The organism is Allobosea sp. R86505, from assembly GCF_042466375.1.
Taxonomy (GTDB): domain Bacteria; phylum Pseudomonadota; class Alphaproteobacteria; order Rhizobiales; family Beijerinckiaceae; genus Allobosea.
The window spans coordinates 4,630,001-4,739,222 of record NZ_JAXHPY010000001.1 but is presented as its reverse complement, the minus strand read 5'-3'; the positions used below and the strand labels follow the sequence as shown (position 1 = coordinate 4,739,222).

Sequence of the window (109,222 nt, the reverse complement as noted above, 5' to 3'; positions counted from 1 at the left end):
CGCGCAGCGCGTCCGAGCCGTCGAGCGCCGTGACGAGTCCGCCGGCTCCGGCGACCAACGGGATATGCGCGGCGATATCGTAGATCTCGAACCCGCCCCAGCCGATCGCGATGTCGATATGCCCCTCCGCCAGCATCGCCAGCGAGAAGCAATCGCCGCCATAGACCAGCATGCGTACCGCCGCGCCGAGGCGCTCGACGGCGGCATGGGCGGTGGGGTCCCGTGCGATCGATGAGCTCACCCACACCGTCGCGTCAGCGAGCGCGATGCACGGCCTTGATTGGAGTGGGAAGACCTGCTCCCCGCGCCGGCCGAAAGCACGCGTACCATCGCCCCAATAGCGCTCGCGCAGAAAAGGCTGGTCGAGAAGGCCGACAACCGCCTCGCCCCTGTGCAGCAACGCGATCAGGGTGCCCCAGACGGGCTGGCCGGAGATGAAGGCTTTCGTGCCGTCGATCGGGTCGATCACCCAGACATACTCGGCATCGGCGTTGTGGCGACCGAACTCCTCGCCGATGATGCCATGGTCCGGGTGGTGGGCCCCAATCAGTGCGCGAATGGCCAGCTCTGCCGCCCGATCCGCCTCCGTGACCGGATCGAACCCGGACGCCGCACCCTTGTCGGTGATCGCCGGCCTGGCGCGATACCAGGGCAGGATCGCCGCGCCCGAGGCATCGGCGAGGCGATGAGCGAAGCTGAGCAGGTCCGGCTCGGTCATGTCGTGCGCCGGCGCCAACTCTGCGACCGCAGGACGAGCCCACGCAGGACCATCTGGATCGCGGTCGCCACCATCGACATCGCCATGATCAGCACGGCGAAAGCCGCCGCCTGGCCGATGCGGCTCCCCTCGACGAGGTTGATGACCGCGATCGCCGCGACGCGCGTCTGCGCGGTGAACAGGAAGATCAGGGCCGACACGGTGGTCATGGCGTTGACGAAGAAGTAGCCGGCGACATCGACCAGTGTCGGCATGAGGACAGGAAGATAAACCCGCCGCGCCGCGCCCGCCGGGCGTACGCGCAGGGCCTGCGCCGCCATGTCGATCTCGCGATCCAGCCGCTGCAGCTCGTTGACCGCCATCAGATGCGGCACGGTGTAGAAATGCGCGACCGTGCAGAGCATGATCAGGAGCATCGTGCCCTGCAGCCCATGCAGCGGGTTGGTGGGGTTGTTGAAGAAGAAGACATAACCGAGCCCGAGCACGAGGCCTGGAACGGCAACAGGGACCATCGCGACAGCCTGCAAGCCGTTGCGCACGCCGCTCGCGCCGAGCCGGCGCGCGACCAGCCAGCCCGACAGCGCCACCATCGTCGTCCCGATCAGCGCGGTCCCGGCAGCGAGCACGAGCGAATTGCCGAGCGCGCGGAATTCATCGTCGTCGGTGAAGAGCCGCTCGTAATTCTGCAGGCCGAGCGTCAGGTTATAGGGCCAGAACCGCACCAGTGATCCATAGATCGCCATGCCAAGGATGGCGAGGATGGCGCAGGTCACCACACCAGCGAATCCAAACAGCGCCGCGTCGCGCCAGACCAGCCGCTCAGGCTCGATCGGCACCGATTTCCCGGTGATCATCGAGCGCTGGCTGCGCCGCGCGAACCAGTCGATGCCATAGGCGATGACCGCCGGGAGCAGCAGCAGGACGCCGACGACCGCGCCCATCTCGAAATCGAAGCGGCCGATCACGAGCTTGTAGATGTCGGTGGCGAGCACATTGGTGGACCCGCCGACGACGCTGGGAATGCCGAAATCGGTGAAGACCAGGATGTAGACGATCGAGGCTGCACTGATGGCCGCATAGCGGCAGGACGGCAGCGTCACCGTCACAAAGCGTCGCCAGGGACCGGCCTTCAGCGCGCGCGCCGCCTCATAGTGGCGCTGGTCTCCGGCAGACAGCCCCGCACTGAGAATCAGAACCGCATGCGGGAATGCATAGAAGGCGCTGGCCATGACGATCCCGACCGGCCCGTAGAGGCTTTCCCCGAAAAGCCAGTGCTTCAGCCAGCCCTGGTTGCCGAACAGGAAAACCATTCCGAACGCCGGCAGCAGAGACGGGGCCAGCAGCGGCAGAAGCGCCATCAGCCGGAAGAAGCCCCGGCCCGGGATGCGCGTGCGCACCAGCGCGTAGGCATAGGGAAACGCCAGCGCCATGACGATGACGGTGGAGATGGCCGACAGGCTCGCGGAATTCCAGGCGGCGACGGCCAGGCCTGGCTCGGTCGCATAGCGAATGAAGTTGTCGAGGCCGACAAAGCCGCCGTCCCGCGCCAGAAAGGCGCGGAGCAGCAGGGCCGAGATCGGCAGGACGGTGATGATCCCGAGCAACAGCAACAGGATCGGCGGCAGCGCCGCCCCCGTCAGATCCGGCATGATCGGGCGGGATCGCCTGTCCGCGGCGGTCGCTGCCTCAACCATGATCGTCGAGCAGGAAAAGCTGGCTGGGGGCGACACCGAAGGTGACGTGATCGCCCGGCTCCGGCGGCGCGCCAAAACGAGGGAACGGCACCTCGGCCGTGATGGCCGGCGCGTCGGCCTCGTCCGGAAGCAGGGTCAGGCGCAGCCGGTCCCCCAGAAACGCGGTCGCCGTCACGCGGGCGCCAATCCCTGGCGAGGCCAGTTCCCCTGCGCCAGCCAGCATGACGGCGGCGGGACGAAAGCAGACAAACGCACCGGGCTTCTCCGAACCCAAAGGCTGAGCGAGCTGGAAAGAGAGCCCCTGGCTCTCGACGCTCGTCCCGGAGACAGACCTGACGGGCAGGGCGTTGATCTCACCCAGAATGCGCGCGACGAACAGGTTGGCCGGTCGATGGTAGAGTTCGGCGGGCGCGCCGACCTGCTCGATCCGCCCGGCATTCATCACCACGACGCGATCGGCGATGGACAGGGCTTCCTGCTGGTCATGCGTGACCATGATGCTGGTGACACCGACGCGCCGCTGCAAGGCCCGCAACTCGTCGCGCAGGCTGGCCCGGACATTGGCATCGAGCGCCGAGAGCGGCTCATCGAGCAGGAGAAGCCCGGGCGACAAGGCGAGCGCGCGCGCCAGGGCGACGCGCTGCTGCTGGCCTCCGGAGATCTGGCTGGGGTATTTCTGCGCGTGCCCCTCGAGGCCCACCAACTCGAGCAGTTCGCGGATGCGGGTCGCGCGATCGGCGCGCGACATCGGCAGGATTTCGAGCCCGAAGCCGACATTGCCCGCGACGGTGCGGTTGGGAAACAGGGCATAGGATTGGAAGACGATGCCGAAATCGCGCGCCTCCGGCGGGTCGGCGCTGATCTCCTGCCCGTCCTGCCGGATCGAGCCGGAATCGGCGGTCTCGAAACCGGCGATCAAACGCAGAAGCGTGGTCTTGCCACAGCCGGAGGGGCCGAGGATGCAGAGGAGTTCGCCGCGCATCACGTCGAGGCTCGCATCCTGCACCACGGTCGCGGTGCCGTAGCGCTTGGTCAGGCCCGACAGAGACAGGAAGGGGCGAGCGCTGGCGCTCGCCCCTGATGTTTCCAAGCTCGGAGCGACCGAAAGAGAAACCGTCTCAAGTGTCATGGCTCGCTCTTTCGGACCGTCCCGGGTTCGGCCGATCAGGACTTCGGCGGAACCTTGACGCCGTAGCGCTTCTGCCATTCGGCCATGACGGCCTCGCGGCTGGCGGCGAGCTTGGCGAAGTCCATCTTCAGCAGCTTCGACTTCTCGTCCACCGGGTAGTTCTTGGGGAGGGACTGAATGTCGTCATAAGCCGTGATCGGCAGGAACTTTGACGAGATCTCCGCCGCCTCGCGCGAGGAGATCCAGTCCGACATCGCCTTGGCGTCGGCGAGGTTCTTGGCGCCCTTGACGATGGCGGCCGCCTCGATTTCCCAGCCGAGTCCTTCGGACGGCAGAATGATCTGGATCGGGGCACCTTCGTTGATCGATTTCACGCCCGGCGTTGCATAGGAAATGCCGATGAGGGTCTCGCCGGACGCCGCCTGGCGGCAGGGCGCCGAGCCGGAATGGCCGTATTTCGAGACATTCTCGTGCAGCTTGTCCATGAACTCCCAGCCGCCCTTCTCGCCGAAGACGGTCAGCCAGCCATTGACCGCCAGAAGCGCGGTGCCCGACGACAGCGGCGAGGGCATGGTGATCTGGCCCTTGTAGACCGGGTTCGTCAGGTCGGCCCAGCTCTTGGGCGCCGGGATGTTCTTCTTGGCGGCCTCAACCGTGTTGAAGCAGAGCGACGACGCCCAGGCGTCGATGCCCACCCAGACCGGCTCGGCTCGGCCATCGCGCATCACCGGCGCAACCTTGTCGTAATGGGCCGGCTTGTAGGGCAGCAGCAGGCCGCGCGCATCGGCCGCCATCAGGGCGGAGACGGCATTGCCCATGATGATGTCGGCCTGCGGCGATGCTGCCTCGGCGATGACGCGGGCGATGATCGGCGCGGTCGAGCCGAGGATCGCATTGACCTTCACCTGCGGATGCTTGGCCTCGAAGCCCTTGATCAGCGCCTTGGCCTGATCTTCGTCGAGCGAGGAGTAAACAGTGAGTGTCCGCTGCTGGGCCACGCCCGCCACGGGCGCCAGAGCCACAAAACCCGCGATGCTCGCGGCCAGAACGTGCTTGAACATGTCAGCGATTCCCCCAGACCCGTCATCTCGTGATGACCTAGCGAGAGCGGATAGGGCGGATGCACGACGTTTGCGTGACACCCGAACTCGCGGCCGGCCGGAGCCTGTCGTCCGCAGATTGCGGCCATTGCGGCTGTCGCCAAAGGGTCGTCAAGCTCACCTATGCCCACGCATGTCGGCAGCGCCACCATTGACCCCGATCCTGCGCGTGCCGCTGCCATCTTTGGCGAGGCCTGCGCCATAGCTTGGCGCTGGCCGTCCCGCTGCGGGTGCGGGCTGGTGGTTTCGGCGGGAGGCGATGCGCGATGAGCGGGGATCTGGTTGCGCGCGATGCCGCCGCCTTCTTCCATCAGGATGGCTCCAGTCCCTGCGTCTCGGCCCTGCACGCGGTCGACGGCGTCTGGCTGGAGGATGACACGGGCCGGCGCCTGCTCAACCTGCACGGCAACACCGCCCACCATATCGGCTACGCCCATCCCGAACTGATCGCCGCGCTGAAGGACCAGCTCGACAGGCTGCCGTTCTCGCCGCGGCGTTTCACCAACGAGCCGGCGGTGGCGCTGGCGGAAAAGCTCCTGTCGAAATGGCCGGGACCACCGGCCCGGGTTCTCTTCGCCACGGGCGGCTCGGACGCGATCGAGATCGCCCTGAAGCTCGCCCGCGTCGCGACGGGCAGGCCCGAGACGATCTCGATCGAAGGCTCCTATCACGGGCATGGGTTCGGCGCGTTCGGCCTGTCATGCACCGCGCCCGACGCCAGGCTCGGCCCGTTCCTGCCCGGACGCCACCATGTCACGCCCTACTGGCATCCTGATGATGGCGCGGCGCGCATGGTGGGGGATGTCCGGCGGGTGCTGGAGGCGTCCTCGCGGATCGGCGCTCTGATCGCCGAGCCGATCCGATCCAACTGCCATGTGCCGCCGCCCTGGCTCTGGCCGCAGATCCGGCAGCTCTGCGATGCGCATGGCGTCCTGCTGATCTTCGACGAGATTCCCTCCGGCCTCGGCAAGACCGGCCGCTTCTTCGCCTTCGAGCATGTCGGCGCGACGCCGGATGCCGTGGTGCTCGGCAAGGCGCTCGGCGGCGGCATCCTGCCGATCGCCGCGGTGATCGCCGATGCGCGCCTCAACCTGGCGCCCGAGCTGTCGCTCGGCCACTACACCCATGAGAAGAACCCGGTGACGACGCGGGCGGCGCTGACGATGATCGGGATCATCGAGCGCGACGGGCTGATCGCCCGCGCCGCGTGGCTAGAAACGGAGATCCGTGCGCGGGTCGCTCGGATGCGCGCAAAAACCCCGCTGATCGACCATGTCCGCGGCAAGGGTCTGCTGCTGGCGATCGGTCTCGACCCGGACCGCGTCGGCGAAGCCAGCTTGCCCATCGCCGCGATCATCGACCTTCTGCGCGATCACGGCCTGTCCACGACAGCCAAGGGCCCCTCGAGCTTTGGCTTCTCGCCGCCGCTGACAATCAGTGACGCCGAACTCGACTGGGCGCTCGACCGTCTCGGCGAGGCAATGGCCGCAGCGCGGGCGTCAATAGGCGTGCCGTCCAACACGTAATCGAAGATGCCATAGCTAGATGGAACGGCTTGCCACTGCGACGAGCCGGGGCGAAGCTCATCAACTAGCAGGCAGTTGAAAAAGCGGCTCGTGGATCTGTCCTTTGCGTGATTCACTCCTCTGCGTTGGGGAGGATCGGGATGCGCGGAACGGACGAGAGGACGGGGGCGCTTCTCAGCGACGTGGACCTGGAGGCCCGGATGCGTGTGAGCAAGCGCCGAAGATTGACCCTACGAGTTCTGCTTATACCTCATTGATTTGAAAGGCATATTGCTGTTCATGGAGGGTTCGCGGCCGGCGCCGGTCGTGAACCCTCACAAAAAAGATAAAACCTAATAAGTTTAGTGTCTTAGACCGAACTTGAGGCGGGGTCGCACTGCGGTGCTGAATCACAGCCAGCCTGTTCAGGGCGATCTGGAAGCGGTCCTTGGCCTCGCGCGCGCTCTTGGTGCGCAGCGACATGTAGACCTTGTCGGAGACGGTCACGGTGACCGATTCGCCGTTGATCGGCAGGGTCACGGGACGGCCGCGCGCGACCTCCCGGAGTTCGTTCGGAACCCGAACGTTGAGGTAGTAGGATCCCGACTTGGTAGTGAGGGGATGGGTCCTGCGAGGGCCATTTGTGAAGACGCTGTACAGAAGCGAATTCGCGACAAGCCATTGAAAGACCGTATCTCTTTATCCTGCTGAGGAAAAAGAGTGGTGCCCAGGAGAGGACTCGAACCTCCATTATGGGCGGCTAAACATTGAAATCAAACGCGTTTTTTGATGTCCGCAGGGATTGGGTGTCAAAGGAAAGTGGCAATACTGAACTTTCATCATTCATAGCAGAGACCGGCCCGAAAGCCAGCTGCGAGAAGTGACTTGCATCGGGTTGTCGTGTGATCTCACAGATATCGCGGGCCGCCCCACCAAGGGCATCGAGGCGACCGTCTGGATAACGTCAGGATCTGGGCGAGCTAGTCGCTGGCCATGCGCAGAAGCTCGTGAGGGGAGGTGCCTTGTCATGATGGTCTACGGCGTGATCTCTCTTCCCCGTCTCCGTTATCTGTCCAACCGCAGAGGGTCATGATCGTTCGCCGAGCCCGGCCGTGTTCCTGCGCCGTCCGGCTAGATGTGCTACACACTTACGGGGCTTGATTACCAAACGTCAATCGCGTCAATTGGAGCGGTGACGACCACGCCACAGCTACCTGCCGCAGCAGACCGGCCGTCCGGGAGCTTCCCAGGCGAGCGACCGCACTCGTTCGTAAGCCGCCACATCAGCGAGACCCAGTCCTGGCTGAACGCGCGCCTGCGCCGCGATCTCAGGCTTGAGCCTCTCGGGCCGCTCGGCCCGCATGGCTTCGAGGCGAGGCTAACAGCCCATGTGCTGGCAGGAGCCCATCTTATTCGCGCCGAATATCCCGCCGGGATGCGGCTGAAACACGGCGATGCCAAGGACGATCTCACCATCATCGTCGCCGCCGCCGGAGGCAGCCTCTATTCCGCCGGGCTGCAGACGCTGGCCGCGGTGCCGGGGCGGGGGCTCCTCCTCAACACCGGACTCTGCAAGTCCATTGAGTATGCGCGCGGCAGCGTGCACACGACCTTCACCATGCCAGGTGAGGAGGTCGCCCGCATCCTCGAGGCCACATTCGAGCGGCCTGCGCCCGGGCAACTGGACATTGCCGGCACGTTCGATGTGGCTTCCCCCGAGGGCGCGACGATCGTCGCGATGATGAGTGCGATCGAGGCGGGCCTCTCAGGCCACGCCCCGCTGACATTGGCGCCCCATGCGGCAAGTCTGCTGCGCGATGGACTGGTTATGCTTATCCTAGCGCGCTTCCCTCACCGCTATGCTTCCTGGTTCGAGAGGACGGCGCCCCCCCCGGCACCTTGGCAGATCAGGCGGGCGGTCGAGGTCATCGACGCGCACAAAGATGGGCCGCTTACCGTCCAGGAGGTCGCCGACGCCGTTGGTATAGGCCTGCGGACGCTGCAGGAAGGCTTTCGGCGTCACAAGCAGGTCTCGCCGCACGACTATATCAAGCAGGTGCGCCTGGCCGCGGTGCGCGCCGAGTTGATCGAGCCCGGCTCCACGCGCTCGATCGAGGCGATCGCCCGGCACTGGGGTTTCGTCAACCGCGGGCACTTCGCCCTCGACTATCGCAACGCCTTCGGCGAGCAGCCCTCCCAGACCCGTCGCCGCCGCTGACCCGTTCTGGCACGACCGTGCCTGCCCGATCCTTGAGCAGCCTCCGGGGCCGCTCTGCGGCTGGTTTCCTGACTTAAAGTACCACGATCCGGCATGGTTAACCAAACGCCGCCATCTCAGCCGGCGCTGACTCCGGCTGCGCCCCCCCCCGACTCCGGCGGCGAATCTCCGTATCAAAGAAATTAAATAGGAAAACAGTATTTTTTACTAAAAAATAAGTTATTTGATCTAAATTCTATATATCGAGCACGGAATTCTCGGCTGACGTAAGGTTAGATTAGGAACGTGATGAGCAAGAACATTGCCATGGAGCGCGCATCATATACGGCAGGGGCGGATTGTACCCTACGTCACGCCAAGGCAACGGCCGCGTCCCTCGTCGGTCTTCTCGGAGCCGGGGCCGGGATCGAGATCGACTGCGCCGGCGTCGAGCAGGCCGACATCACCTTCGTACAGACGATCGTCAGCGCGCAGCGCAGTTACGCGGCGCGCGGCCTGCCTTTCGCGTTGACCGGGATGACCGACAGCGCCCGCTCCGCCTTCCTGCGCGCCGGGGTGACGCCCCCCGGTGCCGTGCCTTCCGAACTTTCCGGGAACTGACCATGGCCACCATTCTCACTGTCGACGATTCGCCGAGCGTCCGGCAGATGATCAAGCTCGTGCTGGGACCGGCCGGGCACATTGTCGTGGAGGCCGGCGACGGCGCGGAGGGCCTCGCCAAGGCCAAGGCGCAGAGCTTCGACCTCGTCATCACCGACCTCAACATGCCCGTGATGAACGGCATGCAGATGATCAAGGCGCTGCGCGCGCTGCCGGCCTTCATGGGCGTGCCGATCGTCTTCCTGACCACCGAATCCGACGATGCCGTCAAGCAGGAGGCCAAGGCCGCCGGCGCGACGGGCTGGATCACCAAGCCGTTCAAGCCCGAGCAGCTCCTCGGGGTGGTCGCCAAACTCGTGAGGGCCTGATGGAACTCGATCCGACGGACATCTTCCGGCAGGAAGCCGCCGAGCTGCTCGATTCGCTCGAGACCGTGCTGCTCGATCTCGGCCAGACGCCGCAGGATCGCGATTTGATCGACGCCGCCTTCCGGGCGCTGCACACGATCAAGGGCTCGGGCGCGATGTTCGGCTTCGACAAGGTCGCGGCCTTCACCCATGATTTCGAGACCGCCTTCGACCTGATCCGCAAGGGCAAGATCGACGCCAACCACGACATCGTCACGGTCTCCCTCTCGGCGCGCGACTATATCCGCACGCTGATCGAGGATCCCGACTCCACCGACCCGATCATCGGCGAGGCGATCGTCGAGGAGCTCCAGCGCCTGATCGGCGGCGGCTCCGCCCCCGCGACGGGCGCAGCCCCCGTCGGCGAGCCCGACGCCGCCGACGGACCGTCCGCGGAGGAGCCGGCCCAGGCCGGCTGGCGCATCGAGATCGCCTTCGAGCCCGAGATCCTGCGCAACGGCACCAACCCGCTCGTCCTGCTCGACGATCTGCGCGCGCTTGGGCCCTGCACCGTGGAGGCCGATCTCGGCGCCGTGCCGGTCATCGAGGAACTCGATCCCGAGGCCTGCCTGATCTCCTGGACCGTGACGCTCGACAGCGCCTGCTCGCAGGACGAGATCGAGGACGTCTTCATGTTCGTCCGCGACGAGATGAAGCTGGTCGTCACGCCGCTCGCCGAAGCCGGGCAGCCCGGTTTCGGCCTCGACATGTCGATGCCGGGCGATGCGGCTCCCGCGGTCGCCGAGCCCGCTGCACAGGCCAAGGCCGCCCCGGCTCCCGCTCCGGCCGCCCGCGCAGCTGCGCCCGCCGCCGCGGCTCCCGCTCCCGAGAAGGCCGAGCTGAACCGCCGCGCCGAGGACAAGGGCACCACGACGGTGCGCGTCCAGGCCGAGCGCCTCGACGAGCTGATGGACCGGGTCGGCGAACTCGTCATCGCCCAGGCCCGCCTCAGCCAGATCGCCCATTCCGGCGGCGATCTCGCGATCAAGGCGATCGCCGAGGAGATCGAGCGCCTGGCGTCTGGCTTGCGCGACACCACCATGGGCGTGCGCATGGTGCCGATGGGCTCGATCTTCGGGCGCTTCCGCCGCCTCGTCCACGATCTCTCGCGCGATCTCGGCAAGCCGGTCGATTTCGTCACGATCGGCGAGGACACCGAGATGGACAAGACCATGATCGAGCGTCTCGCCGATCCGCTGGTCCATCTCATCCGCAACGCCATCGACCACGGCATCGAGAATGCCGACGATAGGGCCCGCACCTCGAAATCGGCGACGGGCCGCATCGAGCTCTCGGCGCGCTATGTCGGCGCGCAGGTGCTGGTCACCGTGCAGGACGACGGCGCCGGCCTCAACACTGCCCGCATCCGCGCCAAGGCGGAGGAGAACGGGCTGATCGCGCCCGGCGCCAATCTCAGCGAACACGAGATCCACCAGTTCCTGTTCCATCCCGGCTTCTCCACCGCCAAGACGATCTCGGCCTTGTCGGGCCGCGGCGTCGGCATGGATGTGGTCAAGCGCACCATCGAGGCGATGCGCGGCACCATCGACCTGACCACGATTCCCGGCCACGGCTCCTCGGTGACGCTGCGCCTGCCGCTGACGCTGGCCATCATCGACGGCCTGCTGATCCGCGTCGGCGAGGGCCGCTACATCATCCCGCTCTCGGCGGTGGAGGAGTGCATCGAGCTGACGGCGGAGGCAGAAGCCCGAGCCAAGGGCCGCAGCTTCCTCAATGTCCGCGGCGAGCTCGTACCCTTCCTGCGCCTGCGCGACGTCTTCGATGCGGAGGGCCAGCCCGATCCGCATCAGAAGGTCATCGTCTCCTCGATCGGGGACACCCGCGTCGGCCTCGTCGTCGACCAGATCATCGGCAGCCACCAGACGGTGATCAAGTCGCTGTCGAAGCTGCATTCCGACGTCACCATGTTCTCGGGCGCGACCATCCTCGGCGATGGCTCGGCGGCGCTGATCATGGACGTCGCCCAGCTCGTGACGCTCGGCCAGGCTCGGGCCGAGAGCGACAGAACGCCGGAGGCCGCGTGATGAGCCAGGTTCAGATGCAAGCGAGCCCGCAGGGCGCGCATGCCGGGGCGCCGCCCCTCGCCGAAACCGATCTCCAGGTGCTGATGGTCGGGCTGGGCAACGAGATCTTCGCGGTCGAGACCGACATGGTCCGCGAGATCATCGACCCCGTGCCGGTGACGCGCGTCGCCGGCGCCCGCAGCTTCCTGCCGGCGCTGATCAATGTCCGCGGCAACGTCATTCCGCTGGCCGATCTGCGCATCCGCTTCGGCATGCCGCAGACGCCGGCCACCGCCGACACGCGCATCGTCGTCGTCGAGGTCGAGATCGACGGAGACCCCGTCGCGCTCGGGCTGCTCGCCGACAAGGTCTACGAGGTCACCGAGGTTTCGACCCGGCACACCCAGCAGACGCCGCGGCTGGGCAGCCATTGGCGGCCCGAGTTCATCCGCTTCATCACCAAATGGAACGACGACTTCGTCATCGTTCCCGCGATGTCCAAGATTCTGGGTTGAGTTCCATTTTCTAGCTGGAGGGCTATACAATGCGTTTCAATATAAAAGCTAAACTGTCTTGTGCTTTCGGCGCCGTGATCACCCTCTTGATGATCGCGGGAGGCGTCGCCTATGTCGAACTCGGCACCGTCACGGCGGCCCAAACCGACATCATTCAACAATCCAGGCGCATTCAGGCCGTCGATGAGTTGACCAGCCAGATGCAGCTAGAGGTGCGCTCTGAGAAGAACGCGATCATGTCGACGACCGACAGTGACGTGGAGCGGTTCATCGCGGAAAATGCGAGCCTTCACGCCGCCGCCGACAAGCTCCATACGGAACTGTACGGCATCGCCTCGCCTGCGGGCAAAAAGGTGCTCGATGAGGCCTATGCCAAGCGCAAGGTCTTCGTCGAGGCCCAGTCGCGGAGCCTGGCCAACGCCAAACTGAACTCGGCCAACCGTGCCGCCGCGCTTTGGGCCAGCGAGACCCAAGGTCTGAGTGCCGCCGTCACGGCGGCGACCAATCCCGTGGTGGCGGCGGCGACCGATGCCGCGGCGTCACCCGACTTGCTGCGTGCCGGGATCGGCTTCCTCAATGCCCGCCTCGAATGGTTGCAGCTTTCGCGCCTCGTCTCGGTGATGCTGTCGGAGGCGACGGTCGAGGGGGTCGAGAAGGACCACAAGCTGATCGAGAGCCAGGCGGTCGTCGTCAGGCAGTTGCTCGCCAAAACCGCAGGGCCGCTGCAGGAGGCCGGCATTCCGACGAGCGCGATGCTCGGCGCCTTCGAAAAGGCCATCGATTCGATCCTGCGCGTGGCGAAGATCGCGTCCGCGGCCGGCACCATCAAGGCAACGCAGATGTCGATGACGGAGGTTCGCTCTGCGGCGCTGCAGGCCAGCGACGCTTACGGCGTCTACAGCAAGATGGCCAATGCTCAGATGGCCGAGATCAGCCGCAATGCGGCCGAGCAAGCCCAGTTCGCCAAGAATCTCCTCCTCGCGATCGTACTCGGCTCGCTCCTGATCGCCGTCGGCGCCGCCACCTGGATCGCGCTCAGCATCAGCCGCGGCCTCGCCAGCGCAGTGGGCCTGGCCAACGCGGTCGCCCTCGGCGATCTCAGCCAGACCATCGCGGTCAAGAGCAAGGATGAGATCGGCGATCTCGTGGCCTCGCTCAATACCATGACGGCCAACCTCAACGCCACCGCCGCCGTCGCCGACGCCATCGCCAATGGCGACCTGACGGTCGCTGCCAAGCCGCTCTCGGACAAGGACACGCTCGGGATCTCGCTGGAGAACATGGTGACGAGGCTGCGTGAGGTCGTCGGCCAGGTGAATTCGGCCGCCGAGAACATGTCCTCGGGTTCGCAGGAGCTTTCGTCGAGCGCCGAGCAGCTCTCGCAGGGTTCGACCGAGCAGGCCTCGTCGACCGAGGAAGCCTCGTCCTCGATGGAGGAGATGGCGGCGAATGTGAAGCAGAACGCCGAGAACGCCTCCACCACCGAGAAGATGGCCAGCCAGTCGGCTAAGGATGCCGAGGCCTCGGGCGTCGCGGTGGGCAAGGCGGTCGAGGCGATGCAGACCATCGCCCAGAAGATCAACATCGTGCAGGAGATCGCCCGCCAGACCGATCTGCTCGCCCTCAACGCAGCTGTTGAAGCCGCCCGTGCGGGCGAACACGGCAAGGGCTTCGCGGTGGTGGCCTCCGAGGTGCGCAAGCTCGCCGAGCGCAGCCAGTCGGCTGCGGCCGAGATCGGCACGCTCTCGGTCGACACGGTCAAGGTCGCGCAGGAGGCCGGTGCGATGCTGGCCAAGCTCGTGCCCGACATCAAGAAGACCGCCGAGTTGGTCGAGGAAATCACCGCCGCCTGTCGCGAGCAGGATGTCGGCTCGAGCCAGATCAACCAGGCGATCCAGCAGCTCGACAAGGTCACGCAGCAGAACGCGGCAGCCTCCGAGGAGGTCTCCTCCACGTCCGAGGTACTCGCCTCCCAGGCCGAGCAGCTCCAGGCCACCATCGCCTTCTTCAAGACCAACGATGCGGGCGCCGCGACCGACCGTGCCGTCGGCCAGCTCAAGGCCAAGGCCGGGCAGATGAAGGCCGCCGCCCAGCCCCGCAAGGCGCCGCCGCCCAGCCGTTCCGCCAAGGGCTCCAAGGGCTCGAAGGGCGGCTTCGACTTCGCCCTCGACGACGCCGGCGACGAGCGAGACGCCGCCTTCAGCCGCGCCTCCTGACAACGACAAGGAGCCCTCGCCCCAGTGGGGCGGGGGCTCCACGCGCGATGCCAGCCTGATCCAACTCAAAGCAGGCCCGTGCAGTTCGCTCAAAGGCGTGATCGAACCTTCGGGGACACTGCGGAGCCATCGAAAACGTCACCGCCCTCCCGCGCGAGCAGGGGCCGGGCCTTCACATCAAGCGTTGACCGCGAGGCTTATCATGGCTGATACCGCCCAATATCTGACGCTCGGCATCGACCAGGAGCTGTTCGGCATCGACATCCGCAACGTCCGGGAGATCCTCGACATGCGGCCGATCTCGAAGCTGCCGCATGCGCCGAACTTTCTGCTCGGCATGATCGATGTCCGTGGCGCCGGATACCCGATCGTCGATCTGCGCACCAAGCTCGGGCTGCCCCGCACTGAGCCCACCGACGCGACCCGGATCATCATCCTCGACGTGCCCGTCAAGGGCCGCACGATGGGCGTTGGCTTCGTCGCCGATCGCGTCTTCGAGGTCACCGGCCTCGACGACGACCACACCGAGGCGGCGCCCGATGTCGGTGGCCGCTGGCAGTCGAACTACATCGCCGGCATCGGCCGCAAGGGCGAAGCCTTCATCGTCGTCTTCGATCTCGAGCGGCTGATGGAGGCCGACGACCTGCAGGGCCTCGCGTCTGTGGCGCCTGAGAAGGCCGCCTGACATGAGCACTCAGCCTGCATCCGCACCTCTTGACCATCTCTCCGACAAGCATTTCAACGCGATCGCGAGGTTCATCGAGGCGCGCGTCGGCATCAAGCTGCCGCAGACCAAGCGCACCATGGTCGAGGGCCGGCTGCGCAAACGCGTGCGCGCGCTGGCGCTGCCCGGCCTGCAGGCCTATGGCGCGCATCTGTTCGAGCGCGGCGGGCTGGACGACGAACTCGTCCATCTGATCGACTGCGTCACCACGAACAAGACCGACTTCTTCCGCGAGCCGAGCCATTTCGAGTTCCTGCGCGATGTCGCCGTGCCGCAGATCACGCAGCGCCAGGGTGGGCGGCCGCCGCAGCTTAAAATCTGGAGTGCCGCCTCCTCTACTGGAGCCGAGGCCTATACGGCGGCGATGGTGCTGCAGGACATGGTCGCGGCAGGCAAGCTCGCGCGGTTCTCGATCCTGGGCACGGATGTGTCCACTGAGGTCCTGCGGGACGCGCGCGCCGCGATCTATCCGCGCGCGTTTGTCGCGCCGGTTCCCGCAGCGATGCAGCAGCGCTACCTGATGCGTTCGCGCAATCCGCGCGAGGACGTCGTCCGGGTCACGCCGGAGCTGCGCCGCACGGTCCATTTCGAACGCCTCAACCTGATGGACGAATCCTATCCGTTCGATCGCGACGTCGATGTGATCTTCTGCCGCAACGTCCTGATCTATTTCGACAAGCCGACCCAGAACGCGGTTCTTTCGCGACTGGCTTCGCATTTGCGGCCCGGCGGCTTTCTGATGCTTGGCCATTCGGAATCGATGGCTGGTAGCGGCGTCGATCAGTTGCGCTCGGTCGTGCCCACAGTCTACCAGGCCGGTTCTCCTGCCGGCGCGAGGTCGGCGGCATGACCCGCAAACCCATCCGCGTGCTGATCGTCGACAATTCGGCCTCCGTCCGCCAGGTCCTGAGCTCCATCCTGTCGGAGGATTCGGGCATCGAGGTTATGGGCACGGCGGCCGATGCCTTCGCCGCCGCCCGGCGGCTGCAGACCGAACTGCCCGATGTCATGATCCTCGACATCGAGATGCCTGGTATGGACGGGCTCACCTTCCTGCGCAAGATCATGGCGCAGCGGCCGATCCCCGTCATCATCTGCTCGACCCTGACCGAGGCCGGTTCGCGGGCTCTGTTCGATGCGCTGGAGGCCGGTGCAGTGGACGTACTGCCCAAGCCGCGCATCGACACACGCACCGCCCTGATGGAGACAGCCGATCGACTGCGCCATGCCGTGCGCGCCGCGGCCCAGGCTAAGGTGCGGACGCGCGAACCGCGCATGGCGATCGAGAAAAAGCTGACGGCAGATGCGATCCTGCCGCCGCCAGTACTCGGCCGCGTCAGGCATTCCACCGACAAAATCGTCTGCATCGGCATCTCCACCGGCGGCACCGAGACGCTACGCGAGGTGCTCGAGCAACTCCCGGCGGATTGCCCCGGCATCGCGGTCGTCCAGCACATGCCGGAGAAGTTCACGCTCGCCTTCGCGCGCCGGCTGAACGGTATCTGCGCCATGGAGATCAAGGAGGCGGAGGATGGCGACGAGGTCTCCACCGGCCGCGTCCTGATCGCGCCGGGCAACCGCCACATGCTGCTCCAGCGCGTCGGCCAGCAATACCGGGTCGCGATCAAGGATGGACCGCATGTCTCGCGCCACCGCCCCTCTGTGGATGTGCTGTTCCGCTCGGCGGCGCAATATGCCGGCGCCAATGCGCTCGGCATCATCATGACCGGCATGGGCGACGATGGCGCGCGCGGCCTGCTCGAGATGCGCAAGGCCGGCTGCCGCACGCTGGCGCAGGATGCCGAGAGCTGCGTGGTCTTCGGCATGCCCAAGGAGGCGATCGATCTCGGCGCGGCCGAACGGATCGTCAAGCTCTCGCGTGTACCTCAGGAAATCATGGCGTGGCCGCAATCCACCCAGGGGCCGATGCCGGGGGGCGAAAATGCGCGGGGCGTCTGAGTTGGGTAGCGGGGGAGGCGGGTTGCCGATGGCGGGACATGACCCGGCCCTGTCGCGGTTGATCCAGGCCCTCGAGGGCACCGCCCGCGAGATCGACGTCACCTTCGCGCGCGCGGGAAGCCAGCTCGGGGAGGGCCTGAGCCTCTTCGCGGGACTGAAAGAGCGGCTGATGACGCTCTCCTCCGAACTGTCCGGACCCGAGATCGCCCGCGCCGGGACGACGCTGTCCGGCCTCGCCGTTGAACTGCGCGCCATTAATGACGGCCTGCTGCAGGAGACGGGAGTGCTGCAGCAACTCGCCGCGCACAGCAAGGATGCCTCCCAGACGCTTCAGCGCTTGCTGGGACGTATGCGACCGATCATCTTTCTCGCCCGCAGCGCCCGCATCGAAGCGGTCTCGGTGCAGGCCGCCGGCCGCGACTTTGGCAACTTCACCAGCGAGATCGTCGCGCTGACGACCCAGGCCCAGCGCACCATCCAGAACTGCGCCCGCGATCACGACCATCTGAGCATGCTGCTCGGTTCGGCGTTGGAGGCGCAGCGTGAGTTCGAGGGGCAGTACGGTCTCGCCCTGTCCGGCCTCGCCGGCAAGCTGGAGCAGACCCTGGCCGAGGTGGCGGCGCGCCAGCAGCGCGGCGTCGTGCTGACCAGCGATGCCGCCACCCATTCGGGCAAGATCGCCATGGCGGCAGGGGGCGCCATCATCTCCCTGCAATCGGGCGACAGCATCCGTCAGCAACTCGAACATGCGATCAAGGCCCTGCGCCTGCTCTCGGCCGTCGCGGCGGGCACCGGGCCCGGCGCGGGTCTAGGCGACGAGGCGCGCCGGGGCGCCGACATCGTGCTGCGTCGCCTCGAGGCCGCCCAGCTCCAGGAGAGCGCGCAGACCCTCGCCCAGGACGCCGACTCGATCGAGGCGGCGCTCGCCCTGCTGGCCGGAGACACCGCCGGCCTGCTCGATCTTGTGCGCTCGCTCTATCAGGGCGATGGCGGCAAGTCCGGTTCGTTCCTGGACGATCTCGAGGCCGATCTGGCCGAGGCCTCCGATCTGCTCGCCAAATGCAACTGCGCCCGCGCCGGCGTCGACCGGGTCAACAGCGCCATGTCGACCGTGCTGGAGACCTGCCAGGATACCGTCGCCGCGCTGGCTGAAACCGTCTCTAGTATCGTGCTAATCGGCATGAATGCCGGCCTGCGGGCGGCCCGGATCGGCACGGGTGGGCGCAGCCTCGTCGTCATCGCGCAGGAGCTGAAATCCGCCGCCGACCAGGTGGCGACCGATGCGGCCCAGCTGACGCCGACCTTCGCCCGGATGCAGGAGACCTCGGGCGGCCTCAAGACGGGCGGGCGGCTCGACGCGGCGCATTTCACCGCGCTTAACGAGGCCATGGGCGGTTCGCTATCGGCCATGCGCCAGACCGGAGATCGGCTCGGCGCGACCCTCGATCAGCTCACCCGCGAAGGCGGCGGTTTCAGTTCCGTCGTGGCCGCCGCGCGGCTGTCCTTCTCCAGCGCGGGCGCCATGAGCGACCTCATCGCGTCCGGTGCGGCGGAACTCGACCGCTCCGTTGCCGACGTGGCCATGCCCGAGGATCCGGGCGCCACTGTCGCCGGCCTGATCGAGCGTCATGTCTGGCCGAATTACACGATGGTCGGGGAACGCTCGATCCATAAGGCCATCGTCGGCTCCATCCTTCCCGCCCAGGCCAGCGCGAAAGCCCCGGTCGTCGTCAACGCGCCGATGAAGGACGACGCCGAGGACTTCCTGTTCTGACGAAGAGGCCCTGGGACGTAGCGCGCCGAAGTACAGCAGATATGCGTCGACGTCGGGTTCCCGCCAACCATCGATGATATACTCGATCGACGAGACCTTTCTCGACATGACCCCCGTGGCACCTGAGCAGCGCGAGGCGATGGGATCTGTGCTCGACGGTCTCGACCTGGACGGGCGTCCCGACCTGCGTCGGTATCGGCCCGACCAAGACCCTGGCCAAGCTCGCCAACAAGGTCGCGAAGAGCACCCCGCAGCTGCGCGGCGTCTGCGACCTCACCAGCGAGGAGGCTCGTCGGGAATGGTTGCCGCTGGTGGATCTAGGGGACGTCTGGGGCATCGGTCGCGCGAGCCACGTCAAGCTCGCCGCCTTCGGATGTCGGACCGCCGCCGACGTTGCCGCGCTCGATCCCAAGCTCGCCCGGAAGAGCCTGACGGTGGTCGGTGAGCGCATCATCCATGAGCTTCGGGGGACGCCTTGCATCGATCTGGAGACGATCGCGCCAACCCGGAAAGGATGCGCCGTTACCCGGAGCTTCGCCGGTCGCGTCGAGAGCCTTGAGATGATGCATGAAGCCATCGCCGCCCATGCGACGAGGCTTGGCGAGAAGCTGGGTCACCACGGTCTGGCGACGGATCACGTCACGGTGTTCTTCCACACCTCGCCGCACGATCGCGGGCCCTCGCGCTCCGTCTCGACCACCGTGGACTTCCCCGAGGCGAGCAACGACACACTCGTCCTCGTCCGTGCTGCCAAGTGGGGCGCCCGACGGATCTGGAAGTCCGGCTACCGCTACGCCAAGGCCGGTCTGATGACGGTCGACCTCGTGCCGCTGGAGGCCTCCCAGCGGGCGCTGATCGGCGCCCTGGATTGGGAGAAGTCGGGCCGGCTGATGGAAGCCCTGGACGCCTGCAACCGCAAGCTAGGACGTGGCGTTGTCTTCCCCGCGGCGGCAGGCATCGCTCGCCAGAAGAAGGCGTGGGTCACGAAATTCGAGATGCGGTCGCCGCGGTACACGACGCGGCTTGATGAAGTTCCGGTCGTAGGGTGAGCGTGATGACAGGCTTCATCCATCGGGTCGAAATGAAGCTCGAGGCCGCTGCAGCGCCCGAGCGGCTACACCGGATCGAAAGCTGGTGCGGCGATTGGCAAATCGGGTTCCGGGTGCTCGAGAGCGCGCCTGGCTCAGAGATCATCCGCATCGCTTTCGATGACCCGCGCTTGGCGCGTGCCGTCGTCGGGCATTTCGGCGGCGTGCTTGTTGATGATCGCGAGATTGAGCATGCGATGTCCGGTGACGCCGCTGATGAGGACGCCTACGACCGGCTGGCGCACGAGTATCCAGATTGAGCAGCCGCGATGACCCACGACGCCTGGTGGCTGCTATTTCGTCGTCGCCGGAATGGCGACCTACAAGCGGGTAGAAATGGGCGATGCATCGGAATATTGACGCATCGCCCTCGCCCCCAATTATGTTGTTCCGTAGCTTAAGGCGAAGATGGTGTAGGAATGAGTCGGTTAAATTTAGGGCCTCTTGTATTAGAGCTTGTCGTTACAATAATCATTCCTTGACTAAGACAAATATTAACGGCATCAATTAGCCATTGTCTGTCTTTTATTTTATCTTTTCCGAGCACTTTCGCGGCTCGATTACCAAGCCAGTCCTTGTGTGTATCGTCCTCTCTGACCACCTGAGACCCAGCGACTTGGGTGAGAATCTGGAGATCTGTGGCACTCGCCGCTGCTTGGGCGGCTACCGAGCCGGTTGGGTTCGTAGAGCTTTTTGGACTTGATTTTGGAGAAGCAGGGCGAGCAGATCGTTCTACGGGAAGCACATAACCAACCTCGTCACCATTTGCAATTGTGCAGCTTGCAAGTTCTATGTAAGAAGAATCTTCTAATTTGGAGTAGTTAGATTTCCGAATATCGATCTTGACAATGTTTTGATTAGCAAGAAAACCTTGCTTTACATTTTGTTCTGATTTAATCCGGTTAAGAGTTCTCATGTACCGACAGGCATCGTGTAATGAAACTGCGCCGCGGGCGCTTTCGGCGTCAACTTCTCCTCCGTCAACCTTACGAGCGTGATGGACAATATGGACAGCACAATTTGTTTTTCTTGCAATTTCGATCCATTGGCGAGCAACTTCATCAATTGCCATGTTGTCATTTTCAGAAACAGAGTGTGTAGCAACAAATGGATCAATAAATACCAGATCAATTTTGTTATCGTGTATTTGCTTAACAAATTGATCTACAGTTGTGGTTTGAACTTTAGTGCCTTCTTTTGAGCTCGATGCAATTGAAACCTGAGGTCGAACAACAGAATTTACAAATAATTTACCTTTTAGCATTTCATCATTGATAAAATAGTTATCTTTTACGGCCTGAATCCTCCTATCGATTTCATCAATGTCGTCTTCTACGTTGACGAGCCAGACTCTGATATCACACTTTATCCCGGAACTCAGATACTCGCCCGACGCCATTGTAACGGCTTCGGCTACGCACAAGGACGATTTTCCAACCCCTCCATTCGCAACTGTGAGAGACAATTGTTTTCGCTGAAATGCAGGTACAGCGAGGAATTCCCGAGCTCCAATTTTGGCGGGATCTTTGGCGCGATATGGGGAAGCGCTTAGGCTTGGCAAGGCGATCTCCGGTGCATGTGAGTGACAGCCCGAGAACCCTATTTGGCATATTCAAACTCCAACTAAATATTGTTAGATAATGGAGAATAAATAGTTGAATTAGATTGCGCCGATCTTCGTTCAAATCTCAACTAACTAACTCAACGGCGGGTAAGGCCGAAGGCCTTATCCCGCACGTTGAGTTAGTTAGTTGCAGGCGCACCATGCGCGGATAGGCGCGTTGTGCGCGTCAGGCGCGAGCGGGATAGAAAATCATTCGTGTCGATCGGCATCGACACCGTCAACGGGGTGACGCCAACCCTTCTCCCGCGCCTGCCCCACGAACAACTCGGGCGCGGCCTCTCAGGTCGAATGTTGAACGTTAGAAGGGCGCGAGGGACGGGCCTGACCTCGGCGATAGCCCGTGTCGTCAACCTCAACTAAGGCCAAGTCACGCCTCCCTCTCCCCCCCTTGGCTGGCAACCAGCTAGAGCGCTGGACGTTATAGGAGCGCGAGAGACGGGCCTGACCTTCCCTAGTCGCCAGTCCGTGTCGTCACCTTCGACGAAAGGATGGGTCACCCCGCCCTCGCGCTCCTCTCTGGCTGGGCGCCATGCATGGTCGCCGGGATCGAGCCGTCGTCGTAGGAGCGCGAGGGGCGGGTCAGACCTTCCCAGGTCGTCACATGCGACGAACGCCAATCATGTCTCCCTCGCCCCCCTTCGTCGGCCCCGTCAACGGACGCCGGGGGCGAGCCCTGCTCGTCATGGGAGCGCGAGGCACGGGCAAGTCTTCCAAAGTCGGTCACCGGAGTTGGCACCCTCGACGAAGGCAAGTCACGCCGCCCTCGCGCTCCTCCTTGGCCGGCACCGTACATTGTCACCGGATCGAGCTCTGGTCGTCAGATTAGCGCAGGGACGGGTCAGACCCGCCCGAGCCGACCATAATGGTGGCGCCGCCGCACTCGCCGGTCTTCCAGAAATCATCGCCGCGAGCGCTGTGGACGAAGCGGTGGGGCGCATGGATGGACCTTTCCACCAGCCGGTTGTCCACGGCGCTTCATCGCGTCGCGGTGTGAGAAGGCGGGTATGCCCCGGCGATAAGGGGCTATTCGTCTCGCGGATGTCTCCGGGCCTCCTGCTTGGATAGCCACGACGAGAACCCGACGTCGGATCCGAAGACCCGGCGCATCAGCGCGAGTGAGGCGGCGGCGGCCCTTATCGGGGTCAAGTTGCGCATGTTCATGAGCTGCGACGCGTGGTTGAACCACAGCTCGTCGAAATCGCGGTCGCGCGCGACGTCGTTGTCGAAGTCAAATTCCATCGGGATGATCCTTCTAGGTTCTAAAGTTTGCCCTTGTTGGCTATGAAATGATCGAGCAGCATGCCAATCGTCGCTGGCGACGCCTCGGTGAGCGCGCCGCAGACCCGACGAACATTCTGGTCCTTGTGACGCTGTAGATTGAGAAGAACGGCCACGTCCTCCCTCGACGCCGTCGAGGCGAGTTTGAGGAGATCACGCGCCTGGCTGCCGGCACTGCTCGCCAGCGCCACCACCTTGTCCTGGGCGATCGCGAGGAGTGCCTCTGCGCTAGTAGCGCGATTGTTGGCGTCGGTGACTGCCGTGAAGGCCAGCTCGGACGCACGTTTCTCAACGCGGGCATTGAAGCTGCGGGTTCGCTCCTGATCCAGCGCCCGAACCTGACCCGCGATATGATCTTCGCCAGCGCGTAAGAGACCCGCAGAGGCCGCAATGGCGAGGCCGGTGGCTGCGGCGGAGACGACTAGCCCTACGCGGATGCTGTCACGGGTCAGCTTGCGCCGGATATCGGCCTCCCGCGTGCCCGCAGCATCGTAGCCAGCTTCGGCCACCACGACCCTAACGTTGAGGTCGTCGATCGCATCAAAAACAGGCGCGACAGGGTCGCCGTCGCGCACGCCGGTCTTAACCCGCAACTTGTCCGTGAAGCGGGTCACCTTACCAAGGCCGAAAATCAGGGTGGTCGCTGAAGGCTGCCTCGACCCTGCGGATCATCATCAGGGCGCCCTGAGCCGCGAAGCGGTTAGGCCCCTTGCACATGATATGGGGAGGCACGCTGGTGCGATGCACATCAGCCATAGTGGTGCCCAGGGGCGGCAGCCGCGCGGGCGGGCCAACCTGGGCAACCAGGTCGGCGAAGGCTGGGTCAGCCACCGCCGCTTCGGCATCGAGGCCACCGGCCTCGTTGTGAACCAGCAGGACTGGGGCGGCGCCACAGTTCATCACGATCCGAGCGGCGGCGGTGAGGCCATCGCGCTTCGAGATTGGCACGATGAAGCGGATGTTCTCGGCGACCACCGCCCCGCGGTCGTTCAGCCAGCGCAGGACGCTCCCCTCGATGTTGGCTCCCAGATCGACAACTGCCGGGCTGTCGTCGCCAAACACGAAGTTCTCAAAGAACGGGACGATCGCATCGGGCCGGTCGTCCTGGAGAACGTGCTGCTCCGGCATGGACTTGAAGTAGCGGCGCAGGGTCGGGTTCGCCGGGTCGACGTCGAAAACGTCGGTACGGACACCGCGGTAATGGGCAGTGCTGCTCATCAGCATCGCCAGCGTGCTCTTCCCCCCACCACCAGCAGCAGCGAGGATGAACTTCATGCCCCGCCGGGGCGCAGCCTTCGTCGTCGTCATAGAAATCTCCATTGGTCTGAATGCTGAATGGTGGTCGGTTTCATTCCCAATCACCGGTGGTCTCCAAAGCGGCCCCTGACCGGCTGACAAGGAAGATGGGCTAGTGAAGCTGGGGCGGCATTCGAAGGCCGCCGGCGTTGGGAGGAAGCGGCTTGTGGTTGCCGTCGCCCGCCTCTGGCGCCGCCGCTTGCGTCTTTAGCGGGCGAGTTCCGTGCGCCGGTTCGTCGCCCTGGTTTATCAGGGTCGGAACGCGCCTCTCCTTGCGGATCTGGCAGATGTAGTTTGCCAGAAGCTGCGGCTCGATCGCGATGCCAGCGGCTTGAAGCGTGTCAAGAATTGCCTTCCACGGCACGGGCTTCACCCGCGTCCGCGCCTCTTCGATCGCAAGATAATGCTCGCGGATCCGGTCCTTGAGCGTCGGCTGGCTCGCGGGCTCTTTGAACTTCAGGGCGTTGTCGTGATCGGACATGTGCAAATCCTCGCGCCGTTATTAATAGCTTATACGGGACAAGACCGCATCATTACATGCATTTCACCGCGTCATTGCGAGCGTTAGTCAACCGCGAATGATGGTTAGACTAAGAAGTTATACGTGAATTATAAGTGATTGATCTACTCATTAACATAAGCGTATATCCTGAACGCTCAGTGTAAGGGAATATTAGGCCAGTGACGACTTGTAGACGAGATCGGCTCGTCTCCAAGTCTCTGGCCAGGGGGACACCCCCGTGGACCCCCGCCGCCGCATAGCGATCGGGTTGTCCGCGCTACGCACGGAAGGCCTGCCATGGCAGCCCGGAAGAAGGACATCAGTGAGGTGCAGGAGCGTCCGGTGAGCTTCCGCCTGACGGCTGCGGGCCGTCAGAAGCTTCTCGATACGGCCGCCGCGCGCGGCCTCACGCCGGGACAGCTGGCCCGTGAGCTGGTCGCAAGAAACCTGGATATCGTCGTCAAGGCTGGTCACATCCGCCGGGCGGTTGCCAATGCGGATGTTCTTCGGCGCCTGCTGGGTGAGTTGGCCGTTCAGGGAAGCAACTTGAACCAGATCGCCCATCACCTGAATCGCGGCGGTTCTCGAGCGGAAGCCGTTCAAGATCTGGAAGCCCTTCGGGATGCCCACAAGGGTGCGCTCCAGGCCGTCGTCGCGACGCTCACCAGGAGCAGGTCGTGATCATCCGCGCCAGCTACGTCGGCGGCGACGCCGATCGCGTGCGGCATCTCCTCGACGCTGAGAACAATGAGGTCGTCATCGAACGCCACGACCTCGATGTGGCCTGTCCACCTGGTCTCGGGCTCACGCTCGAGATGCATGCCGCGCTCGCTGCAGCCAACCCGAGGGCGAAGATCAAGACGGTCCATGTCAAATGCTCACCATCTCTGCCGCTCACGGAAGAGGGGATCAGACGGCTCATCGATGTGGTCAGAAGAGAGCATCACATTCCGCCTGGCCACCCCATGAAGGTAATCATCCACGCGAAGGGTAATCGCCCGATGCACATCCATCTGCTCTTTCCGGCCGTCAATCCAACGACCGGAAAGGTGCTGTCGTCGAAGCTGAACTATCGCGCAGACGAACTAGCCAGCCGCGTCCTTGAGATCGATTTCGGCGAGTTGATCACGCCGGGACCTCGCATCAGAAAAAACGAAGAGACGCTTAGACAACGCGGCGAGGGTGCCATGGCGGCGATCCTCGCGAACTACGAGCCAGTACGAAACCGCACGCGCGACAGTGAGAACGACCGTCAGCAGGGCGCTCGAACCAAGATGCCGCCGAAGGAGTTTCGACGCCTTCTCGCCAGGGCCCTTGCTTCAGCTGGACCATCCCTGCCAGTCCCTCGCGCTCTCGCACGCGCTGGCTTCGCCATCGCCCTGGGAGATCGGCGCGACGTGTTGATGGCCGTCCATCTCGCGACTGGCGCGGGCTATTCGCTCGAGCGCTCGCTTGAGAGGATAGGCCCATCGATTCCGGCTATAGAAGCCGACGACCTCGACCTCCTTCGAGCAGGAGCGCGTCCCCTCGCCGAGGTTGTTCGCGACGGGCTGATTTTCTCCCATCGCCGCGCCGAGCAGCGCGTCGACAGCGAAATCCGCCGAGGAGTCTTCGAGGCCGCCATCGATGGTGAGTCCAGTCAGCTCTTCTCAGATGCGCGACGCAAGCGCGCTCATGAGCAGCGGCGTAGCGAGGAAAGGATGTCGCTCAAGGCCCGTCGGGAGGCGATCCGCAAAGCGGATCAAGCGGTCCGGCGCCTGCGTCAACGCCGGATCGACCGCGCATTCCGCTTCGCCCGCATCCTGCAGTCGCGCCGTCTGCGCAAGACCGCCTTCCTGCTCGCCGCCTGTGGCGCCTTACTCGCAGGTGCGGGTTTCTCGATCGCCGTCGGAGCGGGCCTCGCCACTACGGCAATCATGAGCAGCCGGGCGAGGGCGCTACGTGCTGATGCCGCCACGCTGATCGCCATGCGCCATAAGAGGGTCAGCGCAGACAGTCCCCGTATTCCGTCTGCCACCCCGGCTCCGCGCCAGAGGATGTTCGACTTCAACGCCATTCCTAAAGACCAGCGCGTGCTCGTCGGGATTGCGCTTCGGCATCTCCAAAAGGGCTTTGAGACGGGGTTGACCGCCGCCATCGGGCGAGCTCTGGGACAGCCCCTGATGGAAGACCTTCAAGGCTTCCTGGCGACCGGCTCTGATGCACAGAAGAAGGTCGTGCTGTCATGGGCCAAGGATAACCCGGCGAATGCCTTCGCCGCTGCCTCGGCCCTGCGGCGTGCAGGCGAGGCGGAGGCCGCCGATGGGCTTGTCGCGAAGACCCGTCGGACCAAGGTCAAGGAGAAGGCGAGGGAGCGACACGGATAGGCATGCGCATGCCGGTCTTGAGCCACATCACCACTTCCTGGCGAGGATAGACGACACGCCCGTTCGCCAGTCGCTCGAAGGCGGGCGCACACCGGCGGCAACGCCGGACAGCCAGGGCGTTCTTGCTCATTTCGGTCGCCTTCGCGACCTCGGCCGGGCTCAGAAAATCCGAGAACGTGGGCAGGCGCGAAATCATGGTCTCGGTGCAAGACGGCATCTGTCGGCTCCATCGCGAAATCCGGACAACGCCGGAGTTTGATCATCGCGTTTGCCGCGCAAGGGCGCGGCAGGCCGATACGTCGCCTATACCCCACAAATAACCCGTGAGCATGAGCGCGCAAGCTCAATTGAAGCTAAAAAAGTGAAAATGTGGAACACTTTCGTACCCGCCATTGCTATTCGGCCCATCGACGGCATCATGTTGGCCAGACAGGAGGTCTCCATGAACGAGGTGCTCGTCAGGCTCGACAAGGCAAGTTTGGATCAGATCAAGCGGGACGTGTGGGTCCATTTCCCCAATGTGAAGCATGGCCACGCCCTTGAGGCCGTAGCGCGCGGACTGGGCGCCGGATCCTATGCAGCCCTAAGGCACTTCGCTCACGAATACGGTGCGATTCGCTGGAATGGGGACGATTGCGACGCTACAGCGTTCTTGGCCGAGCGTGGCGCCGTTTGTAATGAGGGATCGCTTCGACGACTGGTTTGCGGCCACGCTATTGATCATGAGGAACAGTACGGCCTGTAAATCCTACAGCAGGTATCAATGCGGATCCAACGCCATCCGGCGTTACCTGCTTGCTGGATGGCGCCGTCCATAGCTTCTAAGCCGCTCCCGCGGCAGGGCGGTGCGGCGCGGTCATAGCTGAGATTTCGTATGTGATGCGCTGCATCCGAGGATTTGGGGTCGTTCCCCCTGATCCCTGGAGGCCTCCATGACCGATCCCGTCACCGCCAGCCCGCTGCGCCAGCGGATGATCGAGGACATGACCATTCGCCGGTTCGGCGAGCACACACAGCGCGATTATGTCCGGCAGGTGCGCGAGTTCACGGCCTTTCTGGACCTGTCGCCCGACCGCGCCAAAGGGCGGTGCCGGCCCGCGTCGGCGAGACGCCGACCGACCCGCAGTTGGCCAACGGGGTGTGAAGTACTCGTCGTTCGGGATCCCTTCCACGCCCGTTCCGTGTTAATCGAAATCCTTGGCTTAGGACGATTTCGAATTGTCACGCGTGGTGGCGTCATTGGGTGAGACTTTGAAAGACATAGACGCACTGGAGACCATGGACCGCGAGGAGCTTTTAAAGCTCGCGAAGGGCCTTCTGTCGAATGGCGTGGCCCTGAGCTTCCACGGGAAGCGCACCGCCATGGAGATTGCTAAGCGCGTCAGGCCCCGCATGATGCGACGCGAGCCGAAACTACATGTGGGCTCTCCGGCCGAACAGTCGCTGAACTTGCTCGTCGAGGGCGAAAACCTCCAGGCGATGGTAACCCTCTACAAGTACCGAGGGCAGGTCGACTTGGTCGTGACGGACCCGCCTTACAACACGGGGCAGCAGTTCCGGTACAACGATAAATGGGACGCCAATCCGAACGATCCCGATCTTGGGACCCTCGTTGCCAAGGAGGACGGCTCCCGTCACACCAAGTGGATCAAGACCATGATGCCTCGCCTGCAGATGATGCGGGCGATGCTGAAGCCGACCGGTGTCATCGCGATCTGCATCGACGACAACGAACTATTCCACCTCGGAATGATGATGGACGAGGTCTTCGGCGAGCAGAACCGGATCGCGATCATCAATTGGCAGAAGACGACCCCGAAGAACGCCCGGCACGTGTCGACCACGACCGAGTACGTTCTCGTCTACGCCAAGGACAAGATCCTTAGTGTGACCGAGATGCTTCCTCGCTCCGAGAAGGCGGACCAGCGGTTCAGCAACCGAGACGAAGACAAGATCGGCGACTGGAAACAGGGCGATCTCACGGGCAAGCGCAGCCCGACGTCCCACCGGACGATGACCTATGCGATCCAATCTCCTTTCACGGGCGAGCTGCATTATCCCTTGGAAACTCGGCACTGGGCTTTCGAGAAGCCCACGATGCAGAAATGGCTCGCCGAATGGGGGGCGGCGTACGAGGAGCGAGAGCTCAAGGACGGCAAACCCAAGGCGCTGGTTATCAAAGGCGCGCCGACCCGTCGGGACGTGAAGTTCGATCAGACCCATCCCAAACTCGTCGCGGCGCGAGAAGCCGCAATGGCGCGTCTGGAAGCTGGCAACTGGCCCAAGCTGTATTTCGGCGTGAAGGGCGACGCCCAGCCAATGCTGAAGGTCCACGCCTCACACGTGAAGGTCGGCTCCGTGCCGACGACCTTTTGGATGGACGAGGCCGATCCCGACCGACTGGAGAGCATCGGCGCGGTGTCCTGGGCTGCCACCGAGTCGGGGCGTAGCCGCGAGGGCATCGAGGAGCTTGAAAAGATCGTGGGAACGGGCCATGGCTTCGAGACCGTGAAGCCTCTCAGCCTCATCCGAAAAATCATCCAGATTTGGTGTCCGCTTTCCGGTCTGGTCCTCGACCCCTACGCGGGCTCCGGAACCATCGGGCACGCCGTGCTGCAACTGAACGACGAGACGGACGCGCACCGGCGTTTCATACTCATTGAGCAAGGCGCCCCCGAGGCCGGCGACAAGTACGCCAGGACGCTGACGTGGCAGAGGCTACGGAACGCCGTGACGGGCGAACGCCCCAACGGAAAGGCGGTCCACGCCCTAGGCGGAGGCTTCGAGTACCGGCTCCTGACGAGGACCATCGACGCCCGCGCAGTCATGAACATGAAGAGAGACGAGTTGATCGACGTCGTCATCACCTCGCACTGGGAGACGCACCGGCGCACCGCCCCAAGCCTCCTCCGCTTTGACGAGGACGGCTACCAAACGTTGGTCGGGCGGGACGAGAACGGGGACGGCTACTTCCTCATTTGGAACAACGGCGGGCCCGTCGGCTCGCTAGACCTAGACAGCTACAAGGTCATATCAGCCGAGGCGAAGCGCGCCGGCATCAAGCCGCCCTTCCACGTCTACGCTCGCTACGAGACTTTCCAGACGCCCAACGTGCGCTTCTGGAAGATCCCCGACCGCATCCTCGCTCACCTCGGGCTCGACGAGAACGAGCGGTATAACGAGGGTGGCGAGGAAGAGGCGGCGTAATGGACCTTTTCCCGTTTCAGTCGACGGCGGCGACCCAGGTAGCCGAGCGTTTCGGCGACTACGCCGTCAATCCGCTCACCATTGACCGCACCCGGTCGATCCCCTTCTTTCAAATGCTGGTGTCGATCACCGGTAGCGGCAAGACGGTTATCCTCGCCGACGCGGTGACGCAAATGCAAGCTCGGTTGCCGTTGCAGCCGGTTGTGCTTTGGCTCTCGAAGGGACGTGTCGTCGTTTGGCAGACGTACGCGAACCTGGCTCACGGCAAATACGCGGCCAATATCCCGGGCTTCAACGTGAAGCCCCTCCTTGAGCTCTCGCCGTCACATATCGAGGACGGGGACACGCCGCTCATGCTTGTCGCGACTGTCGGAAAGTTCGCGCGGCAGGACGACCAAGGCAACGACCGGCGCATCTTCCAGACCCAACTGGATCTGGCTGACGAATCCCTATGGACGACGCTAAAGCGGCGCCGCCTGCCCAGCGGTCAGCGGCGCCCGCTCCTTGTGATCTACGACGAAGGCCAGAACCTCTCCGACCTGCAAACGGGTCGGCTGCTTGAGCTTGACCCAGACGCGTTGATTTCGGCGAGCGCCACGCCGAGCGTCCCGCAGTCGCTGGAGCGCGTCATCGGACGCCTTCGAGAGGATCGGAACTGGAAGGACGAGGACTTTCGCACCGCGGTAGCCAGCCGCGACGTGGTCGATAGCGGCCTGGTGAAGCAGCGGATCAATGTCGGCGGCTACGTGACTCCGATGGAGACCGCCGTCGACGCGCTGCTCGCCGACCTGGCGATGGCGACCGATGCGGCGGCGCAGGCCGACGACCCGTTCCGGCCCAAGGCGATTTACGTCTGCACGACGAACACGGTGGACGGTCTCCCGATTGCGGAGGACGCCGCCCGCTCGTTCGAGGAGCGGGCCGCACGGCCGATCCTGATCTGGCGCCACCTCGTGGCGTCCGGGATCGATCCCGCAGAAATCGCCGTCTACTCGCAGCTGACTTTCGGCAAGGACACGCCCCCGCCGCCGACGTTCAACCTCTTCGGCGGCGCCGACCGCGATTACGACCGCTTCATTCGGGGCGACTTCAAGCACATCATCTTCAACCTGGCGCTCCAGGAAGGCTGGGATGATCCGTTCTGCGGCTTCGCGTACATCGACAAGGAAATGGCCTCGACGCGACAGATCACCCAGGTGATCGGGCGCGTGCTACGGCAGCCCAACGCGCAACATTACGCAGATCCCATCCTAAACACCGCTCACTTCTACATCCGGTCCGATGAGAAGGGTGTCTTCGAGGACATCATCGAAGACATTCAGTCCCAGCTTTCGAGCGAGCATCCGTCAATCGAACTCACAATCCGTCCGGAGAACCGGCGGGCCGAGCGATATCGCGAGATGCCGTCAAGGCAGCGACTGGTGCCCACGACCTCGATCTATTCTGGCCCGGCGCGCGATCCCATTGGTCGCATCGTCAGCGGCATGATGGATTTCAGGTCAGGCGGCGAGAATACCGTCGGGGCTGGCAGCCGAATGCAGGTACTGCAGGAGATCGGGATCAAGGGCTCCTCGACCTTTGAGTGGGTGGACGTCAAACACAGCAATAGAGTGACCGTCCGGGGCATCTTCCGGCGTGAGCTCCAACGCCTATTCCCCGGCGGCTTGCGTCGAGCAGGCGGGCCGGTGAACCTAGTCGACATCGAACTTCCTAAGTTCGACGCTCTCGTCGAAATCAACAGCCTCGCCGCGACGCACGTCCGCCAGATCGCCGGTGAGGTTGTTTCGGCCTATATCGAGCACAGCCGGCTGCTGCAGAACGACGACGATCCGCCGTATGCCGTGGGACCGGTGCCGGTGAACCCGGCAGATGCGGTCACTTTCTCAAACGCGCTACACCCTGCCTACAGCGGTCTGAACGGCCTTGAGCTAGACATCGCCCGTTCGCTCGACCGCACGCAACGGGTGTGGTGCCGCAACCCGGAGGGATCGGGCTACTTCATTCCGCTTCTGGATAGCGGTTCGACGGCAACGTTCTGGCCCGATTTCCTGGTTTGGGTGGATCGCACGGTCGTGGCCATCGACACCAAGGGCGATCACCTCCTGTCGGAAGACAGCCGGCGAAAGCTGTTCGACATCGACGGTACCGGCGACCGGGCCCGCATCGTTCTCCGGCTGATTTCCGAGGGGCAGTGGAACGTCGCGCCTAGCGGTCAGATCGGCAAGCACGGGCCCGACGGCTACACGATCTGGCGATGGGCATCCGGCAGGCTGCACGCGAGCAAGTGCGAGGACGCCCGGACGGCCGTGGAGGCGGCCCTCACGGTCTGACGGCGCGGCTCGGGCCGTCGTCGGATTGACAGGCGCAGAGGAGACGCGCGTCAGAAGGCATCGATTGCCCCGGCGATCCGGTCAAATTTCTCGTCGGAGACATGCAGCCATTCGTTAGTGCGAGATGGTCTGCTAAACACTCACGTCGACCGACTGGATACTTGCTCTGGAGCGCTCACTTCGGATGCATCAGAGCACGACAAAGTCGATCGGGTTCTCCAACCGCCATTGGCGACCGCCCTGGACAAGTTCCCCGAACACCGAGACTTGGCGTCCAGAGCCGTGAGCCTCGATGGCCCGAAGGTAATCCTCCGGGCCCATCGCGACGCGAATGTTGCGCCGGCCGAACTCATCGGTTTCCCACTCGACGATCACGTCCTGGGTTCCCGAGATTGTCAGAAGGTCCGACGGGTTTTCCAAGGAATGCAGCGTGCGGACGTAGCCGACTATGGTCCGTCGCCGCTCATAGTGGACGATACGCAGGCGCTTCGCCGCCTCACGAAGCACCTCTGCTCCGCGGGCCTGGCGGATGGCTGCGTCTAGCGCCGGCCCGAGGTCAGGCGGTATCCCCCACTCTGGCGAAAATACGATTTCAAAATTGACTTCGCCGACTTGAGGCGCCTCAACCATGTTGAGGAGTTCCTCGACCGCGTTCGCGTTCAACCCCGCCTGATAGCTTCCAACGATCTCGCCGGGCTGCTGCCGTTCGATGGCGCCCTCGACTATGCGCAGTCCACGCGCCAGGCGTGACACTGCGCGACGGGACAGCGGCGGTACCGGCGTCGGCGAGCCGTCGATCTCCGGCGTGTTGGGGCCGACGGGGCTCTCGATGGTGAAACCGAAGCTGCCTCGAAACGTGTGCCCGAACCTGCATTCGTCGGCGTAGCGCTGAGCCGTCGTGTCGAGTCGGACGAAGTATGGCCCCTCGTGGAGCTCGGCGTGGGCCGAGGCCGCAAGCATTCGCGTCAGGCTCCGGATGACGTCGCCGGCGGTGTCGAGACGGACGGTGTCGTGACGCACGGACGCGTCCGGAAGCTTGGACCTGACCAAGTCGTAGCTAATAGCCCGGATCGCCGCGACCACCTGCTCGATGGTTTTCCGCTCGAGGGCCATAAGCGTCGCTACCGCTGCCTGCAGGCGATGACGCACATCATTGGATCGGGAAGTCTCGGGTAGGATGATCTCGATTTGATCGGCATCGCCGGCTGGATATGAGAATAGCTCGATGCCGCTGGGCAGCGCTCGACGGCGCCAACCTACCGCGCTCAGGTAGCGCTTGAGTGACCCGAGCGGTATCTGTTCGATGAGAGGAGGCAGGCTCATGCCATGGCCTCCACTCGTGCTAGATGGGCGATATCCCGAAGGCTGGCTGGCGTCAGCACGTTCGCGCGCGGAATGCGGACCCTGATCGACGACATGTTGCTCGTCGGAGGACCTTCAGGTCGATACCAGTAACAGCAATTTCGGAGGCGAAGGTGCTCCTCGCACCCGTCGATCCACTCGTCGGACTCCTCAGGAAGGCACAGCAGTATAAGGATCGCGAGAGGCTGCCCTCGCTCCCCGTCGGTCAATATCCGGTGCGCCCGTGCGTCCAGATCGTAGACGACGTTCTCAGCTTCGTGCGTCCAGCGTGTGCTGGCCTTCATCTGGAACTCGACGTTGAAGCCGCTCGGGATCAGCATCCCGCCAAGGTTCTTGATCGGCTGGAAAAACCCATCGATCCCGTAGTCAAAGACGGTCTTGACACCAAGGTTCATCCCCGCGCCGCCGGCGATGGCGTGAACATAGGCGTAGGACAAAGCTTCTTGGGTGTGTTCCTGCGTGATCACGCCCCGCTTTATCCCGTCCTTGGCCATTATTCCCTCAGACGTAGCATGCGAAGGAAACATGAGGGAACGGTTTCCGAGCGTCCGCTGAAACGGCACGCCAGCCTGCCTGCTTACGATCGGCAAGGCCGGATCCGCCCAGTTCGATGCCGGGGCCCTAGATGAAAGCAGGAGAATGAGGATCGCGGAACCCATGAAGGGTCAACCCCTGGGAAGAGCCTTCGAAGCAGGGCCCCGGGCTCCCGCTTCAGACGGACAATTCGATGAAGACCAATGACGGTAGCGGCTGCGGCGACGACGCCCGGCCGCAGGATGACGAGATGGCGCTTTATGCGCGGGCCTATCGCGGGGTGCTGACGGCCGACGAGCTGTTCCTGCGCTTCGAGGCCCAGGTGGCTCATGCCCGGCTGATCGAGGCGGCGCCGGAGCGCTTCGACGGCGAGCACGGCCTTAACTGCCGGCAGCTCGCAGAAGGCGCCAGGATTGCGGCGCGCCGGATGGCGATCCTACTGGCGGAAGCACCCACCCCGCTGTGCGAAGTGCTGGCGTTGAAGGTCCACGTCTTCGAGACGCTGATCCAGATGCAGGACGAGGTCGCGCGGTCGAACGCCGCGATCATGCTCGAGGCGGCGATGCGGGCCGATGGCGAAAGGCTCGGTATCGTGCTGATCCCCCTCGACCGGCCCTCCGGCCCGACGCAGTGAGGGCGTGATGGGGTACCTCTTCTACGATCTCGAGAGCACCGGGCTCTCGCCCTGCTTCGACGTCCCGCTCCAGGCGGCGTTCGTGCAGACCGACGCCGAGCACCGCATTCAGCGCGAGCTGACCCTGCGCTGCAGGCTTCCGACCCATATCGTGCCTTCCCCGGACGCGCTTTTGGTGACCGGCGTCACGCCGGCCATGCTGGATGACCAGCCGCTCTCACATCTGGAGATGATGGGCCAGGTCGCGCGCCTCATGGCCGACTGCAAGCCGGCCATGCTGATCGGCTACAACACGATCCGCTTCGACGACGAGATGGTCCGCCAGTCCTTCTTCCAGACCCTGCTGCCGCCCTACGCCGGCGCGATGACCGGCCACGGTCGCGCTGACGTCCTCACCATGCTGCGCGCCGTCATCATGCTGGAGCCTGACGCGGTCGTGGTGCCCAGGACTCCCGAGGGGAAACCTGTGCTCAAGCTGGGCGAGGTGTGCCGCTCAAATGGCATTTCGCTCAGCCTGGACGCCGCTCATGACGCCCTCGCGGATGTCTTGGCGACGCGGGACCTGTTCCGGCTCCTGCTGGACCGGGCGCCGGCCACCATGGCGACGATGTTGGCGAACGCGAAGAAGAGCGGACCCAGTGGCCTCATGGCTGACGATAATCCGGTCATCCTCGGCGGGATCTCGCGGCTGGTGCCGGTCGCGCCGTTCATCGGTTCGCCCACGAACCCGAACGCGAGGACCGTCATCGACCTCAGCGAGGACCCGGCCGGGATTCTCAACCTGAAGGGGCCCGAGCTCCTCGCGCTGATCCGCTCGGGACGCTCAGCCGTTCGCCAGGTCAAGACCAACGCGCAGCCGATCCTGTTCTCGTGGGGCCAGGCGGCCCATGCGCTGACCGAGCCGCTGCCGCTGGAGGTCTACCGTGATCGCGCCCGGGCGCTCTGGGATCACCCAACCTTCACCCGCCGGCTCGCGCTGGCGCTGGAGGATCGCTACGCCGACCGCGAACCCTCTTCCTGGGTGGACGAGCAGCTCTACTCGGGCGGCTTCGTCTCAAACGCCGATGCCGCGGCCTGCGAGCGCTGGCAGCAGCTGCCCTGGGATGTGCGGGCGGGCTTCGCGGCCCAGCATATCCAGGATACCCGGCTTCGCTCGCTGGCGATCCGGCAGGTTTTCCTCAACGCGCCGGAGACGCTCTCGCCCGATGCCTGGCGCCGCGGCCAGGAATGGCTGCGCCATCGGCTCACGACGACGGACGAGGTGCCGTGGTTGACGATCCCGAAGGCGCTCGCGCGCTGCGAGGAACTCGCGGCGACCGTCGAGCCGGCCTCGCGGCCGGCCCTCAATGCAATCCGGGCATGGCTGGTCGAGCGGCGCGAGGCGCTCGGGCCGGATGAGGCCGCCTCGGTGGAGAGGGTCCCGGCTGCGGTGCCGGTCTGATCGCCTTCGACAAGAGCACGACGACAGAGGGCGTCGGCCGCGAGGCCGGCGCCCTCATCCATGACGGGACGGGGAGACGGGACTGCGACCGCAGGACCCCAGTGAAGCCATACCCGGATCTCCCCGATGACCACCAAGTCCAGCTCCCCGCGCAAGAAGCGCGTCTCGCTCGCCGTCCCGCCGCCAGAGCCGGTCGGCCTCCACCTCTTCGACTATCATGACGTCGATCGTCGTTTGCATGGTGATGGCATCATGACCTCGACCAGCGACGACGAGGGCCATGCCCAAGCGAGACAGCGCGCGCTTTGGAACCGGCTTTACCAGGACGAGCGCGGCTCCTGGCGAGCCCTGCTCGTCCCCGACGCCGAGATGATCGCGCGCATCGCTGCGCTCGACCGGACCTGCCCGCAGTTCCGGGACGTCACCGCCTGGGTCTTGCGCGCCGCGACGCTGGCCATGGCAGGAGGCCAGCCGCTGCGCCTCGACCCTTGTGTGCTCCTCGGCGCGCCCGGGGTCGGCAAGACATTTTACGCCCGTCGCCTCTCGCAAGCCTTCGGCGTTGCGACGCTGACCATTCCGATGAACCTCGTCACCGACCGGGGCTCCTGGTTCTCAGGGCTCGCGCCGGTCTGGCGAGCTTCGGCGCCCGGCAAGGTCGCGCAGCTCCTGCTCGATTCCAACTGCGCCAGCCCGGTCATCGTCATCGACGAGATCGAGAAGGCCAGCCCGCTCAATCCGACGGAGACGCCGATCAACGTCCTGCACTCTCTGTTGGAGCGGGAGAACGCCAGCCGCTTCACTGACGAGTTCCTCGAGGTGCCGCTGAGGGCCGATCACATCATCTGGCTGGCGACCGCCAATGACCTTTCGCCGCTGCCGACCTCAATCGTCGATCGGCTCATCGCCTTCGAGATCACGCTGGAGCCCGGCCAGATGCTTGCGATCCAGCGCTCGCTCTTCGAGGAGGCCAATGCCGTGACGGGCGGGCTGTTCGCTGCCCCGACGGATGCACTCCTCGAGCAGGTCATGGCGGAGACGCCGCGCGCGATGTCGCGGCTCTGGCCGATCGCCTTCGGCTTCTCCTGTTTGGAGGGGCGCCGGCACGTTACCCGTGCCGACCTCGCCCAGGCCGAAGGCGTGCTGCGGCTTGGTCGTGAAGGACGGGGCCGGATCGGATTCCTGAGCGGGATGGCGGTCGAGGAGATGAAGACGAAGCTGGGCGAGGCCCTGGTGCGGCCCCGGAGCCCGGAGCGGAAGCGGTGACGAGAGGAGGGATGAGGAAGGGGACCAAACACCCCCGAGAACCTCAGACGACCTCAATCACTAAAGAGCATCATTTACATGATCCCGAACCAGTCGGGCGCCTCGGCGCCCAAGAGCCTCGCGACCCTGCAGCTCGAACCGACCCTGCGTGCCGCGATCGACGATATCGCGGCCTTGCGCCTCCATCGTCCCTGCATCGCAGACTACGCCGCCTTCATCCGCAAGCCGCCGAATGTCGCCGGAATCGTGGAGCGCGCCAGGCTCCATGGCGATCAGGTCAAGCGGTTCGTTGCGCTCGCCGATGGCTCCCCGCCCGGCGTGATCACCTTACATCTGGCGGCACTCTACGCGCTCGTCCTCCTCAACACGACCGCCACCGTGGCGGTCGCGCTGATGCCGGCCCGCGACGGCGCCGACCGGCATGCGCGCCGTCAGCAGGGCCAAGCCTTCATCCAGTCGCTCGAGAACCCGGAAGAGAACGACCTGCGCCATCTCGCCGAGATCGCCTTCGGGCTGAAGGAGCGCGACGCATCGCAGATCACGCAGGACGCCATTGCGTTCGCCGGCCGCGGCCATGGCGAGGAGCCTGCTTCCAGCCGCGCCACCCTCCACACCATCGAGGAGAATGTGACGTTGCGCCTCTGGCTGAAGCGCCAGACCAACATCCCCGCGCTCCTCGATGACGCCCGGCATCATGGCGTGATGGCGGATCGCCTCGCGGTCTCCCTCGACCATGACGAGCTGCATCCGCAGGAGCGCGATGAGATCGCGGCCGCCCACGAGGGTGCGCTCCTCCAGCATGTCCTGGCGCTGGCCGAGCTCGCGCTCGCCTCCATCGCGGTCGACACCGACCTCATCTTCGAGGCGGCCCATGCCAGCGTCGCGACGCGGGCGCAGCTTCAGGCCGGGCTGCTCATCGCGATCGCGGTCGGCCAGCACTACCGCGCCATGCTGGCCGCCAACCCGTGCTGACTGCCCAGTCAGCAGGAGCGGGCTTCCACGGGGACAACACGGGCGTCCCAGGAGCCTCTGGAGGGCTTGCCCGTGGCGGCGCGCTGGCGTGCTCGTCAAAGCCGGTTGGCGGTCCTCAGACCGCTCGCACAGATGAACCTTCGGTTGACCAGCACCAGCTCACGATCAGCACCGCGCCAATGTGCTGAGGGTCATTCAACAGGAGCGAGCTTCCACGGGGACAACACCAGCCTCTGACGAGCTTTTGGAGGGCGTGCCCGTCAAGGGCTGGTGTTGTCCCCGTGGGAGGCTGGTGGCGTTCGCCGGCCTCCATAGGGGACCAAAAAGAACAGGCGCCCTGACGGGCGCCTGTTTCGATTCCGGGAATGACGAGGACGCGCAGCCAATGGGGCTGTACCCCGATGAAAGACAACACATGACCAACGAGAACCGGGACCTGACGGGTCCCCGCGAAGACCGCGCCGTCGACCGGCCCGACCTGCGTACCGATGTCGACCCGATTGCGATCGCGACCGAGCTCGTCAGCGATGACCCTTCCGTCGCCGAGCTCGTCGCCTTCCGCAACGCGGTGCCTGACCTCAAATTCGCGGCCCGCGAGGCCAAGCGCCTCGCTGACGAGGCCATGCGCCTGCGCAACAGCGCCGATCTCGGGACCGTGCGCGGCGTCGTGGCCGGGCTGACCCTCGTCAGCCTCAGCTTCAGGTCCCTCGTCGCAATCTGGCCCAGCGACGATCTCGACGTGGTCGACGCCAAGCTCGCCCTCGCCGAGGTGACCGGGCCCCATATCAGCCAGGAATCGGACTACGTCGCATCGCTGTCGTCGGAGACGGCAAATCGTATCCGCATCAAGCGCGCTGCCTTCAATGTTGGCGAACTGGTCGTCCCGGCCGGTCCTTCCGTGCCTTCGTCCTCCGACCGCGGCCTCGCCGACTGGCCGCTGGCGCGCTACGACCTGACGACGCTGCTGCCGCCGCGGGGCGGACCGCCCGTCTTCGCCGATGCGCAGGTCGCGGCTTGGGCCGGCGTTATGGAGAACGTGCCCGACCTCGCCAAGCTGGCCGGGCGGGTCGAGCGCCTTCTCGCCACCGTCGACCGGCTGATGGCGCTGGCGCAGGTCCCTGGTGACGATGCCGCGCAGCTGCGCCGAGCGGCGGAGGGTGCGCTGATCTTGGGGTACCTCACCGCGGCGCAGGTCGCGATCTGGCCCGTCGTGAAGGGATCCGATGGCGTCAGGGCCAAGAAGCGCGTCGCCAAGGCGATCAATGATCGCGCCTGCAGGCACGATCCGCTCCACATGCAAGCCGCCATCCGCATGGCCTTCGAAGACGCGTCCTGGCTCTCCAGGCTCGCCGGAGGCGACCGCATGGCGACCGGCGTGCCGATCTGGATCGAAATCGTCTGAACGATGTTCGACCTCATTCCTGCGACCTCGAACGTCGTTCGGTGTTGCGACGCGCCGGTCGCGCCCAGCAGCTTCACGTCGCCGAACGCTGTTCGACCGCGTCACGCGTCCAGATAGGATGCACGTCGAACAATGTTCATTCTGGACGGGCGGTGCTGCGGCGCCGCCCGTTTTCGTTCGAGGGAAAGGGACGATTGCAAGCTGTGGGGAAAGTACCCCCAGGAACAGAACCGAAGACGAAAGCCAAACACCGTGACCAGCATCGACACCACCCGCGGCCACAAAGACGCATCCGCCAAGCCCCGCTCGCGCCGCCCTTCCCTGAGCCGACTCCTGCCTGAGGGTAGCGCCGGCGCCGTCACCCACTACGTCGAGACGCAGTGGCCGCGCATCGGCGGCGTCGCGCTCGCGCCGCTCCCAGGGGACGCCTTCACCAACCCGGCGTTCACGGAACGCTATGAGCCCGGCATGCTCACCGCGATCTACGCCGCCGGCTGCGGCTTCGATCATGCCAGCACCGGCGCCACAGGACTCGTGGGCGTCGCGCGCCGGCTCCTGGCAGCGGTCCACAAGGTCTCGACGACGACCCAGACGGATCTGCGCAGCCGCCTGCGCGAGCTCAACGCCGACCGATATGGCGCGCTGACCACAAGCGCCGACGGCTACCCTTGCTCGGATCTTGGATTCGACACCTGGATGATGCAGCACATCCTCCCCGTCGGTCGCCCGCTCCCTGGTTCGCCCATCGCGAACGGCGACCGCTGCCTGACCGTGCGTCTGCCGGCGGACATGACGGCGCGCGAGTTCGACAAGCAGCTCGCCGCCCGGATGAAAGGCGCCCTCCTCAACGGCTGGCTAGACACCGCCGATGGCCGCAAGCACTGCGCCATCCTCGGCATCGATCCGGCCCACCTCAAGCGCGGGACGACCTACCGCTTCAACGGCGGCATGCGCCGGACCGATGACGCCGAGATCTACTTCTTCAGGCCCAAGACCGATGACGCCGACCGCCTCCTGCGGCTGGCCGAGGCGATCATCTACCAGCACGTTATGACGCCGCCGTCGCGGCGCCCTCGCATCTCCTGGCGGTCGCGGTCCCAAGGGACGCGGTCAGACTTCAACGGCTGACCAGAGGAGCGCTGGATGTGACGAGGCCACGGGACCGTCGTCGTCGCGGGTAGCGACCCGCGCCCGTGGCAACCCCTAGAACTTCTGGATGCTTCAATCAGAGAGCTGGCTCGGGAAATCTGGACACCGGGCATAGGTGGATTTTCGGCCTGAACGCGGCATGATTGCCGTGAACAGGAGCGGATATGACGAGACGCGTTCGCCGGAACCACAGCCCGGCTTTCAAGGCGAAGGTCGCTTTGGCGGCGATCAAGGGCGAGAAGACGCTGGCCGACCTGGCGCAGCAGTTCGATGTCCACCCCAACCAGATCACGCAATGGCGCAGCCAGCTTCTTGAGGGGGCTGCCGGCGTGTTCGGGTCCGAGGCGAAGTCCGAGGCCGGTGCGCCTGCGATCGACGTGAAGACCTTGCATGCCAAGATCGGGGAGCTGGCGCTGGAGAACGATTTTTTGTCCGGCGCGCTCGGCAAGGCCGGCCTTCTGAGCGCAAAGCGATGATCGACCGCGCGCACGACCTGCCACTGAACCGGCAGGCAAAGGTGCTCGGGATCAGCCGGGGCAGCGTCTATTATCTACCCCGCGCGGTTCCTGCCGCCGACCTGGCGTTGATGCGCGCGATCGACGCGCTGCATCTGGAATATCCCTTCGCGGGCAGCCGCATGTTGCAGGGGCTGCTTGGGGCCGATGGCCATAGGGCTGGACGTCTTCACGTCGCCACGCTGATGAAGCGCATGGGGATCGAGGCGCTTTACCGCCGCCCGAATACCTCGAAGCCGGCGCCGGGGCACAAGATCTTCCCCTACCTGCTGCGCAAGCTGCCGGTGACGCGGCCCAATCAGGTCTGGGCGATGGACATCACCTACATCCCGATGGCGCGGGGCTTCGTCTATCTCACGGCCGTCGTCGACTGGTTCAGCCGCAAGGTTCTGGCCTGGCGGCTCTCGATCACCATGGACGTCGCCTTCTGCATCGAGGCCGTCGAGGAGGCGATGGCGCGCTTCGGCAAGCCGGAGATCTTCAATACCGACCAGGGCTCGCAGTTCACCAGCCGCGAGTTCACCGCCCTGCTGATCGGCGCGGGCATCAGGATCAGCATGGACGGCAAGGGCGCCTGGCGCGACAACGTCTTTGTCGAGCGCATCTGGAAATCGGTCAAATACGAGGAGGTCTATCTGCGCGCCTACGCCAGCGTGTCCGACGCGCGCGCCTCGATCGGCCGTTATCTCGCTTTCTACAACGGCCGGAGACCTCACCAGAGCCTGGGACGGCAGACGCCCGATCAGGCCTACTTCAACGCGCTGCAGCCAATCCCGGTTGCGGCATAGCCAGGGCCGAAATCCACTTAGCGACAGCCCGCAAACTGTTCAGACAAACCGAGCCAGCTCTCAGCCTCCGTCGTCGACGCCGTCGAGATCATATCTTGGGTAGGCATCAATAGCTGATTTCAGTGCTTTAGGGCGGGCCGAAAAGTAGCCGTCCGAAACGTCCTTCTTGTGGTTGTGGCCTGTGATCGCGTTGGCGAGGCGTTTCTTGATGCCGGCTTCTTCCGCGCGCGTCACGAAGGTGTGGCGCCAGCCATGGTTGGGGCTGAGGTCTTTGTCGAGGGGAACCTGCTCACGGATCCATTCAGCGAGCTCACTTGCCCGTTGCTCCTGTTGCGAGCGCGTTGATCCCTCCTTCTGCGCCGTGTCCCCCACAAACAGGAAGCCCTCGGACGCCTTCTCACGAAAGGCGAGTAGGCCCTCCTCGATCAGCGCGGCGTGCAAGGGGATTGTCCGCGCGACATCGGTCTTGGTGGTGGCGAAATGGATGACCCACATGCCGTCCTGGCGCTTGATGTCCTCGCGCTTGAGCCAGCAGACCTCCTGAATGCGAGCGCCGGTATAGGCGCAAATCCACGCCGTCCACCGCCGCGAGGCGGCCGCACGCGGGAAGCGCTGGTTGATGCTGGCCGCTCGTGCCGCCTTGAGGATCGCGGCGACCTCGTCATCGCGAAAGACCTTTTCCCGCTTTTCCGTCTTGCGGTCCTCTTCGAGGCGCACGCTTTTGGCGGGATTGGCTGACAGGACGCGGCCGCCAGGGAACGACGCCGCCCAGCCGAGGACGGACGAAATCGCCACCAGGTCATTCTTGTTGATCGTCGCCGCGCTGATCCCGTCTTCCTTCTCACGGGCAAGCGCCCATGCCCAGATGTCGTCTTCGATCATCAAGCCGACGGCTCTTTCTCCCCAAAACGCATGGAGGGAGGCCAGAGACGGTCCATAGCGCCTGAAGGTCGAGGGCGCGCGCTTCTTCTCATGAGCTTTCTTCCAAAGCTCGAAAAGCCCTTCGACGGTGAGTCTCTTGGAGCGGTCCGCGACAGGGCGCGGGGACGGCGGCGCCTGCCGAGGCGGCGGCGTGAACGTCGGCAGCGTGGCGTTGACAGGGTCACGAAAGTCGTTGGCCTTGAGGCGGCGCTCCGCCGTGGCGATGAACTCCTGGCCGAGACCCTCCGCGGCATTCAGCAGCTTCTGGCGAGACCCAGCATCGATCTTAAGGTGATGCTGCGCCAGCTTTTGGTCCAGCATCGGGCCGAAATAGCCCTCAAGCAGTTCCTCTCGGGATAGGAGGGGATCACCATGTTTCAGCCCCCAGGCCAGCATGGCGCGCTCGTCATGCATCTCGATGGCGGCTTCGAGTTCGGCGAGCTTCTCGCCCGCTCCCTGACCTTGGTAGTGATCCGCGGCGGCCTGGAACTCATCACGATACGCCGCGACCTCATCGGCGAGGGCATCGTCGTGATCGATGTCGCTCACGGCCTCCTTGTAAAGCTCGCCGGCAAGAGCCCGCGCCTGAACCCTGCTCAGGGCTTGGGGCGGCCGGCCTAAGGTCTCGAAGAAGGCATTGAGGGCGTTCAGCGCGAGGGGAAAGCGCTCCTTGGCGACCTTGGGCTCCTTCGTCCGCAGGGACAGGACAACCTTCTCACCAACGACGACGGTGTGGTGTTCGCCGGCCACGGGCAGGCTGACCCGCTGCCCTTTGGCGAGCGGGCGAAGGGCCAGCGGCACCTTCACGTTCAGGTAGTAAGAACCCTGCTTGGTAGCGTAGGGTCGGGACATTGCAAGAGCCATGGTGTCAAACCGCAGTGTCAAAGCGGATACCATGCAACTCGTTATCAATGCTTAACTCTTTGACGCAAAAGCGGGAAAGAGTGGTGCCCAGGAGAGGACTCGAACCTCCACGCCCTTGCGAGCGCCAGCACCTGAAGCTGGTGCGTCTACCAATTCCGCCACCTGGGCAACGGCGGTTCGTTTACGGAGGCGCTGCGGGACTGTCAACGGGCCCGCAGCGATTTGTTGGCGATCGTGCAAAATTCCTGTGACGGTCTTTTTAGACGAGCCGCCCCCATGAGGGCTGCGCCGTGGTCTCAGGCGGCCCAGCGCGCGGGCGCGAGGGTAGCCTCGGAACCGAGCCCGGCCTGATCCGGCCCGGTCTTGAACGCGGCGACGAGGTCGTTGAGCTGGGCGATCTTGCCCGAAAGCGAACCGGCGGAGGCTGCGCTCTGTTCGGCGAGTGCGGCGTTCTGCTGGGTCATCTCGTCGAGATGGGCCACCGCCTGGCTCATCTCGTCGATGCCGTTGGCCTGCTCGCCCGAGGCGGCGGAGATGTCGGCGATGGTGGCCGCGACCTTGCGCGAGGCCCCGAGGATCTGCTCCAGCGCCTCGCCGGCCTGGCGGACGAGCTTCACGCCCTCGCCGACCTCGCTGTTGGAGGAGGAGATCAGCGCCGAGATGTCCTTGGCCGCCTCGCCGGAACGCTGCGCCAGGGTGCGCACCTCGGAGGCGACGACCGCGAAGCCCTTGCCGGCGTCACCCGCCCGGGCCGCTTCCACCGCCGCATTCAACGCCAGCAGGTTTGTCTGGAAGGCGATGTCGTCGATCACCCGGATGATGTCGGAGATCTTCTGCGATGCGCTCTCGATGCGCGCCATGGCGTCGACCGCCTGGCCGGCGATGGCGCCGCCGGTCTGCGCCGCCCTCATCGCCTCGTCGGCGATCGCGGCGGCGTCGCGAGAGGCCTGGGCCGAGGCCTTGACCGAGGCCGCGAGCTCTTCGGTCGTGGCTGCGGTTTCTTCCAGCGAGGAGGCCTGCTCCTCGGTGCGCTTGGAGAGATCGTCGGCCCCCGTGTTGATCTCGCGGGCGGCCAGCCCGACATCCGCCGAGGTGACCTGGATCGTCTTCACCGTCGAGGAGAGCCGCTCGACGGTGTCGTTGATCGCGCCCTTGAGCTCGGCGAACTTGCCGCGATAGGCGGCGTCGACCCGCACCGTCAGGTCGCCGCCGGCCACCGCCGAGAGCGTGCGGGCGAACTCGCTGGTCGCGGAATCGACCACCGCATTGATCTCGTTGATGCCGGCGACGAGCTTCTGCATCTGCTCGTCGGCCTGGTCGATCTGCAGCCGCGCCGAAAAATCGCCCGCCGCCGCCGCGGCGACAACCTCGCCGACATCCGACACGACCGCTTCCATCGACTGCGCCCGCGCCAGACGTGCCGCCGCAGCGGCCTGCTCCTGCTGCTGCAGGATCGCGACCTTTTCGCTGGTCTCGCGCAAGACCGACACAGAACGCGCCATGGCGCCGATCTCGTCGCGGCGCTGGGCATGAGGCACCTCGACGGCCGTGTCGCCCGCGATCAGCCGGTCCATGACAGCCCCGAGATCGATGAGCGGCTTGACGATGGCGCGTCGCGAGAAGGCGATCGCAGCAGCGACCGAGATGCCGAGCAGGACCAGCAGCGTCAGCGGAATCAGGACACGCATCCGTCCGCCATAGGCGGACGCCTCGGCTTCCACGGCGTCGCCGGCCTGCTCGTTCAGCCGGCTGAAGCCGCCGAGCTCCTCGATCAGAGCTGTGCGGTTGCGGCGGCTGGCCTCGCTGTTGCCCCAGGCGTCCGCGGCACGGCCGGAGACCTCCTGGGCGAGCTTGGCGGTCTCGGCGCGGATGCCGGCGAATTCGGCGGCCAGCTGGCCGATCTTGGCGGCCCGCTCCCTTTCGTCGGCCGGGACGATCGCGGTGAAGATCTTCAGGCGGTCGTTCAGCTGATGGAGCCCCTTCTCGATCGCAGCTGCCGCGTTCTTCGCCTCATTGGGGTTGCGGGCCATATAGGCCAGCCGCGAATCTTCGCTCAGCTGGTTGACCGCGACGTTCAGCCGCTCGGTCGCGAGCGCGACGTCGTTCTGCCGCGAGACGCGCTGGCCCATGCCCTCGATGCCGGAGAGGGCGACTAGGGCGAAGGCGAGGGCGATCGCCGCACCGGCGGCGACGATGCCGATCAGGCCCAGAATCTTGTTGCGAATGGATCTCACGACGAACCCTCAGCATGACGTTGGGGAAGATGTCAGGCAGTTTACTGCTGGGGACCTGAAGAACAGGTTAAGTAGAGACGAGGCGTCACAAGAACATCGGCGCAAAAGAGCGACTTTCGGTTTTCCGAATGCCTCAATTGCAGGCGCCGCTGCCCGATCCGGCGGCAGCCCGGCAGGTTTCGCCGCGGCATCGCAACCGGCGCAAGCACCTTTCCAGACAGGGGTGAAATGCTTTAGGAGCCATCCGAACCCGCGCGCATGAGGCCTGCCGACGATGGCGAACGACCTGTCCCCTCCGAGCCAGCAACTCGTCACGGTTTTCGGCGGCTCCGGCTTCGTCGGCCGTCATGTGGTGCGCGCGCTGGTGAAACGTGGCTATCGCGTCCGCGTCGCGGTTCGGCGGCCCGATCTCGCGGGTTTCCTGCAGCCGCTGGGCATGGTCGGCCAGATCCACGCGGTTCAGGCCAATCTGCGCTATCCGGACTCGGTCGCCGCCGCGGTCAAGGGCGCCGCCGCCGTCGTCAATCTCGTCGGCATCCTGCAGGAGGGCGGGCGGCAGAGCTTCGCCGGCGTGCAGGCCAACGGGGCCAGGGCGATCGCCCAGGCCTGTGCGGCCGCCGGCATCGCCCGCCTCATCCAGGTTTCCGCGATCGGTGCCGATCGCGATTCGAAGTCCCTTTATGCCCGCAGCAAGGCCGAGGGCGAGGCCGCCGTGCTCGCCGCGGTTCCCGGTGCGGTGGTCCTGCGACCCTCGATCGTGTTCGGGCCGGAGGATGGCTTCTTCAACCGCTTCGCCGCGCTGGCGCGGGTGCTGCCGGCGCTGCCGCTGGTCGGCGGTGGGGAGACGAAATTCCAGCCCGTCTTCGTCGGCGACATCGCGGAGGCGGTGGCACGCGGGGTCGATGGGGCGGCCGCGGGCGGGCGAATCTACGAACTCGGCGGCCCGGAGGTGAAGAGCTTCCGCGAATTGCTGACCTATATCTGCGAGGTCACGGACCGCAAGCGCCTGCTGGTGCCGCTGCCGTTCCCGCTGGCGCGGATCCAGGCGCGAATCCTGGAGGTGGTCGATACGCTGACGCTGGGCCTGCTGCCGGACGCGATGAAGCTGACACGCGACCAGGTGACGCTCCTCGAAAACGACAATGTCGTCTCGGCGGCCGCCGTCGCGGAGGGGCGCAGCTTCGAGGGGCTGGGCATCGCCCCGGTCTCGGTCGAGGCGATCGTGCCGTCCTATCTCTGGCGCTTCCGCAAGACCGGGCAGTTCGACACGGCTCGAGCCGAATGAGCATGGCGGGTTCGGTCGCCGGCATGCCGGATCTCGTGATCTATGATTGCGATGGCACGCTGATCGATACCGAGACGCTCTATGGCGAGGTCAGTCTCGCCGCCTGTCACGCGCTGGGCCTGACGAGTTGGACCCTCAACCATTATGTCGACAGCATCGTCGGCATCCCCTGGTCCGAGGGCATCAAGATCATCGAGGCGGCGCATGGGCGCCCCCTGCCTGCCGATTTCGAGCAGCGCATCGAAGATGCGGTGGCGCTCAGGCTGAAGAGCGAACTGCGGGCCTTGCCCGGCGTGCGCGAAGCCGTGACGGCCATCGGAAGCCGTCGCTGCGTCGCCTCCTCGACCAGCCTCGCGCCGCTGCGCCGCAACCTCACCATCACGGGTCTGCTCGAGCTGTTCGATCCGCACATCTTCTCGGCCTCGCAGGTCGCCCGCGGCAAGCCGCATCCGGATGTCTTCCTGCACGCCGCCGCGAGTATGGCGGCCGCGCCGGAGGCCTGTCTGGTGATCGAGGATTCGGTGCCGGGCGTGCGGGCCGCGCTGGCGGCCGGCATGCGCGTCGTCGGCTTCACCGGCGTCGCCCATGACAAGGCGCGCAGCGCCCGGCGCCTGGCCGAAGCCGGCGCCTTCGCCGTGATCGACGATTTCGGGCAGTGGCCGGAACTCGTGGCGGGGCTGCGCGCCTGAACGAGCCCCGCGACAGCGCTGGCCGTCTCAGAGCATGCTCGGCAGCACGCGATCCGGCGGCTTGTGGCCGTCCATGAAGGTCTTGATGTTGACGATGACCTTCTCGCCCATCTCGGCGCGGCCCTCATGCGTTGCCGAGCCCATATGCGGCAGCACCACGACGCGGTGCTGGCGCGCGAGTTTCAGCAGGCGCGGATTGACCGCAGGCTCGCTCTCGTAGACGTCGAGGCCCGCTCCGGCCAGTTCGCCCGCCTCCAGCATCCGCGACAGCGCCGTCTCGTCGACGACTTCGCCACGTGCGGTGTTGACCAGGATGGCATCCGGCTTGAGCAGCTTCAGCCGGCGTGCCGAGAGCAGGTGATAGGTCGCCGGCGTGTGCGGGCAGTTCACCGAGACGATGTCCATGCGCGCCAGCATCTGATCGAGCGAATCCCAGTAGGTCGCGTCGAGCTTCTCCTCGATGCGGGCATCGAGCCGGCGGCGGTTGTGATAGTGGATCGAGAGCCCGAAGGCCGCCGCGCGTCGCGCCACGGCCTGGCCGATCCGGCCCATGCCGACGATGCCCAGCCGCTTGCCGGTGATGCGCCGCCCCAGCATCCAGGTCGGCGACCAGCCCGCCCATTCGTCGTCGGGGATGACGCGCGCGCCCTCGGCGATGCGCCGGGCGACGGCGAGGATGAGGGCGATCGTCATGTCGGCGGTGTCGTCGGTCAGCACGCCGGGCGTGTTCGTCACGGTGATCCCGCGCTGCACGGCGCTGGCGACGTCGATATTGTCGACGCCGTTGCCGAAATTGGCGATCAGCCGCAGCTGGTCGCCGGCCTGCGCGATGATCTTGGCGTCGATCCGATCGGTGACGGTGGGAACGAGGACGTCGGCCGTCTTGACGGCCTCGACCAGGGCGGCCTGGCTCATCGGCGTGTCGTCGATGTTGAGGCGCGCGTCGAACAGCTCGCGCATCCGCGTTTCGACCACAGCGGGCAGTTTGCGCGTGACGACGACGAGCGGCTTCTTCTTCGACATGGACGCCTCCTCCTCCGCTGCCCTGGCGCCCGCCGCCTTTTGGCCTCAACCCCTCATTAACTGCAGGGCTTCAGGAATGATGCGGCAGGAACGCTCGGCTTCGCCCGTTCTCTAAGTGGCGTGACGACGGATGACAACATGACCCTTCGCCGGGGGTACCCTGGGCAACGGGCGGTTGCTGGATGGAGATCGGACGGATGGTGGCGGCGAGACGGAGCGTTCTGGCGGGGCTGGCCCTGCTGGCAGCTATGGCGGTGGCACCGCTCGCTCGAGCTCAGGACATGCATGCGGGGTCCGTCACCGGCCTGCCCGTGCCGCGCTATGTCAGCCTGAAGACGGACCGGGTGAACCTGCGCGAAGGTCCCTCGAAGGAACACCGCACCCGCTGGGTCTACCAGCGCGCCGGTCTGCCGGTGGAGATCGTCGCGGAATTCGAGACCTGGCGGCGCGTGCGCGATGCCGACGGCTCGGAAGGCTGGGTGCTCCACAGTCTGCTCTCGGGCCGACGGACGGCGCTCGTCGCGCCCTGGTCGAAGGCCAAGGGCGAAACATTTCCATTGCTTCGCGAGGCGGGGGAGGGCGCGGCGGTCGTCGCACTGCTCGAGCCTGGCGTGATCGCGAATGTCGCGTCCTGCGCCGGAAGCTGGTGCCGGGTGAGCATCGGCGGCACCGAAGGCTATCTGCGGCAGGACCGGCTCTGGGGCGTCTATCCCAACGAAAAGGTGGACTGATGCGCCCAGAGGCGCCTCACTGCGGCGAGGCGTCGATCTTGCGAAGCCGGACCACGACGTCCACACGCGCGATCTCGTAACCCGCGGGAGGCTCGGGCAGAGCCGCAACGTCGACCGCCTCGGCGGGAATGTCGATCACCGTGTTCTCGCCATCGACCACGAAGTGATGATGTTCGCTGCTGTCGGTGTCGAAGAACGTCTTGGCGCCGTCGATCGCCAGTTCGCGCAGCAGGCCGGCCTGGGTAAACTGGTGCAGCGTGTTGTAGATCGTCGCCAGCGAGACCGGGATCTTCTCCTTCATCGCCTCTTCGTAGAGCATCTCGGCGCTGATGTGCCGGTCGCCCCGGGCAAACAGGACCCAGCCCAGCGAGACGCGCTGCCGCGTCGGCCGCAGGCCGACCCGGCGCAGGCGCTGGCGGATGTCGTGGAAGGGGCAGCCCTTCCGAACGCTCGATCCATAGCCTGCATCCTGGGAAATCAGATCGCTCATCGCTGCCCGCGAAGCTCCCTCGAAGGTGGAACGGTTTGTCACCATCCTTGTTGAGAATGGATGTAAGCTTTCGCGGTCGGGCTCGCAAGCGCCCCCGGCCGGATGGGCGGCTTGCCGTAACCGTTCCCTGCGCCCTTTCGTTCGGGCGGGACGGCGTGTTAGGCACGGGCAGAGGGTCGCTCGAAGGCGGCCGGCATGGAGCGACACGGGATATGCAGCGGCAATCGTCTTTCAGCTACGAGGAGATCCTCGCCTGTGGCCGTGGGGAGCTGTTCGGGCCGGGCAATGCCCAGTTGCCGCTGCCGCCGATGCTGATGTTCGACCGCATCACCGAGATCGCCGAAGATGGCGGCCCCAACGGCAAGGGCCTCGTCCGCGCCGAGTTCGACATCAGGCCCGACCTCTGGTTCTTCGATTGCCACTTCAAGGGCGATCCGGTGATGCCGGGCTGCCTGGGCCTCGATGCGCTCTGGCAGCTCACCGGCTTCTTCCTCGGCTGGCTCGGTCTGCCGGGCCGCGGGCGGGCGCTCGGCGTCGGCGAGGTCAAGTTCGCCGACCAGGTGCTGCCATCAGTGAAGCAGGTCGTCTACGGCGTCGATTTCAAGCGCGTCTTCAAGTCCAAGCTCGTCCTCGGCATCGCCGATGGCTGGCTGGAGGCAGACGGCAAGCGCATCTACACGGTCAGCGACATGCGCGTCGGCCTGTTCAAACCCGAGGCGGTCTGAAGCGTTCGGGATCGCTTCGGAGGGCGCTCCGGGGCGATGCCTGCGGGGGAAAACCGCGGCGCCACCTTGCGCGCGGCGCCCGCGCGGTCCATTTGCGCGGGATCGACGAATGCGTGCCGGGCCCCGATCCGTCCGGCAAAGGCGCGATGAAGCCGGAGAAAAGAGCATGAGACGCGTGGTGGTCACCGGGATGGGCATCGTCTCGTCCATCGGCAACAATACGCAGGAAGTGCTGTCTTCGCTGCATGAAGCGAAGTCCGGCATCTCCTTCATGCCGGATTTTGCGGAGCACGGTTTCCGCAGCCGCGTCGCGGGCGTTCCGACACTCGACCCCTCGACCGTGCTCGACCGTCGCGCCATGCGCTTTCATGGCGGCGGCTCGGCCTGGAACCAGGTCGCAATGGAACAGGCCATCGCCGATGCTGGTCTTGAGGAAAAAGAGATCAGCCACGAGCGCACGGGAATCGTGATGGGCTCCGGCGGACCCTCGACCCGCGCCCTGATCGACGCCTACGACAAGGCGCGCGAGAGCGGTTCCTCCAAGAAGGTCGGCCCCTTCGCCGTGCCCAAGGGCATGTCCTCGACCGCGTCCGCCACGCTGGCGACCTGGTTCAAGATCAAGGGCGTGAACTATTCGATCTCCTCGGCCTGCGCGACCTCCAATCACTGCATTGGCAATGCCTATGAGCTGATTCAGTGGGGCAAGCAGGACGTCATCTTCGCCGGCGGCTGCGAGGAACTGGACTGGACCCTGTCGGTCCTGTTCGACGCCATGGGCGCGATGTCGACCGACTACAACGACACGCCCGCGCGGGCCTCGCGCGCCTATGACGTCGCCCGCGACGGCTTCGTCATCGCCGGCGGCGCCGGCGTCGTCGTGCTGGAAGAACTCGAGCACGCCAAGGCGCGCGGCGCGAAAATCTATGGCGAGATCGTCGGCTATGGCGCGACCTCGGACGGCTACGACATGGTCGCACCGTCGGGCGAGGGCGCCGTACGCTGCATGAAGATGGCGCTGCAGGGCGTCAACGCCAAGGTCGACTACATTAACCCGCATGGCACCTCGACGCCCGTCGGCGACGCCAAGGAGATCGAGGCGATCCGCGAGGTCTTCGGTGCCGGCGACAAGGCGCCACCGATTTCGGCGACGAAGTCGCTTACGGGCCATTCGCTCGGTGCCACCGGTGTGCAGGAGGCGATCTATTCGCTGCTGATGCTCAACAACGACTTCATCTGCGAGAGCGCCCATATCGACGAACTCAACCCGGCCTTCGCCGACATGCCGATCGTGCGCAAGCGCATCGACAAGGCGGGCCTCGGCTGTGTGCTCTCGAACTCCTTCGGGTTCGGCGGCACCAACGCCACGATCGTGATGAAGAAGCTCGAGGCCTGAGGGCGGAACCCATGCTGTTCATGGTGATCGAGCATTTCGACCAGGCGCGGGTGAAGGAAATCTACGCCCGCTTCCACGAGAAGGGCCGGATGATCCCGGACGGCCTGACCTATGTCGACAGCTGGATCTCCGCCGACTTCGCGCGCTGCTTCCAGGTGATGCAGTGCGACGACGTCACCAAGCTGCAGGAATGGGTGCTGGCCTGGGGCGACCTCGCGCGCTTCGAGATCGTGCCGCTGGCCTCGTCGAAAGACACGGCGGCCGCGGTGAAGAAGCACTTGTAGCGTGACGGGTCGTGTCTAGACGATTATAAGGCTCGTCTAGACGGAGGTGCCGGGATGGCTTTTCATATTCGCGATCCAGAGGCCGACCGTGCTGTGCGGGAACTGGCGGCGCGTAAAGGCGTCAGCCTGACCGACGCGGTCAAGCAGGCCGTTCAGAACGAGCTTCTCCAAATGGACCAGAACGTTCCGTTTCTGGAGCGCATACGGGATTTGCAGCAGCGCGTCGCGGCCTACCCAAAAACCGGGTTGAAGGCCGATAAGGCGTTCTACGACGAGCTGTCGGGCGATATTTAGCATGTATGTCGATGCCTCGGTCATTGTCGCTGTGCTTCTCGAAGAAGCTGGTTTCGAACAGTTCGGGATGCCGCTGACAGGCCCTGATCGGCGTTTCACCTCGCCGCTGGCGATCTATGAGGCGACCGTCGCCCTGGTACGGGTGCGCGGAGTCGCGGTCGATCTCGCCAAGGAGACGGTGCTGGAGTTTCTGGCGCGGGGCGCGATCAGCATCGCGCCTCACGAAGCTGCGCACGCGGATGGCGCACTGGCGGCATTCGACCGGTTCGGCAAAGGCCGGCACCCGGCGGCGCTGAACATGGGCGATTGCTTCGCCTATGCGGCTGCGCAACTCGCCGGAGCATCGATCCTCTTCAAGGGTAACGACTTCAGCCAGACCGACCTGCCTTCCGCTCTCCCTTATTCCTGACGCCAGAACCGAACGGTCCCCATGCTCCCCCTGATGCACAACAAGCGCGGCCTCGTCATGGGCGTCGCCAACCAGAACTCGATCGCCTGGGGCATCGCGCGCACCCTGCACGCCCATGGTGCGCAGATGGCCTTCACCTATCAGGGCGAGGCCCTCGGCAAGCGGGTAAAGCCGCTGGCGGAGAGCGTCGGCTCGACGCTGGTCCTGCCCTGCGACGTCGAGGACATCGCCACGGTGGATGCGACCTTCGCCGCGCTCGACGCAGCCTGGGGCGGCGATCCCGAGCGCAACACGCTCGACTTCGTCGTCCACGCCATCGGCTTCTCCGACAAGAACGAACTCAAGGGGCTCTATGCCGACACCAGCCGCGAGAATTTCTCTCGCACCATGGTGATCTCCTGCTTCTCCTTCACCGAGGTGGCGAAGCGGGCGGCGGAGCGCATGCCGAAGGGCGGCAGCATGATCACGCTTACCTATGGCGGCTCGACCCGGATCATGCCGAACTACAACGTCATGGGCGTGGCCAAGGCGGCGCTGGAAGCCAGCGTGCGCTATCTCGCCGGCGACTACGGCCCGCGCGGCATCCGCGTCAACGCGCTCTCGCCTGGGCCGGTGCGGACGCTGGCCGGCGCCGGCATCTCGGATGCGCGCGCGATGTATTCCTGGCAGCGGGCGAACTCGCCGCTGCGCAAGTCGGTCTCGCTCGACGAGATCGGCGGCTCGGCGCTGTACTATCTCTCCGACCTCTCGGGTGGAGTCACCGGCGACATCCACCATGTCGACGCCGGCTATCACATCACCTCCATGCCGGTGCTGGACGGTTTGCGTGCGGCCGATCAGGGCGAGTAGGGGAACCCTGCGCCGCACCTCCGGGTTTGCCCTGAACGGCAGCAGGAGGACATCCGATGGTGACGGTCAGGTATCAAATCGTGGAGCATGACGGCGGCTGGGCCTACAAGGTCGGCGATGTGCTGTCAGAGACCTTTCCGTCGCACGAGGTGGCCTTGACGGCGGCGAACGCCGCCGCAGCGCGCCAGACGCTCGCGGGCGCCACCGACGGCATCGTCTATCAGGACGAGCAGGGCCGTTGGCACGAGGAACTCGCCGATGGGCGCGACCGTCCTGCGACCCGTGTGGTGGATGAGCCTTCGGGCTGAGGACGCAGCGGCCCGCCCGCTCCTCAGCGGGCGGTAAAGAAGGTCAGCAGCACCTTGTCGTTCTCGCCGAGCAGGCAGAGGAAGCGGCGCGGCTTGTCCGAGCGGTCGGTCCGCAGATAGGCCTCGGCCATGATGATGCGCGTGACCGGCGTGTCCTCGACCTTCGTGTCCGCGACGGCGATCGTGGCACCGTCCTCGTCGACATAGATGTCCTTGATCTCGGGCTCGCGTGCCGAGAGCGTGCTCAGGGCGGCGTTCTTGCACAAGGCGACCGCCGGCGAGGCCGGCTTCGCGGCTTGTGCGCCGGAGGTCGGGCCCGCGGTCTGCGCCTGCGCCGTCGCGGCAAGCAGGGCAGCAGCGAGCAGGGTGGTCGGAAACAGGCGGATCATGGCGGGGCCTCTCGGGAGCGGGTGCTGTCCAACGCCCGAGAGGTCGATTGGTTCGCGCTCAGCCGTGCAGGGCGTCCGCGATCGTCGTCGCGAAGGGCGTCGTCGGGCGGCCAATCAGGCGCGAGAGCGTAAGGCTGTCGTCGTTGAGCGCGCCCTTGGCGGCGGCCGCATCGGAATCGGCGAGCAGGGCGGCGAGGCCTTCGGGCAGGCCCGCGCCGAGGAGCGCCCCGCGATAATCGGCCTCGGGCATGTCCACATACGGGACCGTCTTCCCGGCCTGGCGCGACAGTTCCGCTGCGAACTCGGCCAGGGAATAGGAGGCGTCGCCGGCCAGCTCATGCACGACGCGCGGCGCTTGATCGCCGATCAGCGCAACCGCTGCGGCCTCGGCATAGTCGATGCGGGCGGCGCTCGCGATGCGGCCGTCCCGGGCGCTGCCGATGAAGGCGCCGTGGGCCAGCGCGGGCGGGATCGAGGCGGCATAGTTCTCCGTGTACCAGCCATTGCGCAGCAGGCTGTGGGGCAGGCCGCTCTCGGCCAGCGCGGTCTCGGTCTGGCGGTGCTCTTCGGCGAGGCCCAACGGCGAGATGTCGGCGCGCAGCACGCTGGTATAGGCGATGCGGGTGACGCTCGCCTGCCTGGCGGCTGCAATCGCATTGCGGTGCTGGGCCAGGCGCTGGCCGATCGCGTTCGACGAGATCAGCAGCAGGCGCTCGACCCCGGCGAAGGCGGCTGCCAGTTCCTGCGGCTGGTCATAGTCGCCCTGGCGAACGGCGACGCCGGCGGGGAACAATCCGGCAGCCTTGCCGGGGTCGCGGACGATCGCCACGACGGCGGCAGCGCCGACGCGCGCCACCAGGGCCGCAACCGCGAGGCGGCCGAGCTGGCCGCTGGCGCCGGTGACGGCATAAACAGGATGGGACATGGAACTCTCCGGTCTCTTGTGGTAACTCGGTCTCAGATGGAGACTGTCCGGCCTTGCCGGAAGACGGCACTTTCGCGTCACCAGGTTACCGTGGAGGAACCCGATGGATGCCTGCAAGACGCTCGGCGCCAAATTCGAACTCTGGCAGACAGCGGGTCTCGATCCCGACCGCTGCCCGGTTCGCGGGCTGCTGGACCAGATCGGCGACCGCTGGTCGACCCTGCTGCTCTGTGCGCTCGCCGTAGGCCCCCGGCGGTTCAGCGCGTTGCACCGCTTGATCCCGGACATCTCCAAGCGAATGCTGACGCAGACCCTGCGGACCCTGGAGGCGGACGGCCTCGTCCATCGCGACGTCCAGCCGACCGTCCCGCCCAGCGTGACCTATTCGCTGACACCGCTCGGGCGCAGCTTCGCCGGCCCGCTCCTCGGGCTGGTCGAATGGGCGGAGACGCATTTCCCGGCGGTGCTGCAGACGCGGGCGGAAACGAAAAGGGCCGCCTGAGGGGCGGCCCGTGATCGCATCGTCGAAGTCCGGAAGGCTCGCTCAGAGGCCGAGCTTCTTCTTGCGCTGGCCGAGCGTGCGCAGGCGCAGCGCGTTCAGCTTGATGAAGCCGGCCGCATCGCGGTGGTCATAGGCGACGGCGCCTTCCTCGAAGGTGACGAGGTCCTGGTCGTAGAGCGAGTAGGGGCTGGAGCGGCCGATGACGTGGACACCGCCCTTGTAGAGCTTGAGGCGGACCTGGCCGGCGACGAACTCCTGGCTCTTGTCGATCAGCGCCTGCAGCATCTCGCGCTCCGGCGAGAACCAGAAGCCGTTATAGATCAGCTCCGCATATTGCGGCATGATCTGGTCCTTGAGATGGGCCGCGCCGCGGTCGAGCGTGATCGAACTCGATGGCGCGGTGCGCGACGGCCAGGATCGTGCCGCCGGGCGTCTCGTACATGCCGCGCGACTTCATGCCGACGAATCGGTTCTCGACGAGATCGAGCCGGCCGATGCCGTTGTCGCGGCCGAGTTCATTGAGCTTCGCCAGCAGCGTCGCCGGCGACATCTTCACGCCGTCGATCGCGCAGGCATCGCCGGTCTCGAAGTCGATGCTGACGATGGTCGGCTTGTCGGGCGCGTCCTCGGGCGAGATTGTGCGCGAGTAGACGTAATCGGGAACCTCCAGCGCCGGGTCCTCGAGCACCTTGCCCTCGGAGGAGGCGTGCAGGAGGTTGGCGTCGACCGAGAAGGGCGCCTCGCCGCGCTTGTCCTTGGCGATCGGAATCTGGTGCTGTTCCGCGAAGGCGATGAGTTGCTCGCGCGAGCGCAGATCCCATTCGCGCCAGGGCGCGATCACCATGACGTCGGGCTTCAGGGCGTAGGCGGTCAGCTCGAAGCGGACCTGGTCGTTGCCCTTGCCGGTGGCGCCATGCGAGACGGCGTCGGCGCCGAGCCTCTCGGCGATCTCGATCAGCTTCTTGGCGATCAGCGGCCGCGCGATCGAGGTGCCGAGCAGGTAGACGCCCTCATAGGCCGCGTTCGCGCGGAACATCGGGAAGACGTAGTCGCGCACGAACTCCTCGCGGAGATCCTCGATGAAAATGTTCTCCGGCTTGATGCCGAGCAGCAGCGCCTTGTCGCGCGCCGGCCCGAGTTCCTCGCCCTGGCCGAGATCGGCGGTGAAGGTGATGACCTCGCAGCCATAGGTGGTCTGCAGCCACTTCAGGATGATCGAGGTGTCCAGGCCCCCGGAATAGGCGAGCACGACCTTTTTCACGCTTTTCTCGATCATCTGGGCATCATCCTGCTGTTGCGGCATGGCGGTCGCGAAAGGCCGCTTTTCGAACGCAATGGCGCACTATCCCAGCACCGGGGGCGACGCAATCGGAACCTTTTGATCGATCGCGCGTCCCCGCCTGATGGATGGGTGTTGATGACTCAGGCAGATGACGCTTGGGCATCCCGCTGCGTCTTGCGGTCGCGTCGCAGGAAGCTCACCTTCCTGGGGCGCGACGCCACACCGACCCGACTGCTCCGGAGGCCGAATGCCGAACCGTCCTGTTCTGGACTTCTGGTATGAGTTCGCATCCCCCTATTCCTTTCTGACCGCGCTGCGGATCGAGCCTCTTGCGGAGGCCGCGGACGTGAGCATCCGCTGGCGGCCCTTTCTGCTCGGCCCCATCTTCGCGGCCCAAGGCTGGTCGACCTCCCCCTTCACGCTCTTTCCCAGCAAGGGGCGCTATATGTGGCGCGACGTGGAGCGCCGTGCCGGGCGCGAGGGGCTTGCGCTGGTCAGGCCCGAGACCTTTCCGCAGAACTCCCTGATCGCCGCGCGGCTGGCCCTCGCAGGCCGCGAGGCAGGCTGGCTGCCGGCCTTCTCGAAGGCGCTCTTCCGCGCCGGCTTCGGCGAAGGGCGCAATATCGCGGAGGAGGCCGTGCTGAATGCGGCCCTGAAGCAGGCAGGTGCCGACCCAGGCGTCGCCTTTCCCGCCTCGCGTGGGGAGGACGTGAAGGGCCGGCTGCGCGCCGAGATCGAATACGCCAAGTCGATCGGCATCTTCGGTGCGCCGACCTTCGTCACCGAGGATGGCGAACTGTTCTGGGGCGACGATCGGCTGGAAGAAGCGCTGGACTGGGCCCGGCACGGCCGCTGAACGATCAGGGGCTGGCGCTGCCGCCGCCCGTCGGCCGCGCCCAGGGCCCCCGGGCGGCCGGATCGACGCCTGCAGCGGATTCGGCGACCATCGTCTGCAGGTCCTGCCGCTCGGCGATGCGCGGAGGATGCGGCGGCATCGCCGGCATCCGGCCGCCGGCCGTCTGCACCAGCGCCTGCACGCGCTTCGTCACGGAGGGGTGGGTCGAGAACAGGTCGGCGAAATCGTCGGGGTCGTTCTCGAAGCACATGTCCATCACGCCTGACGGCACGCCCTCGATATCGGCACGCCCGGCGATCTTGAGCAGGGCGGAGATCATCGCGTCGGGGTTCTTCGTGAGCTCGACCGCTCCCGCATCGGCGAGGTATTCCCGCGAGCGCGAGAGCGACAGCCGGATCACGATCGCCAGGAACCAGGCCAGCGCGATCACGGCGAAGCCGATCAGAATGGCGACGCCGCCGCCCTTCCTGGAATCGTCGGAGGACATCCGGATGCGGCTGCGCGACAGGCCGCGGAACACGATCTCGCCGACGAGCGAGATGACGCCGGCGATGACGACGGCGATGATCATCAGCCGGACGTCGCCATTGCGGATATGGGTCAGCTCATGGGCGAGGACGGCCTCGACCTCGGCATCGTTGAGCTGCGCCAGCAGGCCGCTCGTGACCGTGACCGTGAACTGCTTGTCGTTGACGCCGCTGGCGAAGGCGTTCAGCGCCTCGCTCTCGACGATGGCGAGCTTGGGCACGGTCAGGCCGCGCGAGATGCAGAGATTCTCCAGCATCCGGTAGAGCTTGGGATTGTCCTCGCGGGACAGGCCCTTGGCGCCCGAGACGGCGCCGATCAGCCCGACATTGATACGAAAGCCAATGAAGACCCATGCGCCGGCGGCGAGCGTCGTGAAGGGCAGCCAGCGCCAGAAGGTCCGTCCGGCCTCGGCATAGGCGGTCGTCCCGCGCGGAACGCCCCCATAGCCGTAGCCCACCAGCAGCAGGCCCCAGACCGTGACATAGACGAGCAGAAACAGGCCGGCGATCAGAAAGCCCGACCTGATCCGGTTGTTGCGCATGTGGCTGTAGAGCCCGAAGGCCTGGCCCAGCATCGCCGCCGCCCCGTTCGCCGCCTGCGGCGTCGCTTCAGAACTTCACGCTCGGCGCCACCTCGATCTGGGCGCGCGTCGTTTCGCCGACATCGAAGAACTCGCGCTGGCTGAATCCCATCTGGGGCGCGAAGAGCACGGCCGGGAACGCCTGGATCGCTGCATTGAACTCGCTGACGGCGTTGTTGAAGAAGCGCCGCGCCGCGGCGAGCTTGTCCTCGACATTGCCGAGATCGACCTGGAGCTGCTGGAAATTCGCGCTCGCCTTGAGGTCGGGATAGGCCTCGCCCAGGGCCAGCAGCCGCCCGACCGCGCCGGACAATTGCTGCTCGGCCGCTGCCTTGTCATGGACGCTGGCGGCACCCTGCGCGGCGTTGCGCGCCGAGATGACCGCATCGAGCGTCGTCTTCTCATGCGTCGCATACCCCTTCACCGTCTCGACGAGATTGGGGATCAGGTCGTGGCGCTGCTTCAGCTGCACATCGATGTCGGCGAAGGCCTGGTTGACGCGCTGCCGCATCGCCACGAGGCCGTTATAGGTCATGATCAGATAAACGGCGATCGCGGCGATCAGCCCCAAGACAACCCAGCCCATGGCATGCTCCTCAAGCGCAGACGAGACGGCCACACCGTGGCACGAAGGCGGGCGGTGGGGAAGCGGCCGGGAGCCGCCTCCCCCAGCGGCGGCTCAATCGTCGCTGTAGCGCTCCTCCCGCCACGGATCGCCGCGGTCGTGGTAGCCGCGGACCTCCCAGAAGCCGGGCCGGTTCTCGGGCGTGAATTCGATGCGCTTCAGCCATTTCGCGCTCTTCCAGAAGTAGAGCTTCGGCAGGACGAGCCGCAGCGGCCCGCCATGCTCAGCGGTGATCGGCCGGCCTTCCCAGGAATGGGCGAGGATTGCGTCCTCGCTGGCGAAATCCGCCAGCGTCAGATTGGTCGTGTAGCCGTCATAGCCGTGCAGCACGACGAAGCCGGCCTCGGGCTTCGGGTGAGCGAGATCGAGGATCGTGCGGGTGGCGACGCCGTCCCAGCGGTTGTCATAGCGTGACCATGTGGTCACGCAGTGAATGTCGGACACCTCAGTCGCCGGCTCCTGGGCCATCAGATCGTCCCAGCGCCAGTGCAGGGGGCGGTCCACCAGCCCGTCGATGTCGAGCGTCCAGTTCGACAGGGCGATCTCGGGCTGCAGGCCGAGATCGAGCACCGGCCAGTCCTTCACCCGATGCTGGCCGGGCGGCAGCCGCTCGCTCTCGGGACGGGCGACGCGCCCGGTCAGGAACTTGCCATCCCGCGCCCAGGCCTGCTTGGTCCGGGTCAGCTTGGTCTCGGCGGGGGTATCGGGATCGTCGGTCACGGACGTCTCTCCGCGGGCAGTGCGATGGATCACCGCCCGTTCTGGCACGATCCGTCCGCAGCGGCGAGCACATCGGGACGGTTCGCGCTGTCCCATGTCGCGGCGGGCTGCGCCGGAGGGGGTGGCCTTCGCCCTTGCCCCGTCGGCGGATTTCCACTACATCGCGCCTGTCCGAAGGGCCGTGATCGATCACAGCCGGGGGCGGCCTTTTTGGCTGGCTCCCGTTTCGTGTTTGGGGCGGATCGTTCGGATGCGGATGCAGAACCGGCGGCCTTGCGCCGTTCGCCCTGTCCGGCGCTTCGAGCGCGGGCATGGCGGCCAGCCTCTGAGGAGGCGCCGACGGGAGCATCCGGCCTGCAACACCAACCCAAACGGGCGCTTGCCGGACATCCGCGGGAGACGCGGCCGGCGTCAGGAGAATGCATGTCAGCCGTAGAAAGCTTTTCGGGCCGCGAGGATTTCGCCGCCCTTCTCGAGGAATCCTTCGGTCAGAACGAAGCCCTCGAAGGTTCCGTCATCAAGGGCAAGGTCGTCGCCATCGAGAAGGATATGGCGATCATCGACGTCGGCCTGAAGACGGAAGGGCGCGTCGCGCTCAAGGAATTCAACGGCCCCGGCCGTGATCAGGACATCAAGGTCGGCGACGAGGTCGAGGTCTATCTGGACCGGATCGAGAACGCGCTCGGCGAGGCCGTCATCTCGCGCGACAAGGCGCGTCGTGAAGAGAGCTGGGTCAAGCTCGAGAAGGCCTTCGAGGCCCGCGAGAAGGTCTCGGGCGTCATCTTCAACACCGTCAAGGGCGGCTACACCGTCGATCTCGACGGCGCCGTGGCCTTCCTGCCGCGTTCGCAGGTCGACATCCGTCCGATCCGCGACGTCGGCCCGCTGATGGGCCAGCCGCAGCCCTTCGAGATCCTCAAGATGGATCGTCGCCGCGGCAATATCGTCGTGTCGCGCCGCACCGTCCTCGAAGAGACCCGCGCCGAGGCTCGTTCCGAGCTGGTCGCCTCGCTCGAAGAGGGCCAGGTCATCGACGGCGTCGTCAAGAACATCACCGAATATGGTGCGTTCGTTGACCTCGGCGGCATCGACGGCCTGCTCCATGTCACCGACATGGCCTGGCGTCGCGTCAACCACCCGTCCGAGGTCGTCACCATCGGCCAGACGGTCAAGGTCAAGATCATCAAGATCAACCAGGACACGCACCGCATCTCGCTCGGCATCAAGCAGCTGCTCGCCGATCCGTGGGATGGCATCGCGGCGCGTTACCCGGTCGGCGCGCGCCTCAAGGGTCGCGTCACCAACATCACGGACTACGGCGCCTTCGTCGAAGTGGAGCCGGGCATCGAGGGCCTCATCCACGTCTCCGAGATGTCCTGGACCAAGAAGAACGTCCACCCCGGCAAGATCGTCTCAACCTCGCAGGAAGTTGACGTCGCGATCCTCGAGGTCGATCAGGTCAAGCGTCGCATCTCGCTCGGCCTCAAGCAGACCCTGCGCAACCCCTGGGAGGTCTTCGCGGAGACCCATCCGAGCGGTTCGACGGTCGAGGGCGAGGTCAAGAACAAGACCGAGTTCGGGCTGTTCCTGGGTCTCGAAGGCGACATCGACGGCATGATCCATCTCTCGGATCTCGACTGGAACCGTCCGGGCGAGCAGGTCATCGAGGAATACAAGAAGGGCGACATGCTGCAGGCTGTCGTTCTCGATGTGGACGTCGAGAAGGAGCGCATCTCGCTCGGCCTGAAGCAGCTCGGCGGCGATCCCTTCGTGGATGCCGGCGAGTTCAAGAAGGGCCAGGTCGTCACCTGTGAGGTGATGGAGGTCAAGGAAGGCGGTCTCGACGTCAAGATCACCGGCACCGACATGACCACCTTCATCAAGCGCGCCGAGATCGCCCGCGACCGCCAGGAGCAGCGCCCCGAGCGCTTCGCCGCCGGCGAGAAGGTCGATGCCCGCGTCGTGCTCTTCGACAAGAAGGCCCGCAAGATCCAGGTCTCGATCAAGGCCCTGGAAATGGCCGAGGAGAAGGAGGCGATGGCGCAGTACGGCTCCGCCGACTCCGGCGCCTCGCTCGGCGACATCCTGGGCGCCGCCCTCAAGAAGGCGACGACCGACAAGAAGTGATCGTTCGGCCGCGACAGCGGCCGGATCGTCCAGCAGCCCGCGCGGAGCGATCCGCGCGGGCTTTTGTTTCGGACCACCTTGTCATTCCGGGGCGGCCCGCAGGGCCGAACCCGGAACCCACGATTGGATGAGCCCTGATCGCCGCCGATGGGACACGCTCGCCCAGTCGTGGGTACCGGGTTCTTCGTTGGCGCGAAGCCCCGGAATGACATCCGGATCGGGCACGTGAGATAGGAAACGTCATGACCATCGCCGCCATCGGCATCGATTTCGGGACGACGAACAGCGTCGTGGCGCTCGCCAATGCCAATGGCTTGGTGACGACGCGCTCCTTCGCGACGAAGCAGGGTGCCGTCGACGCCTATCGTTCGGCGCTGATGTTCTGGCGCGAGGGGCGCCCGCCCGCGACGCGCATCGCCCATGTCAGCGGGCCCGACGCGCTCGACATGGCGCTGGGCATGACCACCGAGCACCGCTTCCTGCAGTCGCTCAAGACGCATCTCTCCAGCCGTGCCTTCCAGGAGACGCGGCTCTTCGGCAAGCTGTTCCGGCTCGAGGATTTGATCGGCGTCTTCCTTGCCGACCTCGTCGCGGGCCTCGATGGTCTGGCCTCCAGGCCGCTGGTCTCCGGCCGACCCGTCGTCTTTGCCGGCGAGCGCCCCGACGAGGAGTTGGCACTCGGCCGGCTGAAGGCCTCCTATGCCGGGGCCGGCATGCCGCAGGTCGATTTCGCCTACGAGCCGCTCGGCGCCGCCTACTGGTACGCCCGCGAGCTGAAGCAGCCGCAGACCATGCTCGTCGCCGATTTCGGCGGCGGCACCAGCGACTTCTCGGTGATGCGCTTCGAGCCCGGCCCAGCCGGGCGGCTGGAGGCGACGCCGCTCTCCCATGCCGGCGTCGGCGTTGCCGGCGACACCTTCGACTACCGCATCATCGAGCACGCGATCTCGCCCCGTCTCGGCAAGGGCACGCAGTATCGTTCCTTCGGCAAGCTGCTGCCGATCCCGGCCCACTACCACGCCGCCTTCGCGCAATGGCACCGGCTCTCGCTGATGAAGAGCCGCGAGACCATGGCCGAACTCAAGGCCCTGATCCGCGAGGCCGTCGAGCCGGACAAGCTCGAGGACCTGCTCACCGTCATCGAGTACGACCTCGGCTATGAACTCTACCGGGCCGTCTCGGCGGCCAAGATCGCGCTATCTGGCGCCGACGAAACGGTGCTGCGTTTCGCGCAGACCGGTATCACCATCGAGCGACGAATCGCGCGCTCCGAGTTCGAGGTCTGGATCGCGCAGGATGTCGCCGCCATCGAGGCCGCGCTCGACCGGGCGCTGACGGAGGCCCATGTCGCCGCCGGGTCGATCGAGGCTGTCTTCATGACCGGCGGCACCTCTCATGTGCCGGCCGTGCGGGCGCTCTTCGACCGGCGTTTCGGCGCCGAGCGGATCCATGTCGGCGATGCCTTCCGCTCGGTCGCCAGCGGCCTCGCGCTGCTCGCGCTCGATCGGGCGCGCGACCCTGTCGCGGTCTGAGCGGCGCGCATCACCTTGCCCCGCTGACGGTGCGGAGCTACATCACGGGCGCGGAGCGCGGCGCCCTCGCCATCCTCTCCAAGCGGCTCCCAGACCGCGCCAACCGACAGGAGCGCCTTGATGTCGTCCGATGCCGACCTGCTCGCCGACCGTCGCAATCTGCGCCGCAAGGTCACGCTATGGCGCCTGCTGGCCGTGATCGGCGTCATTGGCGCGGCGGTGGTCGCCGGCTTGGCCTGGACCGGCCGCACACCCGGTTCGCTCTCGCAGGCGCATATCGCCCGTGTCACGATCTCAGGCTTCATCTCGGGCGATCGCCGGACGCTCGACCTTGTGAAGTCGCTCGAGGAGAGCCGGGCTGCCGCCGTCATCGTCCGCATCGACAGCCCCGGCGGCACCGTCAGCGGCTCGGAGGCGCTCTATGATGCGCTGCGCCGCCTCGCGGCGAAGAAGCCGATGGTCGCCGTGGTCGACGGGCTGGCCGCGTCGGGCGGCTATATCGCCGCCATCGGCTCGGACCGGATCGTCGCACGCCAGACCTCGCTCATCGGCTCGATCGGCGTGCTGTTCCAGTTGCCGAACGTGTCGCAACTGCTCGACACCGTCGGCGTGAAGGTCGAGTCGATCAAGTCCAGTCCCCTGAAGGCCGCGCCGAGCGGCTTCGAGCCGACCTCGCCGGAGGCGCGTGCGGCACTCCAGCGTGTCGTCGACGACAATTACGACTGGTTCAAGCGCACCGTCCGCGAGCGGCGCAAGCTCGCCGAGCCCGAGATCGCCGTCGTTTCGGACGGGCGCGTCCATACCGGCCGGCAGGCTGCGGCGCTCAAGCTCGTCGACGAGATCGGCGGGGAGCCGGAGGCGATCGCCTGGTTGGAGCGCGAGAAGGGCGTCGCGAAGGGGCTGCGCGTGCGCGACTGGCGCCGCACCAGCGAGTCCTCCGCCCTCGGCCTCTGGAGCCTGAGCGAAGCGATGGCACGGGCCGCCGGGCTGGACACGCTCGCCGCGGTTTTGGCGCGCGCCGCGGACCAGCCACTCGGTTTGCGGCTTGACGCGCCTTTGGCGCTCTGGCAGCCTGCAATCGAAAAGTGATTTCGATACAAGCGGTTAGATTGCAGCGATGATAAAATCAGAACTCGTTCAACGCATCGCCGAGCGCAATGGTCATCTGTATCAGCGCGACATCGAAAACATCGTCACGGCCATCCTCGACGAGATCGTCAAGGCCTTGTCGCGGGGCGATCGGGTGGAGCTTCGTGGCTTCGGCGCCTTCTCGCGCAAGGCCCGCTCGGCCCGCGTCGGCCGCAATCCGCGCACGGGTGACGCGGTCGAGGTCGAGGAGAAATTCGTTCCGGTCTTCAAGACCGGCAAGGAATTGCGGCTGCGGCTGAACGGCAAGGCCTGACCCGCGGACGACGCTCCCCGGAGGCCGAGGGGCCTTGATGAGGGGCCGGCGCGGAGAGTGGCGACTGCCACGGCAGGGCGAGAGCTGACGAAGCCGTTGGATTTGTGTCTGCGGTTCCGACGACCCTGCCGAAGTCCCTGAACCAGCGATCTCGCGGAGGAACAGCGATGAAATCCGTCTTCAAGGCCCTTCTGCTCGTGCCGATCGCGTTGGTGGTCGTGCTCTTCGCCGTGGCCAACCGCGCGCCGGTGCGCGTGTCGTTCGATCCGGTGAGCCGCGATGTGCCCGTCTTCGCCCTCGACGTGCCGTTGTTCGCCGTGGTCCTGGCCGCTTTGGCCGCAGGCGTGTTGATCGGCGGCTTCGCGTCCTGGTTGACCCAGGGCAAGCACCGCAAGGCCGCGCGGCGCAACCGTCGCGAGGCCGAGGCGCTGCGTTCTGAGACGCAGATGCTCCGGTCCGCAGTGCCTGATTCCGCGCTGCCGGCGCTGACCAGCGGGCGCGGCTGATGCGGCTGTTCGGGACGGCGGAGATCGATGCCGCACTGAGCTTTCCGGGTTTGATCGACACGCTGGCGGAGGCCTTCCGCGGCAATGCCGTCGTTCCCCCGCGTGCCCATCACCGCATCGAGCGTCCGGGCGAGGAGGCCGTGCTGCTGATCATGCCGGCCTGGAGTGCGCCGGATGCGGAGCAGCCCTATATCGGCACGAAGATCGTGTCCGTGTTCTTCGGGAATGGCGCGCGCAACCTGCCCGGCGTCATGGGCGCCTATCTGCTCATGGACGGCCGGACCGGGGCGCCCCTCGCGGTCATGGACGGCAACCGGCTGACCTTGTGGCGCACCGCCGCCGCCTCGGCGCTGGCCTCCCGTCACCTCGCCAATCCGACTGCGAGCAAGATGCTGATGGTCGGTGCAGGGGGGCTCGCGCCGTTCCTGGTCAAGGCGCATCGTGCGGTCCGCCCGCTGACGGACATCGCAATCTGGGCCCGCCGGCCCGAGGCCGCCGAAGCCGTCGCGGCCCAACTCGTCGCCGAAGGCATCGAGGCCCGGGCCGTCACCGATCTCGAGGGAGAGGCCCGGACCTCCGACATCATCTCCTGCGCCACCAATGCGACGCAGCCCCTGATCCACGGCCGCTGGCTGAAGCGCGACGCCCATCTCGATCTGGTCGGCGCCTTCACCATGCAGATGCGGGAAGCCGATGCCGACGCGCTGGAGCGCGCTCGCGTCGTGGTGGACTCCGAAAAAGCGATCGACGAGGGCGGCGACGTCGCCATCGGAATCGACGAGGGCAGCTATGCCGCGGACCGCGTCGCCGGCACGCTGACCGATCTGTGCCACGGCCGCCTTCCCGGCCATGCGGAGGGAGGCGAGATCACGGTCTTCAAATCGGTCGGCATGTCGCTCGAGGATCTCGTGGCAGCCGTCTCCGTCTGGGAAAACCGCGCGCCCGTCTGAGCGGCGCGCGGTGCTCCCCGGTCAGACGCGGACCGGCGCGCCGCCGAGCGCGCCGAGCAGCCACAGCACCAGCAGCACCACGAGCGCCAGCCCGAGCACGCCGCCGAGCCCGGTCGTTCCATAGGAACGATGGCCGTAATAGCCGCCGCCGCCGACGAGCAGGATGACCAGAAGAACGATGACCAGTGTGGACATGATGTGAATCTCCGGATGCGTCGTCAGGAGCGCACGACGCGATGCCGGGGAAACGCCACGCGCCACGGTGGGTTCCGTGGCGCGTCGAAGGCAAGGTCGGCGTCAACCCGCCTTGATGCCGAGTTCCTTGATCAGGTCGCCCCATTTCTTCATTTCGGCCTGCAGGAACGCCGCCAATTCGGCCGGCGTGCCCCCGACGGGCTCGGCGGCGAGCTGAGCCATCTTGGCGCGCAGCGCGGGGTCGGCCAGCCCGGCCTTGGTGTCGGCCTGGATTTTGTCGATGATCGCCTGCGGCGTCTTGGCGGGCGCGAAGAGCGCAAACCAGGACGAGACGTCGAACCCGGGCACGGTCTCGGCGATCGGCGCGAACTCCGGCGCGGCCGGCGAACGCTTGGCGGTGGTGATGGCGAGCCCCTTGATCGAGCCGGCGCGCACATGCGGCAGCGCCTGGGTGATGTTGTCGAAGATCAGGTCGATGCGGCCGCCGATCAGATCCTGCGTCGCCTGCGCCGTGCCGCGATAGGGCACATGGACCATCTTGGTGCCCGTCAGCTTCTGGAAATACTCGCCCGACAGATGCACCGAAGTGCCGATGCCCGAGGAGCCGTAGGTCAGCTTGCCCGGATTGGCCTTGGCATAGGCGATCAGGTCGGCCACCGAATTGACCGGCAGCTCCTTGTTGACCACCAGCAGGTTCGGCACGAGCGCGACCATCGTGATCGGGGCGAGGTCCTTGGCGGGATCGTAGTTGAGCTTGGCATAGAGATACTGGTTCGTCGCCAGCCCGACCGAGACGATCAGCAGCGTGTCGCCATTGGGCTCCGCCTTGGCGACGGCGTCGGTGCCGATGTTGCTGCCGGCGCCGGCCCGGTTCTCGACGACGAAGTTGATGCCCCAGCTCTGCCCGAGCTTGTCGGCGACGAGGCGGCCGAGCACGTCCGTCGCACCGGCGGGCGGAAACGGCACGACGAGCTTCACCGTCCGGCCCTGCGGCCAGGGCGCCTGCGCGAAGCTCGCTCCCGGAGCGGCCAGAGCGCTGGCCCCCAGCGCGCCGAGCAGGGCGCGGCGGTCGATCGTGAATGTGGTCATGGCGTGGTCCTTCCCCCGAAGTCCTGCGAGCCGTCTCGGCCGCATCTGGTTTGGACGAAAGCTGCCGTCTCGAACGCGGCTTGTCCATGGGCAAATCGTCGGTCGCTTGACCCCGCCAGCCGATCGGGACGAATCTCTCGCGATGCAGAATCTGAATCGCCGAATCGCCGCGCTCTGCCTCGTCGTGTTCGCGGCTCTCCTGCCCGCGGCGGTGCACGCGCAATCCACCGCCGAGGAGGAGGCGAAGCGACGCGCCGCCAACATCGCCGCCTTCCCCGACGCGGCGCGCTCGCTGTTCGGCCAGAAGACGGCCCCCGCCAATCTGCAGGCCCGCGCCATCGGGTCTTATGCCCGCGGCTGCCTCGCGGGCGCGACCGCGCTGCCGGTCGACGGACCGAGCTGGCAGGTCATGCGGCTGAACCGCAACCGCAACTGGGGCCACCCCATCCTGATCGACTATCTCGAGGGGCTCGCGCGGGACGTGCCCCGGATCACGGGCTGGCCGGGCCTGCTCGTCGGCGACATTTCGCAGCCCCGGGGCGGACCGATGCTGACCGGCCACGCCTCGCATCAGATCGGGCTCGATGCCGACATCTGGCTGACGCCGATGCCCCGCGCCCGGCTCGACCGTCAGGCGCGCGAGAACATGCCCGCCGTCAACATGGCCCGTGCCGACTGGCGCGACGTCGATCCCCGGCACTGGACGCCGGCCCATACCCGGCTGATCAAGGCTGCGGCGAGCGAGCCGCGCGTCGAGCGCATCTTCGTCAACCCCGCGCTGAAGGTCGCGCTCTGCCGCGAGGCCGGGACAGATCGCTCATGGCTCAACAAGGTCCGGCCGATCTGGGGCCACAACTATCATTTCCATATCCGAATGAGCTGTCCGGCGGGCATGGCGAGCTGCAGCGGCCAGGAGCCGCCGAATTTCGGCGATGGCTGCGGCGAGGAACTCAGCGGTTGGATCGAGCGGCAGCGCGCCGCCATCTTCGCTCCGCCCAAGCCGCCGCGCACCGGGCCGGCGCCGAAGCCCAAGCCGCCGATGTCGCTCGATGCGCTGCCCGCCGAGTGCAGGCAGGTTCTGGTCTCGCGCTGATCGCTCGCGTTACCGCCGGCCCGGCACCCGTCCCGAACTGTAGGCGAAGGGGTCCCGCTGCGGCGTGATCAGCGGCTGGGCCTGGTCGTAGCCCTCCTGATCGACGACGCCTGTGCCCTCGTCGTCACCCAGGATCACCTCCTCGGTCGGCGGCACCGAGCCCGGCAGCATCAGCGGGCCGCGTTGCTCGCTCGGCAGGGCCTGGACGTCGCCGGGACGGTTGTAGCGCGGCTGGTTCAGCGGCTTGCTGTCGTATTCCTCCAGGAAGCGCCGCTGCGCCTCCAGCCCCTGTCCCTGATGGTTCGCAACGGGGTAGCCTCCCGCCGAGACGGCGCCCGGCGGGCGCAGACCGCCGCTCGGCTGCCGCATCAGGGCCCCTCCGGCGACCATGGCCGGGGCGGCATCGCGCAGGCTCGGCTGGGCCGAGGAATAGGGCCGGGCCGGGTCCGGCGGCGGCAGGTTGTAGTTCGGCGTGTACTTGATCACCGGCTTGCAGATGCGGCGGCCCTTCGAATGCCGCGCCAGGTCGATGTGGAAATGGTCGTAGTGGAACATGTCGGCGCCCGGTCCGAGCACGGTCGAGAAATGCTCGCAGGCGCCGACGAAGATCTCGCGCAGGAAGTTCTGCTCCTCCGGAGCGCCGCGCCAGCCGTCCTTGACGGTGACGGTGCGGCCGTCGTTCAGGCGGAAGGAGAACACGTCGACGGCATTGCCGAAGGCATGCTCGGAAGTCCGGCGGGTTCCGGTGCCGTTGTTCATGGCGCGGCAGGAATAAGAGCCGGCACGCATCTCGATGACCTGCGCGCCCAGCACGTTCTGCGCCGCCGGCTGCACGACCTCGGCCAGCCACTTGTCGGTCGTCGCGACGATGGGGCAGGACAGGGTGGCGCCGCTGGTCAGGCCGACGCTGCCATTGGCGAAGGCTGAGACCTTGAGCGGTTTCTCCATGCCGCAGGTTCCGGGCCCGTCGATCGGCTTGCCGCGCAGGCTGACATAGGAGGAGAGCTGCACCTGGCGCGAGGACAGGCAGGCGGCTTCGGCCTGGTCACGCCAGGCGGCGCGCTGCGGCTTCTGGAACTGGCCGCAGCCGGCGAGCCCGGTTCCGAGCAGGCCAAGCGCGATGAGGGCGAGGTGAACGCGTCGCATGACCGTTCAAATGCGACCCGCTTCGTGAACGGTTTCTCAACCGGGTGAGCCCGAAGCGACACAGCCGGATTAACTTTGGCGCGGCGGTTAACGCGTCCTTAACGCGCCGATCCCGCCTGTCCGAAGGTCACCGCATGCATCAGCCGGCCCGGCAGCAGCGTGAAGCCCCCGGCGATGACGAGCCCCAGGAGAAGGCCGGTCATCGCAGACCTGTGCGCCGCGATATTGCCGCGGCGACGGGACACGACCGCATAGGGCAGGCTGATCAGCGTGAGGAGCGTCAGCAAGTGGATCGCGCTGAAATGGCCGCTGCGCGCGATCAGGAGCGAACTCAGGGCGACGAGCATCATCGCCGACACGAAGATCCAGCCGAGGCGGCGGTGCGGCCGCGTTCCCTTGGGGATGAGAGCGACCACGGCGCCGGACGCGAGCGCCAGCAGAGCAGCAGCGACATGGAACTGGATGACGGGCGAGGCGGCGGCCAGGGGAGCAAGGGTCGGCATCGGAGGACTTTCAACCGCGTTCGGCTGGACATTTCCCAGCGGCGGTGCCGCGTCAAGAGGTGCGGTGCGGGGTGGCTCGGGATGCAGCAGAGGCGGTGCCGCATGTCCCCGACGCCACTGGCGCGATCACCAGGCCGCATGCGACACAGCGGACATTCCGTTCCGGCAGGGAGATCCGGCGATGACCGGCAAGGCGCGCTTCATCTTTCCGGTTCTGATGGCCGGCATCATGGCTTTCCTGATGACCGCCCTCGTGACCTGGCTCAATCTCGGCCTGCCCGTCGATTTCGTCCGCCACTGGCTGGCGGCTTTCGCCGTCGCCTGGCCCTGCGCAGCAGTGACCGCCTTCATCGCCATTCCCGTTGCCCGCCGTGCCACGGGCCTGATCACCCGCTTCATCGGAGAGTGACATGCAGAGCCTGCGCGAGATCCTCGGCCGCATCGCCCGCGGCGACGCCGGCCCAGCCGAGACGCTGGCCGAAAGCGCCGCGCGGATTGCCGAGCGCGAGCCACAGATCCAGGCTTTCGCCAGCCGGCCCGAGGCGCTTCTGCCCGGCGCAGGCCCCCTTGCGGGCATCGCCTGCGGCGTCAAGGACATCATCGACACCGCCGATCTGCCGACGCAGATGGGCTCCCCGATCTATGGCGACTGGCGCCCCCGGGCCGACGCGCCGATCGTGATGGCGCTCAGGGCCGCGGGCGCGACGGTGGCCGGCAAGACCCACACCACCGCCTTCGCCTTTCTCGACCCGGCCCCGACCTTCAATCCGCATGACGCCGCCGCCAGCCCCGGCGGCTCCTCGGCCGGCTCCGCGGCGGCCGTCGCCGCCGGCATGCTCCCGCTGGCCATCGGGACGCAGACCGGCGGATCGGTCATCCGCCCGGCCTCCTATTGCGGTGTGGCCGCGATCAAGCCCTCTTACGCCTTGCTGCCGACCGTCGGCGTGAAGCCCTTCTCCTGGTCGCTCGACACGCTCGGCCTGATGGCCGCGAGCGCCGATGATGCGGGCCTGGCTCTGGCGGCGATCACGGGGCGCCGGGATCTCGATGCGCCCGCCGCCGACCTCCGCGGTCTGCGGATCGGCATCCATCGTCAGGCCTATGCCGGCGCGCCTGAGCCGGCCGCCGCGGAGGCGCTGCAGCGCTTCGAGCAGAGGGCGGCAGCTGCGGGCGCGGTGCTGGTTCCGCATGAAGGTCCCGCGGCGCTCGCGGAAGCCTTCGATGCGCACGGCCCGCTCCAGGACTACGAGGCGACCCAGGCCCTGGCCTGGGAGTATGCCCGTCACCGCGACGATCTTCCGCCGAAGCTGCGCAGCTATCTCGATGCGGCCCGCGCGACGACGCCGGAGCACTATGACGAGGCTCGCCGACGCTCCCGGCGCGGCCGCGATGCGGCCCGGGGCTTCTTCGCCGAGGTCGATGTCGTGGTGACCTACTCGGCCCCGGGGGAGGCACCCGCCACCCGCGATTCGACCGGCGATTCCCGTTTCAACCGTCTCTGGACTCTGCTCGGTGTCCCCTGCGCGACCGTTCCGTTCGGTCGTGGCGGGCGAGGTCTGCCTACCGGCATCCAGGTCATGGCCGGATTTGGTCGTGATGCTCAGGTCATCTCTGCTGCAAAAGCCATCGAAAAGCTGGTCGAGCGAGGCTGATCGCGGCCTTCATCCCCAAGACTAATCAATGATTTAATACGCGCTTAACGCTACTCTTGGCTCCGCCGTGGTCGTGCCACGGTTTCGCCCCCTTGCGGCCGCCGCCAGTTCTGCTAGCCTTGTGTCAGGTCAATGACACAGGAGGGTGTGATGAGCCTCACGCTTCGTCTCGACCGGTTGGTCATGGGTGCGGCCTTCGTTTTCATGATGTTGATCGTGTTGGGAGCGTTCTGACGACGTCCGTCTCGAGTCACTACGACCATGGGTTCCAGAAACACCGCCGGGAAGAATTCCCGGCGGTGTTTTCGTTGATCGGGCCGTTTCTCGTCGGCCGGTGGTCCAGGAGCGGTGTCGGCGGCGTGGATCAGCTCTCCGGACACGGCGCCCCGGTGATCTGCCAGGACATGAGGTTCGTCACCCGGCCGCATTGAGCGATCCGTCGTCCCTGGGTGGTGCGGATGCAGGACGAACTCCCCTCCGCGATCTTGCGACCGTCGTTCCAGCAGAAGCAGAGCGGCTCGGGAGCCTGGGCCTGCCTCGGAGGGTCCAACGGAAGGGCGGGCTCGGCCGCGACCACTGTGGAGACGACGAACGGGAGCATCACGGCTGCGGCCGATAGTCGCCACAGCAAGGCCGGAAGGGCAACGTAACTGCGTCTTGTGGCGTGCGCTGCCCGAAGGATACCGGTCATGTCTCGCCCCCGAGGAACGAAAGGTCGCATCTATCCGTGCTTCTTGCAGTGTAGCACGAGACTGCCCGCCGGCACAGCGCGAGCTATATTTTCATTTTATTGTGCAATGCAGAGAGGCGCCCTGCAGCGATCTTGCAGAAGTCGAATGCATGCCCCATATCCCCCGGAAGAGAGCCCAAGGGGGGCTCCGGGAGGAACCATGTCTCTGATTTCGCTCGCCCGTCGTGGTCGTGTCGTCGCCGTACTCGCTGGTGCTCTGCTGCTCGTGCCCGTGCTGGCCGAGGCCAGGCCCGGTGGCAAGGGCGGCTTCGGAAGCCGCGGTTCGCGCACCGAAGCGCCGCCGGCCCGCACCAACACCGCGCCCAATGGCGCCCAGCCCTTCCAGCGCAGCGCGACGCCGTCGCCGACCCAGGCCGCTCCGGCCGCGGGCGCAGCCGCTGCGGCCCAGGCCGCGCGTCCCTCGATGGCGCGCAACCTGATGATGGGCGTCGGCGCCGGTCTCCTCGGCGCCGGCCTGTTCGGCCTGCTCTCGGGCTCGGGCTTCTTCAGCGGTCTCGCCTCGCTGGCCGGCATTCTCGGCTTCCTGCTGCAGATCGCCCTGATCGGCGGTGCGATCTGGCTGGCGATGCGCTTCTTCCGCCGCCGCTCCGAGCCGCAGCTCGCGACCGCCGGCGCGCCGCTGGCGCGTGACGCGATGTCGCCGCAGCCGGGTGCGCGCATGGGCGCCATGGCTGGCAGCGCGAGCGCTGCGACGGCGGCTGCCGCTTCGCACACCACGCCGGTCGAACTCTCGGGCGATGATTTCGCTGCCTTCGAGCGGCTGCTCTCGGAGATCAACGAGGCCTATTCGAACGAGGACGAGAAGGGCCTGCGTGATCGCGTGACGCCGGAAATGTTCGGCTATTTCGACGACGACCTCACGGCCAATGGCCGCAAGGGTCTGGTCGATCGCGTCTCGGACGTGAAGCTGCTGCAGGGCGACCTCTCGGAGGCCTGGGGCGAGGACGGCTACGAGTTCGCCACGGTCTCGATGCGCTTCAGCCTGATCAACGCGCTCTATGAGCGGGCCACCGGCAAGGTCGTCGACGGCAATGCCAGCGTGCCGCAGGAGGTCACCGAGTACTGGACCTTTGTGCGCGCCCGCGGCGCCGCTTGGAAGCTCTCGGCGATCCAGCCGGCCGCCTGAGGCGCTCCGCATCGATCCTTCAGAACGGCCGGGGCGACCCGGCCGTTTTTCGTTGCGCGGATTCGGGTGTCGCGCCGGGCCGATCCGTCCTATAGCCGGGCCCGCGACGCCGCCGGGGAGGGCGCCCGCATCCGTTCGACCGATCCCCGCCCGCTGGAGACCACAGCCATGTCCGATATGCGACTTGTCGTCGTCGGGGCCGCCGGCCGCATGGGCCGGATGCTGATCCGCGCCGTTCACGATGCGCCGGGCTGCGTTCTCTCGGCCGCCATCGAGCGGCCTGGCTCTCCGCATCTCGGGCAGGATTCGGGTTTGCTCGCCGGCCTGCCCGCCAATGCCGTGCCGGTGAGCGACGATGCGGCATCGGCTTTTGCCGCGGCCGATGGCGTGCTGGATTTCACCATGCCGGAGGCGACTGTCGCCTTCGCGGCGCTGGCGGCGCAGGCCCGCATCGCCCACATCGTCGGCACCACCGGGCTCGAGCCCCCGCATCTGGCCAAGCTCGGTGAGGCCGCGCGCGACACCGCCATCGTCCGCTCCGGCAATATGAGCCTGGGCGTCAATCTGCTCGCTGCGCTGGTGCGCAAGGTCGCGGCGACGCTGGGAACGGATTGGGACATCGAGATCGTCGAGATGCATCACCGCATGAAGGTCGATGCTCCGTCGGGCACCGCGGTGCTGCTCGGTGAGGCCGCGGCGGCCGGCCGCGAGGTTGAGCTGGCAGAGCAGCGCGTCGCGGTGCGGGACGGCCACACCGGTGCCCGCGTGCCCGGAACCATCGGTTTCGCGACGCTGCGCGGCGGCACCGTGGTCGGCGACCACAAGGTCGTCTTCGCGGGCACGGGCGAGCGGCTCGAACTCGCCCATGTCGCGGAGGATCGGGGGCTGTTCGCGCAGGGCGCCGTCAAGGCCGCTCTCTGGAGCCGGGGGCGGGCGCCGGGCCTCTATTCCATGGCCGATGTCCTCGGGCTCGACGGTCTCTGAGGGACGGCTGCGATGACGCGCCTCTTCGTCGCGCCGGGCGTCGTCCACTGGCCCGGCTATCTCGGGGCGGAGGCGCAGGCTGCGCTCGTCGCCGATCTGCGCGCGGTGGCAGCGCGGGCACCCTTCTTCCAGCCGCGCATGCCGAAGACCGGCAAGCCCTTCTCGGTCCGCATGACGAATTGCGGCGCGCTCGGCTGGGTCTCGGACGAAACGGGCTATCGCTACCAGCCGCTCCATCCCGTAACCGGCGAGCCCTGGCCGCCGATGCCTGACGTCCTGACGCAGGCCTGGCGCGACCTCGCCTTCTATCCGCACGAGCCCGAGGCCTGCCTCGTTAATTTCTATGCGGCCGACGCGCGGATGGGCCTGCACCAGGACCGCGACGAGCAGGATTTCGACGCCCCCGTGCTCTCGCTCTCGCTCGGGGACACGGCGGTCTTCCGCATCGGCGGCTCGCAGCGCGGCGGCAAGACGGTCTCGCTGAAGCTGGCCTCGGGCGATGCGCTGCTGTTTGGAGGCGAAGCGCGGCTGGCCTATCACGGCATCGACCGCATCCTCGCCGGCTCTTCGGCCCTGCTGCCGCAGGGTGGGCGCATCAACCTGACCTTGCGCCGCGTGACGAAGCCACCGGCCTGAGGGCGGGCCTCAGCGCGAGGCGTCCGATCCCGGCAGGTTCGGAAACGACCAGCCCAGCAGGATCGAGCCGGCCCGCAGGCCGAATCCCGCGGCCAGTCCGCCGAGCATCACGACAGGGGCGCTGAAACCCAGCGTCGTCAGCACCGCGGTCGCGCCGGCGCCCGCCGCGGCGGCGGTGACATAGAAATCCCGGCTCCAAAGCACCATGGCGCGGTCGCCCGCCAGAATGTCGCGCAGGATGCCGCCGAAGGAGGCGGTGACCGCCCCCAGCGCCACGGCCGAGAGCGGCGGCACGCCTGCCGCCAGCGCCTTCTGCGTGCCGGAGACGGCGAAAAGGGCGAGCCCGGCGGCGTCGGACCAGATCAGCAGCCGCTTGGCGCTCCAGTCATCCATGCGGCCGGGCCGGAGATAGGCGATGGCCCAGGCCACCAGCGCGACCACCGTGCAGAGGATGACGATGAGCGGCGCCTCGACCCAGGCGACGGGCCGGCCCAGCAGCAGGTCCCGGAGCGTGCCACCGCCGACGCCGGTGACGGTGGCGAGCAGGATGAAGCCGAACGGGTCCATGCCCTTGCGGGCGGCGACGAGGGCGCCGGTCAACGCGAAGACGGCGACGCCGACGGCCTCGATCACGGGGTTAGTGGGCGGTCGGGGTGGTGTCGCCGCCCTCGGCCGCCTGCGGCTTCGGCGCGCCGGCTGACACTCCCACCAGCGCCGGTCGCAGCACGCGCTCGCCGATCTTGTAGCCGGACTGCACCACCTTGGAGACGAGCCCCTTGGCGACCTCGGCATCGGGTGCCTCGAACATCGCCTGGTGCATGTTGGGGTCGAACTTCTCGCCCAGCGGTTCGATCTTGCGCACGCCATGGCGTTCCAGCGTCTTGAGGAGATCGCGCTCGGTCAGGTCGACGCCCTCGATCAGCGCCTTTAGCGCCGGCTCTTCCGTGGAACGCGCCGCATCGGGGAGGCTTTCCTGGGCTCGGCGCAGATTGTCGGCCGCCCCCAGCATGTCGCGGGCGAAGCTCGTCACGGCATAGGCCTTGGCATCGGCGATCTCGCGCTCGGTGCGGCGGCGCAGGTTCTCCATGTCGGCCAGCGTGCGCAGCAGCTTGTCCTTGAGGTCGTCGCGCTCCGCCTCGATCCTGGCGAAGTTCGCCTGGATGATCTCTTCCGGCGTCTGCGGCTTCGCCTCTTCGATCGGCTCGGCGTTCGGGTTGTCCGTCGCAGGGTTCTGCGTCATGGCGTGATCCAACTCTCGCAAATCATGGCCGCGGGCGGGAAGGCGCGTGCCGGCGGCGTTCGTGGCCGATATCGGGCTTGTCGGCACTTAAATCAAGCACGGGCGGTCGCCCGCACCCTTGCGGCAGGCGTCTTCTCCGCCTCGGGGCCGAACACGTCCAGCAGCGCCTTGCGGATGGTGAGCTGCCGGGCGGTGGAGACGATCTTCGCGTTGGTCAGGTCGGTGACATAGAACACGTCGACCGCCTTCTCGCCGAAGGTCGCGATATGGGCGGAGGCGATGTTGAGGTTGAGCTTTCCGATCGCGGTGGTCAGATCATAGAGCAAGCCAGGCCGGTCGAGGCCCGCGATCTCCAGAACGGTGTGCCGGGCTGAGAGCACATTATCGATGATCACCTCCGGCGGCACCTGGAAGGTCTGGCCGCGGGGCGGTGGGGCCCGGCGCTGCGCGACGAGATCGGCGATCTTGATCTCGCCCTTCAGCGCCCGCTCGATCGCCGCCGCGATCCGCTCTGCCCGGCGCAACTCGTCGTCGTCGCGGTCGAAGGCGCGCGAGACCGAGATCGTGTCGAGCACCAGCCCGTCGGTGGTGGTGAAGATCTGCGCATCGACGATGTTGCCGCCCGAGGCCGCGCAGGCGCCGGTGACGATGGCGAGCAGCCGCGGATGGTCCGGCGCCAGGATGGTGAGCTCGGTCACGCCGCGGAACTGGTCGGTCTCGACCAAGGTCGCGGTCGTGCGCCCCTCGGCCTCGGCGCGGGCCATGAAGCGGGCATGCTTCTCCTGCCGCCCGACATCGGTCTTGATCCAGTAGGCCGGGTAGTGGCGGGCGAGATAGGCGTCGCGCGCGGCATCGTCCCAGTCCGAGAGCCGCTCCTTCAGCGCGTCCTGCTTCTTCTCGACCCGCGCCTTGCGCTCGATCGCGGAATGCCCGCCGGCGAGCATGATCTCGGTCTCGTAATAAAGCGTGCGCAGGAGCTGGCCCTTCCAGCCGTTCCAGACGCCGGGGCCGACGGCCTTGATGTCGGCCACCGTCAGCACGAGCAGCAGCTTCAGCCGCTCCAGCGTCTGCACCGTCGCGGCGAAGCTCTCGATCGTCTTGGGGTCGCCGAGATCGCGGCTCTGCGCCACCGTCGACATGTCGAGATGGTGCTCGACGAGCCAGGCGGCCGTCTCGGTCTGGCCCTCCGTCAGGCCCAGCCGCGGCCCGAGCTTGCGGGCGATGCGAGCGCCCGCCACCGAATGGTCCTCGATGCGCCCCTTGGCGACGTCGTGCAGGAACAGGGCGACGTAGAGCGCGCGCCGGTTGGTGATCGTCGGCATGATGCCGTTGGCGAGGGGATGCTCGGATTCGAGCACGCCCGCATCGATCTCGGCGAGGACGCCGATGCTGCGGATCAGATGCTCGTCGACCGTGTAGTGATGATACATGTTGAACTGCATCATCGCGACAACGCGCCCGAAATCCGGCACGAACTTGCCGAGCAGTCCGAACTCGTTCATCCGCCGCAGCACAGCCTCGGGCGAGCGGCGGGCCGTCAGGATCTCCAGGAAAATGCGGTTGGCGTCGGGGTCGTTGCGCAATTGCGGCGTCACCAGCCGCAGCGACTGCGTCACCAGCCGGCTGGCGTCGGGATGGATCGCCAGATCGTCGCGGCTGGCGATCTCGTAGAGCCGCAGCAGATTGACCGGGTCGCGCCGGAAGGCGTCGGGATCGACGACGTTGAGGCGTTGGCTCCTCAGCGTGAAGTCGGGATGGCCGAGCGCGCGCACCCGCTTGCGCTTTGCAAAGGAGCCGAGAAGACGCGAGAGCGAGGCGCGCGGCTTCTGCTGGCGCGCTTCGAGCGCAGCGCACACGATCGCGGTCAGGTCGCCGACATCCTTGGCGACGAGGAAATAGGCCTTCATGAAGCGCTCAACCGGTGCCTGTCCGCTGCGCCCGGCATAGCCGATCGCCGCCGCGACCTGGCGCTGGAGATCGAAGGACAGTCGCTCCTCGGCCCGGCCGGTGATGAAATGCAGCCAGCAGCGCACGCGCCAGAGGAACTCCTCCGAGCGCTGGAACATCAGCAGTTCCTTGCGGTCGAACAGCCCGGCCGCCACCAGCTCGCGCACATCGTTGACGCGGTAGGCGTATTTGGCGATCCAGAACAGCGTGTTGAGATCGCGCAGGCCGCCCTTGCCGTCCTTGACGTTGGGCTCGACGAGGTAGCGCGAGGTTCCGGCGCGACGGACCCGGGTTTCGCGTTCCTGCAGCTTGGCCTCGGTGAAGGCGGGCGCTGTCCCCTCCACGACCTCCGCACCGTAGCGGCGGACCATGTCGTGGAACAGCAGCACGTCGCCGGCCACGAAACGCGCCTCCAGCATCGCGGTGCGGATCGTCATGTCGGCGCGCGCCTCGCGCACGCATTCGTCGATCGAGCGGACCGAATGGCCGACCTTCAGCTTCAGGTCCCAGAGCGGATAGAGCATCGCCTCGACCACGCTCTCGCCCCAGGCGGTCTGCTTGTGCGGAAACAGGAACAACAGGTCGACATCCGACCCCGGCGCCAGCGTGCCGCGCCCGTAGCCGCCGACGGCGACGACGGCGATGCGCTCCGACTGGGACGGGTTGAGCGCCGGATAGAACAGCTCGGTCGCCGCTACATGCAGGCAGCCGACGATCCCGTCCATCACAGCGGACAGATGCTGGGCACAGACCAGGCCATGGCGGGGACGCTTCAGCAGATCCCGCGCGGAATCGAGGCCCTGGTCGAGAACGTCCCGGAGTGCCGCGACGAGCAGGGGGCGCGCGGTGCCCGCAGGAGCGGCGGCGGCGCGCGCCAGCAGATCGGCCATGGCGCGGCGAGGGCTGGCGAGAACGGCGTTGAGTTCGAGCACCGGCTGATCGGCGACGGATGACACCAGCCCTGACCCCGCTTGCTGTGATGGCCGGCCCGCAAGCCGAGCAGGCTGGTTAGCATGCGAGAGGGATTCGCAAAGCGGTTTCATTAAACAGATGTTGTATGTGGAATTAGAGATTCAACATCTCTGGCTGTACTGTTTGACATACAGAACAAGTGGACCTACAAGGCGGATACGCGCCGATTTGAGCCACCAGCTTGCGGGCGCGAAACAAGTGCAGCTAAAGCGTGGGGCATGAGCACATCCTGTCGCTCGGTCCCTTCGCGCATCGAAAGGGACCACGAATGACCATTTCCCGCCGCTTCGCTCTGGCCGGCCTCGCCGCCTCGTTCGTTCTGTCTGCCGGACAGGCCGTCGCCCAGGCGCCCAAGGAAATCCGCGTCGACTTCGCGACCTATAACCCGGTCAGCCTCGTCCTGAAGGACAGCGGCATCCTCGAGAAGGCGCTGGCGGCGGACGGCATCACCGTGCGCTGGGTCCAGTCCGCCGGGTCCAACAAGGCGCTGGAGTTCCTCAATGCGGGCTCGCTCGACTTCGGCTCGACGGCCGGCGCCGCCGCGCTGATCGGCAAGGTCAACGGCAACCCGATCAAGACGATCTATGTCTATTCGCGGCCTGAATGGACGGCGCTCGTCGCCGGCGCCAAGAGCGACATCACCAAGGTCGCCGACCTCAAGGGCAAGCGCGTCGCCGTCACCCGCGGCACCGACCCGCATATCTTCCTCGTCCGGGCGCTGGCCGAAGCCAAGCTGACGGAGAAGGACGTCAAGCTCGTCCTCCTGCAGCATGCCGACGGGCGCCTCGCGCTCGAGCGCGGCGACGTCGATGCCTGGGCCGGTCTCGATCCGCTGATGGCCGCCGCCGAAATCGAGAGCGGCGCGAAGCTGTTCCACCGCAAGGCCGCCGACAACACCTGGGGTGTGCTCAACGTCCGTGAGGCCTTCGCCAAGGACCATCCGGCGCTCGTCCGCAAGGTACTGGCCGCCTATGAGGAGGCGCGGGCCTATGCACTCGCCAACCCGGCCGCGCTGAAGAAGACGCTGGTCGCCTACACCAAGCTGTCGGATGCGGTGATCGAGCGGCAGCTCACCCGGACCGAGCTCACGCATTCCACGGTCGGGCAGGCCCAGGCCGAGACGATCATCGCGGCCGGGCTTGCGCTGCAGGAAGCCGGCGTGCTGCCCGCCAAGACCGATGTGAAGGCCGTGGTCGACGATCTGCTCGACCGCCGCTTCGCCGCCACCAACTGACGCTGCGCCGGCCCCGGATGAGCGCGCTCGGCATCGAGACGGCTGCGGATGAGCAGGGCGGTCCCGCTCGTCCGCGGCCACGCCGGGCGGGCGTGGCGCTGGCGGGCTTCGCGCTACCGGTCGTGCTGGCCGTGTTGTGGGAGATGGCTGTCAGCTCGGGCCTCGCCAATGGGCGCCTGATGCCGCCGCCGAGCGTGGTCGGCGCCACCCTCTGGTCTCTCGCGGCTTCGGGCGAACTTTTCACCCATGCCGCGGCGACGCTCTGGCGGGTTGCGGCCGGGTTTGCTCTCGGTGCTGCCGCGGGCACCTTGCTCGGCGCCATCACCGGGGCGCTTCCTGTGGCGCGAGGCCTGATCGATCCGACGCTGCAGGCCCTGCGCGCCATTCCCTCGATCGCCTGGGTGCCGCTCTTCATCCTCTGGCTCGGCATCTTCGAGGCGTCGAAGGTGGCCCTGATCGCGGTCGGCGTGTTCTTCCCGGTCTATCTCGGCGTCGCCGCGGCGATCCAGGGCATCGACCGCAAGATCGTCGAGGTCGGCCGTGTCTTCCGGCTCGGCCGGCTGGCGATGGCGCGGCGGGTGCTGCTGCCGGCGATCCTGCCGGCCTGGATCACGGCGTTGCGCTCGGGGCTGGGGCTGGGCTTCATGTTCGTGGTCGCCGCCGAGATCATGGGCGCCAGCGAAGGCCTCGGCTACCTCCTCGTCGATGGCCAGCAGCTCGGCCGGCCCGACACCATCATCGCGGCCATCATCAGCTTCGCCGTGCTCGGAAAGCTGGCCGACGGCCTCCTCGTCGCCCTGACGCGGCCGGTTCTCGCCTGGCAGGACACGGCCCGCGACAAACTCTGAGAAAGCCCTCGATGCTGAGCTTCGAGACCCTGTCGAAAACCTATGCCGACGGCACGCAGGCGCTGTCGGCCGTCACCCTCGATGTCGCGCAAGGCGAGATCCTGGCGCTGGTCGGCGGCTCCGGCTGCGGCAAGACCACGCTGCTGCGCCTGATCGCCGGCCTCGACCGGCCGAGCGCCGGGCGCATCCTGCTCGATGGCGAGGCGATCACCGAGCCGCGCGCCGATGTCGGGGTGATCTTCCAGGAGCCGCGCCTCTTCCCCTGGCTCACGGTGGCCGAGAATGTCGGCTTCGGCCTCTCGCATCTCTCCGGCTTCGAGCGCGAGGGGCTGGTCACCAACGCCCTCGTGCGGGTCGGCCTCGGCGGCCATGACCGGCGCTGGCCGCGCGAACTCTCCGGCGGCCAGCAGCAGCGCGTCGCCATCGCCCGCTCGCTCGTCACGCGCCCCAAGCTGCTGCTGATGGACGAGCCGTTCTCGGCGCTCGATGCCACCACCCGCGCCAGCCTCCATGGCCACCTGCTCGCTCTGTGGGTGGAGAGCCGGCCCACCGTCGTCATGGTCACGCATGACGTCGAGGAGGCGGTGACGCTGGCCGACCGGATCGTGGTGATGCAGCCCAAGCCAGGGCGGGTCTTCGACGCGTTCGACAACCCGCTCGCCCGCCCGCGCGACCGGCTTTCGCCGGCCTTCGAGGCGGCCAAGCGCGAGATCCTGCGCAGCCTCAACCGCTCGCTGCGCGACGAGGCCCCGCACCAGCAGAAGGCGGCGGAGACAGCCGGGATGTGGTGGTGAAGGCTCTCAACCCGTCTTGCGATGAGTTTCCATATAGTGCCGTAGAACCGCGTTCATGCGCGTCTGGTAGCCACGGCCCTGTGCCTTGAACCAAGTCACCACATCCTCGTCGAACTTGGCGTTGACCGGCGTCTTTTGCGGGGGGAGGCCAATGAAGGCCTTCGCCCAGTCCTCACGGCGGGTGGCCGGATTGTCGACATCGGCGCGGGCCATGGCCTCTATCTCGTCATCCGACAACGCCGCGATCCGTTCGAGGTCACTGGCGCGGCCCGGCTTACCGGCTGGCTTGGCGCTCATGATAAATGCTCCTCTCGTCCCTGCTGGCGGGGCGCGCCGAAATCAGATGCATGCGTGCCGTGCGGGGTGTGAAAGTCACGTTGATCACGCGCCCTTCGAACTCGACCAGCATGTTGTAGCGGTCCTCGCCATAATCGACGCGATGATCGGCACGAGTCACGACGAAACGCCCGTCGAACACGACATGCAGATCAGCGAAATCATAGCCGTGATTGACCAGGTTCAGGCTTCGCTTGCCGTCGTCCCAACTGCAGCGCTCATCAAATCCCATACAGCAAAATCTACATGATCATGTAGATGCGGCAAGGCTGTGGCGCCATCGCGCGACACTGGCCACAGCAGCCGAATGACGCTATCCGCCCAGCAGCCCGCTTCCCGTCATGCAAGGTTCTGACACCATGGACGTCACCGCTCTCCGCGCCCTGCAGGCCCCGCTCAAGGACTCCTACCGTTCCGATCCCGGCGCGGCCGTCGTCACCCTGAAGGCCAAGGGCGAACTCGACGATCAGCACATCGCCTGCAAGGTCGAGACGGGCCGCGCCATCGCGCTCGCGGGTCTGCACCCGGCGACCGGTGGCTCGGGCGCCGAACTCTGCTCGGGCGACATGCTGCTGGAGGCGCTGGTCGCCTGCGCCGGCGTGACGCTCAAGGCGGTGGCGACCGCGCTCGAGATCGAGCTCAAGAAGGGCGTCGTCCATGCCGAGGGCGATCTCGACTTCCGCGGCACGCTCGGCGTCGCCAAGGACGCTGCCGTTGGCTTCAAGGCGATCCGGCTCTCCTTCGAGGTCGAGACCGATGCGCCGCAGGAGAAGCTCGACACCCTGCTGAAGCTGACCGAGCGCTACTGCGTCGTGTTCCAGACGCTCAATGTGAAGCCCGAGCTCAGCGCGACCCTGTCGGTCGCCTGATCACCCGGCCGCTCACTCGGCGGCCTTCTTCAGGGTCAATCCCTCGGCGAAGGGCAGCGTCGGCTCGCCCTTTGCCTCGTCGAAATCCAGTGCCACGATGCGCTCGCCGCGGCCGGTGATCTTGCCCGCCGAGGTTCGCAGGCCTGCCACATCGTCCTGCGCCTGGCGGAAATGCTGGTCGAGCTTCTCCGCCCGCTCGCCGAGCCGGCGGACATCCGCCAGCAGCTTGCCGACCTCGCTCTGGATCACCTGCGCCTCCTCGCGCATCCGCGCGTCGCGCACCAGCGACTGCATCAGCTGGATCGCCAGCGCGAGCAGCGAGGGCGAGACGATCATGATCCGGGCGCGATGCGCCTTCTGGATCACGTCGTCGAAGTGCTCGTGCAGATCGGCATGGATCGATTCCGAGGGCACGAAGAGCAAGGCGAGGTCCTGCGTCTCGCCAGGCAGGAAATAACGCTCGGCGATGTCCTTCACATGCACGCCGACATCGTTGCGCACCCGGGCGGCAGCCGCCTTGCGCGCTTCCTCGCCGCGGGCCTCGCGCAATTGCGTGAAGCTCTCCAGCGGGAATTTGGCGTCGATGACGAGACCGCGCCCGTCGCCAGGCAGCGTCACCAGGCAATCAGGCCGCTTGCCGTTGGAGAGCTGCGGCTGGAAGGCGAAGAAGGCGCCGGGCAGCCCGTCGCGGATGATCGCCTCCATCCGGCCCTGGCCATAGGCGCCGCGCGCCTGCTTGTTGGAGAGCACGTCGCGCAGCGTCACCACCTCGGAGGTGAGGCTGGTCAGGTTTTTCTGGGCGCTGTCGATCACCGCAAGCCGCTCCTGCAGCCGGCCCAGGCTCTCGCTGGTCTGGCGGACATTCTGCTCGAGGCCCTGGCCGACCTGATGACGCAGGCCTTCCATCCGGTCGGCGACGAGGCGCGCGAGATCACCCTGCCGCGTCGAGAGGATTTCCGCCATGGACTGCATCCGGCCGGTCAGCTCCGCCTGGAGACGGTTCATCTCGGCGACCTTGTCGTCGGTCTCGCGGGCGCGCTCGGCGGCGATCAGCGCCTCCAGCGCCCGTCGCCGGCTGCCGCGCCAGGCGGAGAGCGCCAGCAGCAGGAGGAGCCCGAGGGTCGCTCCGCCGAAGCCGAGCGCGGCCTGCGCCCAGGTCACCGGCTGGTCGAGAAGGAGGAAGGCGATCTCTGTCATCCCGGCAGGATAGCCGATTCGGGTGAATCAGTTCGAACGAAAGCGGAACGGTTTGACCCGCGATGCGCGAGCGCTTATGTGGCCCGTCCACCACCTGAAAAACCGCGCAGACACAGCTCCATGGCCATCCGCCCGCTCGTCATCCTGCCAGACGCCCAGCTCCGGCTGGTCTCCACCCCGGTGGCCGAGATCACGCCTGAGATCCGCACGCTCGTCGCCGACATGTTCGAGACGATGTACGACGCGCCGGGAATCGGGCTGGCCGCCATCCAGATCGGCGTGCCCACGCGCGTGGTGACGCTCGATGTCGCCAAGCGCGCGGCCAGCGAACGGGCGGATCCCGAAGACACCGACGCTGAAGACGCCCAGGAGAAGCGCGATGCCCAGCCGCGCAACCCGATCGCCTTCATCAATCCGGAGATTACCTGGTCCTCGGAGGAGCGCAGCGTCTACGAGGAAGGCTGCCTCTCGATCCCGGAATACTACGAGGAGGTCGAGCGCCCGGCTGCGGTCAAGGTCGCCTACACCGATCTCGACGGGAAGCGGCAGGAGATCGAGGCCGACGGTCTGCTCGCGACCTGCATCCAGCACGAGATCGACCATCTCAACGGCGTGCTGTTCATCGACCATCTCTCGCGCCTCAAGCGCGAGCGCGTCACCAAGCGCTTCGCCAAGCAGGCGCGGCGCGAGGGGTGACGCAACCGAGTTAAGACCTTCCGCAGCCCTCATCCTGAGGAGCGGGCGGAGCCCGCGTCTCGAAGGATGCTCCAGACGTAGCCGGAGCCTCCTGGAGCATCCTTCGAGACGCCGCTGCGCGGCTCCTCAGGATGAGGGCTCACATAATCAGGCGGCGGGCCATGCCTGCCCAGTTGAGGTAATATCCAGCGTATGAGTTTGCGCGTCATCTTCATGGGCACGCCCGATTTCGCGGTGCCGACCCTGACCGAGATCATCGGCCAGGGCCACGAGGTCGTCAGCTGCTACACCCGCGCCCCGGCCCAGGCCGGCCGCGGCCTCGAACTGAAACCCTCACCGGTACACAGGGCGGCCGAGCGCTTCGGCATCCCCGTCTTCACGCCCAAGACCCTGAAGACGCCCGAGGTGGCTGAGCAGATCGCCTCCCACCAGGCCGATGTCGCGGTCGTCGTTGCCTATGGCATGATCCTGCCGCAGGCGATTCTCGACATCCCGGAACTCGGCTGCCTCAACCTGCATGCCTCGCTGCTGCCGCGCTGGCGCGGTGCCGCGCCGATCCTGCGTGCGGTGATGGCCGGGGACGCTGAAAGCGGCGTCTGCGTGATGAAGATGGAGGCCGGCCTCGACACGGGCCCCGTCGGCATGGTCGAGCGGCTGGAGATCGGCCCCGACATGACCTCCGGAGAACTGCACGACCGGCTGGCGCCGCTGGGAGCCGATCTGATGGTCCGCGCGCTCGCCGCGCTCGGCCGGGGTGGCCTGCGCTTCACGCTGCAGCCGGAGGAGGGCGTGACCTACGCCGCCAAGATCGCCAACGCCGAGGCGAAATTGAACTGGGCCCGCCCGGCTCGGCAGGTTCACGATCTCGTCCGCGGGCTCGCACCCTTTCCCGGCGCCTTCGCCGAGATCGATCTCGGCAAGGGCCCCGAGCGGCTCAAGGTCCTGCGCACGGCGCTCGCCGGCGGTGCGGCCGAGCCCGGCATGCTGCTGGACGAGGACGGCACCGTCGCCTGCGCGGAAGGGGCGGTGAAGCTGCTTCAGGTCCAGCGTGCCGGCGGGCGACCCGTCAGCGGCGCGGAGTTTCTGCGCGGGGCGCGGCTCTCAGCCGGCCACAAGCTCTGATGCCGCGCTACAAGCTCGTCATCGAATATGACGGCACGCCCTTCTCGGGCTGGCAGCGGCAGCTCAACGGCCCCTCCGTGCAGCAGAGCGTCGAGGAAGCGATCGAAGCCTTCTGCAACCATCCCGTCCGGCTGCATTGCGCCGGCCGCACCGATGCCGGCGTCCACGCCACCCATCAGGTCGCCCATGTCGATCTGGAGAAGGACTGGCGCACGGATGTCGTGCGCGACGCCAGTAACGCTCGCCTCAAGCGCCTGCCCGTCGCCGTCTGCAGCGCCGAAGCCGTGTCCGACGAATTCGACGCCCGCATCTCGGCGAAGCGGCGCTACTACATCTACCGCATCCTCAACCGGCGCGCCCAGCCGGCGCTCGACCGCGACCGGCTCTGGCATGTGCCGGTGAAGCTGGACCATGAGGCGATGGACCGCTCGGCCAAGGCCCTGCTCGGCCATCACGACTTCACCACCTTCCGCGCCGCCGAATGCCAGGCCAACAGCCCGATGCGGACGCTCAACCGTCTCGATGTCCGTCGTGAGGGCGACGAGATCGTCGTCTACGCCCATGCCCGCTCCTTCCTGCATCATCAGGTCCGCTCGATCGTCGGATGCCTGAAGATGGTCGGCGCCGGGCGCTGGCCCGAGAACAAGCTGGGCAAGGTGCTGGCGGCGCAGGATCGCTCGCAATGCGCGGCGCTGGCACCACCTTGTGGGCTCTATCTCGCCGGCGTGGATTACTGAGCGCTGCGGGTCGGTCGGCGTCAGAAAACCAGGACGCCGCAGATGCGCAGGATCGCATAGTCGGCGACGACGCTTGCCAGCAGCACCGGCAAGGCGAGCCCGCTCTCGGCCCCGAAGGCCGCGCGCGCCACGCAGTAGCGCAGCCGCAGCACGATCACGGCGAAGGCCAGGGTCTGGATCAGTGCGAGGCCGGGTGTCGACCAGCCGATCGCGAAGACCGCCGCCGGCACGGCGATGAGCCCGACGGAGATGATGCCCGCCCAGTTCCAGGCGATGACGAAGGTCGTGAAGCGCGGCCAGTGCAAGAGTTGCGGCGCCAGCCCAAGCAGCAGGGCCGGCACCGCCAGGATGCTCGACACGGTCGCGCCGAGAACGGCCAGCGCCAGCCCTGGGGCGGTGAAGAGGCCCGCCGCATTGGGCAGGCCGACATGGAGCCGGAGGGCGGCGAGAAGCGCGATCGCCGCCGGAAGCGTCAAGGGCAGCAGGGCAACGAAGGAGCGCCAGAACCCGCTGCGGGTCAACTCCAGTTCGTCGAGCGCTTCGGCACCGCGCGCCATCAGCTGCCATGAGGCGCGCAGCGAGCGCGCCACATCGTTGGCCGCAAGCTTCATCCGACCATCCTTAGACTTTCGTCTAAGGTGACTATGGGTTAGGAGCTCGGGGCCGTCAATCGGCCCGTTCGCTGCCGAAATAGGCCTTCAGTAGCCGGCGGGTGATCGCTTCGAGGACGATGAGGTCCGCGACGGCGACGCACTCGTCGACCTGATGCATCGTCTGGCCGACGACGCCGTACTCCACGACCGGGCAATAGCTCTTGATGAAGCGGGCATCCGAGGTGCCGCCGGTGGTGGACAGGGCCGGACGCCGGCCCGTTTCGGCCTCGACGGCATCCGCGACCATCGCCACGAAAGGGCCGGGTTCGGTCAGGAAAGCGACCGCATTGGTCGGGTCGAAGACGATCTCGTAGCGGACGCTGTTGCCCGCGGCCTCGCGCAGGCGCCTTTCGATCTCGGCCGCCAGAGTCTCCGGCGTCCAGACGTCGTTGAAGCGGATGTTGAAGACGGCCCTGGCCTGTGCCGGGACGACATTCGTCGCCGGATTGCCGACATCGAGCGTCGTCACTTCCAGATTGCTCGGGTCGAAATGCGCGGTTCCGCCGTCGAGCGGGGTGGCTTCCAGTGCTGCCAACAGCCGCACCATGCCACGGATCGGGTTCTCGGCCAGATGCGGATAGCCGACATGGCCCTGCTTGCCATGAACGGTGAGGCGGCCCGTCAGGGAGCCGCGCCGCCCGATCTTGATCATGTCGCTCATCGTCGCCGGGTTGGTCGGCTCGCCCAGCAGGCAATGATCGAAGCGCTCGCCGCGGGCATGCGCCCATTCCAGCAGCTTGACCGTGCCGTTCACGGCCGGTCCCTCTTCATCGCCCGTGACGAGGAAAGCGATCGACCCCGGTGCATCCGGGGTTTCGCGCCGGAAACGCAACACCGCGGCGATCATCGCGGCGAGGCCACCCTTCATGTCGCAGGCGCCGCGCCCATGCAGCACGCCGTCGCTGACCGTCCCGCCGAAGGGATCGCGCGTCCAGGCGCCGGCGTCTCCCACCGGCACGACGTCGGTATGGCCTGCGATGACGAAGACCGGGCCCTTGCGGCCGATTCGGGCATAGAGATTCTCGATGTCGGGTGTCCCGGGGGCGGCAAAGACCGGCCGCTCAACCGTGAAGCCCTCGGCCGCCAGAACCTGGGCGATGAGGCTCAGCGCGCCGCCTTCCGCCGGCGTGACCGACGGACAGCGGACGAGGGCCTGGGTCAGCGCGACGGGGTCGAGGGGATCGAAGGCGAGGGGCGCGATTGTGTCCATGCGCCCGCTTTAGCATCGGCATGGCCCGCCGCAAGCGGCTCCTCATCACGTACTGACGGCATCAGGCCGAGATCGACCAGCGCGAACAGCCAGGCGATCAGCGAGATCGTATCGAGGGAAGGCGCCCAGGCAATCGGCAGCAGGGGCTGGAGTTGCCCCGGCAGTACGATCGCGCAGATCAGGAGGATGCCGTAGAGGCCGCTGCTGCCGCGGTCGGTGGCGCGCTTCGCCGCCAGCGCGGCCCAGGGGAAGAGGGCGAAGGCCTGGGCGAAAGCGACCGCACGCTCGGCGTCATGGCCGAACACCGCCGGCGCGGCCTGCTGGATGCCGAACAGCGCCAGCGCGACCACGACACTGCCGAGCCAGAAGCGGCCCGGGCCAATGCGTCCATCGAAATCGGCGAGCAGGCGGAAGAGGGTCATCGATCAGGCTCCGATGACGCCGTTGTGGCACGCCCGGCCGCGCCCCGGAAGGATATGGTGAATAAAAGGTTAACGCGGTCGTTTGGACCTCGCCCCGAAAGAGCTTGAACGGGGGCGGCCGCCCCGTTAGCTCCGGCAGAGGGTGGCGGCTCTCCTCGATCGGGAGCGACCCGGCCGGGCACGAATCCGGATGACAGGGCGCGACAGCGCCGAGCGAGGGTACGAGATGACGATCCGATTCCACCGCGGCGATCTGCCGGACGGCTTCGAGGCCGGGACCAGCGTCGCCATCGACACCGAGACGCTGGGTCTCAACCCGCATCGGGATCGTCTCTGCGTCGTCCAACTCTCGCGCGGCGACGGCAGCGCCGACGTCGTCCAGATCGTGAAGGGGGGAACCCGGCCGGAAAACCTGCTGCGGCTGCTGCAGGATTCCGCCGTCCTGAAGCTGTTCCACTATGCGCGCTTCGACATTGCGGTCCTCCGCCAGGCCTTCGGCGTCGTCACCGGCCCGGTCTACTGCACCAAGATCGCCTCGAAACTCGCCCGCACCTATACCGACCGGCACGGGCTGAAGGATCTGGTGCGGGAGCTGCTCGGGATCGAGCTTTCCAAGCAGCAGCAATCTTCGGACTGGGGGGCCGAGACGCTGAGCGAAGCTCAGCTCACCTACGCCGCCTCGGATGTGCTGCATCTGCACGCACTGCAGCAGAGGCTCGAGACCATGCTCGCCCGCGAGGGCCGGACCGATCTGGCCCGGGCCTGTTTCCAGTTCCTGCCCTTCCGGGCCGAGCTCGATCTGGCCGGGTGGCCGGAAACCGACATTTTTGCTCATACTTGACAATTTCGAAGGCATCTTGCGTCAGTCTGGCGACGGATGAACGGTGCGGGGGCGTGCGCCGTTCGACACGAAAAAGCCGTTAGCGACTGCCATTGCGCGGGGCATGACTGTGGCAATGACTTCTCATGACTGGCCGACGGCCCGCGTCGGCGTGCCGGGTGCAAGGCGTCAGGCCGCCTTCGGCGCGGCACGCCGGCACACCCGGCTCGTTCGCTTCCTGCGCCGGGCGATCCCCATCAGCGCGTCGGTGGCCGTGCTGGCCCTGATCGTGACGCCGTTCCTCAACCCGCTGAACGGGGTTGCGAGCCTGTCGCTGGGCGCGGTCGGCATCTCCGGCGGCAAGGTCAAGATGGATACGCCGCGGCTGTCGGGCTATCGCAAGGACAACCGCCCTTATGAGGTGACCGCGGAAGCGGCGCTTCAGGAAATCCGCAACCCGACGCAGGTCGAGTTGCAGACACTGACCGCTCGGCTCCAGATGGAGCGTGAGGGCTGGGTCACGGTCAACGCCAAGAGCGGCCTGTTCGATACGCAGAAGGAAAAGCTGCGGCTCGTCGACGACGTCCATGTCCGGACCGAGAACGGCCACGACATCCGCATGCGGACGGCCGATGTCGACTTCAAGGGCGGGACGGTCGTGTCGAAGGAGCCCGTCAAGGTCAGTCTGGGCACCACGACGGTCGATGCGGATTCGCTCGACGTGAAGGACAATGGCGCGCTGATCGTCTTCCAGGGGCGGGTTCGCGCCTATATTCCCAATGCGCCGGCCGGCACGATCGCCGGGCCCGAGCGCGAGGGCAGCACGCCTGCGCTCGAACTGCTCCGGCCGGCGCAGGCGGCGGTTGGTGATCAGAAGAACGGGACGGGACAGTGATCATGCAGGCAGCTTCTCCGCGCTCTCGGCCCGGCTTCTCCGGCGGACGTGTCGGCGCGTTCGCGGCAGCCTTCGCGATCCTGATGCTGGCCGCGGCCCCGCAGGAGGCGGCGGCGCAGGCGAAGGCACGCGGCGGCGCCGGGGCGAGCTCGCCGCTCGGCGGGCTGGGCGGCGACAGCAAGGAGCCGATCAAGATCGACGCCGACAAGCTCGATGTGCTCGACAAGGAAAACCGCGCGGTCTTCAGCGGCAATGTCGTGGCCGTGCAGGGCGAGACGACGGTGCGCTGCTCGATCATGACGGTGTTTTACGAGGGCCGCGGCGGCCAGGCCGCCGGCGCCAAGCCGGCGGCTGCGACGCCGGCCGCGGCGCCCGGCCAGGGCAATGACAGCTCGATCAAGCGCATCGAATGCAAGGGACCGGTGACCGTCGTCTCCAAGACGCAGGCCGCCACCTCCGACCACGCCGTCTTCGACCGCGCCAACAACACCGTGGTCATGACCGGCAACGTCGCGCTCAACGACGGCCCCAACATCACCCGGGGCGAAAAGTTGACCTACAACACGGTCACGGGCATCGCCAATGTCGAGACGACCAAGGGCGGTCGTGTCCAGGGCTTCTTCGTCCCGAACGCGGCTGAGGCCAACAAGGGCGCAGCCGGCGCCAAGCCCGCCACGCCGACCAACTGACAATCCGCTGCTTCGGCGCCGCGCGCCGGGGCCTCTTGCCGCAATCGACCCAGGCCAGGCCCAGTCCTCCACCGTGACGATCACCGACATGCCGGAATCCGAGACGGCGCCCGCCCCGTCGGCGCCTCCCATCCATCGCCGCGGGGCAGGGCTCATGAGCCGCCTGTTCGGCCGCTCCGCTGCGGCCGAGTCGCCGTCGCCGGCGACGGACGCCGTTGCCATCGGCGGTCAGGGCATTCTCGCCGTCAGCGGGCTCCGCAAGAGCTATGGCGGGCGTACCGTCGTCAGCGACGCCAGCCTTTATCTCCGCCAGGGCGAGGCGGTCGGCCTGCTCGGGCCCAACGGCGCGGGCAAGACCACGATCTTCTACATGATCACCGGTCTGGTCGCCGCCGATCTCGGCACCATCTCGCTCGAAGGCAACGACATCACGCAGCTGCCGATGTATCAGCGCGCGCGACTGGGCATCGGCTACCTGCCACAGGAGGCCTCCATTTTCCGGGGCCTGAGCGTCGAGGACAACATTCGCGCGGTGCTCGAAGTGGTCGAGCCCGATCGCCGCGAGCGCGAGCGCCAGCTCGACCAGCTGCTCGAGGAGTTCACCATCGCGCGCCTGCGCAAGGCACCCTCGATCGCGCTGTCGGGCGGCGAACGGCGGCGCTGCGAGATCGCGCGTGCGCTGGCCGGGAAGCCCTCCTTCATCCTGCTGGACGAGCCCTTCGCTGGCATCGACCCGATCGCGGTCGGCGACATCCAGGCCCTGGTGCGGCAGCTGACCGATCGCGGCATCGGCGTCCTGATCACCGATCACAACGTCCGCGAAACGCTCGGCCTCGTCGATCGCGCCTACATCATCCATTCGGGACGTGTGTTGACCGAAGGCTCTCCGGCCGAGATCATCGCAAATCCCGATGTGCGGCGCGTCTATCTGGGCGAGGATTTCCGCCTCTAGCCGCCAGACGCCGCCGCCTTCGCGGGCCGGCCCTGCTGACCGCTCTGCCGGCTCCGGTCGAAAGCCCGATTTCGCACTTGCGCAATTTTGTTGCAGCGCATTAACCTCGCGGCGTCATGACGGAGCGAGGCCTTTGACGCGCGGGCGGGACAGCGCTAGGCTCCTCTTCCAAAGCAAGAAGCGTGCCGTTCCTGGCCCGCGGAATGGGAAGGTGGCGAGCGCATGGCGATGATGCCGCGCATGGAGCTGCGCCAGGGTCAGTCCCTGGTGATGACGCCGCAGCTGCTGCAGGCGATCAAGCTTCTGCAATTGTCGCATCTCGAACTCCAGAATTTCGTCGAGGGTGAGCTCGAGCGCAATCCGCTGCTCGAGCGCGACGACACCACCGACGGGCCCCTCCAGAGCCAATCGGCAGAAGGCTCTCACGCCGCCGACGCGGAGAGCTACGAGCGGGCGGAAAGCCTGAACAGCCAGGAGGGCATGGAAAACCGCCTCGGCACCGGCCTCGACAACGTCTTCCAGAGCGAGCAGCCGACCGTCGCCCGCCTCGAGAGCAGCGGGGCCGACAGCCTGCCGATCATCGGCGGCGCCTATGGCGGCTCCGGCGGCTCCTTCGAGGAGGGGCCGGACGGGTTCGAAAGCAGCCTCGCAGCCGAGGCATCCCTGCACGATCACCTCAGCGCCCAGCTCGATCTCGCCGTCCACGACCCCGCCGAGCGGCTGATCGGCCGGCATCTGATCGATGCCGTCGACGATGCCGGCTATCTGGGCGAGCCCGTTCCCGACATCGCCGAGCGGCTCGGCGTCTCCGTCGCGCGCGTCGGAGATGTGCTGCGCATCGTCCAGGGCTTCGACCCATCGGGGGTCGCGGCGCGCGACGTCGCCGAGTGCCTGTCGATCCAGCTGCGCGACCGCGACCGGTTCGATCCCGCGATGCAGGCCCTCGTCGCCAATCTCCACCTCGTGGCCAAGCGCGATTTCGCCGCCCTGAAGCGGCTCTGCGGCGTCGATGACGAGGACATCGCCGACATGGTCGCCGAGATCCGGCGCCTCGATCCGAAGCCGGGTCGAGGTTTCGGTGGCTCGACGGCCGAGACGGTGGTCCCGGACGTCTTCATCCGGGCCGCTCCGGACGGTTCCTGGCTGGTCGATCTCAACCCCGACACGCTGCCCCGCGTGCTGATCAACCAGACCTACCATGCGCGCGTCTCCAAGGCGGTGCGCAGCGACGAGGAGAAGGCCTTCATCGCCGAATGCCTGCAGACGGCCAACTGGCTGACGCGCTCGCTCGAACAGCGGGCCAGGACCATCCTGAAGGTCGCCAGCGAGATCGTGCGCCAGCAGGACGGCTTCTTTGCCCATGGCGTCGAGCATCTCCGCCCGCTCAACCTGAAGACCGTCGCGGATGCGATCGGGATGCACGAATCCACCGTCTCGCGCGTGACCTCGAACAAATATCTGATCTGCTCGCGCGGGGTCTTCGAGATGAAGTACTTTTTCTCCGCCGCGATCGCCGCCACCGGCTATGGCGAGGCGCATTCGGCGGAGGCTGTGCGCTTCCGCATCCGGCAGATGATCGACGACGAGGCCCCCGCCGACGTGCTCTCCGATGACGCGATCGTCGCTCGCCTGAAGGAGGGCGGTATCGACATCGCCCGCCGCACCGTCGCGAAATACCGCGAATCCCTTCGGATTCCGTCCTCCATGGAGCGCCGGCGCGAGAAGATCGCGATGGCGATGGGCAGCCGCTGATCGTGCCGTGCCACCGTCGCGACGGCTTTGGGCCATATCATTGACAGACGTGGTAGCGAGTTCTTAGCTCCCTAAGACGGTCGATGTCCTGACCGTGGCTAACAAGGGGAAGCACTCCATGAGCTTGCGAATCTCCGGCAAGAACCTCGATGTCGGCGAGGCCCTGCGGGGCCAGGCCGAGGCCCGTGTCGCCGCCGCTCTCGGCAAATATTACGAAGGTGGCTACCAGGGCCATGTGACCGTCGGCAAGGACGGGACGGCGTTCAAGACGGACGGCGTGCTGCATCTGTCGTCGGGCATCACGCTCGAGGCGTCCGGCACGGCGCACGATGCCTATGCCAGCCTCGACAAGATGGCGGAGCGCATCGAGAAGCGGCTGCGTCGCTACAAGCGACGGCTCAAGGATCGCTCGGCATCCGCCAATGGCCGTGAGCCGGGCGTGGAAATCCCCAGCTATGTGATCGCGGCTCCCGATGAGGAAATCGAAGAGCTCGAGGTCGATGGTGCCGGCGACAACCCGGTTATCGTCGCGGAATCCACCAAATCGCTGCATGTCATGACGGTAAGCGACGCCGTCGCGGAGCTCGATCTGACCGGCGCGCCGGTCGTGATGTTCCGTCATGCTGGCCATGGACGGATGAACGTCGTATACCGCCGACGCGACGGCAATATCGGCTGGATCGATCCTCCCGCGTCGCTGTCATAGGTCTGGCGGAGTTCCGCGCGGCCCCGAACCTTGACCCTGCCGCATGTTGGTATGAGCGGCATGGGACATGCATGGACTGGCGCATGACGCTGATCGATCTCCTGAGCCCCGCGGCGGTGATTTCCCCGCTGCGGGCCAACGGCAAGAAGCAGGCCTTGCTGGAGCTGGCCCAGCATGCCGCGCAGATGACCGGCCTGCCCGAGCGCGACCTGTTCGAGTCGTTGCTCCAGCGCGAGCGTCTTGGCTCGACGGGCATCGGTGAGGGCATCGCAATTCCTCATGGTCGGATGGCCGGGATCGACCGACTCGTCGGGCTGTTCGCCAAGGCCGAAAAGCCGATCGACTTCGACGCGCTCGACGGGCAGCCCGTCGACATCGTCTTCGTGCTCATTGCACCAGAAGGCGCCGGCGCCGATCATCTGAAGGCGCTCGCCCGCGTCGCCCGCGTGCTGCGCAACCCGTCGGTCCTCGAACAGGTGCGTGCCGTTCGCGACCCCGAGGCGATCTACGCGATCCTCTCGGACTCGGCGGCGCAGGCGGCCTGAGCGCGGCGCTGCCGAGGGCGGGCAACACGCTCCCGCTGTCTTGCATTTGACCAGATCGCAACATCGGCTATTCGCTTGCGCGAAGCTCCCGCTCGCAAGGCGAGGGGAACGTCGTTGCATGCCGGAGTGCCGCCGATGGCCTATACCCATGTCGATCTCTTCCCGCTCGGACCGGACGAGACGCCCTATCGCCATCTCGGCAGCGAGGGCGTCTCCGTCGAGCGGATCGGCGACCGCGAAGTGCTGAACGTCTCCCGCGAGGCGATCCGCCGCCTCAGCGAGCAGGCCTTCATCGACATCAACCATCTGCTGCGGCCGGGCCATCTCGCCCAGCTCGGCAAGATCCTCGACGATCCCGAGGCGACCTCGAACGACAAGTTCGTCGCCTATGACCTCTTGAAGAACGCCAACATCGCCGCCGGCGGCGTGCTGCCGATGTGCCAGGACACCGGCACCGCCATCATCATGGGCAAGAAGGGCCGTCTCGTCTGGACCGAGGGCGAGGACGAGCAGGCCTTGGGCGAGGGCGTCGCCGATGCCTATTTCAAGCGCAATCTGCGCTATTCCCAGGTCGCCCCGCTGTCGATGTTCGAGGAGAAGAACACCGCCACCAACCTCCCGGCGCAGATCGACATCTACGCCGAAGGCAAGGGCCATGGCGAGGACGCCTACAAGTTCCTCTTCGTCGCCAAGGGCGGCGGCTCGGCCAACAAGACCTTCCTCTTCCAGGCGACGCCGTCCCTGCTGACGAAGGAGCGCATGATCGCCTTTCTGAAGGAGAAAATCCTGACGCTAGGCACTGCCGCCTGCCCGCCCTATCACCTCGCCATCGTCATCGGCGGCACCTCGGCCGAGCAGAACCTGAAGACCGTGAAGCTCGCCTCGACGAAATACCTCGACGCGCTGCCGACGGAAGGGTCGCCGAGCGGCCACGCCTTCCGCGACCTCGCCATGGAGGAGGAGATCCACAAGCTCACGCAGTCGCTGGGCGTCGGCGCGCAGTTCGGCGGCAAATACTTCTGCCATGACGTGCGCGTAATCCGCCTGCCGCGCCATGGCGCCTCGCTGCCGATCGGGCTCGGCGTCTCCTGCTCGGCCGACCGCCAGGCCAAGGGCAAGATCACCCGGGATGGAATCTTCCTCGAGGCGCTCGAGACCGATCCGTCGAAATACCTGCCGGAGGTCGAGGACGCGTCCCTCGGTGGAGACGTGGTCAAGGTCGATCTCAACCGGCCGATGAGCGAGATTCTGGCGACGCTGACGAAGTATCCGGTCAAGACGCGGCTCTCGCTGACCGGCACGATCATCGTCGCCCGCGATTCCGCCCATGCCAAGATCCGCGAGCGGCTCGAAAGCGGGCAGGGCATGCCCGACTATCTCAAGAACCACCCGGTCTACTATGCAGGCCCCGCCAAGACGCCCGACGGCATGGCCTCGGGCTCGTTTGGGCCCACCACGGCCGGGCGCATGGACTCCTTCGTCGATCAGTTCCAGTCCTTCGGCGGGTCGATGGTGATGCTCGCCAAGGGCAACCGTTCCGCGGCGGTGCGCGAAGCCTGCAAGACCCATGGCGGCTTCTATCTCGGCTCGATCGGCGGCCCGGCCGCCCGGCTGGCACAGGACTGCATCCGCAAGGTCGAGGTGCTCGAATATCCCGAGCTCGGCATGGAGGCCGTCTGGCGCATCGAGGTCGAGGATTTCCCGGCCTTCATCGTCATCGACGACAAGGGCAACGACTTCTTCAAGGAGCTGAATCTCGGATGAGGCGGCTTCTCTTTGCCGGAGCCGCTACGCTGGGCCTGCTGCCGGCGCTGCTCGCCGCAGCCGAGACCGCTGTGGCACAGGGCCGACCCGCGACCTGCACGCGCGATCTCTTCCAGAACGAGGCCGCGCTGCGCCGGCAGCAGACGCGGCTCGCCGCCGTCGCCAATGCCGACATCGCCAGCCAGTGCCGGACCTGGCGCGAGCATCTCGGCTTCCTGCAGAACGCCCGCGCCGTCTTCGCGACCTGCCAGACCGGAGCCGAGCGCGCGCAGAACGTCGCGACGATGGATTCGGACCTGGCCGACTACCGCGCGCTGATCGCAGACCGCTGTGGCAGGCGCTGACGAAACGGGCGAGGCGCCGTCGCGTCTCGCTGCCGACATCGATGGAGACGCCCGTGACCGACCAGCCGCAGACACCGCTCCAGATCGCCGTCATTCCCGTGACGCCGTTCCAGCAGAACTGCTCGATCCTCTGGTGCACGAAGACCATGCAGGCCGTCATCGTCGATCCCGGCGGAGACGTGGTGCTCATCCGCGGGGCCCTCAAGGAGGTCGGCGTCACGCCGGTCGCGATCTGGCTGACGCATGGCCATCTCAACCATGCCGGAGGTGCTGCGGAACTGGCCGAAGCGCTTTCGGTGCCCGTGATCGGGCCGCATCAGGCCGACAAATTCCTGCTGGACGAGTTGCCCACCGCGGGCTTGCGCTTCGACATCCGCGACATGCGCGCGGTGACGCCGTCGCGCTGGCTCGCCGAGGGCGACGAGGTCAAGGTCGGCGACGTGGCCTTCTCGGTGCTGCACGTGCCCGGCCACACGCCGGGCCACATCACCTTCTTCCAGAAGGATCTGCGCTTCCTGCTCGCCGGCGACACCGTCTTCGCCGGCTCGGTTGGCCGCACCGATTTTCCTTATGGCAGCCACGAGACCCTGATCGCGGGAATCCGGAACAAGCTCCTGCCGCTCGGCGACGATGTGCAGTTCCTGCCGGGCCACGGGCCTGCGAGCACGCTCGGCGATGAGCGGACCAACAATCAGTTCCTGACGGATTAGGCAAAGAGGCCCGGAGCTCGGCGATGGCCAACGCAATGCTGATCGGTAAGACAGTACCCCGCATTTCCCAGATAGCCGCGCCAATTCATGACGAAGACCGAAGATTATGATATAAGAATCAATGTGTTGTAGGTTTTTGGAGCGGCTGGTCATTGAGGTTGTGCCGGGTGAACTGGAAACGGGCAATCTGCGGGTCGCTTTCGACCGCCGCATCAAGCTGGAGTTCCATGGATCACGGGTCACGTCGGATGCCGGGTTGCTCGCCTTCCGGGAACTGGACGATGCCCTTGGCTTGACCGAGATGGCCGGGCAAGTGCTGGCCGACTTGAGGACCGGCAAGAACAATCGCCACACCCTGACGGCGCAATTCCGGCAATCGGTGTTCGGCCGCCTTGCCGGGTACGAGGATGTCAATGACGCCGACCGCCTGGGCCATGACCCGGCGATGCGCTGGATCGTTGGCGGCAGGGCAGTGACCAAGGAGGCAGCGTCGACTAGCCAGATGGGGCGCTTCGAGACCGAGGTGCTGACCGGCAAGGCCAACCTAGCCGCCCTGGCGGACCTGTCGGGGACGTGGATTGACGCCGTTCATGCCCGCCGCCTGAGGAATGTCGTGGTGCTCGACATGGACTCGAGCGTCAGCCCAACCTACGGCAAGCAGGAAGGCGCCGCTTACAACGGCCACTTTGGCTGCACCTGCTACCACCCGCTGTTCGTCTTCAACCAGTTCGGCGATCTGGAGCGGGCCAAGCTGCGTTCCGGCAACGTCCACAGCGCCGACGACTTGCGTTCGGTGCTGGAACCCGTGGTGGCGCGCTATCGGGACAGGACCAAGCGGCGGTTCTTCCGCGGCGATGCCGCCTTCGCCCTGCCCGACCTGTACGACTACCTGGAAGCCGAAGGCTACAAATACACCATCCGCCTCAAGGCCAATGCCGTTCTTCAGGGCCACATCGCCTACCTGCTAAAGCGCCCCATCGGACGCCCGCCCATGCATGTCCAGCGGTTCCATGCCAGCTTCAGCTATCGGGCCGGATCGTGGAGCCGGAAACGGCGCGTGGTCGCCAAGGTGGAATGGCATCCCGGCGAACTCTATCCCCGTGTCGGGTTCATCGTCACCAACCTGACCCGGCCCGCGAACCGCATCGTCGCCTTCTACAACCAGCGCGGCACGGCGGAGCAGTGGATCAAAGAAGGCAAGAACGCGGTGAAGTGGACGCGGCTGTCCTGCGGCACGATGAAGGCCAACGCCGTGCGGCTCCAGCTTCACGCCCTGGCCTACAACCTGTGCAACTTCCTGCGCACGCTCGCACTGCCGGAGGAGATGGAATGCTGGTCGCTGACCACGATCCGCGAGAAGGTGGTGAAGATCGGCGCGAAGGTGATTGCCCACGCGCGCTACGCCGTCTTCCAGATGGCCGAAGTGGCTGCGCCCCGTCACTTGTTCCGGCGCATCCTCGACATGATCGACGATTTGCGGCGAAGAGAACCAACGCCATGCTGACGGCTGGAAGCGGTCGTACGACGCAGGCGACAGGTGAAGTCCGCCCTCACTGTGGCAAAATCAGCAAGAAACGCACAACTGGGGCGTGGTATCGCGGTCTGAACGCGATTCTGCTGCGACGGACGTTGTCGTTACGCGCTTCCCGCTTCAAAGAGGACCAAAGCTGGGCTATTCTGCCGTCAATCGGAGCCGGAAGGGCCGCCTATCTGGGAAATATCGGCTATATCGTCCGACTCGATACCGGCGAATTCGTCGCTAAGTTCAAGTCCGGCAACATTTGCTACACCACGCCGCTGATCAGCCATGGTCGGGTCTTCTGCGGCTCGGGCGACAAGTACCTCTACGTCATTGATCTCGATAGCTTGTCGCTCGTCGAAAAGCTCTATTGCGGCTCGCGTCTCTATAGCTCGCCGCGTTTGAATAACGGCGTCGTCGGATTGGGCAGCAATGGCGGGATCTATCGCGAGATCGATCCGCTGACGCTCGCGCCGCAAAACTATCTGCAGGTGCCTGATGCCATAACCAATGTCGTCAACATCAGCGATGACGGAAACACAATATATGTCCCCATTTATATGAACGAAACTTACGCGTTCCGACGGGTAGCGTAGGGATGGAATCTGAAATATGAGAAGATACTTTGGTGGAATAATTCTAATTCTGATTTCAGTGCTTGTGTATCTCTTTTCGAGAGAAAATTATGATATAATTCCACTTTGGAATACAATTCCAAGTGTTATTATATTTCTACTTGGTGTTTTTGTCTTTGTTTCTGAGATAATTCGTGGTCGGTTGGGGAACGGGGTGTATAGATGACGAATCCGGGAGTACTGTCGACCGTCTCTGCATTGATAATCGGCGCTCTAGCTTTTTCGTTATGGCCGAGCCGGGAGCTGTCGAAATTGAATCCTGAGTCGATCCGGGGTTTCGAGGCTCTCGCAAAAACTGGGCGACTTCATTGCTTTGCGCCGCAGCATTACAGCTTTGCCGAGGTCGAGCGCGTGAATTCGCAGGCGGAGACGCGTCTCAGGGCGCTCGTTCCGAAAGACATTGTCGAGGCGCGCAACGTCGACGATATCTATTCCATCGTCAGTGTTATGGATGGAAAGGGCGTCTACATCCGCTACTTTGGCTATAACGCACTCGCTGACACGTCTGTGTGTTGGTAATTGCAAGACAGGTCCGGAAAACGAAAAGACCCGCAGCGGATGTCCGCTACGGGCCTTGGAAGAACCAACGGCCATGTCCTGAACGGGTGCGCGTACATCCGGCGTCAAACGTTCGGCTCATGGCCGTCTTCTGCGGCGCTGGAGGACTGTGGAACGCCCTCGACATCGCCGTGATCGTCATATGGAGGCGGCCTGTGTCGAATTCAAGGCCGCTCCGCGTTTCAGTTTGGGGAGCCTGCCCTCAGGCGTCGAGAACGCCGAGCAGGAAGTCCTGCTTGCCGATCTGGATGCCGTTCTTGCGCAGGATCGCGTACGCGGTCGTGGCGTGGAAATAGAAGTTCGGCACGGCGAAGCGGGTGAGATAGGCCTCGCCGCGCATCGTCATGGTCGCGTTCTGGCCGCGCGGGAAGGTGACGTCGCGCGCCACGCCGGCTTCGAAGGCGGCCTCATCGATGCCCTCGACGAAGGCGAGTACCTTGGCGATGCGGGCCTTCAGCTCGTCGAAGCTCTTCTCGTCGTCGGGGTGCTTGGGGTTGTCGCCGCCGACGAGCCGGGCCGCCGCGTTCTTGGCGAAGTCGCAGGCGAGCTGGATCTGGCGCGAGAACGGCAGCATGTCCGGGGCCAGCCGCGCCTGCAGCAGCACCTCCGGCTGAATCTTGCGGGCCGCCGCCTGCTCGACGGTCTTGTCGAGAATGGCGTCGAGGGCCTTGAGCGTCTGGACGAAACCGGTCAGGGCGGCGGAGCGGGCGGTGATGGTCATGGGCGATCCTCGGAAACGAAAACGGGCCCGGAAAGGGCCCGCCGCATCGCCGATATAAGCATGCTTCCGGTGTTTGCACCGGCCGCCGAAATCAATCCTTGGCGCGCTCCACATAGGAGCCGTCTTCCGTCAGCACGACGATGCGAACGCCGGGGCCGATATGCGGCGGCACCGCGGTGCGCACGCCGTTCACCAGCATCGCGGGCTTGTAGGAGGAGGAGGCGGTCTGGCCCTTGGTCACCGGCTCCGTCTCGGCGACCTCGACGGTCACGCGCTGCGGCAGCTCGATCGCCACGGCCTTGTCCTCGAACACCGAGAGCGAGACCTTCATGCCTTCCTGCAGATAGGGAGCCATGGTGCCGACCACCTCGCCATCGACATTGATCTGGTCGAAGGTCTCGGGGTTCATGAACACGTACTGCTCGCCGTCCTGGTAGAGATAGGTGAAGTCGCGGTCCTCGACATAGGCGCGCTCGACCTGCTCGGTCGTCTTGTAGCGCTGCGTCATCTTCACGCCGTCGGAGATGCGACGCATGTCGATCTGCGTCGTCGGCGTGCCCTTGCCGGGGAAGAAGCTCTCGGCCGACAGGACCGAGCAGAGATGACCGTCGAGCTCGAGCACATTGCCCTTGCGAACGGAGGATGCGATGACCTTGACCACGTGACTTGTCCTTGAGCTGGCGCCGCGCCATGGCGCCCTTGGCGAAATCCTTGCCGCGCCACTACCGCATTCGCAGGCGAAACGGAAGCTTGCCGACGTTTTTGAACCCGAGACGATGACATACGCTCTTCCGCCGTTCTGGCGGCCCGACATCCATGCCGACCGTCGCCCGGCGCTTCTGGCGCGCGGCCGCATCAGGGCGGCGCTGCGCCGCTGGTTCGAGGCGCGCGACTTCGTCGAGGTCGAGGCCGCGATCCTGCAGGTCTCGCCGGGCAACGAGACGCATCTGCACGGCTTCGCCACCACGCTGATCGACGATGGCGGGGCCCGGCATCCCTATTACCTGCACACCTCGCCCGAATTCGCCGCCAAGAAGCTGCTGGCCGCCGGCGAGCCCCGCATCTTCGATTTCGCCCGCGTCTTCCGCAACCGCGAGCGTTCCGCGCTGCATCACCCCGAATTCACGATGCTGGAATGGTATCGCGCGGGCGAGGGCTATGAGACGCTGATGCGGGACGCGGCCGACCTCCTCGCCGAGGCGGCGCGCGCCGCAGGCGTGACGTGCCTGCACTGGCGCGGCATCGAGGCCGATCCCTTCGCGCAGCCCGAACGGCTGACGCTTCAGGACGCCTTCCAGCGTCACGCCGGCATCGACCTGCTGCGCACCGTCACCGCCGACAACGATGTCGACCGGGGCGGGCTCGCCGCAGATGCGGCCGAAGCCGGTATCCGGGTCACCGATGACGACAGCTGGTCGGACATCTTCAGCCGCATCCTCTCCGAGCGGATCGAGCCGCATCTCGGCCGGGGGCGGGCCACCATCCTGTGCGAATACCCGATCTCGGAAGCCGCACTCGCGCGGCCGAAGCCCGGCGATCCGCGCGTCTCCGAGCGCTTCGAGCTCTATGCCTGCGGCGTCGAGCTGGCGAATGCGTTCGGGGAGCTGACCGATCCGGCCGAGCAGCGCCGGCGCTTCGAGGGCGACATGGATGAGAAGGAGCGCATCTATGGTGAGCGCTATCCCGTCGACGAGGATTTCCTGAGCGCGCTCGCCGCGATGCCGCAGGCCAGCGGCATCGCGCTGGGCTTCGATCGCCTCGTCATGCTCTGCACCGGCGCCCGCCGGATCGAGGATGTGCTCTGGACGCCGGTGGCGGAACCGGGCAGGGGAGCGGCATGACCCTTCACCAGCCTCCCGGCGGACAGCCGCTGCGCAGCGTTGGGGCTCTCATTGAGGCCGGCCTCGTCGCGCCCGGGGCACGTGATGCGCTGGAGGCCGTGGCTGCGCGCTACGCCGTCTCGGTGACGCCGGCCATGGCCGCGCTGATCGACCCGGCCGATCCTGCCGACCCGATCGCGCGCCAGTTCGTCCCGGATCCGGCCGAACTCGTCACGCTGCCGCAGGAGCGCGCCGATCCGATCGGCGACGAGGCCCACTCGCCGGTCGAGGGCGTGGTGCATCGTTATCCCGACCGCGCCCTGCTCAAGCTCGTCCATGCCTGCCCGGTCTATTGCCGCTTCTGCTTCCGCCGCGAGATGGTCGGCCCCGGCGGCGACGCGCTCACAGGGGGAAGCTCGAGGCGGCGCTGGCCTATCTCGCCGATCATCCCGAAATCTGGGAGGTCATCATGACGGGCGGCGATCCGCTGATCCTGTCGGCCAGGCGGGTGCGGGAGGTGGCGCAGCGTCTCGGCGCGATCGACCATATCAAGGTCGCGCGCTGGCACACCCGCGTGCCGATGGTCGAGCCCGACCGGATCACGGCCGATTATGCCGCCGCGCTGCGGATCCCGGGCAAGGCGAGCTATGTCGCCATCCATGCCAATCACCCGCGCGAGTTTACGCCTGCGGCTCGGGCTGCGCTGGCGCGGCTGGCGGATGCCGGCCATGTCCTGATCAGCCAGAGCGTCCTGCTGAAAGGGGTGAATGCCGATACTGCGACGCTCGCTGCCCTCATGCGTGCCTTCGTCGAGAACCGCGTGAAGCCCTATTATCTGCACCATCCGGACTTCGCGCCCGGCACGGCGGCGTTCCGGCTCTCGCTGGAGGAGGGGCAGGCCCTCGTCAAAAGCCTGCGAGGCCATCTGTCAGGACTGTGCCAGCCGACCTATATCCTGGATATCCCCGGCGGGGCGGGAAAGATCCCCGTCGGCCCCGCCTTTCTCTCGGTCTGCGAGACGCCCGGCGCCGAGGCTTTCGCAGAGGACCGCCATGGCGAGCGGCACCTCTATCCGCCGGTTTGAAGACAACAGCTGCTCTGGTAAACTAACTCAATTGAACTAACCTGGGGTCGGCCATGGAGAAGGTGAACATCCACGACGCGAAGACGCATCTGTCGCGTCTGGTCGACCGCGCCGCGAAGGGCGAGGCCTTCATCATCGCCAAGGCGGGGAAGCCCATGGTCAAGGTCGTTCCGCTGGAGCCGATCGAGGCCAAGCCGCTCCGACGCACCGGTTTCATGGTCGGGCAAATGACGGTGCCTGATGATTTCGATGAGATGGGGCGCGAAGAGATCGAAGCCATGTTCAACGGGCGCTCGTGAAGGCGCTCCTCGACACGCACCTCCTGCTTTGGAACGCGGGGCGACCCGACCGGCTGTCGGCAGAAGCGCGACGCGTGATCGACGCTCCCGAGAACGAATTGTTTTTCAGCGCCGCGAGCCTTTGGGAGATTGCGATCAAGACCAGCCTCGGCCGAAGTGACTTTTGCGTCGATGCGCGCGTCCTGAGACGCGGCCTGCTCGACCATGGTTTCGCCGAATTGCCGATCACGGGCGAGCATGCGGTTGCGATCGACGGATTGCCGCCGATCCACAGGGATCCGTTCGATCGCATCCTGGTCGCCCAGGCCAGGGTCGAAGGGATCACGCTGGTGACGTCCGACAGCGCGATGGCCCGCTATGGCGGCGCGATCCAGAAGGTTTAAGAAGGAAACCACCATGAAAGAGAAACTGCCCATCGCGATCGTCTCCGATCTCGCCTGCCCCTGGTGCTTCATCGGCAAGGCGCGGCTGGAGAAGGCGCTGGAGAACCATGGCCTGACCGAGCGCGTCGCCATCACCTGGCTGCCCTATGAGCTCAACCCCGACATGCCGGCCGAAGGCATGGACCGCACCGCCTATCTCGATGCCAAGTTCGGCGCTGGCAAGCGCAAGGAGATCGAGATCCGCCTGTCGGAAGCGGCGCTCGAAAGCGGCGTCACCTTCAACTGGGCGCGCGTGACGAAGAGCGTCAACACCCGCATGGCCCATATGCTGGTCGCGGCCGCCTCGACCGTGCAGCGCGGCACCGAGATGAAGGCGGCGCTGCTCAAGGCCTATTGGCAGGACGGCCGCGACATCGGCGATCTCGACACGCTCGTCGCCATTGCCGGCGAGCAGGGCTTTGACGAGCAGGCCGCGCGCGACGAACTGACCAATGAGGAGCTGCGCGAGACCGTGATCGGGCTCGAGGCGCACGCCCAGCAGGTCGGCGTCACCGGCGTTCCGTTCTTCATCATCGACGGCAAGCTCGCGGTCTCCGGCGCACAGACCGGCGATGTCTGGGCCCAGGTCTTCAGGCAGGTGCTGAGCGACGCGGCCTGAGCGAAGGGGGCTCGCAGGGCGCGCGACCTTGCGCCGGCGCCCGAATCATGGCCCATCCCCGCAAACAGCGGGAGTGGGCCATGACCCGGAAGATCAACGACCTGCGCGACCGCATGATCGTCGCGCTCGACGTGCCGACGATCTGGGACGCCTATCGCATCGTCTCGCAACTCGGTGACTCCGCGAGCTTCTACAAGATCGGCTACGCGCTGGCCTTCGCCGGCGGCCTGCAACTCACCCAGCAACTGGTGGCCGAGGGCAAGAAGGTCTTCCTCGACCTGAAGCTGCACGACATCGGCAACACGGTGACCGAGGGCGTCGCCTCCCTCAGCAATCTCGGCGTCGACCTGCTCACGGTCCACGCCTACCCCCAGACCATGCGCGGCGCCGTCGAGGGGCGCGACGGGGCGGATCTGAAGCTCCTCGCGGTCACCGCGCTGACCTCCTATGACGACGGCGATCTGCGCGATGCCGGTTATGGGCTGGCGGTGCGTGACCTCGTGCGCCTGCGTGCCGAGCAGGCCCGTACCGCCGGCATCGACGGCATCGTCTGCTCGGCGGCCGAGACCGAGATCGTCCGCGACGTCATCGGCTCCGACATGCTGATCGTGACGCCGGGCATCCGGCCCGCCGGCAGCGCGGCCGGCGACCAGAAGCGCACGCTCACTCCCGGCGAGGCGATCCGCGCCGGCGTGGATCATCTCGTCGTCGGGCGTCCCATCATTCGCGCAGCCGACCCGCGTGGGGCGGCGGCCGCGATCATGGACGAGATCGCGGCGGCCTCCTAAGTTCGCGCTCCAGTCGATCTCTCAGAGGATTCGGATCATGCCCAAGGGATATGTCGTGGCGCGCGCCAAGGTCTCCAATGCGACGCAATGGGCGGCCTATGCGGCGAAGGCCTCCGAAGCCATTCGCAAATATGGCGGCACGCCTCTGGTCCGCGGCGGCATGATGACCGTGGCGGAGGGCGAAGGCCGGGCCCGCAACGTCGTCATCGAGTTCGAGAGCTTCGAGGCCGCCAAGGCCTATGCGATGTCGCAGGACTATGCCGAGGCCCGCAAGCTGCGTGAGGGCGCCGGCGAGATCGATATCGTCGTGGTCGAGGGCGTCTGACATGGCCAAGGGCTACTGGATCGCGCGCGTCGACGTCGACAACGAA

At 66.3% G+C, this 109,222-nt stretch carries 114 protein-coding genes, 1 tRNA gene and 2 pseudogenes (2 of these 117 cut by a window edge); 78 read left to right on the top strand and 39 right to left on the bottom strand.

All coding sequences use genetic code 11. The features are described 5' to 3' along the window. The 4 genes in view from SJY11_RS22875 to SJY11_RS22860 are tightly spaced (at most 37 nt apart) and all read right to left on the bottom strand, a layout consistent with a single transcriptional unit that may run on beyond the window. Nucleotides 1-718, bottom strand: partial view of an inositol monophosphatase family protein gene (locus SJY11_RS22875; RefSeq protein WP_376989010.1) — the 5' portion only. It extends 77 nt beyond the left edge of the window; the window shows 718 of its 795 coding nt (coding positions 1-718); the start codon lies at nucleotides 716-718; its stop codon lies off the left edge, out of view. Beyond that, nucleotides 715-2,367, bottom strand: coding sequence for a putative 2-aminoethylphosphonate ABC transporter permease subunit (locus SJY11_RS22870; RefSeq protein ID WP_376989009.1), 1,653 nt, complete (start codon nucleotides 2,365-2,367; stop codon nucleotides 715-717). Before SJY11_RS22870 ends, SJY11_RS22875 begins: the two co-directional genes overlap by 4 nt. A gap of 37 nt (nucleotides 2,368-2,404) precedes the next feature. Next, nucleotides 2,405-3,541, bottom strand: a complete 1,137-nt coding sequence (locus SJY11_RS22865) for an ABC transporter ATP-binding protein (RefSeq protein WP_376989008.1) — start codon at nucleotides 3,539-3,541, stop codon at nucleotides 2,405-2,407. Between the two features lie 35 nt (nucleotides 3,542-3,576). Next, nucleotides 3,577-4,602, bottom strand: a complete 1,026-nt coding sequence (locus tag SJY11_RS22860) for an extracellular solute-binding protein (RefSeq protein WP_376989007.1) — start codon at nucleotides 4,600-4,602, stop codon at nucleotides 3,577-3,579. Nucleotides 4,603-4,907: 305 nt separating this feature from the next. Here SJY11_RS22860 and SJY11_RS22855 point away from each other — a divergent pair, with 305 nt between their 5' ends. Beyond that, the gene (locus SJY11_RS22855) at nucleotides 4,908-6,167 is read left to right on the top strand and encodes an aminotransferase class III-fold pyridoxal phosphate-dependent enzyme (protein ID WP_376989006.1); all 1,260 of its coding nucleotides are present in this window, start codon (nucleotides 4,908-4,910) and stop codon (nucleotides 6,165-6,167) included. 243 nt (nucleotides 6,168-6,410) lie between these two features. Here SJY11_RS22855 and SJY11_RS22850 read toward each other — a convergent pair whose 3' ends face one another. After that, complete coding sequence (locus tag SJY11_RS22850) at nucleotides 6,411-6,686, bottom strand: hypothetical protein (RefSeq protein ID WP_465247444.1); 276 nt, start codon at nucleotides 6,684-6,686, stop codon at nucleotides 6,411-6,413. A gap of 652 nt (nucleotides 6,687-7,338) precedes the next feature. Between SJY11_RS22850 and SJY11_RS22845 the strand changes: the two genes are divergently transcribed. The 12 genes from SJY11_RS22845 to SJY11_RS22790 all read left to right on the top strand — a co-directional run bounded on the left by SJY11_RS22845 (nucleotide 7,339) and on the right by SJY11_RS22790 (nucleotide 19,931). Beyond that, on the top strand, nucleotides 7,339-8,364 hold the full coding sequence (locus SJY11_RS22845) for a helix-turn-helix transcriptional regulator (protein ID WP_376989005.1): 1,026 nt from the start codon (nucleotides 7,339-7,341) through the stop codon (nucleotides 8,362-8,364). A 288-nt stretch (nucleotides 8,365-8,652) separates the two neighbouring features. Next, nucleotides 8,653-8,964, top strand: a complete 312-nt coding sequence (locus tag SJY11_RS22840) for an STAS domain-containing protein (RefSeq protein ID WP_376989003.1) — start codon at nucleotides 8,653-8,655, stop codon at nucleotides 8,962-8,964. 2 nt (nucleotides 8,965-8,966) lie between these two features. Further along, complete coding sequence (locus tag SJY11_RS22835) at nucleotides 8,967-9,332, top strand: response regulator (protein ID WP_376989404.1); 366 nt, start codon at nucleotides 8,967-8,969, stop codon at nucleotides 9,330-9,332. Continuing rightward, entirely contained in the window at nucleotides 9,329-11,416 is a 2,088-nt protein-coding gene (locus SJY11_RS22830; RefSeq protein ID WP_376989403.1) for a chemotaxis protein CheA, read from the top strand. The genes SJY11_RS22835 and SJY11_RS22830 overlap by 4 nt, the downstream gene beginning before the upstream one ends. A gap of 14 nt (nucleotides 11,417-11,430) precedes the next feature. Further along, nucleotides 11,431-11,910, top strand: a complete 480-nt coding sequence (locus tag SJY11_RS22825) for a chemotaxis protein CheW (protein WP_376989402.1) — start codon at nucleotides 11,431-11,433, stop codon at nucleotides 11,908-11,910. Between the two features lie 29 nt (nucleotides 11,911-11,939). Then, a complete protein-coding gene (locus SJY11_RS22820; protein ID WP_376989002.1) occupies nucleotides 11,940-14,126 on the top strand; it encodes a HAMP domain-containing methyl-accepting chemotaxis protein in 2,187 nt (728 codons plus the stop codon). A gap of 202 nt (nucleotides 14,127-14,328) precedes the next feature. Next, nucleotides 14,329-14,811, top strand: coding sequence for a chemotaxis protein CheW (locus SJY11_RS22815; RefSeq protein ID WP_376989001.1), 483 nt, complete (start codon nucleotides 14,329-14,331; stop codon nucleotides 14,809-14,811). A 1-nt stretch (nucleotide 14,812) separates the two neighbouring features. Beyond that, entirely contained in the window at nucleotides 14,813-15,700 is an 888-nt protein-coding gene (locus SJY11_RS22810) for a CheR family methyltransferase (RefSeq protein ID WP_376989000.1), read from the top strand. Continuing rightward, nucleotides 15,697-16,809, top strand: coding sequence for a protein-glutamate methylesterase/protein-glutamine glutaminase (locus SJY11_RS22805; RefSeq protein ID WP_376988999.1), 1,113 nt, complete (start codon nucleotides 15,697-15,699; stop codon nucleotides 16,807-16,809). The genes SJY11_RS22810 and SJY11_RS22805 overlap by 4 nt, the downstream gene beginning before the upstream one ends. A gap of 28 nt (nucleotides 16,810-16,837) precedes the next feature. Then, nucleotides 16,838-18,583, top strand: a complete 1,746-nt coding sequence (locus SJY11_RS22800; RefSeq protein WP_376988998.1) for a hypothetical protein — start codon at nucleotides 16,838-16,840, stop codon at nucleotides 18,581-18,583. A 311-nt stretch (nucleotides 18,584-18,894) separates the two neighbouring features. Then, complete coding sequence (locus tag SJY11_RS22795) at nucleotides 18,895-19,632, top strand: DUF4113 domain-containing protein (protein ID WP_376989400.1); 738 nt, start codon at nucleotides 18,895-18,897, stop codon at nucleotides 19,630-19,632. A gap of 5 nt (nucleotides 19,633-19,637) precedes the next feature. After that, nucleotides 19,638-19,931: a hypothetical protein gene (locus SJY11_RS22790; protein ID WP_376988997.1), complete on the top strand. Its 294-nt coding sequence runs from the start codon at nucleotides 19,638-19,640 to the stop codon at nucleotides 19,929-19,931. A gap of 137 nt (nucleotides 19,932-20,068) precedes the next feature. On the opposite strand, the gene SJY11_RS22785 is transcribed toward SJY11_RS22790, so the two are convergent. The 5 genes from SJY11_RS22785 to SJY11_RS22765 all read right to left on the bottom strand — a co-directional run bounded on the left by SJY11_RS22785 (nucleotide 20,069) and on the right by SJY11_RS22765 (nucleotide 24,350). Next, entirely contained in the window at nucleotides 20,069-21,232 is a 1,164-nt protein-coding gene (locus SJY11_RS22785) for an AAA family ATPase (RefSeq protein ID WP_376988996.1), read from the bottom strand. A 1,086-nt stretch (nucleotides 21,233-22,318) separates the two neighbouring features. Then, nucleotides 22,319-22,534: a hypothetical protein gene (locus tag SJY11_RS22780; protein ID WP_376988995.1), complete on the bottom strand. Its 216-nt coding sequence runs from the start codon at nucleotides 22,532-22,534 to the stop codon at nucleotides 22,319-22,321. A 20-nt stretch (nucleotides 22,535-22,554) separates the two neighbouring features. Beyond that, nucleotides 22,555-23,187, bottom strand: a complete 633-nt coding sequence (locus SJY11_RS22775) for a hypothetical protein (RefSeq protein ID WP_376988994.1) — start codon at nucleotides 23,185-23,187, stop codon at nucleotides 22,555-22,557. A gap of 1 nt (nucleotide 23,188) precedes the next feature. Further along, nucleotides 23,189-23,881 (bottom strand): P-loop NTPase family protein, encoded by a 693-nt coding sequence (locus SJY11_RS22770; RefSeq protein ID WP_376988993.1) that lies wholly within the window; start codon nucleotides 23,879-23,881, stop codon nucleotides 23,189-23,191. Nucleotides 23,882-23,981: 100 nt separating this feature from the next. Beyond that, complete coding sequence (locus SJY11_RS22765) at nucleotides 23,982-24,350, bottom strand: hypothetical protein (RefSeq protein ID WP_376988992.1); 369 nt, start codon at nucleotides 24,348-24,350, stop codon at nucleotides 23,982-23,984. A 318-nt stretch (nucleotides 24,351-24,668) separates the two neighbouring features. Between SJY11_RS22765 and SJY11_RS22760 the strand changes: the two genes are divergently transcribed. Both SJY11_RS22760 and SJY11_RS22755 read left to right on the top strand, forming a co-directional pair. Then, nucleotides 24,669-25,052: a hypothetical protein gene (locus SJY11_RS22760; RefSeq protein ID WP_376988991.1), complete on the top strand. Its 384-nt coding sequence runs from the start codon at nucleotides 24,669-24,671 to the stop codon at nucleotides 25,050-25,052. Continuing rightward, nucleotides 25,049-26,737 carry a hypothetical protein gene (locus SJY11_RS22755; protein WP_376988990.1) on the top strand — a complete coding sequence of 563 codons (1,689 nt, stop codon included), beginning with the start codon at nucleotides 25,049-25,051 and terminating at the stop codon, nucleotides 26,735-26,737. The genes SJY11_RS22760 and SJY11_RS22755 overlap by 4 nt, the downstream gene beginning before the upstream one ends. On the opposite strand, the gene SJY11_RS22750 is transcribed toward SJY11_RS22755, so the two are convergent. Further along, nucleotides 26,706-26,954: a hypothetical protein gene (locus SJY11_RS22750; RefSeq protein ID WP_376988989.1), complete on the bottom strand. Its 249-nt coding sequence runs from the start codon at nucleotides 26,952-26,954 to the stop codon at nucleotides 26,706-26,708. The genes SJY11_RS22755 and SJY11_RS22750 overlap by 32 nt on opposite strands. 51 nt (nucleotides 26,955-27,005) lie before the next feature. Between SJY11_RS22750 and SJY11_RS22745 the strand changes: the two genes are divergently transcribed. From SJY11_RS22745 to SJY11_RS22730, 4 genes are all read left to right on the top strand, one after another. Next, nucleotides 27,006-27,482: a hypothetical protein gene (locus SJY11_RS22745; protein ID WP_376988988.1), complete on the top strand. Its 477-nt coding sequence runs from the start codon at nucleotides 27,006-27,008 to the stop codon at nucleotides 27,480-27,482. 187 nt (nucleotides 27,483-27,669) lie between these two features. Further along, nucleotides 27,670-27,984 (top strand): hypothetical protein, encoded by a 315-nt coding sequence (locus SJY11_RS22740; RefSeq protein ID WP_376988987.1) that lies wholly within the window; start codon nucleotides 27,670-27,672, stop codon nucleotides 27,982-27,984. A 31-nt stretch (nucleotides 27,985-28,015) separates the two neighbouring features. Next, a complete protein-coding gene (locus tag SJY11_RS22735; protein WP_376988986.1) occupies nucleotides 28,016-29,944 on the top strand; it encodes a site-specific DNA-methyltransferase in 1,929 nt (642 codons plus the stop codon). Continuing rightward, the gene (locus SJY11_RS22730; RefSeq protein WP_376988985.1) at nucleotides 29,944-32,274 is read left to right on the top strand and encodes a DEAD/DEAH box helicase; all 2,331 of its coding nucleotides are present in this window, start codon (nucleotides 29,944-29,946) and stop codon (nucleotides 32,272-32,274) included. Before SJY11_RS22735 ends, SJY11_RS22730 begins: the two co-directional genes overlap by 1 nt. A gap of 189 nt (nucleotides 32,275-32,463) precedes the next feature. On the opposite strand, the gene SJY11_RS22725 is transcribed toward SJY11_RS22730, so the two are convergent. Both SJY11_RS22725 and SJY11_RS22720 read right to left on the bottom strand, forming a co-directional pair. Then, nucleotides 32,464-33,597 carry a hypothetical protein gene (locus SJY11_RS22725; protein ID WP_376988984.1) on the bottom strand — a complete coding sequence of 378 codons (1,134 nt, stop codon included), beginning with the start codon at nucleotides 33,595-33,597 and terminating at the stop codon, nucleotides 32,464-32,466. Beyond that, nucleotides 33,594-34,130, bottom strand: a complete 537-nt coding sequence (locus SJY11_RS22720) for a DUF4365 domain-containing protein (protein ID WP_376988983.1) — start codon at nucleotides 34,128-34,130, stop codon at nucleotides 33,594-33,596. Before SJY11_RS22720 ends, SJY11_RS22725 begins: the two co-directional genes overlap by 4 nt. A gap of 233 nt (nucleotides 34,131-34,363) precedes the next feature. Between SJY11_RS22720 and SJY11_RS22715 the strand changes: the two genes are divergently transcribed. From SJY11_RS22715 to SJY11_RS22685, 7 genes are all read left to right on the top strand, one after another. Further along, complete coding sequence (locus tag SJY11_RS22715; RefSeq protein ID WP_376988982.1) at nucleotides 34,364-34,804, top strand: hypothetical protein; 441 nt, start codon at nucleotides 34,364-34,366, stop codon at nucleotides 34,802-34,804. A 7-nt stretch (nucleotides 34,805-34,811) separates the two neighbouring features. Further along, nucleotides 34,812-36,245, top strand: coding sequence for an exonuclease domain-containing protein (locus SJY11_RS22710; RefSeq protein ID WP_376988981.1), 1,434 nt, complete (start codon nucleotides 34,812-34,814; stop codon nucleotides 36,243-36,245). Nucleotides 36,246-36,371: 126 nt separating this feature from the next. Beyond that, nucleotides 36,372-37,508, top strand: coding sequence for an AAA family ATPase (locus SJY11_RS22705; RefSeq protein ID WP_376988980.1), 1,137 nt, complete (start codon nucleotides 36,372-36,374; stop codon nucleotides 37,506-37,508). A gap of 78 nt (nucleotides 37,509-37,586) precedes the next feature. Further along, complete coding sequence (locus SJY11_RS22700; RefSeq protein WP_376988979.1) at nucleotides 37,587-38,480, top strand: hypothetical protein; 894 nt, start codon at nucleotides 37,587-37,589, stop codon at nucleotides 38,478-38,480. Nucleotides 38,481-38,895: 415 nt separating this feature from the next. Then, entirely contained in the window at nucleotides 38,896-39,882 is a 987-nt protein-coding gene (locus SJY11_RS22695) for a hypothetical protein (RefSeq protein ID WP_376988978.1), read from the top strand. A gap of 252 nt (nucleotides 39,883-40,134) precedes the next feature. Then, nucleotides 40,135-41,010, top strand: a complete 876-nt coding sequence (locus tag SJY11_RS22690; RefSeq protein ID WP_376988977.1) for a hypothetical protein — start codon at nucleotides 40,135-40,137, stop codon at nucleotides 41,008-41,010. A gap of 185 nt (nucleotides 41,011-41,195) precedes the next feature. Then, nucleotides 41,196-42,334 (top strand): IS3 family transposase gene (locus tag SJY11_RS22685; protein WP_376984629.1). Its coding sequence is split into 2 segments (ribosomal slippage): nucleotides 41,196-41,454 and nucleotides 41,454-42,334, totalling 1,140 coding nucleotides; the frame shifts between segments, so codons are not numbered across the junction. 60 nt (nucleotides 42,335-42,394) lie between these two features. On the opposite strand, the gene SJY11_RS22680 is transcribed toward SJY11_RS22685, so the two are convergent. The 3 genes from SJY11_RS22680 to SJY11_RS22670 form a co-directional block, all read right to left on the bottom strand. Next, nucleotides 42,395-44,107, bottom strand: a complete 1,713-nt coding sequence (locus SJY11_RS22680) for a tyrosine-type recombinase/integrase (RefSeq protein WP_376988976.1) — start codon at nucleotides 44,105-44,107, stop codon at nucleotides 42,395-42,397. 93 nt (nucleotides 44,108-44,200) lie between these two features. After that, nucleotides 44,201-44,287 (bottom strand) — tRNA-Leu (locus SJY11_RS22675). Nucleotides 44,288-44,415: 128 nt separating this feature from the next. Beyond that, nucleotides 44,416-46,353 carry a methyl-accepting chemotaxis protein gene (locus tag SJY11_RS22670; protein ID WP_376988975.1) on the bottom strand — a complete coding sequence of 646 codons (1,938 nt, stop codon included), beginning with the start codon at nucleotides 46,351-46,353 and terminating at the stop codon, nucleotides 44,416-44,418. A 274-nt stretch (nucleotides 46,354-46,627) separates the two neighbouring features. On the opposite strand from SJY11_RS22670, the gene SJY11_RS22665 reads away from it, so the two are divergent. Further along, a complete protein-coding gene (locus SJY11_RS22665) occupies nucleotides 46,628-47,638 on the top strand; it encodes a complex I NDUFA9 subunit family protein (RefSeq protein ID WP_376988974.1) in 1,011 nt (336 codons plus the stop codon). Nucleotides 47,639-47,640: 2 nt separating this feature from the next. Then, entirely contained in the window at nucleotides 47,641-48,327 is a 687-nt protein-coding gene (locus tag SJY11_RS22660; protein WP_376988973.1) for an HAD family hydrolase, read from the top strand. A gap of 27 nt (nucleotides 48,328-48,354) precedes the next feature. On the opposite strand, the gene SJY11_RS22655 is transcribed toward SJY11_RS22660, so the two are convergent. Continuing rightward, nucleotides 48,355-49,350 carry a 2-hydroxyacid dehydrogenase gene (locus SJY11_RS22655; protein ID WP_069053956.1) on the bottom strand — a complete coding sequence of 332 codons (996 nt, stop codon included), beginning with the start codon at nucleotides 49,348-49,350 and terminating at the stop codon, nucleotides 48,355-48,357. Nucleotides 49,351-49,547: 197 nt separating this feature from the next. Here SJY11_RS22655 and SJY11_RS22650 point away from each other — a divergent pair, with 197 nt between their 5' ends. Beyond that, nucleotides 49,548-50,081: an SH3 domain-containing protein gene (locus SJY11_RS22650; protein ID WP_376988972.1), complete on the top strand. Its 534-nt coding sequence runs from the start codon at nucleotides 49,548-49,550 to the stop codon at nucleotides 50,079-50,081. Between the two features lie 16 nt (nucleotides 50,082-50,097). On the opposite strand, the gene irr is transcribed toward SJY11_RS22650, so the two are convergent. After that, complete coding sequence (gene irr, locus SJY11_RS22645) at nucleotides 50,098-50,571, bottom strand: Fur family transcriptional regulator Irr (RefSeq protein WP_305690822.1); 474 nt, start codon at nucleotides 50,569-50,571, stop codon at nucleotides 50,098-50,100. 212 nt (nucleotides 50,572-50,783) lie between these two features. Between irr and fabA the strand changes: the two genes are divergently transcribed. The 7 genes from fabA (at nucleotide 50,784) to SJY11_RS22610 (ending at nucleotide 54,833) form a co-directional block, all read left to right on the top strand. Beyond that, on the top strand, nucleotides 50,784-51,296 hold the full coding sequence (gene fabA, locus SJY11_RS22640) for a 3-hydroxyacyl-[acyl-carrier-protein] dehydratase FabA (protein ID WP_326907266.1): 513 nt from the start codon (nucleotides 50,784-50,786) through the stop codon (nucleotides 51,294-51,296). Between the two features lie 166 nt (nucleotides 51,297-51,462). Beyond that, nucleotides 51,463-52,689 (top strand): beta-ketoacyl-ACP synthase I, encoded by a 1,227-nt coding sequence (gene fabB / locus SJY11_RS22635; protein WP_376988971.1) that lies wholly within the window; start codon nucleotides 51,463-51,465, stop codon nucleotides 52,687-52,689. Nucleotides 52,690-52,700: 11 nt separating this feature from the next. Continuing rightward, complete coding sequence (locus SJY11_RS22630) at nucleotides 52,701-52,973, top strand: DUF3303 domain-containing protein (RefSeq protein WP_067992283.1); 273 nt, start codon at nucleotides 52,701-52,703, stop codon at nucleotides 52,971-52,973. Between the two features lie 54 nt (nucleotides 52,974-53,027). Beyond that, nucleotides 53,028-53,267 carry a type II toxin-antitoxin system VapB family antitoxin gene (locus tag SJY11_RS22625; protein WP_305667483.1) on the top strand — a complete coding sequence of 80 codons (240 nt, stop codon included), beginning with the start codon at nucleotides 53,028-53,030 and terminating at the stop codon, nucleotides 53,265-53,267. Nucleotide 53,268: 1 nt separating this feature from the next. Beyond that, nucleotides 53,269-53,676, top strand: coding sequence for a type II toxin-antitoxin system VapC family toxin (locus tag SJY11_RS22620; RefSeq protein ID WP_376988970.1), 408 nt, complete (start codon nucleotides 53,269-53,271; stop codon nucleotides 53,674-53,676). 21 nt (nucleotides 53,677-53,697) lie between these two features. Further along, complete coding sequence (fabI, locus tag SJY11_RS22615) at nucleotides 53,698-54,525, top strand: enoyl-ACP reductase FabI (protein ID WP_376988969.1); 828 nt, start codon at nucleotides 53,698-53,700, stop codon at nucleotides 54,523-54,525. A 56-nt stretch (nucleotides 54,526-54,581) separates the two neighbouring features. After that, complete coding sequence (locus SJY11_RS22610) at nucleotides 54,582-54,833, top strand: DUF2188 domain-containing protein (RefSeq protein WP_376988968.1); 252 nt, start codon at nucleotides 54,582-54,584, stop codon at nucleotides 54,831-54,833. A gap of 23 nt (nucleotides 54,834-54,856) precedes the next feature. Here the strand turns inward: SJY11_RS22610 and SJY11_RS22605 are convergent, their stop codons facing one another. Both SJY11_RS22605 and SJY11_RS22600 read right to left on the bottom strand, forming a co-directional pair. Further along, nucleotides 54,857-55,222 carry a hypothetical protein gene (locus SJY11_RS22605; protein WP_376988967.1) on the bottom strand — a complete coding sequence of 122 codons (366 nt, stop codon included), beginning with the start codon at nucleotides 55,220-55,222 and terminating at the stop codon, nucleotides 54,857-54,859. A 58-nt stretch (nucleotides 55,223-55,280) separates the two neighbouring features. Then, nucleotides 55,281-56,147: an SDR family oxidoreductase gene (locus SJY11_RS22600; RefSeq protein WP_376988966.1), complete on the bottom strand. Its 867-nt coding sequence runs from the start codon at nucleotides 56,145-56,147 to the stop codon at nucleotides 55,281-55,283. 103 nt (nucleotides 56,148-56,250) lie between these two features. On the opposite strand from SJY11_RS22600, the gene SJY11_RS22595 reads away from it, so the two are divergent. Then, entirely contained in the window at nucleotides 56,251-56,649 is a 399-nt protein-coding gene (locus SJY11_RS22595; RefSeq protein WP_376988965.1) for a winged helix-turn-helix transcriptional regulator, read from the top strand. A gap of 42 nt (nucleotides 56,650-56,691) precedes the next feature. On the opposite strand, the pseudogene SJY11_RS22590 reads toward SJY11_RS22595, so the two are convergent. Then, nucleotides 56,692-57,925 (bottom strand): annotated as a pseudogene (locus SJY11_RS22590) (argininosuccinate synthase). A 253-nt stretch (nucleotides 57,926-58,178) separates the two neighbouring features. Here SJY11_RS22590 and SJY11_RS22585 point away from each other — a divergent pair. Then, a complete protein-coding gene (locus tag SJY11_RS22585; RefSeq protein WP_326907244.1) occupies nucleotides 58,179-58,787 on the top strand; it encodes a 2-hydroxychromene-2-carboxylate isomerase in 609 nt (202 codons plus the stop codon). A 4-nt stretch (nucleotides 58,788-58,791) separates the two neighbouring features. On the opposite strand, the gene SJY11_RS22580 is transcribed toward SJY11_RS22585, so the two are convergent. The 3 genes from SJY11_RS22580 to SJY11_RS22570 form a co-directional block, all read right to left on the bottom strand. Continuing rightward, the gene (locus tag SJY11_RS22580) at nucleotides 58,792-59,889 is read right to left on the bottom strand and encodes a M48 family metallopeptidase (RefSeq protein ID WP_376988964.1); all 1,098 of its coding nucleotides are present in this window, start codon (nucleotides 59,887-59,889) and stop codon (nucleotides 58,792-58,794) included. A 34-nt stretch (nucleotides 59,890-59,923) separates the two neighbouring features. Continuing rightward, entirely contained in the window at nucleotides 59,924-60,481 is a 558-nt protein-coding gene (locus SJY11_RS22575; protein ID WP_376988963.1) for a LemA family protein, read from the bottom strand. A 93-nt stretch (nucleotides 60,482-60,574) separates the two neighbouring features. Beyond that, nucleotides 60,575-61,240 carry a sulfite oxidase-like oxidoreductase gene (locus SJY11_RS22570; protein ID WP_376988962.1) on the bottom strand — a complete coding sequence of 222 codons (666 nt, stop codon included), beginning with the start codon at nucleotides 61,238-61,240 and terminating at the stop codon, nucleotides 60,575-60,577. 423 nt (nucleotides 61,241-61,663) lie between these two features. Here SJY11_RS22570 and rpsA point away from each other — a divergent pair, with 423 nt between their 5' ends. The 6 genes from rpsA (at nucleotide 61,664) to lhpI (ending at nucleotide 67,757) form a co-directional block, all read left to right on the top strand. Continuing rightward, entirely contained in the window at nucleotides 61,664-63,367 is a 1,704-nt protein-coding gene (rpsA, locus tag SJY11_RS22565) for a 30S ribosomal protein S1 (RefSeq protein ID WP_326907236.1), read from the top strand. Between the two features lie 242 nt (nucleotides 63,368-63,609). Beyond that, nucleotides 63,610-64,899, top strand: a complete 1,290-nt coding sequence (locus tag SJY11_RS22560; RefSeq protein ID WP_376988961.1) for an Hsp70 family protein — start codon at nucleotides 63,610-63,612, stop codon at nucleotides 64,897-64,899. Between the two features lie 120 nt (nucleotides 64,900-65,019). After that, the gene (gene sppA, locus SJY11_RS22555; protein ID WP_376988960.1) at nucleotides 65,020-65,988 is read left to right on the top strand and encodes a signal peptide peptidase SppA; all 969 of its coding nucleotides are present in this window, start codon (nucleotides 65,020-65,022) and stop codon (nucleotides 65,986-65,988) included. A gap of 28 nt (nucleotides 65,989-66,016) precedes the next feature. Beyond that, the gene (gene ihfB, locus SJY11_RS22550) at nucleotides 66,017-66,301 is read left to right on the top strand and encodes an integration host factor subunit beta (RefSeq protein ID WP_066721705.1); all 285 of its coding nucleotides are present in this window, start codon (nucleotides 66,017-66,019) and stop codon (nucleotides 66,299-66,301) included. A 167-nt stretch (nucleotides 66,302-66,468) separates the two neighbouring features. After that, nucleotides 66,469-66,807 (top strand): lipopolysaccharide assembly protein LapA domain-containing protein, encoded by a 339-nt coding sequence (locus SJY11_RS22545; RefSeq protein ID WP_326907227.1) that lies wholly within the window; start codon nucleotides 66,469-66,471, stop codon nucleotides 66,805-66,807. Further along, the gene (lhpI, locus tag SJY11_RS22540; protein ID WP_376988958.1) at nucleotides 66,807-67,757 is read left to right on the top strand and encodes a bifunctional Delta(1)-pyrroline-2-carboxylate/Delta(1)-piperideine-2-carboxylate reductase; all 951 of its coding nucleotides are present in this window, start codon (nucleotides 66,807-66,809) and stop codon (nucleotides 67,755-67,757) included. The genes SJY11_RS22545 and lhpI overlap by 1 nt, the downstream gene beginning before the upstream one ends. A 21-nt stretch (nucleotides 67,758-67,778) precedes the next feature. Here lhpI and SJY11_RS22535 read toward each other — a convergent pair whose 3' ends face one another. Both SJY11_RS22535 and SJY11_RS22530 read right to left on the bottom strand, forming a co-directional pair. Further along, nucleotides 67,779-67,952 carry a DUF3309 family protein gene (locus tag SJY11_RS22535; RefSeq protein ID WP_326907223.1) on the bottom strand — a complete coding sequence of 58 codons (174 nt, stop codon included), beginning with the start codon at nucleotides 67,950-67,952 and terminating at the stop codon, nucleotides 67,779-67,781. 102 nt (nucleotides 67,953-68,054) lie between these two features. After that, nucleotides 68,055-69,041 (bottom strand): tripartite tricarboxylate transporter substrate binding protein, encoded by a 987-nt coding sequence (locus tag SJY11_RS22530; protein ID WP_376988957.1) that lies wholly within the window; start codon nucleotides 69,039-69,041, stop codon nucleotides 68,055-68,057. Between the two features lie 142 nt (nucleotides 69,042-69,183). On the opposite strand from SJY11_RS22530, the gene mepA reads away from it, so the two are divergent. Continuing rightward, nucleotides 69,184-70,134 (top strand): penicillin-insensitive murein endopeptidase, encoded by a 951-nt coding sequence (gene mepA / locus SJY11_RS22525; RefSeq protein ID WP_376988956.1) that lies wholly within the window; start codon nucleotides 69,184-69,186, stop codon nucleotides 70,132-70,134. Nucleotides 70,135-70,143: 9 nt separating this feature from the next. On the opposite strand, the gene SJY11_RS22520 is transcribed toward mepA, so the two are convergent. Then, nucleotides 70,144-71,280, bottom strand: a complete 1,137-nt coding sequence (locus tag SJY11_RS22520) for an extensin-like domain-containing protein (protein ID WP_376988955.1) — start codon at nucleotides 71,278-71,280, stop codon at nucleotides 70,144-70,146. A gap of 98 nt (nucleotides 71,281-71,378) precedes the next feature. After that, nucleotides 71,379-71,783: a DUF2306 domain-containing protein gene (locus SJY11_RS22515; protein WP_376988954.1), complete on the bottom strand. Its 405-nt coding sequence runs from the start codon at nucleotides 71,781-71,783 to the stop codon at nucleotides 71,379-71,381. 181 nt (nucleotides 71,784-71,964) lie between these two features. On the opposite strand from SJY11_RS22515, the gene SJY11_RS22510 reads away from it, so the two are divergent. The 5 genes from SJY11_RS22510 (at nucleotide 71,965) to SJY11_RS22490 (ending at nucleotide 76,932) form a co-directional block, all read left to right on the top strand. After that, nucleotides 71,965-72,192 carry a DUF2798 domain-containing protein gene (locus SJY11_RS22510; RefSeq protein ID WP_376988953.1) on the top strand — a complete coding sequence of 76 codons (228 nt, stop codon included), beginning with the start codon at nucleotides 71,965-71,967 and terminating at the stop codon, nucleotides 72,190-72,192. Between the two features lies 1 nt (nucleotide 72,193). Continuing rightward, nucleotides 72,194-73,435, top strand: coding sequence for an amidase (locus SJY11_RS22505; RefSeq protein WP_376988952.1), 1,242 nt, complete (start codon nucleotides 72,194-72,196; stop codon nucleotides 73,433-73,435). Nucleotides 73,436-74,325: 890 nt separating this feature from the next. Then, entirely contained in the window at nucleotides 74,326-75,312 is a 987-nt protein-coding gene (locus SJY11_RS22500; protein ID WP_376988951.1) for a Tim44 domain-containing protein, read from the top strand. A 177-nt stretch (nucleotides 75,313-75,489) separates the two neighbouring features. Then, nucleotides 75,490-76,296: a 4-hydroxy-tetrahydrodipicolinate reductase gene (gene dapB, locus SJY11_RS22495; protein ID WP_376989398.1), complete on the top strand. Its 807-nt coding sequence runs from the start codon at nucleotides 75,490-75,492 to the stop codon at nucleotides 76,294-76,296. A gap of 12 nt (nucleotides 76,297-76,308) precedes the next feature. Further along, nucleotides 76,309-76,932, top strand: a complete 624-nt coding sequence (locus SJY11_RS22490; protein WP_376988950.1) for an alpha-ketoglutarate-dependent dioxygenase AlkB family protein — start codon at nucleotides 76,309-76,311, stop codon at nucleotides 76,930-76,932. Nucleotides 76,933-76,941: 9 nt separating this feature from the next. On the opposite strand, the gene SJY11_RS22485 is transcribed toward SJY11_RS22490, so the two are convergent. From SJY11_RS22485 to SJY11_RS22475, 3 genes are all read right to left on the bottom strand, one after another. Continuing rightward, nucleotides 76,942-77,565, bottom strand: a complete 624-nt coding sequence (locus tag SJY11_RS22485; RefSeq protein ID WP_376988949.1) for a trimeric intracellular cation channel family protein — start codon at nucleotides 77,563-77,565, stop codon at nucleotides 76,942-76,944. Nucleotides 77,566-77,569: 4 nt separating this feature from the next. Continuing rightward, nucleotides 77,570-78,172, bottom strand: coding sequence for a nucleotide exchange factor GrpE (grpE, locus tag SJY11_RS22480; RefSeq protein ID WP_376988948.1), 603 nt, complete (start codon nucleotides 78,170-78,172; stop codon nucleotides 77,570-77,572). Nucleotides 78,173-78,264: 92 nt separating this feature from the next. Beyond that, on the bottom strand, nucleotides 78,265-81,009 hold the full coding sequence (locus tag SJY11_RS22475; protein ID WP_376989395.1) for a [protein-PII] uridylyltransferase: 2,745 nt from the start codon (nucleotides 81,007-81,009) through the stop codon (nucleotides 78,265-78,267). A gap of 350 nt (nucleotides 81,010-81,359) precedes the next feature. Between SJY11_RS22475 and SJY11_RS22470 the strand changes: the two genes are divergently transcribed. From SJY11_RS22470 to SJY11_RS22460, 3 genes are read left to right on the top strand one after another with little or no spacing between them, the layout of a single operon-like run. Continuing rightward, nucleotides 81,360-82,325, top strand: a complete 966-nt coding sequence (locus SJY11_RS22470) for an aliphatic sulfonate ABC transporter substrate-binding protein (protein WP_376988947.1) — start codon at nucleotides 81,360-81,362, stop codon at nucleotides 82,323-82,325. Nucleotides 82,326-82,342: 17 nt separating this feature from the next. Next, complete coding sequence (locus SJY11_RS22465) at nucleotides 82,343-83,173, top strand: ABC transporter permease (RefSeq protein ID WP_376988946.1); 831 nt, start codon at nucleotides 82,343-82,345, stop codon at nucleotides 83,171-83,173. 11 nt (nucleotides 83,174-83,184) lie between these two features. Further along, a complete protein-coding gene (locus SJY11_RS22460; protein ID WP_376988945.1) occupies nucleotides 83,185-83,967 on the top strand; it encodes an ABC transporter ATP-binding protein in 783 nt (260 codons plus the stop codon). Nucleotides 83,968-83,973: 6 nt separating this feature from the next. On the opposite strand, the gene SJY11_RS22455 is transcribed toward SJY11_RS22460, so the two are convergent. Beyond that, complete coding sequence (locus tag SJY11_RS22455) at nucleotides 83,974-84,264, bottom strand: BrnA antitoxin family protein (protein ID WP_376988944.1); 291 nt, start codon at nucleotides 84,262-84,264, stop codon at nucleotides 83,974-83,976. Then, on the bottom strand, nucleotides 84,242-84,535 hold the full coding sequence (locus SJY11_RS22450) for a BrnT family toxin (protein WP_376988943.1): 294 nt from the start codon (nucleotides 84,533-84,535) through the stop codon (nucleotides 84,242-84,244). Before SJY11_RS22450 ends, SJY11_RS22455 begins: the two co-directional genes overlap by 23 nt. A 127-nt stretch (nucleotides 84,536-84,662) precedes the next feature. On the opposite strand from SJY11_RS22450, the gene SJY11_RS22445 reads away from it, so the two are divergent. Beyond that, nucleotides 84,663-85,172, top strand: a complete 510-nt coding sequence (locus SJY11_RS22445) for an OsmC family protein (RefSeq protein ID WP_376988942.1) — start codon at nucleotides 84,663-84,665, stop codon at nucleotides 85,170-85,172. A gap of 12 nt (nucleotides 85,173-85,184) precedes the next feature. Here SJY11_RS22445 and SJY11_RS22440 read toward each other — a convergent pair whose 3' ends face one another. Next, on the bottom strand, nucleotides 85,185-86,369 hold the full coding sequence (locus tag SJY11_RS22440) for a DNA recombination protein RmuC (protein WP_376988941.1): 1,185 nt from the start codon (nucleotides 86,367-86,369) through the stop codon (nucleotides 85,185-85,187). 120 nt (nucleotides 86,370-86,489) lie between these two features. Between SJY11_RS22440 and def the strand changes: the two genes are divergently transcribed. The 3 genes from def to truA all read left to right on the top strand — a co-directional run bounded on the left by def (nucleotide 86,490) and on the right by truA (nucleotide 88,924). Continuing rightward, the gene (gene def, locus SJY11_RS22435; protein WP_376988940.1) at nucleotides 86,490-87,065 is read left to right on the top strand and encodes a peptide deformylase; all 576 of its coding nucleotides are present in this window, start codon (nucleotides 86,490-86,492) and stop codon (nucleotides 87,063-87,065) included. A gap of 192 nt (nucleotides 87,066-87,257) precedes the next feature. Next, a complete protein-coding gene (gene fmt / locus SJY11_RS22430) occupies nucleotides 87,258-88,187 on the top strand; it encodes a methionyl-tRNA formyltransferase (RefSeq protein WP_376988939.1) in 930 nt (309 codons plus the stop codon). Next, a complete protein-coding gene (gene truA, locus SJY11_RS22425; protein ID WP_376988938.1) occupies nucleotides 88,187-88,924 on the top strand; it encodes a tRNA pseudouridine(38-40) synthase TruA in 738 nt (245 codons plus the stop codon). Before fmt ends, truA begins: the two co-directional genes overlap by 1 nt. Nucleotides 88,925-88,944: 20 nt before the next feature. On the opposite strand, the gene SJY11_RS22420 is transcribed toward truA, so the two are convergent. Genes SJY11_RS22420 through SJY11_RS22410 form a run of 3 tightly spaced genes read right to left on the bottom strand, consistent with a single transcriptional unit; the run spans nucleotide 88,945 to nucleotide 91,209 of the window. After that, entirely contained in the window at nucleotides 88,945-89,535 is a 591-nt protein-coding gene (locus SJY11_RS22420) for a hypothetical protein (RefSeq protein WP_376988936.1), read from the bottom strand. A gap of 55 nt (nucleotides 89,536-89,590) precedes the next feature. Beyond that, a complete protein-coding gene (dapE, locus tag SJY11_RS22415; protein ID WP_376988935.1) occupies nucleotides 89,591-90,787 on the bottom strand; it encodes a succinyl-diaminopimelate desuccinylase in 1,197 nt (398 codons plus the stop codon). Next, nucleotides 90,736-91,209 carry a DUF805 domain-containing protein gene (locus SJY11_RS22410; protein WP_326907179.1) on the bottom strand — a complete coding sequence of 158 codons (474 nt, stop codon included), beginning with the start codon at nucleotides 91,207-91,209 and terminating at the stop codon, nucleotides 90,736-90,738. Before SJY11_RS22410 ends, dapE begins: the two co-directional genes overlap by 52 nt. A gap of 226 nt (nucleotides 91,210-91,435) precedes the next feature. Here SJY11_RS22410 and SJY11_RS22405 point away from each other — a divergent pair, with 226 nt between their 5' ends. From SJY11_RS22405 to SJY11_RS22345, 13 genes are all read left to right on the top strand, one after another. Then, on the top strand, nucleotides 91,436-92,050 hold the full coding sequence (locus SJY11_RS22405; RefSeq protein ID WP_376988933.1) for a ribonuclease D: 615 nt from the start codon (nucleotides 91,436-91,438) through the stop codon (nucleotides 92,048-92,050). Between the two features lie 115 nt (nucleotides 92,051-92,165). Next, nucleotides 92,166-92,924 (top strand): LPS export ABC transporter periplasmic protein LptC, encoded by a 759-nt coding sequence (lptC, locus tag SJY11_RS22400; RefSeq protein ID WP_376988932.1) that lies wholly within the window; start codon nucleotides 92,166-92,168, stop codon nucleotides 92,922-92,924. Between the two features lie 2 nt (nucleotides 92,925-92,926). After that, the gene (locus SJY11_RS22395) at nucleotides 92,927-93,613 is read left to right on the top strand and encodes an LptA/OstA family protein (RefSeq protein WP_376988931.1); all 687 of its coding nucleotides are present in this window, start codon (nucleotides 92,927-92,929) and stop codon (nucleotides 93,611-93,613) included. Between the two features lie 154 nt (nucleotides 93,614-93,767). Next, on the top strand, nucleotides 93,768-94,565 hold the full coding sequence (gene lptB / locus SJY11_RS22390; protein WP_376988930.1) for an LPS export ABC transporter ATP-binding protein: 798 nt from the start codon (nucleotides 93,768-93,770) through the stop codon (nucleotides 94,563-94,565). Nucleotides 94,566-94,787: 222 nt separating this feature from the next. Beyond that, nucleotides 94,788-96,317, top strand: coding sequence for an RNA polymerase factor sigma-54 (gene rpoN / locus SJY11_RS22385; protein ID WP_376988929.1), 1,530 nt, complete (start codon nucleotides 94,788-94,790; stop codon nucleotides 96,315-96,317). 118 nt (nucleotides 96,318-96,435) lie between these two features. Next, nucleotides 96,436-97,023, top strand: coding sequence for a ribosome hibernation-promoting factor, HPF/YfiA family (gene hpf / locus SJY11_RS22380; protein ID WP_376988928.1), 588 nt, complete (start codon nucleotides 96,436-96,438; stop codon nucleotides 97,021-97,023). Nucleotides 97,024-97,106: 83 nt separating this feature from the next. Continuing rightward, entirely contained in the window at nucleotides 97,107-97,568 is a 462-nt protein-coding gene (ptsN, locus tag SJY11_RS22375) for a PTS IIA-like nitrogen regulatory protein PtsN (RefSeq protein WP_326907169.1), read from the top strand. A gap of 135 nt (nucleotides 97,569-97,703) precedes the next feature. Then, on the top strand, nucleotides 97,704-99,332 hold the full coding sequence (locus SJY11_RS22370; protein WP_376988927.1) for a fumarate hydratase: 1,629 nt from the start codon (nucleotides 97,704-97,706) through the stop codon (nucleotides 99,330-99,332). After that, nucleotides 99,329-99,676, top strand: coding sequence for a hypothetical protein (locus SJY11_RS22365; RefSeq protein ID WP_376988926.1), 348 nt, complete (start codon nucleotides 99,329-99,331; stop codon nucleotides 99,674-99,676). Before SJY11_RS22370 ends, SJY11_RS22365 begins: the two co-directional genes overlap by 4 nt. Before the next feature lie 41 nt (nucleotides 99,677-99,717). Continuing rightward, complete coding sequence (locus SJY11_RS22360; RefSeq protein ID WP_376988925.1) at nucleotides 99,718-100,386, top strand: MBL fold metallo-hydrolase; 669 nt, start codon at nucleotides 99,718-99,720, stop codon at nucleotides 100,384-100,386. Between the two features lie 151 nt (nucleotides 100,387-100,537). Next, nucleotides 100,538-101,890 (top strand): IS1380 family transposase, encoded by a 1,353-nt coding sequence (locus SJY11_RS22355; protein WP_376989394.1) that lies wholly within the window; start codon nucleotides 100,538-100,540, stop codon nucleotides 101,888-101,890. Then, complete coding sequence (locus SJY11_RS22350) at nucleotides 101,884-102,501, top strand: YncE family protein (RefSeq protein WP_376988924.1); 618 nt, start codon at nucleotides 101,884-101,886, stop codon at nucleotides 102,499-102,501. The genes SJY11_RS22355 and SJY11_RS22350 overlap by 7 nt, the downstream gene beginning before the upstream one ends. Before the next feature lie 201 nt (nucleotides 102,502-102,702). Beyond that, nucleotides 102,703-103,059 (top strand): hypothetical protein, encoded by a 357-nt coding sequence (locus SJY11_RS22345; protein ID WP_376988923.1) that lies wholly within the window; start codon nucleotides 102,703-102,705, stop codon nucleotides 103,057-103,059. A 241-nt stretch (nucleotides 103,060-103,300) separates the two neighbouring features. Here the strand turns inward: SJY11_RS22345 and SJY11_RS22340 are convergent, their stop codons facing one another. Beyond that, complete coding sequence (locus SJY11_RS22340; protein WP_376988922.1) at nucleotides 103,301-103,819, bottom strand: DUF1993 domain-containing protein; 519 nt, start codon at nucleotides 103,817-103,819, stop codon at nucleotides 103,301-103,303. A gap of 91 nt (nucleotides 103,820-103,910) precedes the next feature. Beyond that, nucleotides 103,911-104,480 carry an elongation factor P gene (gene efp, locus SJY11_RS22335; RefSeq protein WP_326907158.1) on the bottom strand — a complete coding sequence of 190 codons (570 nt, stop codon included), beginning with the start codon at nucleotides 104,478-104,480 and terminating at the stop codon, nucleotides 103,911-103,913. A gap of 115 nt (nucleotides 104,481-104,595) precedes the next feature. On the opposite strand from efp, the gene epmA reads away from it, so the two are divergent. The 8 genes and pseudogenes from epmA to SJY11_RS22295 all read left to right on the top strand — a co-directional run. After that, nucleotides 104,596-105,660, top strand: a complete 1,065-nt coding sequence (gene epmA, locus SJY11_RS22330; RefSeq protein ID WP_376988921.1) for an EF-P lysine aminoacylase EpmA — start codon at nucleotides 104,596-104,598, stop codon at nucleotides 105,658-105,660. Further along, nucleotides 105,657-106,723: pseudogene (locus SJY11_RS22325) on the top strand (lysine-2,3-aminomutase-like protein). Before epmA ends, SJY11_RS22325 begins: the two are co-directional and overlap by 4 nt. Before the next feature lie 53 nt (nucleotides 106,724-106,776). Continuing rightward, the gene (locus SJY11_RS22320) at nucleotides 106,777-107,022 is read left to right on the top strand and encodes a type II toxin-antitoxin system Phd/YefM family antitoxin (protein WP_376988920.1); all 246 of its coding nucleotides are present in this window, start codon (nucleotides 106,777-106,779) and stop codon (nucleotides 107,020-107,022) included. Next, nucleotides 107,019-107,405: a type II toxin-antitoxin system VapC family toxin gene (locus SJY11_RS22315; RefSeq protein WP_376988919.1), complete on the top strand. Its 387-nt coding sequence runs from the start codon at nucleotides 107,019-107,021 to the stop codon at nucleotides 107,403-107,405. The genes SJY11_RS22320 and SJY11_RS22315 overlap by 4 nt, the downstream gene beginning before the upstream one ends. A gap of 13 nt (nucleotides 107,406-107,418) precedes the next feature. Then, a complete protein-coding gene (locus SJY11_RS22310) occupies nucleotides 107,419-108,063 on the top strand; it encodes a DsbA family oxidoreductase (RefSeq protein WP_376988918.1) in 645 nt (214 codons plus the stop codon). An 80-nt stretch (nucleotides 108,064-108,143) separates the two neighbouring features. Then, a complete protein-coding gene (pyrF, locus tag SJY11_RS22305; protein ID WP_376988917.1) occupies nucleotides 108,144-108,851 on the top strand; it encodes an orotidine-5'-phosphate decarboxylase in 708 nt (235 codons plus the stop codon). 37 nt (nucleotides 108,852-108,888) lie between these two features. Then, complete coding sequence (locus tag SJY11_RS22300; protein WP_069054014.1) at nucleotides 108,889-109,176, top strand: DUF1330 domain-containing protein; 288 nt, start codon at nucleotides 108,889-108,891, stop codon at nucleotides 109,174-109,176. A gap of 1 nt (nucleotide 109,177) precedes the next feature. Beyond that, on the top strand, nucleotides 109,178-109,222 hold the beginning of the coding sequence (locus SJY11_RS22295; protein WP_376988916.1) for a DUF1330 domain-containing protein. Its footprint extends 264 nt past the window's final position; the window shows 45 of its 309 coding nt (coding positions 1-45); its start codon is at nucleotides 109,178-109,180; its stop codon lies off the right edge, out of view.

Coding starts and splice junctions, on each gene's coding strand:
- lptC (WP_376988932.1), top strand. CDS start 92,166: ATGACTTCTCATGACTGGCCGACGGCCCGCGTCGGCGTGCCGGGTGCA.
- SJY11_RS22605 (WP_376988967.1), bottom strand. CDS start 55,222: ATGATCCGCCTGTTTCCGACCACCCTGCTCGCTGCTGCCCTGCTTGCC.
- lptB (WP_376988930.1), top strand. CDS start 93,768: ATGAGCCGCCTGTTCGGCCGCTCCGCTGCGGCCGAGTCGCCGTCGCCG.
- SJY11_RS22465 (WP_376988946.1), top strand. CDS start 82,343: ATGAGCGCGCTCGGCATCGAGACGGCTGCGGATGAGCAGGGCGGTCCC.
- grpE (WP_376988948.1), bottom strand. CDS start 78,172: ATGACGCAGAACCCTGCGACGGACAACCCGAACGCCGAGCCGATCGAA.
- irr (WP_305690822.1), bottom strand. CDS start 50,571: ATGAGCGATCTGATTTCCCAGGATGCAGGCTATGGATCGAGCGTTCGG.
- SJY11_RS22800 (WP_376988998.1), top strand. CDS start 16,838: ATGGCGGGACATGACCCGGCCCTGTCGCGGTTGATCCAGGCCCTCGAG.
- SJY11_RS22630 (WP_067992283.1), top strand. CDS start 52,701: ATGCTGTTCATGGTGATCGAGCATTTCGACCAGGCGCGGGTGAAGGAA.
- SJY11_RS22475 (WP_376989395.1), bottom strand. CDS start 81,009: ATGGCCGATCTGCTGGCGCGCGCCGCCGCCGCTCCTGCGGGCACCGCG.
- hpf (WP_376988928.1), top strand. CDS start 96,436: ATGAGCTTGCGAATCTCCGGCAAGAACCTCGATGTCGGCGAGGCCCTG.
- epmA (WP_376988921.1), top strand. CDS start 104,596: ATGACATACGCTCTTCCGCCGTTCTGGCGGCCCGACATCCATGCCGAC.
- SJY11_RS22860 (WP_376989007.1), bottom strand. CDS start 4,602: ATGTTCAAGCACGTTCTGGCCGCGAGCATCGCGGGTTTTGTGGCTCTG.
- SJY11_RS22530 (WP_376988957.1), bottom strand. CDS start 69,041: ATGACCACATTCACGATCGACCGCCGCGCCCTGCTCGGCGCGCTGGGG.
- SJY11_RS22740 (WP_376988987.1), top strand. CDS start 27,670: ATGACCGATCCCGTCACCGCCAGCCCGCTGCGCCAGCGGATGATCGAG.
- SJY11_RS22490 (WP_376988950.1), top strand. CDS start 76,309: ATGACGCGCCTCTTCGTCGCGCCGGGCGTCGTCCACTGGCCCGGCTAT.
- lhpI (WP_376988958.1), top strand. CDS start 66,807: ATGCGGCTGTTCGGGACGGCGGAGATCGATGCCGCACTGAGCTTTCCG.
- SJY11_RS22700 (WP_376988979.1), top strand. CDS start 37,587: ATGATCCCGAACCAGTCGGGCGCCTCGGCGCCCAAGAGCCTCGCGACC.
- SJY11_RS22780 (WP_376988995.1), bottom strand. CDS start 22,534: ATGGAATTTGACTTCGACAACGACGTCGCGCGCGACCGCGATTTCGAC.
- SJY11_RS22730 (WP_376988985.1), top strand. CDS start 29,944: ATGGACCTTTTCCCGTTTCAGTCGACGGCGGCGACCCAGGTAGCCGAG.
- SJY11_RS22650 (WP_376988972.1), top strand. CDS start 49,548: ATGGTGGCGGCGAGACGGAGCGTTCTGGCGGGGCTGGCCCTGCTGGCA.
- SJY11_RS22620 (WP_376988970.1), top strand. CDS start 53,269: ATGTATGTCGATGCCTCGGTCATTGTCGCTGTGCTTCTCGAAGAAGCT.
- SJY11_RS22865 (WP_376989008.1), bottom strand. CDS start 3,541: ATGACACTTGAGACGGTTTCTCTTTCGGTCGCTCCGAGCTTGGAAACA.
- SJY11_RS22560 (WP_376988961.1), top strand. CDS start 63,610: ATGACCATCGCCGCCATCGGCATCGATTTCGGGACGACGAACAGCGTC.
- SJY11_RS22705 (WP_376988980.1), top strand. CDS start 36,372: ATGACCACCAAGTCCAGCTCCCCGCGCAAGAAGCGCGTCTCGCTCGCC.
- dapB (WP_376989398.1), top strand. CDS start 75,490: ATGCGACTTGTCGTCGTCGGGGCCGCCGGCCGCATGGGCCGGATGCTG.
- SJY11_RS22600 (WP_376988966.1), bottom strand. CDS start 56,147: ATGTCCCATCCTGTTTATGCCGTCACCGGCGCCAGCGGCCAGCTCGGC.
- SJY11_RS22455 (WP_376988944.1), bottom strand. CDS start 84,264: ATGAGCGCCAAGCCAGCCGGTAAGCCGGGCCGCGCCAGTGACCTCGAA.
- SJY11_RS22760 (WP_376988991.1), top strand. CDS start 24,669: ATGGCAGCCCGGAAGAAGGACATCAGTGAGGTGCAGGAGCGTCCGGTG.
- mepA (WP_376988956.1), top strand. CDS start 69,184: ATGCAGAATCTGAATCGCCGAATCGCCGCGCTCTGCCTCGTCGTGTTC.
- fabA (WP_326907266.1), top strand. CDS start 50,784: ATGCAGCGGCAATCGTCTTTCAGCTACGAGGAGATCCTCGCCTGTGGC.
- fabI (WP_376988969.1), top strand. CDS start 53,698: ATGCTCCCCCTGATGCACAACAAGCGCGGCCTCGTCATGGGCGTCGCC.
- SJY11_RS22310 (WP_376988918.1), top strand. CDS start 107,419: ATGAAAGAGAAACTGCCCATCGCGATCGTCTCCGATCTCGCCTGCCCC.
- SJY11_RS22515 (WP_376988954.1), bottom strand. CDS start 71,783: ATGCCGACCCTTGCTCCCCTGGCCGCCGCCTCGCCCGTCATCCAGTTC.
- SJY11_RS22835 (WP_376989404.1), top strand. CDS start 8,967: ATGGCCACCATTCTCACTGTCGACGATTCGCCGAGCGTCCGGCAGATG.
- SJY11_RS22470 (WP_376988947.1), top strand. CDS start 81,360: ATGACCATTTCCCGCCGCTTCGCTCTGGCCGGCCTCGCCGCCTCGTTC.
- SJY11_RS22610 (WP_376988968.1), top strand. CDS start 54,582: ATGGTGACGGTCAGGTATCAAATCGTGGAGCATGACGGCGGCTGGGCC.
- SJY11_RS22695 (WP_376988978.1), top strand. CDS start 38,896: ATGACCAACGAGAACCGGGACCTGACGGGTCCCCGCGAAGACCGCGCC.
- SJY11_RS22345 (WP_376988923.1), top strand. CDS start 102,703: ATGACGAATCCGGGAGTACTGTCGACCGTCTCTGCATTGATAATCGGC.
- SJY11_RS22420 (WP_376988936.1), bottom strand. CDS start 89,535: ATGAAGCTTGCGGCCAACGATGTGGCGCGCTCGCTGCGCGCCTCATGG.
- SJY11_RS22300 (WP_069054014.1), top strand. CDS start 108,889: ATGCCCAAGGGATATGTCGTGGCGCGCGCCAAGGTCTCCAATGCGACG.
- rpsA (WP_326907236.1), top strand. CDS start 61,664: ATGTCAGCCGTAGAAAGCTTTTCGGGCCGCGAGGATTTCGCCGCCCTT.
- SJY11_RS22735 (WP_376988986.1), top strand. CDS start 28,016: ATGGACCGCGAGGAGCTTTTAAAGCTCGCGAAGGGCCTTCTGTCGAAT.
- SJY11_RS22715 (WP_376988982.1), top strand. CDS start 34,364: ATGAAGACCAATGACGGTAGCGGCTGCGGCGACGACGCCCGGCCGCAG.
- ihfB (WP_066721705.1), top strand. CDS start 66,017: ATGATAAAATCAGAACTCGTTCAACGCATCGCCGAGCGCAATGGTCAT.
- SJY11_RS22720 (WP_376988983.1), bottom strand. CDS start 34,130: ATGGCCAAGGACGGGATAAAGCGGGGCGTGATCACGCAGGAACACACC.
- SJY11_RS22410 (WP_326907179.1), bottom strand. CDS start 91,209: ATGACCCTCTTCCGCCTGCTCGCCGATTTCGATGGACGCATTGGCCCG.
- SJY11_RS22395 (WP_376988931.1), top strand. CDS start 92,927: ATGCAGGCAGCTTCTCCGCGCTCTCGGCCCGGCTTCTCCGGCGGACGT.
- SJY11_RS22580 (WP_376988964.1), bottom strand. CDS start 59,889: ATGCTGGGCCAGGCCTTCGGGCTCTACAGCCACATGCGCAACAACCGG.
- SJY11_RS22770 (WP_376988993.1), bottom strand. CDS start 23,881: ATGACGACGACGAAGGCTGCGCCCCGGCGGGGCATGAAGTTCATCCTC.
- SJY11_RS22870 (WP_376989009.1), bottom strand. CDS start 2,367: ATGCCGGATCTGACGGGGGCGGCGCTGCCGCCGATCCTGTTGCTGTTG.
- dapE (WP_376988935.1), bottom strand. CDS start 90,787: ATGGACACAATCGCGCCCCTCGCCTTCGATCCCCTCGACCCCGTCGCG.
- SJY11_RS22520 (WP_376988955.1), bottom strand. CDS start 71,280: ATGCGACGCGTTCACCTCGCCCTCATCGCGCTTGGCCTGCTCGGAACC.
- SJY11_RS22855 (WP_376989006.1), top strand. CDS start 4,908: ATGAGCGGGGATCTGGTTGCGCGCGATGCCGCCGCCTTCTTCCATCAG.
- SJY11_RS22790 (WP_376988997.1), top strand. CDS start 19,638: ATGACAGGCTTCATCCATCGGGTCGAAATGAAGCTCGAGGCCGCTGCA.
- SJY11_RS22445 (WP_376988942.1), top strand. CDS start 84,663: ATGGACGTCACCGCTCTCCGCGCCCTGCAGGCCCCGCTCAAGGACTCC.
- SJY11_RS22625 (WP_305667483.1), top strand. CDS start 53,028: ATGGCTTTTCATATTCGCGATCCAGAGGCCGACCGTGCTGTGCGGGAA.
- SJY11_RS22660 (WP_376988973.1), top strand. CDS start 47,641: ATGGCGGGTTCGGTCGCCGGCATGCCGGATCTCGTGATCTATGATTGC.
- truA (WP_376988938.1), top strand. CDS start 88,187: ATGCCGCGCTACAAGCTCGTCATCGAATATGACGGCACGCCCTTCTCG.
- SJY11_RS22825 (WP_376989402.1), top strand. CDS start 11,431: ATGCAAGCGAGCCCGCAGGGCGCGCATGCCGGGGCGCCGCCCCTCGCC.
- SJY11_RS22360 (WP_376988925.1), top strand. CDS start 99,718: ATGGAGACGCCCGTGACCGACCAGCCGCAGACACCGCTCCAGATCGCC.
- SJY11_RS22370 (WP_376988927.1), top strand. CDS start 97,704: ATGGCCTATACCCATGTCGATCTCTTCCCGCTCGGACCGGACGAGACG.
- SJY11_RS22405 (WP_376988933.1), top strand. CDS start 91,436: ATGACGATCCGATTCCACCGCGGCGATCTGCCGGACGGCTTCGAGGCC.
- SJY11_RS22340 (WP_376988922.1), bottom strand. CDS start 103,819: ATGACCATCACCGCCCGCTCCGCCGCCCTGACCGGTTTCGTCCAGACG.
- SJY11_RS22820 (WP_376989002.1), top strand. CDS start 11,940: ATGCGTTTCAATATAAAAGCTAAACTGTCTTGTGCTTTCGGCGCCGTG.
- SJY11_RS22765 (WP_376988992.1), bottom strand. CDS start 24,350: ATGTCCGATCACGACAACGCCCTGAAGTTCAAAGAGCCCGCGAGCCAG.
- fabB (WP_376988971.1), top strand. CDS start 51,463: ATGAGACGCGTGGTGGTCACCGGGATGGGCATCGTCTCGTCCATCGGC.
- SJY11_RS22680 (WP_376988976.1), bottom strand. CDS start 44,107: ATGTCCCGACCCTACGCTACCAAGCAGGGTTCTTACTACCTGAACGTG.
- SJY11_RS22595 (WP_376988965.1), top strand. CDS start 56,251: ATGGATGCCTGCAAGACGCTCGGCGCCAAATTCGAACTCTGGCAGACA.
- rpoN (WP_376988929.1), top strand. CDS start 94,788: ATGGCGATGATGCCGCGCATGGAGCTGCGCCAGGGTCAGTCCCTGGTG.
- SJY11_RS22750 (WP_376988989.1), bottom strand. CDS start 26,954: ATGCCGTCTTGCACCGAGACCATGATTTCGCGCCTGCCCACGTTCTCG.
- SJY11_RS22500 (WP_376988951.1), top strand. CDS start 74,326: ATGTCTCTGATTTCGCTCGCCCGTCGTGGTCGTGTCGTCGCCGTACTC.
- SJY11_RS22510 (WP_376988953.1), top strand. CDS start 71,965: ATGACCGGCAAGGCGCGCTTCATCTTTCCGGTTCTGATGGCCGGCATC.
- SJY11_RS22535 (WP_326907223.1), bottom strand. CDS start 67,952: ATGTCCACACTGGTCATCGTTCTTCTGGTCATCCTGCTCGTCGGCGGC.
- SJY11_RS22460 (WP_376988945.1), top strand. CDS start 83,185: ATGCTGAGCTTCGAGACCCTGTCGAAAACCTATGCCGACGGCACGCAG.
- ptsN (WP_326907169.1), top strand. CDS start 97,107: ATGACGCTGATCGATCTCCTGAGCCCCGCGGCGGTGATTTCCCCGCTG.
- SJY11_RS22815 (WP_376989001.1), top strand. CDS start 14,329: ATGGCTGATACCGCCCAATATCTGACGCTCGGCATCGACCAGGAGCTG.
- pyrF (WP_376988917.1), top strand. CDS start 108,144: ATGACCCGGAAGATCAACGACCTGCGCGACCGCATGATCGTCGCGCTC.
- SJY11_RS22505 (WP_376988952.1), top strand. CDS start 72,194: ATGCAGAGCCTGCGCGAGATCCTCGGCCGCATCGCCCGCGGCGACGCC.
- SJY11_RS22805 (WP_376988999.1), top strand. CDS start 15,697: ATGACCCGCAAACCCATCCGCGTGCTGATCGTCGACAATTCGGCCTCC.
- SJY11_RS22710 (WP_376988981.1), top strand. CDS start 34,812: ATGGGGTACCTCTTCTACGATCTCGAGAGCACCGGGCTCTCGCCCTGC.
- def (WP_376988940.1), top strand. CDS start 86,490: ATGGCCATCCGCCCGCTCGTCATCCTGCCAGACGCCCAGCTCCGGCTG.
- SJY11_RS22840 (WP_376989003.1), top strand. CDS start 8,653: ATGAGCAAGAACATTGCCATGGAGCGCGCATCATATACGGCAGGGGCG.
- SJY11_RS22655 (WP_069053956.1), bottom strand. CDS start 49,350: ATGTCGAAGAAGAAGCCGCTCGTCGTCGTCACGCGCAAACTGCCCGCT.
- SJY11_RS22585 (WP_326907244.1), top strand. CDS start 58,179: ATGCCGAACCGTCCTGTTCTGGACTTCTGGTATGAGTTCGCATCCCCC.
- SJY11_RS22575 (WP_376988963.1), bottom strand. CDS start 60,481: ATGGGCTGGGTTGTCTTGGGGCTGATCGCCGCGATCGCCGTTTATCTG.
- SJY11_RS22450 (WP_376988943.1), bottom strand. CDS start 84,535: ATGGGATTTGATGAGCGCTGCAGTTGGGACGACGGCAAGCGAAGCCTG.
- SJY11_RS22350 (WP_376988924.1), top strand. CDS start 101,884: ATGCTGACGGCTGGAAGCGGTCGTACGACGCAGGCGACAGGTGAAGTC.
- sppA (WP_376988960.1), top strand. CDS start 65,020: ATGTCGTCCGATGCCGACCTGCTCGCCGACCGTCGCAATCTGCGCCGC.
- SJY11_RS22320 (WP_376988920.1), top strand. CDS start 106,777: ATGGAGAAGGTGAACATCCACGACGCGAAGACGCATCTGTCGCGTCTG.
- SJY11_RS22665 (WP_376988974.1), top strand. CDS start 46,628: ATGGCGAACGACCTGTCCCCTCCGAGCCAGCAACTCGTCACGGTTTTC.
- SJY11_RS22440 (WP_376988941.1), bottom strand. CDS start 86,369: ATGACAGAGATCGCCTTCCTCCTTCTCGACCAGCCGGTGACCTGGGCG.
- fmt (WP_376988939.1), top strand. CDS start 87,258: ATGAGTTTGCGCGTCATCTTCATGGGCACGCCCGATTTCGCGGTGCCG.
- SJY11_RS22725 (WP_376988984.1), bottom strand. CDS start 33,597: ATGAGCCTGCCTCCTCTCATCGAACAGATACCGCTCGGGTCACTCAAG.
- SJY11_RS22365 (WP_376988926.1), top strand. CDS start 99,329: ATGAGGCGGCTTCTCTTTGCCGGAGCCGCTACGCTGGGCCTGCTGCCG.
- SJY11_RS22810 (WP_376989000.1), top strand. CDS start 14,813: ATGAGCACTCAGCCTGCATCCGCACCTCTTGACCATCTCTCCGACAAG.
- SJY11_RS22545 (WP_326907227.1), top strand. CDS start 66,469: ATGAAATCCGTCTTCAAGGCCCTTCTGCTCGTGCCGATCGCGTTGGTG.